Below are 111,112 nucleotides of genomic sequence, written 5' to 3'. Positions count from 1 at the left end.
CTACAAAGAAGCCGACGACCCGACGCTCCCGCTGGTGGCGGGCAGCGCCGACATCGACTGGGACTCGCCGCTGTCCTGGGACGCGGACACCGCCGTCGCGGCGATCGTGGACCTGTGCCGGTCGGGCCGTACGGACGTTCCGGTGTACGACCTCGCCACCAGCGCACGCGTGGACCACGAGCTGCTGGACATCGGGCGGACCCCGCTCTTCGTCGCGGAGGGCATCTTCGCCGCCGAGATCGTGGCGCGCTGCGCGGACCTCGGCGTGCTCGCCGACGCGCTGTGCCTGCGCGGCCGGCCCTCGACGACGTTCCGCCGCCGGCTCGTCCGCGACCTCAGGGAAGGCCGCAAGTCGGTCCCGTTCCTGCTGCGCCGCGGCTGGCGCCTGATGCGGGCGGAACGCTCCATCGTGGCCCGCCAGACCGCGCTGGGCGCCCACCCCTGTGCCAAGCAGGAGGCCTTGGGCCGTCTCGCCGCCGCGGCGGCGGGCCGCCACCGCGCCCCGGCCGCCTCGCACTGAAGGGGACGACACGACGCGGGCCGTACAAGCCCCCCCGGCTTGTCCGACCCGCGCCATTTCCCCCGTGCCCCGTACCCCCCGTACGGGCCCCCGTGTCTCCCCCGTGGTTCCCCCCGTTCCTTCAGGCCACCAGCTCGCCGAAGGACTCCTCCTCGTCACGGCCGAAGCTGAGGACCTCGTCCTCGCGCAGCCGGCGCAGGGAGCGCCAGATGCTCGACTTCACCGTGCCGACACTGATGTCCAGGATCTCCGCGATCTCCGGATCCGTACGGCCCTCGTAGTAGCGCAGCACCAGCATCGTGCGCTGGAGCTCGGGCAGCCGGGCCAGGGCCTGCCACAGGACCGCCCGCAGCTCGGTGCCGCGCATCGCGTCCGTGTCGCCCGCCGTCTCCGGCAGCTCCTCGGTCGGGTACTCGTTGAGCTTGCGGCGGCGCCAGGCGCTGATGTGCAGGTTCGTCATGGTGCGGCGCAGATAGCCGCCGACCGCCGCCTTGTCGCTGATCCGCTCCCACGCCCGGTACGTCGAGAAGAGCGCGCTCTGGAGCAGGTCCTCGGCCTCGAAGCGGTCACCGGTGAGGTGGTAGGCGGTGGCGTACAGGGAGGCTCGGCGTTCCTGTACGTAGGCGGTGAACTCCGCCTCCGACAGGGACGTCCGCTCCCCCGTGCCCTCCCCGTACGCCGCTCCCCCGTCAGCCACGGCGACCATGTACGGCGCCTTGTGCTGACGTCCGGCGCTGCGAACGCACCCCCGTCCGTTCACCCCGCCGGACTTCTCGGTGCTCCGCACGACGTCGTGGAGACGCGTGACAACTGCGTTCGAGGTGGTGCTGTGCAGTGCGTTCATCTCACGCCCCCCGTCGGTTGGAGTCGGCTTCGGTCCGTGTGCCAAGAAGCTTGCCGCCCGCACTTCATCGCGGTGTCCGTCGACTGTCACAGCCGTGTCACAGGGGGCGGTGACGCCGCGCAGTCGAACTCCGAGGGCCGCATGGGACAGAATGGCGCCGTGCCTTTCCTGTTGCTGATCGAGGACGACGACGCCATCCGCACGGCCCTCGAGCTCTCCCTGTCTCGCCAGGGCCACCGAGTGGCCACCGCGGCGACGGGCGAGGACGGCCTGAAACTGCTGCGCGAGCAGCGGCCCGACCTGGTCGTGCTGGACGTGATGCTGCCCGGGATCGACGGCTTCGAGGTGTGCCGGCGCATCCGGCGCACCGACCAGCTGCCGATCATCCTGCTGACCGCGCGCAGCGACGACATCGACGTCGTCGTGGGTCTGGAGTCCGGGGCCGACGACTATGTCGTCAAGCCGGTCCAGGGCCGGGTGCTCGACGCCCGGATCCGTGCCGTACTGCGGCGGGGCGAGCGGGAGTCCACGGACTCGGCCACGTTCGGTTCGCTCGTCATCGACCGTTCGGCCATGACCGTGACCAAGAACGGGGAGGACCTGCAGCTCACGCCGACCGAACTGCGGCTGCTCCTCGAACTGAGCCGGCGGCCCGGCCAGGCCCTCTCCCGCCAGCAGTTGCTGCGCCTGGTGTGGGAGCACGACTATCTGGGCGACTCGCGTCTGGTGGACGCCTGTGTCCAGCGGCTGCGCGCCAAGGTGGAGGACGTGCCGTCCTCCCCGACCCTGATCCGTACGGTGCGGGGCGTCGGTTACCGACTGGACGTCCCTGCGTGAGAAAGGGGATGTTCGCGGGCCTGCGCTTCACCAGCCTGCGGCTGCGGCTGGTCGTCGTCTTCGCGCTGGTGGCGCTCACCGCCGCCGCGTCCGCGTCCGGCATCGCGTACTGGCTGAACCGCGAGGCGGTCCTCACCCGCACCCAGGACGGGGCGCTGAACGACTTCCGGCAGGAGATGCAGAACCGGGCCGCGACGCTGCCCCTGCACCCCACCGAGGAGGAACTGCGCGGCGCGGCCGAGCAGATGGCGAGCGGCAGCGCCGGGTACAGCGTGCTGCTGCTCGGGGAGCGGGACGAGGGCAAGCCGATCATCGGGGCCTCGAACCCGGACACCTTCACCCTCGCGGACGTGCCGTCCGCGCTGCGCGCGCAGGTGGAGAAGCGGCGGCCCGTCACGGACGCCAACCCGTATCCGTACCACCTGTTCTGGCAGCGCACCCAGCGCGGCGGGACGCCGTACCTGGTGGGCGGGGCGAAGGTCGACGGCGGTGGTCCGACGGGGTACATGTTCAAGTCCCTGGAGGCCGAGCGGGCCGACCTGAACTCGCTCGCCTGGTCGCTGGGGATCGCCACCACGCTCGCCCTGATCGGCTCGGCGCTGCTCGCGCAGGCCGCCGCCACGACCGTGCTGCGGCCGGTGCACCGGCTCGGCGAGGCGGCCCGGCAGCTGGGCGAGGGGAAGCTCGACACCCGGCTGCGGGTCTCCGGGACGGACGAACTGGCCGATCTGTCACGGACGTTCAACGGCGCGGCGGAGTCCCTGCAGAAACGGGTGGCGGACATGAGCGCCCGGGAGGAGTCCAGCCGGCGCTTCGTCGCCGACATGTCGCACGAGCTGCGCACGCCGCTGACGGCGCTGACCGCCGTGACGGAGGTCCTGGAGGACGAGCAGGACTCCCTGGATCCGATGATCGCGCCGGCCGTGGCGCTGGTGGTCAGCGAGACGCGCCGGCTGAACGACCTGGTCGAGAACCTGATGGAGGTGACCCGCTTCGACGCGGGCACGGCCCGGCTCGTCCTGGACGACGTCGACGTCGCCGACCAGGTGACCGCGTGCATCGACGCGCGGGCCTGGCTGGACGCGGTGGAGCTGGACGCCGAGCGGGGCATCATGGCGCGGCTCGACCCGCGCCGGCTCGACGTGATCCTGGCCAACCTCATCGGCAACGCGCTCAAGCACGGCGGGTCGCCGGTGCGGGTGGCGATCCGCATGGAGGACGACACGTTGGTGATCGAGGTGCGCGACCACGGCCCGGGCATCCCCGAGGAGGTCCTGCCGCACGTCTTCGACCGGTTCTACAAGGCGAGCGCCTCCCGGCCCCGGTCGGAGGGCAGCGGTCTCGGCCTGTCGATCGCGCGGGAGAACGCGCTGATCCACGGCGGTTCGATCACGGCCGCGAACTCGCCCGATGGCGACGGGGCGGTGTTCGTGCTGCGGCTGCCGAGCCAGAGCGAGCCCGGAGAAGAGGGTGGGGAGCGGTGAGCCGGCTTCGGCGTACGGGAAGGGGCCGCCGCGGCGCGGTGGGCGCGGGCGTCGTCGCCGCGCTGGCGGTGCTGCTCTCGGGGTGCGGGATCAGGACGACGTCGGTGCCCGTGGACGCGGGCCACGCCCCGTCGCGGGTGCCGTGCAGCGTGCCGGAGGAGGACGCGGCCCCGGGGGCGGCGGGCGTCCCGGTCCGGGTCTTCCTGGTGTGCGGTTCGCAGTTGGAGGCGGTGGAGCGCCAGTCCCCGCTGCCCGAGGAGAAGGCGAGCGCAGACGCGGTGCGCAGGGCGTCGGCGCTGCTGGCGCAGTTGGGCACCGAGCCGTCGCAGAGCGAGCGGCAGGCAGGGTTCACCACGGCCGTGAAGGGGCCGCTGGCGGTCTCCGGCGGGCACCGGGGCGATCCGGCGGGCACGCTGCGGCTGAGCAGGCAGCCGGAGGACCTGGCGCCGACCGCGCTGTCGCAGATCGTCTGCACCTTCGCGCTGGGCGCGGCGGGTGCGGAGCCGAGCGCGGACTCGGTCGTCCTGGGCGGCCCGGGCGGCTATCCGCCGCGCCGCTACCGCTGTACGACCGAGCTGCGGGAACGCCCGGAATCGGCGGCCCCGACGGCGGGCCTGGTGACACCCCCGGCGGCCTGAGGCCCACGGGGCCGGCGGGCGGGCGGGGCGGGGTGTTCCGCGTCGCGGCGGAACCGATTCCGGCTCGGGGCGCGTCTTGGGGGGCGTGCAGCGTCAAGGTTCAGGCGGCAGTGCCGCCGTGGTCGTCCGTGTGGCGGGGTTCGTCCTCCTCCTCACGCATCTGCTGCTCGTCGCCTGGGTCTCGCTCCGACCACTCGACGTGCCCTGGGTGACCGCGCCGAACCTGACCCCGCTCGCCGGAATCAAGGGGGACCTGGCGCTCGGCCCGGCCCAGGCGGCCCGCCGCATCGGCGAGGGGTTGCTGCTCCTGGCCCCGCTCGGGGTGCTGCTGCCGATGGCCGAGGGACGCCTGCACGTGTCCCCCTGGGCGTCGCTGGCCCGCACGGTCGCGGCCGGGACGCTGATCTCCCTCGCCGTCGAACTGCTGCAGACCGCCGTGCCGGGCCAGGTCGTGGACATCGACGCGCTGCTGCTCAACGGCGCCGGGGTCGCCCTGGCCCATCTGCTCGTGGTGCCCGCAGGGCGGGCGCGGCTGCGCCGCGGGGAGGACGCGGGGCGGGGCAGGTCCTCCTCGGGGAGGACGGCCCGCAGGGGTCCGGCCCGGTCGAGGGACGAGGGCTCTCAGGGAGCGACCCCGACGATTCCCAGGGTCGGGATCGCCCCGTAGACCGACGTTTTATCCCCCGTTCGGGGGCGAGTATGGAGTCACCGGGAGCCCGACGAAGCGGCTCCCGGGACACGCCTCTCGAAGGAGCACACCATGGCCGCACTTGCCCGCCCCCGTGACGGACGCATGATCGGCGGAGTGTGCGCAGCGCTGGCACGGCGCTTCGGCACCTCGGCGAACACCATGCGGGTCATCTTCCTCGTCTCCTGCCTGCTCCCCGGCCCCCAGATCCTGATCTATCTGGCGCTGTGGCTGTTCCTGCCGGCGGAGAAGCCGGCGGGCACCGCCTGGTAAGGCCGGCCGGCGACGCGCGAACGCCGATGGGGCGCCCTCCCGGTGCGGGTGGGCGCCCCATCGGCGCGTACGGCGTGGATCAGCCGAGGGGGAGGCCGTTGAGCGGCAGGCCGCCGAGGAGGCCGGTGACCGCGCTGCCGCCGAGCGCGCTGGTCACACCGTCGACCGGGACGCTCTTGGTGGCCTGGTCGGCGGTGGCGGGGAGGGTCTTGACGCCCTGGTCGACGCCGGTGCCCAGGGCGCCCTGGGCGCCGGTGAGGGACTCGGTCGCGCCGTCGGGGAGCTCGGTGAGGCCGTCGCCCAGCGGCACGGTCTGGGTGACCAGGCCGAGCGCGTCGGGGACGGCGGGCGCGGCCGGGGCTGCGGTGGCCGTGCCGGCGGCGGCAGCGGCGAAAGCGGCACCGAGAGCGGCGACACCGAGCTTCTTGGCGGCAGACTGCTTCATCAGAAAATCATCCTCTGAGGATCTTTGAGCTGCGGGAAAGCAGGAATTCGGGGAATGCAGGGCGGCTTTGCAAACTAGCCAGCAATGGACGCTCCCGCAAACACCGAAAAGCGGCCGGGTGCGTGTCTCCCGGCCGCTTCAAGCCTTTTTTCCCGCCGCCCGTCAGTCGCTCTGGCGGGAAGAGTCGCTGGTGGTGACGGTCTGCTGGAACAGCCATTCGGACTTCAGCTCGGCATAACCCGGCTTGATCACGTCGTTGATCATCGCCAGCCGTTCATCGAAAGGAATGAACGCTGATTTCATCGCATTGACCGTGAACCACGCCATGTCGTCGAGCGTATAAGCGAACGCATCGATCAGCAGCTCGAATTCCCGGCTCATGCTCGTGCCGCTCATCAGCCGGTTGTCGGTGTTGACCGTGGTCCGGAAGTGGAGCTTGCGGAGCAGGCCGATCGGGTGCTCGGCGATGGAGGCGGCCGCGCCGGTCTGCAGATTGGAGGTCGGGCACATCTCCAGCGGGATCCGCTTGTCGCGGACGTACGCGGCGAGGCGGCCGAGGGTCACCGAGCCGTCGTCGGACACCTCGATGTCGTCGATGATGCGGACGCCGTGGCCCAGCCGGTCGGCGCCGCACCACTGCAGCGCCTGCCAGATGGACGGCAGGCCGAAGGCCTCGCCGGCGTGGATGGTGAAGTGGTTGTTCTCCCGCTTCAGGTACTCGAAGGCGTCGAGGTGGCGGGTGGGCGGGAAGCCGGCCTCGGCGCCCGCGATGTCGAAGCCGACGACGCCGGCGTCGCGGTAGCGGTTGGCCAGTTCGGCGATCTCCAGGGCGCGGGCCGCATGCCGCATGGCGGTCAGCAGGGCGCCGACGCGGATGCGGTGGCCGTCGGCCCGCGCTTGGCGCTCGCCCTCGCGGAAGCCTTCGTTGACGGCCTCGACGACCTCTTCGAGGGTGAGTCCGGCTTCCAGGTGCTGCTCGGGGGCGTACCGCACCTCGGCGTAGACGACTCCGTCTTCGGCGAGGTCCACCGCGCACTCCGCGGCGACGCGCACGAGCGCCTCGCGGGTCTGCATGACGGCGCAGGTGTGCGCGAAGGTCTCCAGATAGCGCTCCAGCGAACCGGAGTCGGCGGCCTCGCGGAACCAGATGCCGAGCTTGTCGGGCTCGTTCTCGGGCAGGCCGTCATAGCCCTGGGCGGCGGCGAGTTCGATGATCGTGCCGGGGCGCAGTCCACCGTCGAGGTGGTCGTGCAGGAGCACCTTCGGGGCCCGGCGGATCTGTTCCTTGGTGGGCAGGTTGGGGGTCTGGCTCGTCATTGCGGCACTCTAGCGCCTACGCGCGTAGAGCGCGCCCTGTCCGGTCGCCTGTCGACGCGTTCCCGTCGATACGTAACAGTGACCGCGCGTACGGCTGGCGTACACGTCGACTTCTGAGACTGTTCTGCCATGGCGCACTCCGCACTCGTAGGGACTGCCGACGGCCGGACACCCCGGCTCGGGCGGCCGGTCGGCGCATCGCACCCCCTCCCGGCGGTGGGCGGTGTGGTCCTGCTGCTGCCCGACGGGGAGGTGGCGTCCGGGCGGCGCGCCTCGCTCCGCACGCACCTGGCGGCGCTGCCGCTGGGGCGGCGGCTGGCCGCCGCGGGGCGCGAGGAGGGCCTGGTGGCGCACGTGGTGCGTTACCGGGGGCGGGGCTGGAACGGCACGGACGGACAGCTGGCCGCCGACGCGACCTGGGCGGTGTCGGAGGCGGTACGGCGCTACGGCGACGTCCCGGTCTGCCTGGCCGGCCACGGCATGGGCGCCCGGGCGGCGCTGCGGGCGGCCGGGCACACGGCGGTCGACTGCGTCCTGGCCCTCGCGCCCTGGCTGCCGGAGGACGACGTGGCGGCGGAGCCGGAGCCGGTGCGGCAACTGGTGGGGCGCCGGGTGCTCGTGGTGCACGGGACCAACGACGCGCGGACGGATCCGGAGCTGTCGTACCGGCTCGCCGAGCGGGCGAAGAAGTCCAACCGCGACACCTGCCGCTTCGAGGTCCACTCGGACGGTCACGCGCTGCGCCAGTACGGTGCCGAAGTCCGCGCGCTGGCCTGCGACTTCGTCCTCGGATCGCTCTTCTCCCGCCCGTACGCCCGGCCGCTGGCCGACGCGATGGCCGCACCACCGCCGCTGGGGCTGCGCATGCCGCTGGCGGCCGGCTTCGGAGGCTCGTGAGCCGCGGAGCACGTTCCGGGCTCCGCCCGGCGGTCACACGGCCGACGGCGCCGGCCCGGGGCTCCGGGCTCCGCCGGGCGGTCACACCGGCCCGTCACTCCGGGAGCGACCGGCCTTCCGGCAGCAGGTGACCCCGCTTGCTCAGCAGGAACTTCTTGAAGGCGGCCACCGGCGCGGTGTCCGGGTGGCCGTCGAGCCAGGCGACGCCGATTTCGCGGACGGCGCGCGGGGCGGTGACGGTGAGCTCGACGACGCCCGGTCGGGCGACCGCCGGCGGGGGCAGCAGGGCGACGCCGAGGCCGGCAGCGACCAGACCGCGCAGGGTCTCGGCCTCCTCCCCCTCGAAGGCGACCCGGGGCGTGAACCCGGCCTCGGCGCACAGGTCGTCGGTGATGCGGCGCAGGCCGTAACCGGGCTCCAGGGTCACGAAGGTCTCGTCGGCGGCCTCCGCGAGGCGCACGCGCTTGCGGGAGGCCAGCCGGTGGTCGTCGGGGACCACCAGGCGCAGGCGCTGCTCGTCGATCCGCCGGGCGACCAGGTCGGGCGCGTCCGGGACCGGGGAGGTCAGGCACAGGTCGAGCTCGCCCGCCCGCAGGCGTTCGATCATCGCCTCGCCGTAGTTCTGCACCAGCGTGAAGCGGACCTTGGGGTGGTCGACCCGGAAGGCCCGGATCAGCCCCGGCACCGTCTCCGAGCCCATCGTGTGCAGGAAGCCGAAGGCGACGCGCCCCGCGGTGGGGTCGGCGTCCGCCCGTACGGAGTCCGCCGCCCGCTCCACCTCCGCGAGCGCCCGTTCCGCCGAGGCGAGGAAGGTCCGGCCCGCCGGGGTCAGCGAGACCGTGCGGCCCTTGCGGGCGAACAGCGCGACCCCGAGGTCCCCTTCGAGCCGGACCATCGCCCGGGAGAGCGTCGACTGGGGCACCCCCATCTCGGCCGCCGCCCTGGTCACATGCTCGTGCCGGGCCACCGCCGCGAAGTACGCGAGCCGGGGCGCGAGCAGCAGCCCCATGTCTTCTTCGTAACTACTCGGTGACAGCCGACCCTGTGACCTGTACTCATGCGCCATGGGAACGATTACAGCAGTTCCATGCATTGGACGCATCAAGCGGATCGCCCTACGTTCGAGGTATGCCTTCCGCCAGTACCAAGGCGGCCGCCACCAGCACGGCCGCCGACACCCGCCTCGCCCCCGGTGCCCCCGGCTACCGCCGCATGAGCTTCGCCCTCTTCGCCGCCGGACTCGCCGCCTTCGCCCTCCTCTACTCCACCCAGGCCCTCCTCCCCGCGATCTCCGCCGAGTTCGGGGCCACCGCCTCCGCGGCCTCCTGGACGGTCTCCGCCGCCACCGGCGCGCTCGCCCTGCTCGTCCTGCCGATGAGCGCCCTCTCCGAGCGGTTCGGGCGGCGCACGCTGATGACCGCCTCGCTCGCGGTCGCGGTGGCCGTCGGACTGCTCGTCCCCTTCGCCCCGAACCTGGAGTGGCTGATCGCGCTGCGCGCCGTCCAGGGCGCGGCCCTCGCGGGCCTGCCGGCCTCGGCGATGGCGTTCCTGGCCGAGGAGGTCCGGCCGAAGGCGCTGATCGCGGCGATCGGCCTGTTCGTCGCGGGTAACTCCATCGGCGGGATGAGCGGCCGGATCGTCACCGGCTGGGTGGCCCAGATGTGGGGCTGGCGCGCGGGACTGCTCGCGGTCGGTCTGACGGCGGCGGTGTGCGCGGTCGCGTTCCGCCTGCTGCTCCCCCGGGCCCGGCACTTCACCCCCGGATCGCTGAACCCCCGCACTCTGGCCCGGACGGTCCGCACCCACCTCTCCGACCCGCTGCTGATGCGGCTGTACGCGATCGGCGCCCTGTTCATGACGGTGTTCGGCGCGGTCTACACCGTCATCGGCTACCGCCTGGTCGAGGCCCCCTTCTCGCTCCCGCAGGGCGTGATCGGCTCCATCTTCCTGGTCTACCTCGTCGGGACGGTCTCCTCGGCCGCGGCCGGCAAGCTGGTGGCCCGCACGGGTCGGCGCGGCGCGCTCTACCTCGCGGTCGGCACGACGGCGGCCGGGCTGCTGCTGTCGCTGTCCTCCTCGCTCGGCGCCGTCCTGCTCGGCCTGGTCCTGATCACCGCCGGCTTCTTCGCCGGACACGCGGTCGCCTCCTCCTCGGTGAGCCGGACGGCCACCACGGGCCGCGCGCAGGCCTCGGCGCTCTACCAGTCGGCGTACTACATCGGCAGCAGCGTGGGCGGCGCGCTCGGCGCCGTCGCCTTCCACGCCGGCGGCTGGTCCGGCACGGTCCTGCTCGGTCTGGTCGCGGTCCTCGGCGTCGTGTCGATCACCCTCTACGGCAGCCACAGCGCGCGGGTCTCGGCCCGGGCGGAGGCGCGCCGCTTCCAGGTCCGCACGGCCGCCTGAATCGACGCCGTTCCCGTACAACCGCCACGGCTTTCCGTTCGTCCTACGGCATAGGAAACGAAGGGGGAGTGGTGATCATGGGAGCCATACGCAAGCGGGCCGGGATCGTCCTCGGCATCACCTCGATGGTGGTGCCGTTGACGGTCGCCCTCGGAGCCGCACCGGCTCAGGCGGCGTCGTGCGGCGCGACGACGGGGCCGTACCAGAAGCAGGTCGAGCAGTTCCTCGGCCGCCCGGTGGACGGCCGCCAGTCGCGCGCGGACTGTCTGGCCATCCAGGGGTTCCAGCGCAAGCACGGCATCACGCCGACGCAGGGCTACGCGGGCCCGCTGACCTGGCAGACGATGTACACGATGTACACGCAGAAGTGGGCCGGCACCACTCCGAACAAGGCCGGGAAGTGCCCCACCAACCGCGGCCGGATCGCCTGTGTGGACCTGACCCGCCAGCTGAGCTGGATCCAGGACGGCGCGCGGCTGAAGTACGGCCCGGTGCCGGTGCGGACCGGCAGGAACGGCGCCGAGACCCGGACCGGCTCCAAGAAGGTCTACTGGCGCAACATCAACCACTGGTCGACGCTCTACGACGTCTCCATGCCGTACGCGCAGTTCTTCGACGGCGGCCAGGCCTTCCACTCCGTCACCAAGTCGATGTGGAACCCGCCGGGCTCGGCGGGCTGCGTCAACATGCGTCCGGCCGACGCGAAGGCGTACTGGAACCTGCTCAGGAACGGCGACGACGTGTTCGTCTACGGACGCAAGCCGGGAACCTGACCCCCGCTGTCGGTGCGCTGCGGTAACTTCCCCTCACCGGTATCGCGTTGGTACCGGTGAGGGGCGAGTGGGGTGGACCCGATGAGCGATACCGCGACGACCGACGACCTGGACTCCCGACTGGAGAAGTACCGCACCGAGCTGACCGGCTACTGCTACCGGATGCTCGGCTCGGCCTTCGAGGCCGAGGACGCCGTGCAGGACACGATGGTCCGCGCCTGGCGGTCCATCGACTCCTTCGAGGGGCGCTCGTCGCTGCGCTCCTGGCTCTACCGCATCGCGACCAACGTCTGCCTGGACTCGCTCAACGCGGGCAACAAGCGGGCCAGGCCGATGGATCTGACGGCGGCCACGCCGGTCGCCCAGGCGCAGCTGACCGCGCGGCCCGAGATCACCTGGCTGGAGCCGGTGCCGGACGGGCGGGTGCTGCCTTCGGTCGCCGACCCGGCGGACACGGCGGTCTCCCGCGAGACCGTGCGGCTCGCGTTCGTCGCCGCCCTGCAGCACCTGCCGCCGAAGCAGCGGGCGGTCCTCATCCTGCGCGAGGTGCTGGCCTGGAAGGCGAGCGAGGTCGCCGAGCTGCTGTCCACCACGGTCGCGTCGGTCAACAGCGCGCTCCAGCGGGCGCGGGCCACGCTCGCGGAGCACGAGCCGGGCGCCTCGGACCCGGCGAACCCGCTCGACGATGAGCAGAAGGAGCTGCTGGAGCGCTATGTCGCCGCCTTCGAGGGGTACGACATGAAGGCGCTCACCGCGCTCCTGCACGAGGACGCGACTATGTCCATGCCGCCGTACGACCTGTGGCTGCGGGGTCACGACGACATCGTGGGCTGGATGCTGGGCGTCGGCGAGGTCTGCGCGGGCTCGAAGCTGGTGCCGACCGTGGCGAACGGCTCGCCGGCCTTCGCGCAGTACCACCCGGACCCGGAGGGCGGATACAGCCCGTGGGCGCTGATCGTCCTCGACATCCGCGACGGCAAGGTCGGCGGGATGGACTTCTTCCTGGACACCAAGCGGTGGTTCCCGCTCTTCGACATGCCGGAGCGGCTGGAGGCGTAGGAAGCGCGCGACCGGTTCAGACGAGGTCGGCGAGGCCGACCAGGCCGAGGAGGAGCCGCAGCTCGGGTCCGGTGCCCCGGAAGACGAGCCGGTGGCCGTGACGTCCCGCGGTGAGCCGCAGCCGGGCCAGCGCGTCGACGGCGGCGAGGTCGGCGTGCGCGAGCGCGCCGACCTCGCAGCGGACGTCCGTGGGCGGCGCCGCTTCGAGCACGGCGCACAGCCGCGCCACCTCGTCCGGGGTGGGCCGGGCGGCGAGGGTCAGAACGAGCGGTCGACTGGTGTCCACATCAGAGAGACCCCCGCCGCGGCCGGAACTCATCGGAGGGCCGGGGGGCGTCGTGCCGAGGGCCGGATCCGCCGCGACCCGGGGGCGCGGCGCGTCACCGTTCGCGGAGCGCCGTACGGGACCGGTGGGGGTCCACCGGTCCCGTAGCGCCCGGCCACGTCGTCGGCGCGGCGCTGGAGCGATCAGACGGTCAGGCGATGCGGTCCAGGACGATCGGGTTCGGGGTGAAGGACGTGCCCGCCGTCGCGATGTCCCAGGCCGTGTCGAGGGACTTCAGGGCGTAGTCGAACTTCTCCGGGGTGTCCGTGTGCAGGGTCAGCAGCGGCTGGCCCGCCGTCACCGGGTCGCCGGGCTTGGCGTGGAGTTCGACGCCCGCCCCCGCCTGGACCGGGTCCTCCTTGCGGGCGCGGCCGGCGCCCAGGCGCCAGGCGGCGATGCCGATGTCGTAGGCGTCGAGGCGGGTCAGGACGCCCGAGGACGGGGCGGTGACGACGTGCTGCTCGCGGGCGACCGGGAGGGTCGCGTCCGGGTCGCCGCCCTGGGCCGCGATCATGCGGCGCCAGACGTCCATCGCCGAGCCGTCGGCCAGCGCCCGCGCCGGGTCCGCGTCCTTGATCCCGGCCGCGTCGAGCATCTCGCGGGCCAGCGCGACCGTCAGCTCGACGACGTCCGCCGGGCCGCCGCCGGCCAGGACCTCGACCGACTCGCGGACCTCCAGGGCGTTGCCGGCGGTGAGGCCGAGCGGGGTGGACATGTCGGTGAGGAGGGCGACCGTCTTCACCCCGCTGTCGGTGCCGAGGCCGACCATGGTGTGCGCCAGCTCCTGCGCGTCCGCGAGGTTCTTCATGAAGGCGCCCGAGCCGACCTTGACGTCCAGGACGAGCGAGCCGGTGCCCTCGGCGATCTTCTTGGACATGATGGAGCTCGCGATCAGCGGGATCGCCTCGACCGTTCCGGTGACGTCACGGAGCGCGTAGAGCTTCTTGTCCGCCGGGGCGAGGCCGTCGCCCGCCGCGCAGATCACCGCGCCGGTGGTGTCCAGGACGTGCAGCATCTCCTCGTTGGAGAGCAGCGCACGCCAGCCCGGGATCGACTCCAGCTTGTCCAGGGTGCCGCCGGTGTGGCCGAGTCCGCGGCCCGAGAGCTGCGGCACGGCGGCGCCGCAGGCGGCGACGAGCGGCGCCAGCGGGAGGGTGATCTTGTCGCCGACCCCGCCGGTGGAGTGCTTGTCGGAGGTGGGGCGCGAGAGGGACGAGAAGTTCATGCGCTCGCCGCTCGCGATCATCGCGGCCGTCCAGCGGGCGATCTCGCCGCGGTTCATGCCGTTGAGCAGGATGGCCATGGCGAGGGCCGACATCTGCTCGTCGGCGACCTCGCCGCGGGTGTAGGCGTCGATGACCCAGTCGATCTGCTCCGGGCTCAGCTCGCCCTTGTCCCGCTTGGTGCGGATGACCGAGATGACGTCCATGAAGTGCCTCTTTCTACGCGCATAGAGGAGTGGGAAAGGGAGAGCGGCCCTCCCATCGTGCCGGAAGGGCCGCTCGGATGTCCTACGGGGCCAGGTGGCCGGGCCCGAAGGCCTGCGGAAGCATCTCCGCGAGCGTCAGCCGTCCGGCCGGAGTCTCCAGTACCAGCTCGGCGCCGCCGAACTCGTACAGCAGCTGACGGCACCGGCCGCACGGCACCAGGGCCTCGCCGCGGCCGTCGACGCACACGAAGTGCGTCAGCCGGCCGCCGCCGGTCGCCTGGAGCTGCGAGACGAGGCCGCACTCGGCGCACAGGCCGAGGCCGAACGAGGCGTTCTCGACGTTGCAGCCGAAGACCACCCGGCCGTCGTCGACGAGCGCGGCGGCTCCGACCGGGTAGCCCGAGTACGGCGCGTACGCGTGGGCCATGGCCTCGCGCGCCGCCTTCCGCAGGGTCTCCCAGTCGGCCTCCGACACGGCCGTGGGGGTCACTTGCCCTGCCCCTTGCGGTACCGCATGCCGTCCGCCTTGGGCATCCGCAGCCGCTGTGCGGAGAGCGAGAGCACCAGCAGGGTCACGACGTACGGCGTGGCGCTGACGAACTCGACGGGAACGGTGTCCGTGCCGAGGTACCAGACCAGCACGCCGGCGCCGATGACGGCGCTGATGGCCGCGGTGATCCAACGCTGCTTGTACGCCTTCCAGACCGCGATGCCCACGAGGATCGCGACGAGCAGCAGGAGCAGCGCGTGGACGGTCTGGCCGCCGCTGCGCAGCTGGAGCGCGTCGGCGAAGCCGAACAGGCCGGCGCCCATAGCGAGACCGCCCGGCCGCCAGTTGCCGAAGATCATCGCGGCGAGGCCGATGTAGCCACGGCCGCCGGTCTGGCCCTCGTTGTAGATGTGCGAGGTGACCAGCGACAGGAACGCGCCGCCGAGACCGGCGAGTCCGCCGGAGACGACCACGGCGATGTACTTGTACTTGTAGACGTTGACGCCGAGGGACTCGGCGGCGATCGGGTTCTCACCGCAGGAGCGCAGCCGGAGACCGAACGGGGTCTTCCACAGGACGAAGAACGAGCCGATCACCAGCAGCACGGCGAGGATCGTGACCAGCGAGAGGTTGGTGACCAGGCCGCCGAGGATGCCGGCGAGGTCGGAGACGAAGAACCAGTGGTGCTTCTCGATGTCGGCGAGCCAGTCGGAGAGCCCCGGCACGGTGACCGAGGTGATGTCCTCGGCGGGCGGGGACTGCTTGGGGCTGCCGCCGCGGGCCGCGGCCTCGCCGCTGTTGAACCAGAGCTTGGCGAAGTAGGTGGTGATGCCGAGCGCCAGGATGTTGATCGCGATGCCGGAGATGATGTGGTCGACGCCGAAGGTGACGGTGGCGACCGCGTGCAGCAGACCGCCGAACATGCCGCCGACGATGCCGGCGAGGACACCGATCCAGGGGTCGGTCTGCCAGCCGGCCCAGGCACCGAAGAAGGTGCCGAGGATCAGCATGCCCTCGAGGCCGATGTTGACCACGCCCGCGCGCTCGGACCACAGGCCGCCGAGGCCCGCGAGGCCGATCGGCACGGCAAGGGAGAGGGCCGCGCTGATCTGGCCGGCCGAGGTGAGGTCCTGCGCCCCGGTGATGGCGCGGACGGCGGAGAGGGCGAGGAGCCCGCCCGCGACGATCAGCAGGATCACGGGGAGGGAGAGGCGGGTGCGGCCGCCCTTGCCGCCGGCCACCTTGGGGGCCGCGGGCGGCGGGGTGGAAGTCGCCGTGGCGCTCACGCCGACACCTCCGTCTTGTCGTTGGATCGGGCCTGGGCCGCGAGCTTCTCGCCGACCTGGCGCTGCTGGCGCTTGAGGCCGTAGCGGCGCACGACCTCGTAGGCGATGACGACGCAGAGGACGATGACGCCCTGCATGACGCCGACGATCTCCTTGTCGTAGCCCTCGAACTCGAGCTTTCCGCTGCCGCGCTCCAGGAAGCCCCAGAGGATCGCGCCGAGCGCGATGCCGATGGGGTGGTTGCGGCCGAGGAGGGCGATGGCGATACCGGTGAAGCCGATGCCGACCGGGAAGCCTCCGCCGTACTCGTACGAGTCGTTGAGCAGGGTCGGCATGCCGATCAGGCCGGCCATGGCGCCGGAGATCAGCATGGAGGTGACGACCATCTTCTTCACGTTCACACCGCTGGCCGCGGCCGCGGTGTCGGACTGGCCGACCGTGCGCAGGTCGAAGCCGAAGCGGGTGCGGGAGAGCGTGAACCAGTACCCGACGCCGGCGATGACGGCGATCACCAGGAAGCCCCAGATCGGCTCCGGCGTGGTCGGGAACTCGAAGAAGCGCGAGGACTCCGGGAGCGGCGAGGTCGCGACCTCGGTGCCCGCCGCGTCCAGGTGGCCGAGGCGGCCGGGCTGGAGGAGGTAGCCGATGATCGCGGTCGCGATGAAGTTCAGCATGATCGTCGCGACGACCTCGCTGACGCCCCGGGTGGTCTTCAGGACACCCGCGATGCCCGCCCACATGGCGCCGACGATCATCGCGGTGATGATGATCAGCGGGATCTGCACGATGCCGGGCAGCGTCAGCGCGCCGCCGACGGCGGCGGCGAAGAACGCGGCGAGGCGGTACTGGCCGTCGACACCGATGTTGAACAGGTTCATGCGGAAGCCGATGGCCACCGCGAGACCCGCCAGGTAGTACGTCGTCGCCTTGTTGATGATGTAGACCTGGCTGTCCGACTTCACGCCGTACTCGAACATGATGCCGAAGGCGCTGAACGGCTCCTTGCCGGTCGCGGCCAGGACCAGGGCGGTGATCAGGAAGGCCGCGACCACCGCGAGGAGCGGTGCCGCGAGGCCCAGGAGCAGCCGCTCCTTGTCGATCTTCTTCATCGGGCCTCGTCCTCCGGGCCGTCGGTGGCCTCGGGGCTGCCGCCCTCGGGGCCTTCGTGCTCAAGGTGACCGGAGGCGGCACCGGTCATGGCCGAGCCCAGCTCCTCCGGCGTGATGGTGGCCGGGTCCGCGTCGGCGACCAGACGGCCGCGGTACATGACGCGCAGGGTGTCGGAGAGGCCGATCAGCTCGTCCAGGTCGGCGGAGATCAGCAGCACCGCAAGGCCCTCGCGCCGCGCCTCGCGGATCTGGTCCCAGATCTGCGCCTGCGCGCCGACGTCCACGCCCCGGGTGGGGTGCGCGGCGATCAGCAGCTTGGGGTCGTGGCTCATCTCGCGGCCGACGATCAGCTTCTGCTGGTTGCCGCCGGAGAGGGAGGCCGCGGTGACGTCGATACCGGGGGTACGGACGTCGTAGTCGCGGACGATCCGCTCGGTGTCCCGGCGGGCGGCCTTCAGGTCGAGGATGACGCCCTTGGAGTTGGGCTTCTCGGTGACGTGACCGAGGATGCGGTTCTCCCAGAGGGGGGCCTCCAGGAGCAGACCGTGCCGGTGGCGGTCCTCGGGGATGCAGCCGATGCCGTCCTCGCGCCGCTTGCGGGTCGGCGCGGTGGAGATGTCGGCCCCGTCCAGGGTCAGCACACCCCGGTCGAGCTGGCGCATGCCCATGATCGCGTCGACGAGTTCGGACTGGCCGTTGCCCTCGACACCGGCGATGCCGAGCACCTCACCCTTGTGGATGGTGAAGGTGATGCCGTCCAGGACCGCGCGGACGACGCCGTCGGGGTCGACGGCGCTCAGCGACAGGCCCTCGACCGTCAGCATCGGGATGTCCGTCACCGTCGACTCGCGGGTCTCCGGGGAGGGCAGCTCCGTGCCGACCATCAGCTCCGCGAGCTGCTTGGGCGTGGTGGAGGCCGGGTCGGCGGTGCCGACCGTGGTGCCGCGGCGGATGACGGTGATGTCGTCCGCGACGGAGAGGACCTCGCCCAGCTTGTGGGAGATGAAGATGACGGTGAGGCCCTCGGCCTTGAGTTCGCGCAGGTTGTCGAAGAGCGCGTCGACCTCCTGCGGGACCAGGACGGCGGTCGGCTCGTCGAGGATCAGCGTGCGGGCGCCGCGGTACAGCACCTTGAGGATCTCCACGCGCTGGCGGTCGGCCACGCCCAGGTCCTCGACGAGGACGTCGGGGCGGATGCCGAGGCCGTACGCGTCGGAGATCTCCTTGATCTTCGCGCGCGCCTTGTCGCCGATGCCGTGCAGCTTCTCGGAGCCGAGGACGACGTTCTCGAGGACGGTGAGGTTGTCCGCGAGCATGAAGTGCTGGTGGACCATGCCGACGCCGCGGGCGATGGCATCACCGGGGTTGCCGAACGTCACCTGCTCGCCGTCGATCGCGATGGTCCCCTCGTCCGGCTTCTGCATGCCGTAGAGGATCTTCATCAGGGTCGACTTGCCCGCTCCGTTCTCGCCCACGAGGGCGTGCACGGTGCCGCGGCGCACGGTGATGTCGATGTCGTGGTTGGCCACGACGCCGGGGAAACGCTTGGTGATGCCGCGGAGTTCTACGGCGTGGGGACTGCTGGAGCTGGAGGCTTTGATGGCGCACTCTCCTAGGCAGGGAGCGTGAGGAGGACGAGGCAGGGACGCAGGCGCTGTCGGTGGCGAAAAATACCGCGTGGGGCGGAAGCTACGCGCGTAGCGTTCGCGAAAATGTTCAACTGCCGGTGGGCATACGTGTGAAGGGGGCCCGGAGTGTCGGCCGACGCCGCAGTCCGGGCCCCCCTCCGACGAACGTCAGAGGGTCGTGGCGACCTTGATCTGGCCGTCGACGATCTTCTTCTTGGCCGCGTCGAGCTGGGCCTGGACGTCCTTGAGGTGGTCGCCCGTGGTGGTCAGGGAGACGCCGTTCTCGGCCAGGGAGTACATGTGCTCACCGGTCAGCGGCTTGCCGTCCTTGACGGACTTGATCAGGTCGAAGACGCCGGTGTCGACGTTCTTGACGACCGAGGTCATGATCGAGCCGGCGTACTTGGCCAGGGCCGGGTCCTTGGCCTGGTCCGAGTCGACGCCGATCGCCCAGGTGCCCGGCTTGGCGGAGACGGCCTCGATGGCGCCGGCGCCCGAGCCGCCCGCGGCGGCGAAGATGACGTCGATGCCCTTGTCGAGCATGCCCTTGGCGGCGGCCTTGCCCTTGTCCGGGGCGCCGAAGCCGGAGAGGTCCGTACCGGTGGACAGGTACTGGATCTGGACGCTGGCGCCCGGCTTGGTGTCCTTGACGCCCTGCTGGAAGCCGGCGGCGAACTTCTTGATCAGCGGGAGGTCGACGCCACCGATGAAGCCGATCTTGCCGTCCTTGGACTTCAGCGCGGCGGCGACACCGGCGAGGTACGAGCCCTGCTCCTCGGTGAAGACGATCGAGTCGACGTTCTTCTTGTCCGAGACGGAGTCGATGAGGCCGAAGGTGGTCTTCGGGAACTTGGCCGCGACCGCGTCGATCGCGTCCTTGTAGGCGAAGCCGACACCGATGACCGGGTTGTAGCCGCCCTCGGCCAGCGAGGCGAGGCGCTGCTCACGGTCGGCCGGGGTCTCACCGTTCTTGGCGGTGAGCTCCTTGGTCTCGACGCCCAGGTCGGCCTTGGCCTTGTCGAGACCGCGCGCGGCGGAGTCGTTGAAGGAGTTGTCGCCACGGCCGCCGACGTCGTAGGCCATACCGACCTTGATGGTGCCCGAGTCGGAGCCCGTGTCCTCGGTGGAGGACTCTCCGCAGGCGGTGGCAGTGAGTGCGAGAGCCGCGGTGACAGCACACGCGGCGGTGATCTTGGATACCCGGCGCACGAGGAGGTCCCTTCAAGACTGACCGAAAGCGCCTCTTGCGGCGCTGGTTTCGCGGCGATCGTAACGCGCGTAGATGTCTGGTAAACCCCTGTTCATCAGTCGTTACCAGATCGAAGCGCAGGCCTGTCGGCGGCAGTCGGGGCCCGTCGGCAGCGCTCGGGGCCCGTCGGACGACGCCCGGCGGGCCGTACGCCCCACCGACAGACCCTCACCCGGGCAGTCTCCCACCGGAGCCGCGGTCTCTCCACCGCACGGGGCCTCGGCGCGCCGCCGGGGGCCGGGGCGCCGCGAGGGCGGGTTCGGCCCGGGGGCCGGCGCGCCAGGGGCCGGCGGCGGGGTCAGGGCTGCGGGGGGCCGGGTGGGGTCAGGGCTGCGGGGTGTCGTTCAGGAGGGCGGCGGCGGTGAAGAGTTCGACGCCGACCTCGATGGCGGTCTCGTCCACGTCGAAGTCGCCGGCGTGCAGGTCGCGGCGGGTGGTGTCGCCGGGGACGCGGACGCCGAGGCGGGCCATGGCGCCGGGGACCTGTTCGAGGTACCAGGAGAAGTCCTCGCCGCCGAGGCTCTGCTCGGTGTCCTCGATGGCGTGCGGTCCGCGGCGGGCGGTCATGGCGTCGGCGATGAGGTCGGCGACGTCCGGGTCGTTGACGACGGGCGGGACGCCGCGGACGTAGCTGATGGTCGACTTGGCGCGGTGGAGGGTGGCGACCTCGTCGACGGCGGCGTGCACGAGGTCGGGGGCGTCGCGCCAGGTGTGCAGGTCGAGGCAGCGGACGGTGCCGGAGAGCGCGGCGTTCTGCGGGATGACGTTGCAGGCGTGGCCGGATTCGATGCGGCCCCAGGTGACCGAGAGTCCGGAGCGGGCGTCCACGCGGCGGGCGAGGACGGCCGGGACGTCGGTGGCGACGCGGGCGACGGCGGTGATCAGGTCGGTGGTCATGTGGGGGCGGGCGGTGTGACCGCCGGGGCCGTCGAGGGTGATTTCCAGCCGGTCGCAGGCGGAGGTGATGGGGCCGTGGCGCAGACCGATCCGGCCGGCGTCGACCTTCGGGTCGCAGTGCACGGCGATGATGCGGCCGACTCCGCGCAGGACTCCGGCCTCGATGGCGTCGGCGGCGCCGCCGGGCAGCACCTCCTCGGCGGGCTGGAAGATCAGCCGGACCGCGTTGGGCAGGAGACCCTCGCGGTCGAGTTCGGCGAGGACGAGTCCGGCGCCGAGGACGGTGGTGGTGTGGACGTCGTGGCCGCAGGCGTGGGCGCGGTTGGGCACGGTGGAGCGGTACGGGACGGTCTTGACGTCCGGGATCGGCAGCGCGTCGAGGTCGGCGCGGATGGCCAGCATGGGGCGTACCCCGTCCCAGGTGCCGATGTCGCAGACGAGCCCGGTGCCCGCCGGGAGGACTCTCGGCGCGAGGCCGGCCGCCTCCAGGCGGCCCTTCAGGGCCGCGGTCGTACGGAACTCCTGGTTGCCGAGCTCGGGGTGCATGTGCAGGTCGCGGCGGAAGGCGATCAGTTCTTCGCGCAGCGACGCGGACAGCGTTCCGGGCAGGGCGACGGAGCCGGGCTCACGGGACATCAACTGGTTCACCTTTTGAAGGGTAGGCCCCCCGAGTGGTCAACTGCCCGATGATCACGAAAACTTCAACCCGTTAGGGGAAAGAAAACCGGCTGACGAGGCGTGACGACCACCCCTTGTGGGTAAGCTCACCCGAATTCGAGCCGTTCGACGGCCGGGGTGGCGCGGGCGGCGGTGAGCCGGTCGACCTCGTGGGCCGCGGTGCCCGCGACGCCCGCCAGGAAGCCCTGGGCCCGGGGTGAGACGTGCTCGCTCAGCCACTCGGGCGCGATCTCGCAGACGGCGACCTTGACCCCGGTGCCGTGCAGGGCCAGCGGCAGGGTGTGGACGACGGTGGACGGGAAGCTCACCACCGTGCGGCCGATGGGTCCGCGCCGGGCGATCACCTCCAGGGGCAGGTCGGGGCGGACGATCTCCAGACCGGTCTCCACGGCGATCCGGTGCAGTTTCTCGGTGCTCTCGCGGCGGTGGGCGAAGTAGCGGGTCGCACCGTGGGCGCGGGCGAGGTCGGCGACGGCCTGCGTGTACCGGCCGGCGTCGACGACGCCCGTCTCGACGAGCGAGGTCCCTACAAGGTCGGCGCCCCGAGTGAGGCGGGGCGGGCCGAAGCGGGCGCGGGTCCAGGCGAAGGTGTGCGGGGTGACCGTGGTGCCCGGTGGCGGGTCGACCGGGAGCGAGGTGAAGATCTCCACCGTGCGGCGGCGGGTGGGGGCGAGCCGGCGCCGGGCGAGGGCGGTGACGGGTGCGAGGACCAGTTCGCGGGGGCCGCGGCTGCCCTTGCGGTGCCAGCGGACCAGGCGTTCGCCGCGGGCGAGCTGGGCGGCGAACTCCATCGTGGCGGTGCCGTCGTCGACGACGGTGAGCCGGCGGGGGCCGAACAGGGTGAGCAGGAGCTGGACGTAGCGGGAGAAGGGGTCCCCGACGATCACCCGGTCCGCCGTCCGCAGCAGCGGGGCCAGGTCCCGCAGCGTACGGACGAGGGACCCGCGGCCGCCCCGGGCCTCCTGCCAGCGGACGTGGAACCCCTCGTCACGGGCGAGCTGCGCCATCCGGCGCAGCTGGCCGCGTGACATGGGGTCGGTCGGGGACAGCACCACGATGGTGAGCCCCGGGGCGGCCGCCTCAGGCCGCGGGGCGGGGGCCTGCGCGCGGGGGCGGGTGCGCTGGGAGGGGAGGGCGGGGAGGGCGGCGGACCGGCCCCCGGGGGCGGCGGCGCCCGGCTCCGGGGTGGACGCCGCCGCGTGGGCCCATTCCAGGACGTTCAGGAGCTGGACCGGGCTCTCGACGAACGCCAGCTGCCCGGTCATGCGGCGACGAGCCCCTGGACCCGGCGGAGCTTCTTCATCGGGCCCAGCTCCGACTCGTAGACCTTCTTGACGCCGTCGCCGAGCGCGGTCTCGATGGTGCGGATGTCGCGGACCAGCCGCTGGAGGCCCTGCGGCTCCACGGAGGCGGCCTGGTCGGAGCCCCACATCGCGCGGTCGAGGGTGATGTGCCGCTCGACGAAGGCGGCGCCGAGCGCGACGGCGGCCAGCGTGGTCTGCAGGCCGGTCTCGTGGCCGGAGTAGCCGATCGGGACGTTGGGGTACTCCTCCTTGAGGGTGTTGATCACCCGCAGGTTCAGCTCCTCGGCCTTGGCCGGGTACGTCGACGTGGCGTGGCAGAGCAGGATGTTGTCGCTGCCGAGGACCTCGACGGCGTGCCGGATCTGCTTCGGGGTGGACATGCCGGTCGAGAGGATGACCGTACGGCCGGTGGCACGCAGGGCGCGGAGCAGCTCGTCGTCCGTGAGGGAGGCGGAGGCGACCTTGTGGGCCGGGACGTCGAACTTCTCCAGGAAGGCGACGGCCTCGGTGTCCCACGGGGAGGCGAACCAGTCGATGCCGCGCTTCCTGCAGTGCTCGTCGATGGCGCGGTACTCGTCCTCGCCGAACTCCACGCGGTGGCGGTAGTCGATGTACGTCATGCGGCCCCAGGGGGTGTCGCGCTCGATGTCCCACTGGTCGCGCGGGGTGCAGATCTCCGGGGTGCGCTTCTGGAACTTCACGGCGTCGCAGCCCGCGTCGGCGGCGGCGTCGATGAGCGCGAAGGCGTTGTTCAGGTCGCCGTTGTGGTTGATGCCGATCTCGCCCGTGACGTAGACGGGGTGGCCGGGGCCGGCGGTCTTGCTGCCGAAGGTGCGGATGCGGGTGTCGGTGCTCATGGTTCGTGTGTTCCTTACAGGTCGGGGGTGTGGAGCTCGGGTCCGAGGAGCCAGCCCGCGATCTCGCGGACGGCTCCGGAGCCACCGGGGGTGACGGTGACCGCACGGGCGGCGGCCCGTACGGAGTCGTGGGCGCTGCTCACCGCGACGGGCCAGCCGACGAGGTGGAAGCAGGGCAGGTCGTTGACGTCGTTGCCCGCGTAGAGGACGCGTCGGGGGTCGATCCCCTGTTCCTCGCACCACTGCTTGAGGGCGAGGTCCTTGCGCTCGATGCCGTGCAGGACGGGGATCCGGAGCTTGCGGGCGCGGGCGGCGACGACGGGGTTCACCTCGGAGGAGAGGATCAGGATCGGGACGCCGGTGCGGCGCAGGGCGGCGATGCCGAGGCCGTCGCCGCGGTGCACGGAGACGAACTCCCGTCCGTCGGCGTCGATGTGGACGCGGTCGTCGGTCTGGGTGCCGTCGAAGTCGAGGACGATCGCGTCGACGTCGTCGATCCGGGGCGTGGTGGGGATGTCGAGGAGCGGCGCGAGGGCGCGGGCGCGGGCCAGGTCGTGCGGATCGTCGATCTCCAGGACCCGGGAGGGGTCGGTGACGACGAGCGCGGTGTGGCCGAAGAAACGGTGCCGGTGGGTACGGAAGCCCGCGGCGTCCATGGCGTAGACGGCGCCGGTCTCCAGGTACTCGGGCTCGCGGTCCTGGCGCCGGGGGCGGTGGGCCTTGTCGTGATTGACGCCGGTCCCGCCGCCCACGGATTCCGCCGTGCCGGTGGTGCCTCCGGTTCCTGCGGGGCCGGTGGTGCCCAGGGTCCCGTTGGTGCTCGCGGAGGCGGTGCCCGTGGCGGAGGCGCCGACGGTGCTCGCGGTCGCCGCTGCCCGGCGCCAGAGGAAGCCGTGGCTGGGGGCGACGGTGAGGGCCGTGTCGGCGCCGCCGGTGGCGATCTCCTCGACGGTGCCGTTGACGTCCGCCGGGGTGAGGAAGGGGCTGGTGCACTGGACGAGCAGGACCGTGTCGACGCGCCGGCCGGTGGTGGCCTCGAAGGCGTCCATCGCGTGCAGGACCGCCGACTCGCTGGTGGCGGTGTCGCCGGAGAGCGACGGCGGGCGGTGGACCGCCTCCGCGCCGGCCGCGCGGGCCTCGGCCGCGATCGCCGGGTCGTCGGTGGAGACGACGACATGGGTGACCAGGCGGGCGCCGAGGCAGGCGCGGACCGCGCGGGCGACCAGCGGGACGCCGGCCACCGGCGCGAGGTTCTTGGCCGGGACGCCCTTCGAGCCGCCGCGGGCGGGGATCACGGCGAGGACGGTCCTGTCGCTCAGGGACGCGCCTCCCGGGGCGGTGGCCGCCGCGGTGGCCGTCGTGGATCCCGTGCGCGGGCCGACGATCACTGGCGCGGCCACGCCGGTCCCCGTGCCCACCGGGCTACTCCCGCCCGTACGCGACTGGTCGCCGATCCCCGTGCCCACCGGGCCGCTCCCGTCCGTACGCGCCTGGTCGCCGGTCCCCGTGCCCACCGGGCCGTTCGTGCTCGTCGCGGTCATCAGAGTTCTCCCAGCCTGCGGATGACGGGCGCCACGCGCTGGACGCCGTGGCGGTACGCGCCCCGCGCCGCCTCCCGGACCACCCGGCGCAGTCCGCTGTCGCGCTGCTCGGGGGCGGTCACGTCGAGGCGGTGGCGGGCGAGGATGCCGGGGAGGTAGCCGGGGGCCGTCTCCGCCGTGTAGTAGGGGGCGATCGGGGGCAGTCCGGACGGGCGGGCCAGCAGTTCGCCGACGCGGTCCCGCGCCGCGTCGAAGGCGTTCGCGTACGCGCCTCCCGCCGCGCCCGGCGCCGTGGCGGAGCCCCCGGCGGCGACGCCCTGCCGGGCCAGCCACTCCTCGTCGGGCACCGGCCGGACGTCCGCGTCGAGGCGGTCGAACGAGGTCAGCAGCCCCGAGCCGATGAAGTGGTGGTTGCCGAGCACCTCGCGGACGCCCAGGTCGCTCAGGATCGCCGTGGGGATGCGCCGGTGCAGCGCTTCGAGCGCAGCCGTCGAGGAGACGGTGACCAGCAGATCGGTGCGGTCGAGCACCTCGCCCATGTGCCCGTAAACGAGCCGGAAGTTGGGCGGCACCGCGAGTGCGCGCACCAGCCGCTGGTACGGGAGCTCCTCCAGGTGCGTCGTGTGCTCGCCGGGCTTGGAGCGCAGCTTGAGGAGGACCTCGCGCTCCGGGTGCTCGCGGGCGTAACCGACGAGCCTGCGCAGCAGGTACGTGCGCTCGGCGCGGCCGGCGGGCACGGACGGCTGGGCGGCGAAGACCAGTGTGTCGCGGCCGGGTTCGGGGGCGTAGGGGGCGCCGCCGAGGAACGGCAGGGCGGCCTCGACGACCGAGGAGGAGTCGGCGCCCACCCCTTCGTACACCGCGCGGAAACGCTCCGCGTCGTGGCGGGAGTTGGCGAGGACGACATCGGCGCCGTGGCGCAGCAGCAGCCCGTCGGCGAGCTTCTCGTACACGACGCCGACGTAGCCGGTGACGATGACCGGCCGCCGGTCGAGGGCGAGGTCCGCCAGGCCTTGAAGGACGGCGCGCACGGTGCCGCCGACGAGGGCGAGGACGACGACGTCGTACCCCTCGCCGCGGGCCGCCGCGTCCCGTACCGCGCGCAGGAACTCCGCTCCCGTCACCTCGCGCGGCGGCGTGCGGGACGCCCCGGTCTCGGCGAGTTGGCGCGCGGTGGGGGTGGCCCTGCCGCGCAGGAGGAAGCCGGTGGGTTCCACGGCGTCGGCCGTGATGCGGCGCGCGGTGAGGGCGCCCCATTTCCACCGGGTGTCGGAGTCGGCGAGTACGGCGACGCGCACCGCTTCTCTGGTACTTGCTGGCACGCCGAGGACGTTAGAGAGGCATTCCGCTTGTCGGCCCAACTGGGACACAACAAACGGTGAACAGCACCGTTACGCCTTCTGAAAACGGCCGGGAAAAGCGTGTCGCCGACTGGTGGGCGGCCTTTCACCCAGGGCGGTTAAGGGCCCCGCCGCTTTGTGTTCACCGAGCATCTCTCTGCCGGTCAGGACGAATGCCGGGGCGGCGCATAGCGTCGTGGCGTGGTCAAGCTCTCCGTCGTCGTGCCGTTCTACAACGTGCACGCATACGCCCCCGACACCCTCAGGAGCCTGCGCGCCAACGCCCGCGAGGACTTCGAGTTCCTGCTCGTCGACGACTGTTCGACGGACGGGACCACGGAGCTGCTCGAACGGGCCGCGCGCGAACTCCCCGGCGCCGTCCTGCTCCGACACGCACGCAACGAGGGTCTCGCCACCGCGCGCAACACGGGCCTGGACGCGGCCCGTGGCCGCTACCTCGCCTTCCTCGACGGGGACGACTGGCTCGCGCCCGGCTTCTACGCCGAACTCATCGCGCGCATCGAGGAGTTGGGCTGCGACTTCCTGCGCACCGACCATGTCCGGGTGACCGGGCGGGCCCGCTCGGTGCGCCGGTCGCCGGTCGGGCGGCGCGGTGAGGTGCTGCGCCCCAGGGCCGCGATCCTGCCCGCCGACCGGACCACGTCGGTGGACTACCCCTACGCCTGGGCGGGGCTCTACGACCGGCGGCTCCTCGACAACGGCCTGCTGCGTTTCACCCCCGGCCTGCGGACCGCCGAGGATCGGCCGTGGATCTGGCGGCTCCACCGCGAGGCGGATTCCTTCGCCGCGGTGAGCACGCTGGGAATCTTCTACCGTCGCGGCGTCTCCACATCCCTCACACAAGTCGGCGATATTCGACAGCTGGATTTCATTCGCGCATTCGACCAGGTGATCGACGAAACCATGGCCGATCGCGAAGCCGATCTTCTCCTTCCGAAAGCGGTCCGCACCTATTGCGCCCTCATTTCGCATCATCTCGGCAACACCGGAAGATACGAGCCGGCGGTGACCGGGCAATTGCGGGCGATGAGCGCGGCGGCGCTGCGGCGCATGCCGCAGGAGGTCCTGCGGGAGGCGCTCGGGTCGATGGACGCGCAGCGGGCGGCGGTCCTGCGCAAGCTGCTCCGCCGCCGTCGCGCGGGCGCCGTCTCCCTCCCCCGGGCCCGGGGCGCGGAGGTGGCCGCGTGAGGACCACCCAGCTCTTCTACGCCTCCACGCTGTACGGGGCGGCGACGCTGGCCGCCGCCCTGGACAGCGGCTGCTTCGGCCCCGCCGACCGGCGGCTGCTGGTGGTCGCCAACAACGCGGCGGTGCCGGAGACGACCCCCGCGCTGGACGAGATGCCCGGCTTCGGGACACTGCGGGGCCGTTTCGACGGCGTCCTGTCCTGGAACGAGGCGATCTCGCCGCTCCACCCCGCCGGCTGGACCCCCCGGGCGGACGACCTGCCCCTCCTGGAGCGCCATCTGCGGCTGCTGTGGGGGCTCGGCGACGACCGGATCGAACTGGTCCTGGAATCCGTGCAGGTGACGCCCGCGCTGACGATCGCCCGGCTGTTCCCGGACGCGGCGCTCGATGTGTACGCCGACGGGCTGATGAGCTACGGCCCGACCCGTAACAAGATCGAGCCGCTGGTCGGCGAGCGGGTCAGGCGGCTGCTCCACCTCGATCTGGTGCCGGGGCTCGCGCCGCTGCTGCTCGCGGAGTTCGGGGTGACGGCGACGGTGGTGCCGACGGAGGCGTTCACCAAGGTGGTCGCCGAGCTGTCGGACCCGGCCGCCGACGCGCCGGGCCTTGCCGAGGAAGGCACCGGCCCCGTGGAAGGGGCCGGCCCGGCCCTGTTGCTCGGTCAGTACCTGGCGGCGCTGTCCCTCCTCACCCCCGCCGAGGAGGAGGAGCTGCACCTCCGGATGGTCCGCGGCGCGATCGCGCGCGGCCACCGCCGGCTGGTCTTCAAGCCCCACCCCACGGCGCCGGACGCCTGGACGCGGAGTCTGGCGCGGGAGGCGGAGCGGCTCGGCGCGGAGCTGGCGGTCCTGGACCGGCCGGTGCTCGCCGAGGTGCTGTACCGGGAGCTGCGGCCGGCGCTGGTGGTCGGCTGCTTCTCCACCGGTCTCTTCACCGCCCGCGCGTTCTACGGCATCCCGGTCGCCCGGGTCGGCACCCGCGCGCTCCTCGGCCGGCTCGCCCCGTACCAGAACAGCAACCGGGTCCCGGTCACCCTCGTCGACGCGCTCGTCCCGGACCTGGAGGACGACGGGCCGGGCCGGCCCCCGGCCGGGGAGGAGCTGGCCGGGCTGGTCGCGGCGGTCGGCTTCGCGATGCAGCCGAAGATCCGGGCGGACCTGCGGGAAGCCGCCGTACGCCACCTCTCGGGTCCGCTCGCCGAACGCACCCGGCACCACTTCACCCGCCGCCGTCTCACCGTCCTCGGCCTCCCCGGCGGGCTCCCGGTCCCCCGCCACCCCCGGGTCCGCCGCCTCGCCCGCCGCGCCCTGAAGCTGAAGCGGGCGCTCGCGAAGTAGCCGCGCCCGCCCGGACGCCTCTCCGGGCGGGCCCGCTCCCCGCGCTACGCCCGGGTGACGGGCTCCTGGAGTTCCGTCACCCACTTCGTACGGTCGTCCGGGCATTCCAGGTACAGCTCGCGGGAGTATCCCGTGGAGCGGTAGCCGTGGGCGTCGATCCAGGTGGCCAGGGTCTGCACGGTCGGCAGGAGGTCCTCCATGGGCCCTCGGTGCACGACGGTCGCCGCCTCGTCCAGGCCGGGCAGCACGACGACGTCGACGCCGGCGACCTCCCGCGTACCGTCCGGGAGGGTCATCCCGGCGTGGACGACGACCGAGCCGTCGCCCCGCCCCGCGTCCTCGTAGTACGCGATCCCCGGGCCGAACCCGGTGACGCCCGCCGCCGTCAGGCGGGCGCACAGCCGCTCGTACAGCGGCTGGATCACCGGGCCGATCTCGCCGGGGCCGAAGCCCGCCGCCACCCCGCTCAGCTCGGCGAGCCGTACGGGCGGAATCCTCTTGATCACGACGTCCTGGGTGGGCATGTGCCCCTCGCTCTCGATGGCTCGGAGCCGCGCGCCGACCCGGGCCAGGCGTCCCGCCGCCTCCGCCAGGGCCGTCTCCAGCTCGGCCTGGCGCAGCCGCAGCATGCCGCGCAGCTCCTCCGCGCCGACCTGCTCGTCGAGGATCGACCCCACCTGTTCGAGGGTGAAGCCGAGCTCCTTGAGCGCGATGACGCGGTTGAGGCGGGCGAGCTGGTCCGCCTCGTAGAAGCGGTAGCCGCTGTGCGGGTCGACCTGGGCCGGGCGCAGCAGTCCGATGGCGTCGTAGTGGCGCAGCATGCGGACCGACACCCGCCCGTGCCGGGCGAAGTCTCCGATGGTGAACATGACGACCCCTACGACACGGCCTCACACGGTGTGAGGGTCAAGCGGCGCTGCTGAGGGAGAGCTTCGCGGCGAAGCCGAGGAAGAGCGCGCCCGCGGCGGAGGTCGCTCCCGCCGAGAGCCGTCTGCGGCTCCGGAACGCGGCGGCGAGCCGGGTACCGCCGAAGATCAGCGTCGTGAGGTAGAGGAAGCTGCTGATCTGCAGCAGCGTGCCGAGGACCAGGAAGGACAGCGCCGGATAGGCGTAGCCGGGGTCCACGAACTGCACGAAGAACGAGATCAGGAAGAGGATCGCCTTCGGGTTGAAGAGGCTGATGATCAGCGCCCGGCGGTACGGGTGCTCCCCCGGCGCCGTCGGCTCGTGCGCGGTCTCCTCGCCGGAGGCCTCGCCCCGCCCGCGCCACATCGACCAGGCCGACCGGAGCATTCCGTACGCCATCCAGGCCAGATAGCCCGCGCCCGCGTACTTCACGATCATGAAGAGCAGGGGGGTGGTCTGGAGCAGCGAGGCCGCGCCGAGCGCGGCCAGCGTCATCAGGACCGCGTCGCCGGTGAAGACTCCGGCGGCGGCCTTGTACCCGGTCCGCGTGCCCTTGCGGGCGGCGACGGACAGGACGTACAGCGAGTTCGGCCCCGGCAGCAGGATGATGAGGACGAGGCCCACGAGATACGTCGGAAGATCGGTGACACCCAGCATGACGGGGAGTCTCGCACGGGGGTACGACACCGCGCGCGTCCGTTTCGTATCGCGGAAGATCAGAACGCGTCGGTGGGGATGTAGGTGCCCCAGACCTCGCGCAGCGCGGTGCAGACCTCGCCGACCGTGGCCCGTGCCCGGAGCGCTTCCTTCATGGGGTAGAGCACGTTGTCCGTCCCGGCGGCGGCCTTCCTCAGCGCGGCGAGCGCCGTGTCCACGGCCGCCTGGTCCCGCCCGGCGCGCAGGGCGGCCAGCCGCTCGGCCTGTTGGGCCTCGATCGCCGGGTCGACGCGCAACGGCTCGTAGGGTTCCTCGACGTCCAGGGTGAAGCGGTTGACGCCGACGACGACCCGCTCGCCGCTGTCGGTCTCCTGCGCGACGCGGTAGGCGGAGCGCTCGATCTCGCCCTTCTGGAAGCCGCGCTCGATCGCGCCGACCGCGCCGCCGAGCTCCTCCACCCTCTCCATCAGGGAGACGGCGGCCGCCTCGACGTCGTCGGTCAGCTTCTCGACGACGTACGAGCCGGCGAACGGGTCGACGGTGGCGGTGACGTCCGTCTCGTAGGCGAGGACCTGCTGGGTGCGCAGGGCGAGGCGGGCGGACTTGTCCGTCGGCAGGGCGATGGCCTCGTCGAAGGAGTTGGTGTGCAGCGACTGGGTGCCGCCGAGGACGGCGGCGAGGCCCTGGACGGCCACGCGCACCAGGTTGACCTCGGGCTGCTGGGCGGTGAGCTGCACCCCGGCGGTCTGGGTGTGGAAGCGGAGCATCAGCGACTTGGGGTCCCGCGCGCCGAACTCCTCCCTCATCACCCGCGCCCAGATCCGGCGGGCGGCCCGGAACTTCGCGACCTCCTCCAGGAGGGTCGTGCGGGCCACGAAGAAGAAGGAGAGCCGGGGTGCGAAGTCGTCCACCTCCATGCCGGCGGCGACGGCGGTACGGACGTACTCGATGCCGTCCGCGAGGGTGAACGCGATCTCCTGCGCGGGCGTGGCGCCGGCCTCGGCCATGTGGTAGCCGGAGATCGAGATGGTGTTCCACTTCGGGATCTCGGCCTTGCAGTACCGGAAGATGTCCGCGATCAGCCGCAGCGACGGCTTGGGCGGGAAGATGTACGTGCCGCGGGCGATGTACTCCTTGAGCACGTCGTTCTGGATCGTGCCGGTCAGCTTCTCCGCAGGGACGCCCTGCTCCTCGCCCACCAGCTGGTAGAGCAGGAGCAGCAGGGCGGCGGGGGCGTTGATGGTCATCGAGGTGGAGACCTCGTCCAGCGGGATCCCGTCGAAGAGCACGCGCATGTCGTCGATCGAGTCGACGGCCACGCCCACCTTGCCGACCTCGCCGTGCGCGATCGGGGCGTCGGAGTCGTGGCCCATCTGGGTGGGCAGGTCGAAGGCGACGGACAGGCCCGTGGTGCCGTTGTGGATCAGCTGCCGGTAGCGGGCGTTGGACTCCGCCGCCGTGCCGAAGCCGGCGTACTGCCGCATGGTCCACGGCCGGCCGGTGTACATCGACGGGTACACGCCGCGCGTGAAGGGGTACGAGCCGGGCTCGCCCAGCTTCTCGGCGGGGTCCCACCCGTCCAGGGCGGCCGGTCCGTAGACCGGCTCGATGGGCAGCCCCGACTCCGACTCGCGCGCCATCCGCTGTGCCTCCCGATCGACCGCTCTCTCCCTCACAGCATGCTCCGGACTTCCGGCCGGTGCGCAACCAGGAACGGCCGGAAAGCATCCCTTAGAGCACAGACTCATTCGGGGGGAAAAGATGCGCCGTTCGTCCGTCATACGCAGAGCACTCCTGGCCGCCGCGGCGGTGGCCCTGGCCACCGGCTGTACGGCCCAGGCGGCGGGGACGGACGGGACCGCGGCGCCGTCGCCGTCCGCTTCCTCGTCCGTCTCGCCGTCCCCCTCGGCGCCCGAGCCGAGCGACACGGCGTCCGCGTCGCCCTCGGAGCCGACGGCGACCCCCACGGAGGGCGACTCGGCGTCCCCGTCGGCCTCGGCCACGCCCACGGGCAAGGTCCTCGCGAAGGACGGCGACGAGAACGCGCGCGTCCGGGAAGTCCAGGCGCGACTGCGCCAGATCGGCTACTTCGACCGGGCGCCCACCGGTTTCTACGGCACCCTCACCGGCAAGGCCGTCTCGGCCTTCCAGAAGAAGCGGGAGCTGCCGCAGACCGGGGCGGTGGACGAGACCACCTGGCAGCGTCTGCTGGCGATGACCCGCGAGCCCACGGCGGACGAGCTGAAGCCGGCCACCACCAACAAGCTGGACAAGCCGGACGACCGCTGTATGACCGGCCGGGTGCTGTGCATCAGCAAGGAGAGCCGGACGCTGGCCTGGATGATCGACGGCAAGGTCGTCTCCTCGATGGACGTCCGCTTCGGTTCGGAGAACACCCCGACCCGCGAGGGCATCTTCAACGTCGACCGCAAGGTCCGTGACGACTGGTCGAAGCTGTACCACACGCCGATGCCGTACTCGATGTACTTCAGCCGCGGCCAGGCCGTGCACTACTCGGCGGACTTCGCGGCCCGGGGGTACAACGGCGGTTCGCACGGCTGCGTGAACGTACGGGACCGGGGGAAGCTCGCGGCGCTCTTCGACCAGGTGAAGGTCGGCGACAAGGTCGTCGTCCACTGGTAGGACGGGGAGGCCGTCCACGGTCGGGACGGGAGAAGTAAGGGGCGCGGGTGGGACCGGGGGAACGTGTCCCACCCGCGCCGGGTGCGCAGAGCCGAAGGTACGGGGGGAACCTTGGCTCCATGCGCCGCCGATGACCAGTCGGCTCACTCAGTACTGCGTCGGCGGGTCGAAAAGTGTCACACCTGGTAGGCGGGGGTCCCGGCGAAGGCCGGTCCAGCGGTCGGGTGGGCGAGTCCCGCGGGGACCGTGAGGGCGTGGCCGGAGCGGATGCCGCCCGTGCCGTGGCCCGTCGTCCCGGACCCGTCCCGGCCCGCGTTCCCGTGGCCGCCCCGGCCCTGGTCGCCGCTCCCCGGGGCGCCCTTGCCGCCGCCGGTCCAGCCCCCGGAGCCGGGTGCTCCGACGGGACCGGCGGCGCTGTCGCCTCGGTCGTCCTCGTCGCCGGAGCCGTCGCCCCTGCCGTCGTCCTTGCCGCCGGCGGAACCCCCGCCGGCGGGTCCGGTGGAACCGCCGGGGGCGCCGCCCGTTCCGGCCCAGTCGCCGGCCAGGACCCGGTCGCAGAAGCGCCGGACGGTCTCGCCGCTCCGCGCCGAGCCGGCGAGCCGCCGCTGGTCGCTGTCGTCCAGACGCCCGGCCTTGAAGTCCTGGCATGCCTTGAGCGTCCTGGCCCGCAGGGTGGTGAGGTCCCTGCCGGAGCCCTCGTCGGTCTTCGGGGGCGGTGTGGCGTCGCCGCCCCGGCCGCCCTCGGAGCCGCCACCGCCCGGTCCGGCCGTCGCCGGGGGCTCGCCCGGCGAGGACGGGGACGGGGAGGAGCCGGCGGACGGGCTCTCGGTGCCGGGGGGCACCGGGGGCGGCGTCTGTGTGACCGAGCCGTCCTCGGGGGTGTGGGAACGGAGCGGCTCGGGGGTGTCGGCGACCGTGACGGACGAGGCGGGCGGCGCCGGGGTCTCGTCGAACGGCCGCGGCAGCAGACCCGTACCGGCGGCGACGGCGACCCCGCCGACGGCCACCGCGGCGACCGCGGCCGCCAGGCCGTACCGCAGGGAGCGGCCCCACCGGCGGGCGGAGGGCACGGGTGCGATCCGCACGCCGTCCAGCTCGGCGGCGGGGACGGCCCCGGCGGAGCCGGGCGCGTCGGCGGCGGACGCGGAGAGCGCGGACGGGGAGCCGGCCCGTTCGGCCATCGCCTCCCGGAAGGCGGCCAGGGCGGCCGCCTCGCCCGGAAGCTCGGCCTCCGCCGCGCGGGCGAAGGGGACGGGGCGGGCCGATTCGAGGGCGTGGGCGAGACGTCCGGCCTGTTCACGGGCGTGATCGTCGACGGCGTCGACCGGTTCGCCGCGCAACAACCGCTCCGCGGCCTCCTGGTCGAGCCATGGGTACCGCTCGTCCGCCATCACATGTCCTTCTGCGTACACGCGCGCGATTGCGTCACACCACCCGGGGCGGGGGCCGCCGGTTCGCGGCCGCGCTGCGGCGGTACGCCCCCGAGCGGGGCGGCGCCCGCGTCGGCGCCCTCGGCGTCGTCGACTCCGAGGAGTTCGGCGAGCCGCTTGAGGCCGCGGTGCGCCGCCGTCCGCACGGCGCCGGGGCGTTTGCCGAGGGTGTCGGCGGCGCTCTTGGCGTCCAGGCCGACGACGACCCGGAGGACCACGGCCTCGGCCTGGTCCTGCGGGAGCTGCGCGATCAGATGCATGGTACGGCCGGTGGCGAGTGCTTCCATGGCCTGGTCCGCGGTGTCGGAGTCGGCCGGCTTGTCGGTGAGTTCGGTCTCGTCGCCGCCCACGGCGGGGCGCCTGCCCCGCATCCGGATGTGGTCGAGCGCCCGGTTGCGGGCGATCCGGGCCGCCCAGCCCCGGAACCGGTCGGCGTCGCCGTCGAAGCGGTCGAGATCGCGGGCTATCTGGAGCCAGGACTCGGAGGCGACGTCCTCGGCGTCGGCGTCACCGACGAGCGTACGTATGTAGCCGAGCAGCCGGGGATGCACGGCGCGGTACACCGTACGGAAGGCGTCCTCGTCCCCGTTCCGCGCGGCGAGCACGGCGGCCGTCAGCTCCGCGTCGTCCCCCAGCACTCCCCACAACCTGTTCGTCATCGCGGCTGGTCACCACCGCCGCGCCGCCCGGCGCGCAGCAGCACGCTACGTCCTTCTCCGTCGTCGCGTCCATGTTCGTCCGCTCTTTGTACAAACTGCAACCTTCTCCGTCCGGCGGCGGTGTGACAGAAAACGCACGCCTGGCGCTGAGAGGTATACGGGGCCGTGCTGCGGCCCCGTCGGACGACGACCGGGGCCTCTCCTGTGGGGGGTGGCGGCCCCGGTCGTCTTCCCTTGTCCCGGGTATCCCCGCGGATGTCCCCGGATACCCCCGCGCACCGGCGCCATGACGTCGGATGTTCGCGCCCCGGAGCTCCCTTGCCCCCGCCCCGACGAGGGCGTGCTCGCGCGTCGCCAAAGAGGTCATGACGAGACCCGTGCAGTGTCAACTGATGGTTGACACCCCGCGGAGTGTCAACCTAGGGTTGCACCCATGACGAAACCAGTCGGCACGACCCATCCCGTCCGGCTCGACGACCTCATCGAAGCGATCAAGAAGGTCCACACCGACGCGCTCGACCAGCTCTCGGACGCGGTCATCGCGGCGGACCACCTCGGCGACGTCGCGGACCACCTCATCGGCCACTTCGTGGACCAGGCCCGGCGCTCGGGCGCCTCCTGGACCGACATCGGCAAGAGCATGGGCGTCACCAGGCAGGCGGCCCAGAAGCGCTTCGTACCCAAGGACCCCAAGGACGCCGAGTCCGCGGCCCTCGACCCGAGCGAGGGCTTCAACCGCTTCACCCCCCGGGCCAGGAACGTCGTGATGGCCGCGCACAACGAGGCCTCGGCCGCGCGCAACGCCGAGACGCTCCCCGCCCACCTGGCCCTCGGCCTCCTCTCCGAGCCGCAGGGCCTCGCCGTCCACTGGATCACCTCGCGGGGCGTGACCCCGGAGCAGGTGCGCGAGGCCGTCACGGCGACGCTGCCGCCGGCCGTGGAGGAGGTGCCCGGGCTCATCCCGTACGACGCGGGCGCGAAGAAGGTCCTGGAGCTGACGTTCCGCGAGGCCCTGCGCCTCGGCCACAACTTCATCGGCACCGAGCACATCCTGCTGGCGCTGCTGGAGTTCGAGGACGGCAAGGGCGTCCTGACGGGCCTCGGCCTGGACAAGGCCCGCGCGGAACGCGAGATCGCCGAGACGATCGCCTCGGCCATGCCGGTCCAGGAGGCGTGACCAGGCCCCCGACTCCGCCCTGTCGGGGTCAGTCCGTAGGGATCGGTCCCTACGGATCGGGCCGTAGGGATCAGGCCGTAGGGGCTGAACCCCAGGATTCGGCCCGTACGGATCACCCCGCCGCCCGGCCCGTACGGGTCACCCGTCGGTCAGGCCGTGCGGGCCCGGCGGGAGACCACCGCGCGCAGGACCCGGCCGCCTTCCTTGGAGAGTTCGCGGGCCCGGCGCAGGCCGGTCGGGCCGTGGGCGACGGATTCGAGGACGGCGTGCTGGCGGCGCAGCTCACCGGCGAGCAGCGGCCCGGCGCCCGACGGGTCGCCGGAGCGGCAGGCCTCGACCAGTTCGGGCGCGCCGCCGGCCCCGTCGTACCGCCCGTGCAGGGTGAGGGAGGTGGCGGAGCAGCCCGAGGCCCAGGCGCGCAGGTCCGGTGCGGTCCAGGCGGCGGGGGCGGCGCCCAGCATCTCCCGGACGAGCCGGGCCCCCTCGTCGCCCGCGGGCGCCTCGTCCAGCTCGACGCCGGCCTTGGCGAGCGCCTCGCCCCACGCCCCGCCGTCGCCCCGGGCCACCGCCGCCCAGACGGGGCGGAGCGACTCGCCGCCGTCGGGCGCGAGCAGCGGCAGGCACCGGTCCAGGCAGGCGAGCCCGGCCGCGGCCAGGGCCCGCTCGTCGGCCCGGTCGATCAGTTCCAGCAGGCTCATGGAGGCCTCCCGATTGCGGACGCAGTTCTCCTCTTACTGCGCCGCTTGGCGCGATGACGTCACTGCGAGGCCGGAATCATGCCAGTGGCCCGGGCGTGCTGCATAGGGGTCCGACGTCGGCCGACGCAGCGAAGTGGCGGACGACGACGCCGCCGTCCGCCACGGCCGCGCTTCCGAGGAGGCTCAGCGCACCTCCGCCGCCAGCGCCCGGAACCGCTCCCAGCTCATCGCGGGCGCGCGCTCGTCCCACAGCTTCTGCGCGGTCGCCGTCAGCGGCATCCGGATCCCGTCCGCCACCTGCGCCTGGGTCTGGGCGCCCGCCAGGTCGCACCAGACCGCGAACAGGCCGCCCAGGATCTGGGAGTCGTACCGCTCCGGGACCGCGGTCGTGCCCCGCAGGACGCGCGGGGTCCACTGCTCGTAGATCCGCTCACCGGTGGGGTACGTGAAGTCGTTCGGCTCGCCGAGGACGTAGTAGAGGAACTCGTCGTTGAGGTTGACCACCGGACGGCCCTCGCTCAGGTACTCGGCCGGCGGCCGAGCCCCGATCTCCTTGCCGGTCCAGTACTCGACCTCGATGTTCTTGTCGGCGTGCACGATCCCGCCCCGGAAGAAGCCGTCGTTCCAGGCCTTGGCCGTCTTGCCCGCGGCGCGGACGACCGCCGCCCGGTCGTTGAGCCAGCCCTCGGCGAGGTCCTGCACCCCGGCCCGCGCTCCGTACTTCTCGCGGGCCGCCGTGGCGAGCTGCGGGTAGGAGGCGGCCGGGTCGCTCACGGTCAGCGCCTGGTACTCGTCCGCGCCGACGTGGAACCAGCGGCCGGGGAAGAGCGCGGAGTACTCGCGCAGCAGGTCGTCGACGAGCGCCGCCGCTCCCGGCTTGGAGATGTCGATGGCCCCCTCGCGCGGGGTGCCCTGGACGTTGCGCAGCTGGAGGTCCGGGTGGGCGCGGAGCACGGCCCCGAGGTGTCCGGGCGAGTCGATCTCGGGCACGACGGTGATGTGGCGGCTCGCCGCGAGGGCGATGATGCGGCGCACCTCGGCCTTGGTGAGGTGCTCGGCGGAGACGATCTCGGGGTGGGTGTCGGAGGCGATGCGGAACCCCTGGTCGTCGGAGAAGTGGAGGCCGAGCTGGTTGAGCTTGAGGTCCCCCATCTCGCGTATGCGGTCCTCGATCCAGCCCGCGTCGAAGTTCTTGCGGGCGGTGTCGAGGCTGAGTCCGCGCTGCGGCTTGGCGGGCCGGTCGTTCACGACCCCCTCGGGCATGGCCCCCGAGCCCTTGACGGACTGCTTGAGCGTGCGGGTGCCGTAGAAGACGCCCGCTTCGTCGGGGCCGGTGATCCGGACGCGGTTGTCGCGGGTGGTGAGGGTGTACGACTCGGCCGCGCCCTTCCCGCCCAGCGCCAGCTCGACATCGCCGGAACGGACGGCCGCCACCCCTCGGTACGGGATCCTCAGCTCGCCCGCGAGGAGCCTGCCCTCGTCGGCGAGGCGCTCGCTGCCCTTGGCGACGACGACACCCGCGCTCGGGGCCGGCCGCCAGCCGGGGCCCCGGGCCGGCTCGTGCGAGGCGACGGCGGGGACGGTGAGGGGGGCGGACGAGAGGGGATACGTCCGGGTGGGCGTCGGCGTGGGGCTGGGGCCGGTCTCCGGCGGTGGCGTCGGCGTCGGCGGCGCGCCGACGGTGGAGGACGGCGCGGAGACCGTCCCGGACGCGCCCTGCGACGACCCGCCGGAGCAGGCCGCCACGGTGACCGATGCCACCACGGCCGCCAGGAGAGCGGGGCCCGTGTGGGACCCCCGTATGGAGTACCGCATCACTCGGAATCCTCCCTCAGGAAACGGAACGGGGCCATTCGGCGGAACCGGACTCACCACCCGACTCGGTCCGAAACGTCCACCGCCGTATCCGAAACTCTCCCTTCCGGGTGAAATTCGCGCATCCGTCGGACGCTTCCCTCTCCCCGTCGGTAACGTTGCGCCACACCCACCCCGCCCTTCCCGGAGCCCACGCTGACCAGCGACACCCACGCCCTCTCCCGGACCCTGGGCTCCCCCGCCATACCTGCCCGCCAGGGCGGCCACCGGCACCCCACCGGCCTCCTGCGTTTCAACGTCGCCCCGCCCGGCGTCGTCGAGGAGCTGCTCCTCGGCTGCTGCGGCAGCCGCCGTTGGGCCGAACGGGTGGCCGCGCACCGCCCGTACCCGACGCTGGACGCCCTGCTCGCCGCCTCCGACGAGGCCGGGTACGACCTGTCCTTCGCCGATCTCGACGAAGCGCTGGCCGGCGAGTCCTCTGCCGCCAGCGCCGCGCTGCACCCCGACGCGCCGCCCGCGGCCCACACCGCCCTGCTGGCCGCCCGCGGCGCCTACGAGAGCCGCTTCGGGCACGCCTTCGTGATCAGCCTCGACGGGGTACGGCCCGGAGAACGCCTCGACCAGGTCCTCGCCGCCCTCCGGTCACGGCTCGGCAACGAACGGGACGAGGAGCGCGCGATCACCGCGGACGAACTGCGCCGACTCGCCCGGGCCCGCCTCGTCCAGCTCGTCTCCCACCGAAATCTGTCCGTTATGCGGTGATCCGGGCTTGTGCGATAGCCCGTCCGTGCCTGTTTGATCACACCTATGGACCCCGCGCGAGCGAACCGACAAGTCGTCGCTACGATGACCAGGGCCGGTGGACCGTACCCGGCCGGGTCAGACCGACACTGAAGCCGGCCGACCCTGATCCCCGCTCCCGGAGGGTTTTTCCGTGCCGGCTGGAACGCTGTACCGCGGCCGGGAAGGAATGTGGTCCTGGGTGGCTCATCGAGTCACCGGCGTCCTCATCTTCTTCTTCCTGTTCGTACACGTGCTGGACACCGCTCTCGTCCGCGTCTCCCCCGAGGCCTACGACGAGGTCGTGGCCACGTACAAGACGCCGATCGTCGCCATCCTTGAGTACGGCCTCGTCGCCGCCATTCTCTTCCACGCGCTGAACGGCCTCAGGGTCATCGCCGTGGACTTCTGGTCCAAGGGCCCGCGCTACCAGAAGCAGATGCTCTGGACCGTCGTGGGCATCTGGGTCGTGCTGATGGCGGGCTCTGTGTATCCCGTCCTCGGCCACGCCGCACGTGAACTGTTCGGGAGCTGACGCCAGACATGTCTGCTGACACCTCTACCGCGATCGGCCCCGTCGAGGGCGGCGCCCACTACGACGTGGACAACCCCGCGCCGTACATCGAGGCCCCGCGCAAGCGCACGGGCCGCACCCCGCGGGCGACCCGCGGCAACTTCGAGATGGCCGCCTGGCTCTTCATGCGGCTGTCCGGCGTCGTCCTCGTCGTCCTCGTCCTCGGCCACCTGCTGATCCAGCTCTTCCTGGACGGCGGCGTCTCCAAGATCGGCTTCGCCTTCGTGGCCGGCCGCTGGGCGTCCCCGTTCTGGCAGGTCTGGGACCTGCTGATGCTGTGGCTGGCCATGCTCCACGGCGCCAACGGCCTCCGCACGGTCATCAACGACTACGCGGAGCGCGCCAACACGCGCCTGTGGCTCAAGGGCCTGCTGTACACCGCCACGGTGTTCACCATCCTTCTGGGCACGCTGGTGATCTTCACCTTCGACCCGAACATCCGCTAGGCACGGGGCTGAGGTAATCCACGTCATGAAGATCCACAAGTACGACACCGTCATCGTCGGCGCCGGCGGCGCCGGCATGCGCGCCGCCATCGAGGCGACGAAGCGCAGCCGCACCGCCGTGCTCACGAAGCTCTACCCCACCCGCTCCCACACCGGTGCGGCGCAGGGCGGCATGGCCGCCGCGCTCGCCAACGTGGAGGAGGACAACTGGGAGTGGCACACCTTCGACACGGTCAAGGGCGGTGACTACCTGGTCGACCAGGACGCCGCCGAGATCCTGGCGAAGGAGGCCATCGACGCCGTCCTCGACCTGGAGAAGATGGGCCTGCCGTTCAACCGGACCCCGAACGGCACCATCGACCAGCGCCGCTTCGGCGGTCACTCCCGCAACCACGGCGAGGCCCCGGTCCGCCGGTCCTGCTACGCCGCGGACCGCACCGGCCACATGATCCTCCAGACGCTGTACCAGAACTGCGTCAAGGAGGGCGTGGAGTTCTTCAACGAGTTCTACGTCCTGGACCAGCTGATCACCGAGGTCGACGGCGTCAAGAAGTCGGCCGGTGTGGTCGCCTACGAGCTGGCCACCGGCGAGATCCACATCTTCCAGGCCAAGGCCGTCATCTACGCCTCGGGCGGCACCGGCAAGTTCTTCAAGGTGACGTCGAACGCGCACACCCTGACCGGAGACGGCCAGGCGGCCTGCTACCGCCGCGGCCTGCCGCTGGAGGACATGGAGTTCTTCCAGTTCCACCCGACGGGCATCTGGCGCATGGGCATCCTGCTGACGGAGGGCGCCCGCGGTGAGGGCGGCATCCTCCGCAACAAGGACGGCGAGCGCTTCATGGAGAAGTACGCGCCGGTCATGAAGGACCTCGCGTCCCGTGACGTCGTCTCGCGCTCCATCTACACGGAGATCCGCGAGGGCCGCGGCTGCGGCCCCGAGGGCGACCACGTCTACCTCGACCTGACGCACCTCCCGCCGGAGCAGCTCGACGCCAAGCTCCCGGACATCACCGAGTTCGCGCGGACGTACCTCGGCATCGAGCCCTACACGGACCCGATCCCGATCCAGCCGACCGCGCACTACGCCATGGGCGGCATCCCGACCAACGTCGAGGGTGAGGTCCTGCGCGACAACACCACCGTCGTCCCGGGCCTGTACGCGGCGGGCGAGGTCGCCTGTGTCTCCGTGCACGGCGCCAACCGCCTGGGCACCAACTCGCTTCTCGACATCAACGTGTTCGGCAAGCGCGCCGGCCTCGCCGCCGCCGCGTACTCGGCCAAGGCCGACTTCGTCGAGCTGCCCGAGAACCCGGCCTCCTTCGTCGCCGAGCAGGTCGAGCGGCTGCGCGCCTCCACGGGTTCGGAGCGGGTCGCCGTCCTCCGCAAGGAGCTGCAGGAGACGATGGACGCCAACGTGATGGTGTTCCGTACCGAGCAGACCATCAAGACGGCGGTCGACAAGATCGCCGAGCTGCGCGAGCGCTACCTGAACGTGTCCATCCAGGACAAGGGCAAGCGCTTCAACACGGATCTGCTCGAGGCGATCGAGCTGGGCAACCTGCTCGACCTGGCCGAGGTCATGGCCGTCTCGGCCCTGGCGCGCAAGGAGTCCCGCGGCGGTCACTACCGCGAGGACTACCCCAACCGCGACGACGTCAACTTCATGCGCCACACCATGGCGTACCGCGAGGTCGGCGCCGACGGCTCCGAGACCGTGCGTCTCGACTACAAGCCCGTCGTCCAGACCCGCTACCAGCCGATGGAGCGTAAGTACTGATGGCTACCCCCGTACTGGACAAGGTGGAGAAGGACTCCGCCGCCTCGCCGTACATCACGGTCACCCTCCGGATCCGCCGCTTCAACCCCGAGATCTCGGACGCGGCGGTCTGGGAGGACTTCCCGATCGAGATCGACCCCAAGGAGCGCGTGCTCGACGCCCTCCACAAGATCAAGTGGGACGTCGACGGCACGCTGACCTTCCGGCGCTCCTGCGCGCACGGCATCTGCGGCTCCGACGCGATGCGGATCAACGGCAAGAACAGGCTCGCCTGCAAGACGCTGATCAAGGACGTCAACCCGGAGAAGCCGATCACGGTCGAGGCCATAAAGGGCCTGACGGTCCTCAAGGACCTCGTGGTCGACATGGAGCCGTTCTTCCAGGCGTACCGCGACGTCATGCCGTTCCTGGTCACCAAGGGCAACGAGCCGACGCGCGAGCGTCTGCAGTCCGCCGAGGACCGCGAGCGCTTCGACGACACCACCAAGTGCATCCTGTGCGCCGCGTGCACGTCGTCCTGCCCGGTCTTCTGGAACGACGGCCAGTACTTCGGTCCGGCCGCGATCGTCAACGCGCACCGCTTCATCTTCGACTCGCGTGACGAGGCGGGCGAGCAGCGCCTGGAGATCCTGAACGACAAGGACGGCGTGTGGCGTTGCCGTACGACGTTCAACTGCACGGACGCGTGCCCGCGAGGCATCGAGGTCACGAAGGCGATCCAGGAAGTCAAGCGTGCGCTGATCACGCGCCGCTTCTGAGACCTGGTTCGGGACCGGGGCCCGCTTCTGTACGCTGCGGCGTGCAGGAGCGGGCCTTTGTCGTTGTGGAAAGCGGGGAGTCATGACCGAGCCGAACCCTTACGCGGACGGGGATTACACGTGGGGACCCGATCGGCAGGCGGGGGCGCCCGGTTACGGCTACCCCCAGGGCACGCCGGCCTACGGCTACCCGCACGCGGCGCCGGGCGCCGGGTACCAGCCGACGCTGCCGGGCGTGCCGGTGCCGCCGCAGCACCCGCCGGCCGTCCAGGGCGGGGCGCCGCTGCTCAGCCTGGGTGACATCACCGTCGTCGGGGACCAGATCATCACGCCCGCGGGGGCGTTGCCGCTCAAGGGCGCGGTGTGGAACGCGATGGACATGTCGCGGACCGAGGAGAAGATCCCGGCCGCCGCCATCGTGCTGGCCATCGTCTTCTTCATCTTCTGCCTGCTGGGACTGCTGTTCCTGCTGATGAAGGAGAAGCAGACGACGGGCTTCATCCAGGTCACCGTGACCAGCGCCGGCCGCCACCACTCCACGATGATCCCGGCGACCGGTCCGAACACCTTCGCCTGGGTGATGGGACAGCTCAACTACGCGCGCTCGCTGAGCGTCTGACGCGCCGACGTCCCGCGGGTCGGGCCCGCGGCACAGCGGGCGCGGGCCGGGCACGGGCGTCGGCTGGGCGGGGCGGTGGGGTCGGGCGGCGGTCAGCCGTGCCAGGCCTCCGTGCCGCCGCGCTCCTCCGCGACGACCATGATCCGGCGGAGCATGTCGTTGAGCCGGTCGCGCTCCTCGGCGTTCAGGACGCCGAGGAGACGCTCCTCCTCGTGGCCGAGGACGTCCATCGCGCCGAGCCAGGTCTCGCGGCCGGATGCGGTGAGTTCGACGACCACGCGACGGCGGTCGGTCGTGGACTGCGTACGGCGGACGAAGCCGCGCCGCTCCAGTGCGTCCAGACGGCCGCTGACCGACGCCGGGGCGAGGTCCAGGTCCTTGGCCAGCTCGGAGGGCGCGGCGCTGCCGCCACGGCCCGCCAGCTTGTGCAGGGTGTCGAACTCGTGGCGCTCCAGGTCGAAGTCGACCAGGGACTGCTCGCGCACCCGGCGCAGATGGACGGAGAGCTTCTTCATCCGGGTGACCGCGCCCTCGACGACCGGATCGAGGCCCGGCAGCACCGGCTGCCAGCGCTCCACGTGCTCGTCGGTCCAGTCTCGCCGCGCCGGTCCCGCCGGCTGAGGGCGGGGCGCGGAGTCGGCGGGCTCGTCGCGGCCGGACGGCCGGGTGGGCTCCATGGACCGATGGTACGTCGGGGCTCCCCGGCGCTCCGCTCTCGAAGGCGCCGTCGCCGCGCCTGTCGGCCCCCGCACTACTTCGTTGCCGAATATTTCGTTGCCGAATCATTCGGTATCGAAATACCTTGGGGTCCATGCCCGACCCCTCCGCGTCCGCGTCGCCCCCGGCAGCCGCCCCGGCACCCCCGAAGGCCGTACCCCACCCCCTGCGGGGCCGGCCCTTCCGGCTGCTCCTGACCGCCCGCTCCCTCTCCCTCCTCGGGGACGCGGCCATCCCCGCCGCACTCGCCATCGCCGTCTGGGAGGCAACCGGTTCGACCTCGGCGCTCGCGCTCGTCCTGGCCTGCGCGATGGTCCCCAAGCTGCTCCTGCTGCCCGTGGGCGGTGTCGTCGCGGACCGCTTCGACGCCCGTACGGTGGCCCTGGCCGGCGACCTCGTGCGCTGCGCCACCCAACTCCTCGTCGGCGTCCAGCTGCTGAGCGGTGAGCCGACCCTCTGGGTCATCGCCGCCGCCGAGGTGGCCGGCGGCGCCGCCGGGGCCTTCGCCATGCCCACCGGCTCCCCGCTGGTCAAGGGAACGGTCGCCCCCGAGGCGCTCCAACGCGCCAACGCCGCACTCGGCGTGGCCCACAGCGCGACCCGGATCGGCGGCCCCGCGCTCGCCGGCGCGCTGATCGTGACCGTAGGGCCCGGCTGGGCCTTCGTCCTGGACGCGGCGACCTTCGCGCTCAGCGCGGCCCTGCTCGGCGCCGTACGGGTCACACGGGTGCGGATCCCCCGCCGCTCCCTCCGCGCGGACCTCGCCGAGGGCTGGCGGGAGGTCCGCTCCCGCGACTGGTACTGGACCAGCCTCATCGGCCACAGCGCCTGGAACGGCGCCGCCGCCGTCCTGATGACCCTCGGCCCGGCCATCGCCCTCACCCAACTCGGCGGCCGCACGGCCTGGGTGGTCTTCCTCCAGGTCGGCGCCGTGGGCTACCTCCTCGGGGCCCTCACGGCCGACCGGATGCGGCCCCGGCGCCCGATCCTGGCGGCCAACCTCGGCCTCGCGACGTACGCCCTGCCGCTGGTGCTCCTCGCCCTCCCCGCCCCGGCGCCGGTGGCCATCGCCTCGTACGGGATCGCGCAGGCCGGACTCGGCTTCCTCTCGCCGGTCTGGGAGACCGCCGTCCAGGAGGCGGTCCCGGCACACGCGCTGGCCCGGGTCACCTCCTACGACTGGCTGCTCTCCCTGGCCGCGATGCCCCTGGGCTACGCCCTCGCCCCGCTCGCCACCTCCGCCTGGGGGCCGCGCGTGCCGCTGATCACGGCCGCGGTGGTGGTGGGCGGCTGCTGCCTGGGCACGGCACTGGTGCCGGGGGTACGGCGCTTCGGCACCACCCGCTGACCGGGCGCCCGGCCGGGGCGTGGGGCGGGCGCGCCGGCCGGGGGTGTGGGGCGGGCGCGCCGGCCGGGGGTGTGGGGCGGGTGCGCCGGCCTTGGCGTGGGGCGCTACCGCGCGGTGCGGCCGGCAGGAGCGCCCTCGGCGGCGGGGGAGGCCCCCTCGGCGGCCGTGGGAGGCCCGTCGGCGGCTTCGGGTGGGCTCCGATGCGACCGGCCGGTCAGGACGCCCGGGCGGAGGCCAGGGCGGGGGCCAGGAACTCCACGAGCAGCCCCGTCGTCTCCTCCGGGCGTTCCAGGGAGGGGAGATGGCCCGCCCAGTCCAGTTCGAGGAGGCGGGCCGCCGGGAGGAGGCCGGCGAGGCGGGCCGCCACGGCGCGGAAGTCGGGGATGTCGTGGGCGCCGGAGACGACGAGGCAGGGCACGTCGATCGCGGCCAGTTCCGCCGTGCCGACCCCGGGATCGACGGGAGCGAACTCCTCGGGTGCGGCCAGCTGCACCTCGAAGGCACGCCGCTGCATCGCGCCCACCAGCGCGCGGGCCCCGTCCCCCGCCTCCGGCCCGAGCCAGGTGTCGACGTTGAGGGCCACGGCGGCGTCCAGCTCCCCGGCGTCGATCAGCGCGTCCTCACGCGCGCCCCAGGCCCGCAGCTCCGCGCTCGGCTCGTGGTCGGGCGCGTTGGGGCAGAGCAGCGCCAGCGCGGAGACCCGTCCGGAGTGGCGGGCCGCGAACTCCAGGGCGACGACGGCGCCGAAGGAGGAGGCGACCAGGGCGGCCCGCTCGACACCGAGGGCGTCCAGCAGGTCGCGCAGGTCCTCGCTGTGCGTGTGCGGCCGGTCGACGGGGGTCTCGCCGAAGCCGCGCAGGTCGCAGCGCACCACCCGGTGCCCGGCGTCGGCCAGGGCCGTGAACTGCGCGTCCCACATGCGCCGGTCGCAGACACCGGAATGCAGGAGGACGACGGCGGAGGGGCCTTCACCGGCCACGTCGTGAAAGAGCGTCATCCGCGCGACCCTAGGCGCCCACCGCGCCCGCCGCCTCCGCTTTTCGGGCCTCGGTCCCGGGCCCGTACCGAACCCCTCAACGCACTTGAACATGTTCAAGGAAGGCCCTACAGTCGGAGACGCCAGCATTTGAACGCGTTCAAGGGAGCGTGGGGCATGGACCTCACTGTCATCGCGTACATCGTCTACCTGCTGATCAGCGTGGCTCTCACCATCTGGGTCGCCCGTACGCTCAGCCGCAACGGCAAGGTCTTCCTCGCCGACGTCCTGCACGGCAACGAAAAGCTCGCCGACGGCGTGAACCACCTCCTGGTGGTCGGCTTCTACCTCGTCAACTTCGGCTTCGTGGCGCTCTATCTGAGCCAGGAGGACGCCGTCCTCGACGCCCGGGCGCTCTTCGAGGCCCTCTCCGTCAAGCTCGGGGTCGTCCTGCTCGTCCTCGGTGTGATGCACCTCGGCAACGTCTACGTCCTCAACAAGATCCGCCGCCGCGGGGTGATGGAGCGCGAGCAGGTGCCGCCGGTGCCGCCGCAGGGCTGGACCGGGACCGCCGCGGGTGCCTGGGCGCCGCCCGCCCCCGGAGCGTGAGGCACCCATGACGACCCCGGCACCGGACCAGGGACAGACCCGGGCACCGACACCGGCCCAGGGACAGGCACCGGCACAGGCGCAGGCATGGGCATGGGCACCGGCACCGCCGCCGCACGGGCCCATCGGCCATCCCGCCCGCGCGGGGGCCGTACGGCCGGTCACGCCCGTCCACCGCCTGACCGTGCTGTACGACGCCGACTGCCCGCTCTGCGTCCACCTGCGGCACTGGCTCCTGCGGCAGCGCCACCTCGTCCCGCTGGACCTCGTCCCGGCCGCCTCGCGCGAGGCCCGGCGGCGCTTCCCCGGCCTCGACCACGCGTCCACCCTGCGGGAGATCACCGTGATCGGGGACCGGGGGCAGGTCTACCGTTCCGTCTCCGCCTGGATCGTCTGCCTGTGGGCCCTGGCCGAACACCGGCCCAAGGCCCACTGGCTGGCCACACCGGCCGGCCGGCCCTTCGCCCGGGCGACCGTCCTCGCCGCCGCGAAATGGCGCGAGGCGCTCAAGGAAGGCGACGGACCGCCCTGCGAGGACGGGCGGTGCGAGGCGCCCGGCGTCCCCGGTTAGGCTCGGGCACTGTGAAGGACGCGAAGGAAGAGAAGCCCGACGGGACCCCGGACCCGACCACGGCCGACGCCACGGCCCCGGCCGGCGCCCCGGCCACGGCCCCGGCGAAGGCCCCCAAGAGCGAGCAGACCCGCACCCTCATCCTCGAGACCGCCCTCCGGCTCTTCAGGGAGCGCGGCTACGACAAGACGACGATGCGGGCCATCGCCCAGGAGGCCGGGGTCTCCGTCGGCAACGCGTACTACTACTTCTCCTCCAAGGAACACCTCGTCCAGGGCTTCTACGACCGGATCGCCGAGGAACACCAGGCGGCGGTCCAGGGAATCCTCGACGGCGACGAGAAGGACCTCACGGCCCGCATCCGCGGGGTCCTCCTCGGCTGGCTCGACATCGCCGAGCCGTACCACGAGTTCGCGGCCCAGTTCTTCAAAAACGCCGCCGACCCGGACAGCCCGCTCAGCCCCTTCTCCCCCGAGTCGGAGGGCCCGCGCGAAGCCGCGATCGACGTCCACCGCCGGGTCATCTCCGGGGCGTCGGTGAAGATCGACCCCGAACTGGCCGAGCCCCTGCCGCAGTTGCTGTGGCTCCAGCAGATGGGCCTGGTGCTGTTCTGGGTGTACGACCGGTCCGAGGGGGCCGCCAACAGCAGGCGCCTGGTCGAACGGCTCTCCCCCGTCACCGCCCGGGCGATCAGCCTCTCCCGCTTCCGTCTGCTGCGCCCGCTCGTCCGGGAGACCCACGACCTGCTGGCCGACTTCATGCCGACGGCCGCGGGCATGGCCGCCTCGGGCAAGCCGCAGGCGGTCCTGACGAAGACCGCGAAGCGCGTCCCGTCCAAGAAGGCGCCGGGCAAGGACGTCACCAAGCCCGAGAAGTAGGACGGGGCGCGGGCATCGGCCGGGGCGGTCGGAACCCGCCCTAGATCCAGGTCAGTTCCCAGAGCCGCCAGATGCCCGTGCCGTCCGTCAGGTACTGCGAGCCGGCGACGTCCTCCGTCGCCAGGACGTAGTCCTTCTTCTGCCACAGCGGCACCAGCGGGACCTCCTTCGCGACCTCCAGCTGGATGGCCTCGAAGTCGTTGGCGGCGGCGGCGCGGTCGCTGTACTGCTGGGTCGCGGCGATCAGGGAGTCGATCCGACCGTTGGCGAATCCGCTGTGGAGGCTGTTGCCGGTGCCGACCAGCGGGGCGGTGAAGTTGTCGGAGTCGGGGAAGTCCGGGAGCCAGCCGACGGTGTAGGCGTCGTAGTCGCCCTTCGCGTACGCCTTCTGGAAGTCCTGCCACTCCGCCTCGACGACCTCGACCTCGAACAGGCCGGTCTCCTCCAGCTGGCGCTTCAGCTCGGCGGCCTCGGCGGCGTAGGCGGCGTCCTTGCGGTGCGCGAGGGTGAAGGACACCGGCGTCTCGACGTCCGCCTTCCCGAGCAGGCTCTTGGCCTTCTTCGCGGACGGCTCGGGATAGGCGTCGTAGAACGCGGTGCTGTGGCCGATGAAGCCCTGCGGGATCAGCGAGTACAGCGGCTCGACTGTGCCCTGGTAGGCGCCGGTGACGATCTCCGGACGGTCGATCACGGCCGCGACGGCCTGCCGCACCGCCTTCTCCGCCATCGGCGAGCCGGAGCGCACGTTGAAGTTCAGGTTGCGGATCTCGGGGCTGTCCGCCTCCGTGATCCGGCCGCTGTTCTTCCTGGTTTCGCCGAGGTCCGAGAGGAACTTCGGCGGCATCTGCCGGTGCGTCACGTCGACCTGCCCGGCCTGCCAGGCGGTGGCCAGCTCGTCGGAGGTGGTGAAGTACTTGACGACGACCGGGCCGCCGGTCTTGGTGACCGCGCCCCGGTAGCGCGGGTTGGGCTCCAGCCGCGCGCTCTCGCCGGGCTTGTACTCCTTGAGGACGTACGGTCCCGACCCGTCGACCGCGAGGTCCCCGCGCAGCTTGCCCGCCGGGTACTGGCTGCGGTCGACGATCGAGCCGGCGCCCGTGGCGAGCTTGAGCGGGAAGGTGGCGTCCCGGGCGCTGAGCTGGAAGGTCACCGTCCGGCCGTCGGCCACGACGCTCTTCAGGGTCGGGAAGAGCGGCTGCGGACCGACGTCCGCCTTGATCTGCATCATCCGCTCGAACGAGTACTTCACGTCCTCGCCGGTCACCTTGCGGCCGTTGGAGAAGGTGAGGTCGTCGCGGAGGTCGCAGCGGTACGTCGTGAGCTTCGCGCCGACGAACGCGCAGCGCTCGGCGGCGTCGGGGACCGGGGTGGTGAACCCGGTCTTGAAGGTGAGCAGCGACTGGTAGACGTTGCTGTACATGGCCCAGGAGCCGGCGTCGTAGGCACCGGCCGGGTCCAGGGAGGTCACCTCGTCGGTGGTGCCCACGCTGACGGGATCGGTCCGGGTGTCGTCGGACGGCAGCAGCTGCCAGCCGCCCACCCCGGCCGCCACCAGAACTCCACATGTGATGAGGATCCGCAGACGGACCGTCGACCGCATTGCCGTGTTTCCTTTTGTCGAGCCCACCCCTGCCGCGGCGGCACCCGGCCTGCCGCGATGGCGACACCCAATCACAAGGTCTTCACTGGTGGAAGAGTAAACCTTCACAATGCATGCATATGTCCGGGAAATCAGACTTCAGGTGACTGACCAGTACGTTTCGGTCTACGTCCCCCCGTACGGCGGCGGGGTCAGGCCTGCGGGGACGCCAGCTGGACGAGGGTGATGTCGGAGGGCGCGCCGACCCGGACCGGAGGTCCCCACGCGCCCGCTCCCCGGGAGACGTAGAGCTGGGTGTCGCCGTACCGCTCCAGGCCCGCGACGGTCGGATTGGCGAGTTCGGCGAGGAAGTTGCCCGGCCAGAGCTGGCCGCCGTGGGTGTGGCCGGAGAGCTGGAGGTCGACGCCGTGGCGGACGGCGTCGTGGATGACGACCGGCTGGTGGGCGAGGAGCACGGCGGCCCGGGCGCGGTCGCGGTCGCCCAGCGCGGTGGCGAAGTCGGGGCCCTGCCCCTCGCTCTCGCCGGCGATGTCGTCGACGCCCGCCAGGTCGAAGCCCGCGGCGATCTCGGTCCGGGCGTTGCGCAGCGGGCGCAGGCCGAGGTCGCGGACGTGGTCGACCCAGGCGTCGGCGCCCGAGAAGTACTCGTGGTTGCCGGTGACGAAGAAGGAGCCGTGCCGGGCCCGGAGCCGCGCGAGCGGCTCGGCGGCGGAACCGAGGTTCTCCACGGTGCCGTCGACGAGGTCGCCGACGACGGCGACGAGGTCGGGCTGGGCGGCGTTGATGGTGTCGACGATGCGCTGGGTGTGGGCGCGGCCGAGGATGGGCCCGATGTGGATGTCGGAGACGACGGCGATGCGGTAGCCGTGGGCGGAGCGGGGCAGCTTGGCGAGCGGCACGGTGACCCGCTTGACGCGCGGCCCGCGCAGCACGCCGTAGGTGCCGTAGCCGACGGTCCCGAGGGCGGCCGCGGCGGCGGCTCCGCCGACGGCCCGCGAGACGAACAGCCGCCGGGAGACGGCGGCGGGGGTCGCGTCCGGGGCCTCAGGGGCGGCCGAGGCTGCCGGGGCCTCAGGGGCTGCCGGGGTCGAGGCGGCCGGGGCGGCCGGGGCCTCGGGGGCGACGGTGGTCGTCGCGGGAGCGCCGGCACCGCTGGCGACCGGCACCCGCGACCCGGCCTCCGCGGCGGCCTGGTCAGCCGCGCTCGGCCCGCTCTCCCCGGCCGCGACCGCACGCCGCTCCAGCCACCGGCGCAGGAGGGGGCGGACCGCCTCGCCGACCACCAGGGCCAGCGTCACGTAGAGCAGGACGGCCAGCCAGAGGAAGCCCGGCCAGGCCACGACCTGCTGCAGCCAGAAGGGGGCGCCGGCCCGGGAGGAGGCGAGGGCGGAGACCGACAGGACGGGAAGCACGAACGCGGCCGCCGTCCCCAGGCGCCGGGCCACCCCGCCACGAGCGGTCACATCGCGGACCAGGCGCCGCCACACGTACCAGTGGACGCCGCCCAGCAGGGCGAGTACCGCGACGAGAACCAGCAGCAGGACGACCACGCTTCGTAACCCCTATCCGCGTGCGCGACGCCATGCGCGCACGCCACGCAACCCGATCACGCCGATCACCGTCCCCAAGACAAAGGACGTCACGGCGAGCAGCAGATGAACCCAGAAGTAGGCCGTCGGATCGCCCGCGTCGTCGAACGCGAGCCCGCTCCCGTCGTTCCATAGGTTCTTGATGAAAGTGATCCAGATGAACCAGCTCCACACCCCGAACGCGAGCAGGAACCAGGAGACGGGCCGGCTGAGCTTCATGTCCCCAGTATCCTCACCCGCCCCGCGGGCCCCGCGTCCGGGTGGACGGGAGGGGGTGGACCGCCCGGCGGGGTTCGGAAGACTCCGGGCGGCATGTACGTTCTCGATCGTGCCTGCTTCGAAAAAGTCCGTATGGACGGTCACCGCCGCCGTCGCCGCCGCCGCGCTGCTGCCCCTCCTCACCGCCGCGCCCGCCGTCGCGGAGCCCACGCCGGACAAGAAGAAGGAGGAGGTCCAGCCCCAGCCGCCCGCCCTGATGTCGCACGTCGGCGGTGCGCTGCTCGGCAGGCCCGGGACCCAGGTCCAGCTCGGGCCCGGCGCTCCGGTGCTGCCCAAGGAGCTGAGCGGGCGGTCGTGGATCGTCGCGGACGCGGAGACCGGGGACGTCCTCGCCGCGCACAACTCCCACTGGCGCCTCGCCCCCGCCTCCACGCTCAAGATGCTCTTCGCGGACACGCTCCTGCCGAAGTTCCCGAGGACGACGAGCCACACCGTCCTGCCCGCCGACCTCGCGGGCATCGGCGCCGGCTCCAGCCTGGTGGGCGTCAAGGAGAAGCAGACCTACTCGGTCCACGACCTCTGGCTGGGGGTCTTCCTGCGCTCAGGCAACGACGCCGTCCGGGTCCTGAGCGCCATGAACGGCGGCATCCCGCAGACCGTGCGGGACATGAACGCCCGTGCCACCGAGCTCCAGGCGCTCGACACCTTCGTCGTCTCCCCGGACGGCTACGACGCGCCGAGCCAGCTCTCCTCCGCGTACGACCTCACCCTGATCGCCCGCAGCGGTATGCAGAAACCGGACTTCCGGGAGTACGCGGCGACGGCCCGCGCGAAGTTCCCGGGCGAGCTGAAGCCGGGCAAGAAGCGCGAGACCTTCGAGATCCAGAACACCAACCGGCTGCTCACCGGCGACTTCGGCATCCCGCCGTACCAGGGCATCGCCGGGGTGAAGAACGGCAACACCACGCACGCCGGAGCCACCTTCACCGGGGTCGCGGAACGCAACGGCAAGGTGCTGCTGGTGACGGTGATGAACCCGTCCTCGAAGGAGCAGCACGCGGTCTACAAGGAGACCGCCCGCCTGCTGGACTGGGGCTTCGCGGCCTCGGGCAAGGTGAAGCCGGTCGGCGAGCTGGTCCCGCCGATGTCCGCCCTCACGGACGACGGAACGGTCGAGGACGTCGACGCCGGTACGGACGCGGCCCCGGGGAAGACCCCTCCGGGCGGGGTCGACAAGGCCGCCGTCGCCGAGCGGGCCGGTGGGGTGGGCACGGCCCTCGCGGTGGCCGGCTGCGCCCTGGCGCTGCTCGTGGGCGCGGTGTTCCTCGTCAACCGTCGCTGGCCGGTGCCGGAGCTGATCGTTCGTCGTTCGGCTCCTCAGGACGAGGACGGGAAAGAGACCCCGTAGCCGTCCAGGCCGCGCAGAACAGCATGAGCTTCGCGGTGAAGTTGATCCACAGCAGCAGGGCGACCGGCACGCCGAACGCGCCGTACATCGACTTCGCCGCGACCCCGCTCATATAGCCGCCGAGCAGCAGCTTCAGCAGCTCGAAGCCGATCGCGCCGATCACCGCCGCCACGATCAGGCGGCGGCGGGGCGGCTCGACGCCGGGCAGCAGCGTCAGGACGTACAGCAGGATGAGGAAGTCGGCGACGGCGGCGACGGCGACCGCGGCGGTCTGGAGCAGCACCCCGCCCACGCCGCCGCCGGAGATCCCGAGCTGTTCGGCGCTCCAGCCGACGGCGGTGGAGCCGAGCGAGGAGGCGGCGAGCGAGCTGAGCCCCACCCCGCCGAGGCCGAGGAGCACGACGGCGTCCTTGGCCTTGCGGGTGACCGGGTTGCCCTCGTCCTCGTCGTCCTTGTCCCACACCGCGCGCAGGCAGTCCCGCATCGAGCCGACCCAGCCGATGCCGGTGAAGAGCAGCAGCGCGCCGGCGACGAGCCCGATCGTGCCGGCGTTGTCGACCAGCGCGTTGATGTCGATCTGCTCGGAGATGCCCGGGACCTGCTCGGAGATCTTCCCCTCGATCGTGTCGAGCTGCTTGTCGGTGAGGAGCGCGGCGCCGATCGCCGCGCCGACGGTGATCAGCGGGAAGAGGGCGAGGAAGCTGATGAAGGTGATCGCGGCGGCGAGCCGCGTCCAGTGGGCCGCGTCGAGGGTCTCGTAGGAGCGCCAGGCGTGCGTCCGCATGAGCCGGGCGGCCCAGGGGCCGATGACGGGGAGTTTGGTCAGCCAGTCCATGTCGTACGCCTACCCCGGGGGCCGGAATCCGGTCACGGGTCCGTGAGCGGTCGAAGGTCCGTCGGCGGCGCCGGGGCCGGTCGCCGGTCCGGGCCCGGTCGCCGGTCCGTGAGCGGTCACAGGTCCGTGACCGCCATGCCGTACATCGCCGCCCACGCCAGACCGATGACCGCGAGCGGGCGGTCGTGCAGCACCACGTCCTCGGGGGCGCCCGCCGTGCCGCGGTCGGCGAAGACGGCGTAGCGCAGCACCGCCAGGATGAAGGCGATCATGGAGAGTTGGCGCCAGGGGAGCAGAGAGCCGTTGGCGACCCCGCCGCTCTCCAGCGCCCACAGGCAGTAGCCGAGGACGGCGACCCCGGCGGCCAGTTGCCAGACGAAGCGGAGGTAGCCGGTCGTGTACTGGGTGAGCAGCGCCCGGGTCGCCCCCTGCGCGCTCTCCATCTGGACGGCCTCGGAGTACCGCTTGGCGGCGACCATGAAGAGGGCGCCGAAGCCGGTGGTGATGAGGAACCAGCGGGAGAGCGGAATGGAGAGCGCGACCCCGCCGATCATGGCGCGCATCAGGAAGCCGGTGGTGACGACGGCCAGGTCGACGACGAGGACGTGTTTCAGGCGGAGGCAGTACGCGCCCTGCATGACGAGGTACGCGACGAGCAGCGCGGCGGTCATGGGGGTGCACAGGACCGCGCTCGCGACGGCGGCGCCGAGGCCGAGGGCGGCGCCGGCGGTGTAGGCGAGCGGCACGGGGACGAGCCCGACGGCCACGGGGCGACGGCATTTGACGGGGTGGGCGCGGTCGGCGTCGGCGTCGCGGGCGTCGTTGACGAGGTAGACGGCGGAGGCGGCGGCCGTGAAGAGGGCGAAGACGAGGGCGAGTCGGGCGGCGGTGTGCCAGGAGCCGAGCTGGCCGGCGGCGGCGGGGGCGGCGACGACGAGGAGGTTCTTGACCCACTGCCGGGGGCGTGCGGTGCGCAGGAGCCCGACGGGGAGGGCGAGCGCCCGCGGGCCCTCGGCGTACCGCCGTTCCCGTACGACGGCGGGCTTGTCGAGCAGTGCGGTCCCGGCGCCGCCGGGGTGCTCGGTCACGGTGTCCACCGCGGGCCCGGGGCCAGCCAGCGGCGGCCCGCGGTGGCCGTCGCGGCGCCGAGGAGGGCGCCCGCGGCCACGTCCGTGGGGTAGTGGACGCCGACGACGAGGCGGGAGAGGCACATCGCGGCGGCGGCCGGGACGAGCAGGCGGCGGCCCGGTGGGCGCAGGGTGCCGAGGGCGACGGCGGCGGCCGCGGCGGAGGTGGCGTGGGAGCTGGGGAAGGAGTGCCGGCCGGCCGTGCGGACCAGCGGCGCGTACGGCTCCGGGCCCGGCCGGGGCCGGCGTACCAGCCGTTTGACGGCCATGCTCGTGAGGTGGGCCGCGCCGATCAGGGCGGTGCCGCGCAGCCAGGCGATCCGGCGCTCCCGGTCCGCGGCGGCGCCCGTGAGCCCGGCGGCGAGCCAGAGGGCGCCGTGCTCGCCGGCGTACGACAGGGCGCGGGCGGCCGTCGCCACCGGTGGGCGGTGGCCGCAGCCGCGCAGGAGGGCCAGGAGTCGCCTCTCGGCCCCGGCCCAGTCCGCGTATCGCATCGAAACGCCGCCTCCCCGGTCACTCGGTCCGCCAGGGGCGACTCTGGCCCGAGGGGTGGCCGACCGCACGGCAATCTTTCCTGACACTCCTTTAATCACCCATTCGGCGAACCGAAGGGCAAACCAGGCATAAGCGATACTCGGGGCGATACGGTCGCCTTCATGGCTGCCGAGACCGTCACCGAGCCCCCACCCGCCGCCGCCGCGGAGCCGCCCCCCGGCGCCGAACCCCCGCCCGGCGCCGAGGTGCTGGACGATGCCGGGGTCCTGGACGGCGTCGAGGTGCTGGACGATGCCGAGCCCCTCACCGGGTGGGGGCGCACCGCGCCGACGCTCGCCCGGGTGTACCGGCCCCGCACTCCGCGGGAGGCGGCCGCCGCCGTCCGCGCGGGCGGCGCCCGCGGCTCCATCGCCCGGGGGCTCGGCCGGGCCTACGGCGACGCCGCCCAGAACGCCGGCGGCTCCGTCCTGGACATGACCGGGCTCGACCGCGTGCGTACCGTCGACGCCGTCGCCGGCGTCGTCGTCTGCGACGCCGGGGTCAGCCTGCACCGCCTGATGGAGGTGCTGCTGCCGCTGGGTTGGTTCGTCCCCGTCACCCCCGGGACCCGGTACGTCACCGTCGGCGGCGCGATCGGCGCCGACATCCACGGCAAGAACCACCACGTCTCCGGCTCCTTCAGCCGCCATGTCGCCTCGCTGGAACTCCTCACCGCCGACGGCCGCGTCCGCACCGTCGTCCCCGGCACCGACCTCTTCGACGCCACTGCCGGCGGCATGGGCCTGACCGGGGTGATCCTCTCCGCGACCCTCCGGCTCCTCCCGGTCGAGACCTCGCTCATGACGGTCGACACCGAACGGGCCACCGATCTCGACGACCTGATGGCCCGGCTCACCGCCGACGACCACCGCTACCGCTACTCCGTCGCCTGGATCGACCTGCTGGCGCGCGGCGCGGCGACCGGCCGCTCCGTCCTCACCCGCGGCGACCACGCGCCGTACGCCGCGCTCCCCCGCCGCGCCCGCCGCGCTCCCCTGGCCTTCCGGCCCGGGCGGCTCCCGGCCCCGCCCGCGCTCCTCCCCGAGGGGCTCCTCGGCCGCACCACCGTCGGCGTCTTCAACGAGCTCTGGTACCGCAGGGCCCCGCTCCGGCGGACCGGCGAGCTCCAGCGGCTCGCCACCTTCTTCCACCCGCTGGACGGCGTCCCGCACTGGAACCGGGTCTACGGCCGCGGCGGCTTCGTCCAGTACCAGTTCGTGGTCGGGTACGGACGGGAGGAGACGCTGCGCCGGGTGGTGCGGCGGATCGCCCGCCGCGGCTGCCCGTCGTTCCTCGCCGTCCTGAAGCGCTTCGGCGAGGGCGACCCGGGCTGGCTGTCCTTCCCGATGCCCGGCTGGACCCTCGCCCTGGACATCCCCGCCGGGCTCACCGGGCTCGGCGCCTTCCTCGACGAGCTGGACGAGGAGGTCGCGGCCGCCGGCGGCCGGGTCTACCTCGCCAAGGACTCCCGGCTGCGGCCGGACGTGCTGCACACGATGTACCCCCGGCTCGCCGACTTCCAGGCGCTGCGCGCCGAACTCGACCCCCGTTCGGTCTTCACCTCGGACCTGTCCCGTCGTCTCGCCCTCTGAGGAGCCTGATCGCCATGAAGGACGCCTTCGGCACCCCGCAGTCCCTGCTCGTACTCGGCGGCACGTCCGAGATCGCCCTCGCCACCGCCCGGCGGCTGATCGCCCGCCGCACCCGGACGGTCTGGCTGGCCGGGCGGCCCTCCCCCGACCTGGCGGCCGCCGCCGACGCGCTGCGGGCGCTGGGCGCGGACGTCCACGTCGTGCCCTTCGACGCGCTGGACCCCGAGTCGCACGAGGAGCGGCTCGGGAAGGTCTTCACGGAGGGCGACATCGACATGGTGCTGCTCGCCTTCGGGGTCCTCGGGGACCAGGCCCGCGACGAGTCCGACCCGCTCGCGGCCGTCCGGGTCGCCCAGACCAACTACACGGGGGCGGTCTCGGCGGGTCTGGTCTGCGCCCGGGCCCTGCAGTCGCAGGGGCACGGCTCGCTGGTGGTGCTCTCCTCGGTGGCGGGCGAGCGCGCCCGGCGCGCCAACTTCATCTACGGCTCGTCCAAGGCCGGTCTCGACGCGTTCGCGCAGGGACTCGGGGACGCGCTGTACGGGACCGGGGTGCACGTGATGGTCGTACGTCCCGGGTTCGTCCGCTCGAAGATGACGGCGGGACGCGAGGAGGCGCCGCTGGCGACGACCCCGGAGGCGGTCGCCACGGCGATCGAGCTGGGGCTGCGGCGCCGCTCGGAGACGGTCTGGGTGCCGGGGGCGCTGCGGGTGGTGATGTCGGCCCTGCGGCACGCGCCGAGGGCGCTCTTCCGGCGGCTGCCGGTCTGAAGGAGACCGGACGGGTCCGGGCCCGTGGGCCCCGGGCGGGTGGCGTCAGCCGGCGGCCGGGGTCGGGGTGTCGACCGGGGAGCCCTGGGCCGGGACGGCGGAGGCGGGGCGTCCGCCGCCGAAGCCGTACTCGTACAGCTTGCGCCACACGCCGTCCGCGCCCTGTTCGTAGAGCGCGAAGGAGGAGCAGGTCCACGCCGCCTCGAAGTCGGCCAGCTCGGCGTAGGCCCGGTCCATCGCCTCTTCGGAGATGCCGTGCGCGACGGTGACGTGAGGGTGGTACGGGAACTGCAGCTCGCGTACGAGCGGGCCGGAGGCGTCCCGGACGCGCTGCTGGAGCCAGGTGCAGGCCGAGACGCCCTCGGCGAGCTGGACGTAGACCACCGGCGACAGCGGGCGGAACGTGCCCGTCCCGCCGAGCCGCATCGGGAAGGGGCGGACCCCGGCGGCGACCTCGGTGAGGTGGGCCTCGATGGCGGGGAGCCGGGCGGGGTCCACCTCGGTCGGCGGGAGGAGGGTGACGTGCGTCGGGATGCCGTGCGCGGCGGAATCCCCGAAGCCCGCGCGCAGCTCTTGGAGCAGGCTGCCGAAGGGCTCCGGGACCGCGATCGAAACGCCGAGCGTTACGGTCCCCACGTCGTCTCTCCTCAATCGTCCGTGACGATGGTGCAGCCGCCAGTGTGCGGCCTGCACCACCTCTGTGGCCAGGGTCCTCGGACCGGGTCCTCGGTCAGTGCTTCGCGGGCAGGAAGCCCATCCGCTCATAGGTGCGGGCCAGGGTCTCGGCGGCGACCGCGCGGGCCTTCTCCGCGCCCTTGGCCAGGATGGAGTCCAGCGTCTCCGGGTCGTCCAGGTATTCCTGCGTCCGGGTCCTGAACGGCGTGACGAAGTCCACCATGACCTCGGCGAGGTCGGTCTTCAGCGCGCCGTACATCTTGCCCTCGTACCCCTGTTCCAGCTCCGGCACCGGCGTACCGGTGAGGGTGGAGAGGATGGTGAGGAGGTTGGAGACGCCGGGCTTGTTCTCGGGGTCGAAGCGGATCACCGTGTCGGTGTCGGTGACCGCGCTCTTGACCTTCTTCGCCGTGGTCTTCGGGTCGTCGAGGAGGTTGATCAGGCCCTTCGGCGTCGACGCCGACTTGCTCATCTTGATCGCCGGGTCCTGCAGGTCGTAGATCTTCGCCGTCTCCTTGAGGATGTACGGCGCCGGGATCGTGAACGTCTCGCCGAACCGGCCGTTGAAGCGCTCCGCGAGGTCGCGGGTCAGCTCGATGTGCTGGCGCTGGTCCTCGCCGACCGGGACCTGGTGGGCCTGGTAGAGCAGGATGTCGGCGACCTGGAGGATCGGGTACGTGAAGAGGCCGACGGTGGCCCGGTCGGCGCCCTGCTTGGCGGACTTGTCCTTGAACTGGGTCATGCGGGAGGCCTCGCCGAAGCCGGTGAGGCAGTTCATGACCCAGCCGAGCTGGGCGTGCTCGGGGACGTGGCTCTGGACGAAGAGCGTGCAGCGCTCGGGGTCGAGCCCGGCGGCCAGGAGCTGGGCGGCGGCGAGCCGGGTGTTCGCGCGGAGCTCGGCGGGGTCCTGCGGGACCGTGATCGCGTGCAGGTCCACCACCATGTAGAAGGCGTCGTGGGTCTCCTGCAGCGCGACCCACTGACGAACCGCACCGAGGTAGTTGCCGAGGTGGAACGAGCCTGCGGTGGGCTGGATTCCGGAGAGCACACGGGGAGGAACAGAGGCCATGTCCCACATTCTCTCAGGTGTCGGAGGCGATCCCGGACTACCGGAGCGCGGAAGGCGGGAGGAGGCCGATCGCGGCCGATGAGACGTTGGCCACAGGCACCGGTCCGGGGCCGTCGGAGGGGTGGCACGGGGCGGGCGCCGGGGCGGACGGGCGGGGGCCGCGGGGCGGGCGCCGGGGCCGAGGAGGGGCTCGCGCCGAGTCCCCCGCCGGTCCCGGCGTCCGTGGGTCAGACCGGGAGGCCGGGGGCCGGGTGGGCGGCCATCAGTTCGGCGACCTCGGCACGGATCGCGCGCAGGGCGTCCTCGTCACCGGAGCCGGCCGCCGCGACCCCGCGGTCGATCCAGGCGGCGACCCGCGCCATGTGCTCCGTGCCGAGGCCCCGGGAGGTGAGCGAGGGGGTGCCGATCCGGATGCCGGAGGGGTCGAAGGGCTTCCTGGGGTCGTAGGGAACGGTGTTGTGGTTGACGACGATCCCGGCCCGGTCGAGGGCCTTGGCGGCGATCTTGCCGGGGACGTCCCGGGAGGTCAGGTCCATCAGGATCAGGTGGTTGTCGGTGCCCCCGGAGACCAGGTCGAAGCCGCGGGCGAGCAGCGCGTCGGCGAGGGCCCCGGCGTTCGCGACGACCGCGTGCGCGTAGTCGCGGAAGGACGGCCGGGCGGCCTCGCGCAGGGCGACGGCGATGGCGGCGGTGGTCTGGTTGTGCGGGCCGCCCTGGAGGCCGGGGAAGACCGCCTTGTCGAGGGCCTTGGCGTGCTCCTCGCGGGACAGCAGCATGGCGCCGCGCGGGCCGCGCAGCGTCTTGTGGGTGGTCGTGGAGACCACGTCGACGTGCGGCACCGGAGAGGGGTGCGCGCCGCCCGCGATGAGCCCCGCGATGTGGGCGACGTCGGCGACGAGCACCGCGCCGGCCTCGCGGGCGATCTCGCCGAAGGCGGCGAAGTCGATGGTGCGGGGCAGCGCCGTGCCGCCGCAGAAGATCAGCTTGGGGCGCTCCTTGAGGGCGAGCTCCCGGACCTCGTCGAAGTCGACGAGCCCGGTGTCCCGGCGTACGCCGTACTGCACGCCCCGGAACCACTTCCCGGTCGCGGAGACGCCCCACCCGTGGGTGAGGTGGCCGCCCATCGGCAGGGCCATGCCCATGACGGTGTCGCCGGGCGCGGCGAAGGCGAGGTGGACGGCGAGGTTGGCCGGGGAGCCGGAGTAGGGCTGGACGTTGGCGTGGTCGGCGCCGAAGAGGGCCTTGGCGCGCTCGACGGCCAGGGTCTCGACGGGGTCGATGTTCTGCTGGCCCTCGTAGTAGCGGCGGCCGGGGTAGCCCTCGCTGTACTTGTTCTGCAGGACGGTGCCCGAGGCCTCGAGCACGGCCGGGGAGACGTAGTTCTCGCTGGGGATGAGCCGCAGGGTCTCGGCCTGCAGGCGCTCCTCGGCGCCGACGAGCGCGGCGAGTTCGGGGTCGGCGGCGGCGAGGGCGGGGTGCGGGGAGTGTGCGTTCACGGCGTTCCTCCGGGGCGTTCGGCGGTCCCGGGGCGCCGCGGCGACGCGCGGCGCCACACGGGAAGGGTCGGTTCCCGTGGTGCCCAGGCGGGCGGCACCTCGTGTGTCTGCCGCGCGCGGATCCACCGGGGTCGCTTCCCCGTACGCCAGTCGCCGCGCGTGCCCCGAGCGTAGCGGGCGCGCCGTCGGGCAGGTTTCCTCGTCCGGCATCCGAGCGACGATAAGAAAGGGGCACACCCACCCCCGGGCCGCAGGACGAACGGAGACCCCGTGTCGAGGACGCAAGACGCGATCGCTTCCGCGGAGGCGCACAGCGCACACAACTACCACCCCCTGCCCGTCGTCATCGCCTCGGCGGACGGCGCGTGGATGACCGATGTGGAGGGACGCCGCTATCTCGACATGCTCGCCGGATACTCGGCGCTCAACTTCGGGCACGGCAACCGCCGGCTGATCGACGCCGCGCGGGCCCAGCTGGAGCGGGTGACGCTCACGTCACGGGCGTTCCACCACGACCGGTTCGCGGAGTTCTGCGCGGGCCTCGCGGAGCTGTGCGGCAAGGAGATGGTCCTGCCGATGAACACGGGCGCGGAGGCGGTCGAGACGGCCGTGAAGACCGCGCGGAAGTGGGGGTACGAGGTGAAGGGCGTGCCGGACGGGCACGCGAAGATCGTGGTCGCGGCGAACAACTTCCACGGCCGTACGACGACGATCGTCAGCTTCTCCACGGACCACGAGGCGCGGGACCACTACGGCCCGTACACCCCCGGGTTCGAGATCGTGCCGTACGGGGATCTGACGGCGATGGAGGCGGCGGTCACCGCCCACACCGTCGCGGTGCTCCTGGAGCCGATCCAGGGCGAGGCGGGGGTGCTGGTCCCGCCGGCCGGATATCTGCGCGGGGTGCGGGAGTTGACCCGCTCGCGGAACGTGCTGTTCATCGTGGACGAGATCCAGTCGGGGCTCGGCAGGACGGGGCGGACGTTCGCCTGCGAGCACGAGGACGTGGTGCCGGACGTGTACCTCCTGGGCAAGGCGCTCGGCGGCGGTGTCGTCCCGGTCTCGGCGGTGGTGGCGGACCGTTCGGTGCTCGGGGTGTTCCGGCCGGGTGAGCACGGCTCGACGTTCGGCGGCAATCCGCTGGCGTGCGCGGTGGCCCTGGAGGTGGTGGCGATGCTGCGGACGGGCGAGTACCAGCAGCGCGCGGCCGAGCTGGGCGAGCACCTCCACGCCGAGCTGGGGCTGCTGGTGGGCGGCGGCGCGGTGGACGCGGTGCGCGGGCGCGGGCTGTGGGCGGGGGTGGACGTCCATCCGTCCCTGGGCACGGGCCGGGAGATCTCGGAGAAGCTGCTGGAGCGGGGGGTGCTGGTGAAGGACACGCACGGTTCGACGATCCGGATCGCTCCGCCGCTGGTGATCGGCAAGGAGGACCTGGACTGGGGTCTGGAGCAGCTGCGGGCGGTCCTGTCGGGCTGAGCCGAGCCGAGCGGCCCGGAGCCGGAGCGTCGTACGGCATCCGCCGGGAGCGGGTGCCGTACGACTCCGGTGAGCGGCAGGGTCGGACGGCTCCGGTGACCGGCAAAGTCGTACGGCTGCGGTCGTACGGCTCCGGTGGCGGGTGCGTCGGACGGGTCAGAGGATGACGTGCGGCAGGAAGCGGGCGTACTCGTCCGTCACCAGGCCCGCCGACTCGCGGATGCCGAGCCCCGCCGCCTCGTCCTCGACGACCCACGCGCCGAGCACGACCCGGTTGCCGTCGAAGTCGGGCAGCGCGGCGAGTCCCTGGTAGCAGCAGGGGTCCTCGCGGACGGCGGGCGGGGCGCCGGGCTCGTGGATCGTGACGCCCGCGCCCTCCCGGCCGAGGAGCGGCTTGGCGACGTAGCCGCCGTCCGCGGCCAGTTCGCGGGGTCCGTCGAGATACGCCGGCAGCAGGTTCGGGTGCCCCGGGTACAGCTCCCACAGGACCGCGAGCAGCGCCTTGTTGGACAGCAGCATCTTCCAGGCGGGCTCGATCCAGCAGGTGCTGCCCGTGCCGCCGCCGTTGTCGAGGGTGTCGAGGACGTAGGGGCCGAAGCGGTCGGTGGTCAGCCACTCCCACGGGTAGAGCTTGAAGCAGCTGCGGATGAAGCGGAGCCGGTCGTCGACGAAGCGGCCCGACAGCCGGTCCCAGCCGATACGTTCGACGGACAGGGCCTCGGTATCGAGCCCCGCCTGCTGGGCGGTCTCGCGCAGGTACGCGACCGTCATCAGGTCCTCGCCCAGTTCGTCCCCGTCGGAGTGGACGAAGTGCACCGGGCTGCCGGGCGGCAGCAGGGACGCCTGCCGCTTCCAGGCGTCGACGAGCCGCTCGTGGAGGGAGTTCCACTGGTCGGCGCCGGGGAAGCGCTCCTCCATCCAGAACCACTGCGGGCTCGCCGCCTCCACGAGGGAGGTGGGGGTGTCGGCGTTGTACTCCAGCATCTTCGCCGGGCCCGTGCCGTCGTAGCGCAGGTCGAAACGGCCGTAGAGGGAGGGGAGTTCGGCGCGGCGGCGCCAGGACTCCGCGACGAGGGCGATCAGGCGCGGGTCGGTCATCCCCAGATCGGCGAAACGGTTCTTCTCGACGATGTGGGCCGCCGCCGCCAGGCACATGGCGTGCAGCTCCTCGACGACCTCCTCCAGGGCCTCGACCTCGGGCAGGGTGAAGGAGTAGTACGCGCTCTCGTCCCAGTAGGGGCGCAGGGAGCCGTCGGGGTAGCGGGTCAGGGGGTAGACGAGCCCCTGCTCCTCCACGGTCCGCTGCCAGTCCGGCCGGGGTTCGATGGTGTGCCGTTCCATGGGGCCGGGTCAGCCGCCGCCCGAGCCGGAGCAGCCGAAGCCGCCGGAGTCGACGGCGGTCTTGTCGAAGCTGCCGCCGCTGACCTTGCCGCTGCTGACGCTGCCGCCGTAGTAGTACGTGCCGCGGGTGGTGCCGCCGCTGCCTCCGTCGCACTCGTAGCTGGGCAGCTTCTCCCGGGTCAGCGGGTCCACGCACCGCTTGTCCGGTTCCGATCCACAGGAGGTGATCGTCGCCGCGAGCACCCCCATACCGCCGAGCACCACCGTGCTCGACCTCAGCCTGCGCATGTCCGTCCTCCCCGTCGCCTGTCGCGACCGCACAGTCTAGGCCCGCGTCCGAAACCCTCCACACCGGCTCCGCCCACCCCTTACGGCATCCCCCTAGGCCCCCTAGGGAAGCACCCGGGAGAGCGCGGCCAGCGCGCCCGCCCAGGCGCTGTCCGGCGGGGTCGCGTAGCCGACGACCAGGCCGTCCAGGGTCGGGGTGACCTCGGGGTGGCGGAAGCGGTCGACGCCCAGCAGGGCGAGGCCCTGCCAGGCGGCCGAGCGCAGGACGTCGGGCTCGGAGCCCGGGGGGAGTTCGAGGACCGCGTGAAGGCCGGCCGCGATGCCGCTCACCCGCGTGGCCGGGGAGTGCGCGGCCACCGCCTCCACCAGCTGGTCGCGGCGCCGGCGGTAGCGCAGCCGCATGGCCCTGACGTGCCGGTCGTACGCCCCGGAGGCCAGGAACTCCGCGAACGTCAGCTGCTCCAGCGAGCTGGACACCCAGTCGACGGCCCCCTTGGCGGCCACCACCTCGTCGACCAGGCCCTCCGGCAGCACCATCCACGCCAGGCGCAGGCCGGGGGCGAGGGACTTGCTCGACGTGCCCAGGTAGACCACCCGCTCGGGGTCGAGGCCCTGGAGCGCGCCGACGGGCTGGCGGTCGTAGCGGAACTCGCCGTCGTAGTCGTCCTCCAGGACGAGCCCGCCCGAGGCCCGCGCCCAGTCGACGACGGCGGCGCGCCGGTCGGGCGTGAGCGCCCCGCCGAGCGGGAACTGGTGGGCGGCGGTCAGCAGGACCGCGCCGACGTCCTTCATCGCCGCCAGCTCCTCGGTCCTGGTGCCCCGTTCGTCGAACGGGAGCGCCGGGAGCCGCAGTCCCGCGCCGGTCAGCAGGTCCCCGTGCACGTCGAGTCCGTACGACTCGACCGCGACGGCCCGCACCTGCCGGGCGCGCAGCACCTGCCCCATGAGCATCAGGCCGTGCACGAACCCGGAGCAGACGACGATCCGCTCGGGCCGGGCGTACACCCCGCGGGCCCGGGCGAGGTACTCGGCGAGCACCGTCCGCAGCTCGATCCGCCCGCGCGGGTCGCCGTAGCCGAACGCCTCGTTCGGCGCGGCCGTCAGGGCCCGCCGGGAGGCCTTGAGCCACTCGGCGCGGGGGAAGGAGGCGAGATCGGGCACGCCGGGCTTCAGGCTGTACGTCGGCCGGGCGGTGGGCGGCCGGACGGCGGGCGTCCGGGCGGCGCCGGGGCGAGCGCCGGGGGCGGGCGGGCGGCGGGGGACGGACCGCCGGGCCACCCTCGTCCCGGAGCCCTGCCGGGCCGTGAGCCAGCCCTCGGCGACCAGTTCGGCGTAGGCGTCGGCGACGGTGTTGCGGGCCACCCCGAGGTCGACGGCGAGCGCACGCGACGAGGGGAGCCGTACGCCCGCCTCCAGTCTGCCGCTGCGGATCGCCTCCCGCAGGGCGTCCATCAGCCCCGTGCGCAGCGTGCCGCCACGGAGTTCCAGATGCAGGTCGGCACCGAAAGTGGCCCGGTCTTCCGCCATGGAAATGGACCATACTCCCCGGCCACCCCGCTCGTACGGTGACGGTATGACGACCTCGATGACACACGACTCCGCGCAGACCGAGTACGCCCACGAGCACGCGCCCCGGCTCTCGCTCGCCGAGCGGGTCCCGGAGTTCCACCGGGCGATGGTCCGGCTCGACGCGGCCGCCGCGCAGGGGCTGGACCCCACCCTCTTCCATCTGATCAAGATCCGCGCCTCGCAGATCAACCACTGCGCGTTCTGCGTCGACATGCACGCCAAGGACGCGCTCGCGGCGGGCGAGTCGGTCGAGCGGATCGTCCAGCTGTCCGCCTGGGAGGAGTCGCGCCACTTCTACACCGAGCGCGAACTCGCCGCGCTGGCGCTGACCGAGGCCGTCACCGTCCTCACCGACGGCTTCGTCTCCGACGAGGTGTACGCGCGGGCGGCGGAGCGGTTCGACGAGACCGAACTCGCCCGGGTCATCGCCGCGATCGCCGTCATCAACGCCTGGAACCGCATCGGCGTCGCCACCCGGATGACGCCGGGCCACTACACGCCCGGCCAGTACGGGAAGTGAGCCGCGCACCGTACGGGACGTGACCCGTGGCCCTGAGGGGCGGGCGCGGGCGGGCCGGGGCGTGAGCGGGAACGGCACGGCGCCCCCGGCCGTGAGGGCCGGGGGCGCCGTGGTGGTGCGAGGTGCGTGGACTCAGATGAGGCCCAGCTCGCGCACCGCGTCGCGCTCCTCGGCCAGCTCCTGGACCGAGGCGTCGATGCGGGTGCGGGAGAACTCGTTGATGTCCAGGCCCTGGACGATCTCGTACTTCCCGTCCTTGCAGGTGACGGGGAAGGAGGAGATGAGGCCCTCCGGCACGCCGTACGAGCCGTCCGACGGGATGCCCATGGAGGTCCAGTCGCCCGCGGCGGTGCCGTTGACCCAGGTGTGGACGTGGTCGATGGCGGCGTTGGCGGCCGAGGCGGCCGAGGAGGCGCCACGGGCCTCGATGATCGCGGCGCCGCGCTTGGCGACGGTCGGGATGAAGGTGTCGGCCAGCCACTGCTCGTCGGCGACGACCTCGGCGGCGTTCTTGCCGGCGATCTCCGCGTGGAAGATGTCCGGGTACTGGGTCGCCGAGTGGTTGCCCCAGATGGTGAGGCGCTTGATGTCCTCGACGGAGGCGCCGGTCTTCGCCGCCAGCTGCGAGAGCGCGCGGTTGTGGTCCAGGCGGGTCATCGCGGTGAAGCGCTCGGCCGGGACGTCCGGGGCCGCCGCCTGGGCGATCAGGGCGTTGGTGTTGGCCGGGTTGCCGACGACGAGGACCTTGATGTCGTCCGCGGCGTGGTCGTTGATGGCCTTGCCCTGCGGCTTGAAGATGCCGCCGTTGGCCGCGAGCAGGTCGCCGCGCTCCATGCCCTTGGTGCGGGGGCGGGCGCCGACGAGGAGGGCCACGTTGGCACCCTCGAAGCCCTGGTTCGGCTCGTCGAAGATGTCGATGCCCTTGAGCAGCGGGAAGGCGCAGTCGTCGAGCTCCATGGCGGTGCCCTCGGCGGCCTTGACGCCCTGCGGGATCTCGAGGAGGCGCAGCTTGACCGGCACGTCCGCGCCGAGCAGGTGGCCGGAGGCGATGCGGAAGAGCAGCGCGTAGCCGATCTGGCCGGCCGCGCCGGTCACGGTGACATTCACGGGAGTGCGGGTCATGGCGATCTCCGTAAGACAGCTGGCGGTGGGGGTCCCTGCCCCTGGTGTCGGATACCTCTCTTGATCGATCGGTGTCTCGACGTGAAGAGATATCCAGCGGTCAGGCTATCCGACCCGGGCCCCGGTCAATCCCCGACCCCTTGTGGTCCGGCTCACTGCCACCCGGTCGTGTCGGCCCGCCGGGGCCGCGCGGACACCCGGCCCACGGGCGCTCCGGTTCACGAGCCGATCCGGTTCGCGTGCCGGACGTACCGGAATGGTCACCTCCGTGCCACAGGGCCCGGGCTGCTCTTGAAGCACCCTTGGCACGTACATGACCCTTGATCACAGACGGCGCCCGTCCTCCCTCGGGGGAGAGGACGGGCGCCGTCGTCTGTCGTACCGGTGGTCCGGGCCGTGGGGCCTGGGGCCTAGGTGATCGTCAGATGGAGGATGTCCTCCAGGAACGGGATCTTCAGCCAGGGGCCCGGCTGCACCATGAGCGCCAGCAGCACGATGAGGGTGCCCATCAGGCCGTACGTGACCATGTCGGTGAACCGGGAGCGGACGGCCAGCATGCCGACGGAGGGCAGCGCGCGGCGGAGGGCGGCGCCCGTGAGCAGGGCGGCGCCGACGAGGATGGTGCCGATGCGGGACGACTGCGGGAACAGCTCGGTCCCGACGACGAGCAGGCCGAGCGCGGCGACACCGAGGACCGTGAGCAGCGGCCACTGACGGGCCGGCGCGGGGGCGTCCCCGGGCGCGGCCCGCCCGCCGCCCTCGGGCCGGGCGGTGTCGGTGGTCATGGCGGGCGGCCGCCGCGTCCTGCCTCCGGCGGCGGTCCCCTCGGCGCCGGCGGTGGTCTCGGCGCCGGCGGTGGTCTCGGCGCCGGCGGTGGTCTCGTCGCCGGCGGTGGTCTGGTCGCCGCCCCCGGCCGTGGCGCCGGCGGCGCCCTCGGTCTCGGCCGCTTCGGGGCCTGCGGGTCCGGCCGGCTCCGTCGCCTCGGGTCCGGACGTCTTCGTGCCCTCGGCGGGTCCGGCCGGCTCCGCCGCCTCGGTGGCGGGCGTCTCCGTGCCCTCGGTCTCGGCCGCTTCGGGGCCTGCGGGTCCGGCCGCCTCCTGCGCCTCGGGTCCGGGCGTCTTCGTGCCCTCGGCGGGTCCGGCCGTCTCCTGCGCCTCGGGGGCGGCCGGCTTCTCGCCGCCAGCGGGTCCGGCCGGCTTCTCGCTGCCGGCGGCAGCCGTGGCCGGGCCGTCGGCTGCGGGGGCCCGGCCCGCGGGCGGGGCCTCGGGCCTGTCCGGGGCCTCGTCCCGGGCCGAGGCCGGGGGCCCGTCCGGGGCGGGTGTGCGGGCGGCGGTCATCGTCAGAGGGCCGCGGCCGCGCGCTCGGCGGCCTCGACGACGTTGACCAGGAGCTGCGCCCGGGTCATCGGGCCCACGCCGCCCGGGTTCGGGGAGATCCAGCCGGCGACCTCGGCCACGCCCGGGTCCACGTCGCCGACGATCTTGCCCTCGCCGTCGCGCGAGACGCCGACGTCGAGCACGGCCGCGCCCGGCTTCACGTCCTCCGGCTTGATGAGGTGCCCCACGCCGGCCGCCGCGACGATGACGTCGGCCCGCCGCAGGTGCGCGGCCAGGTCCTTCGTCCCCGTGTGGCACTGCGTCACGGTCGCGTTCTCCGAGCGGCGGGTCAGGATCAGCGGCATCGGACGGCCGATCGTGACACCGCGCCCGACGACCACGACCTCGGCGCCCTTGATCTCCACGCCGTGCCGGCGCAGCAGCGTGATGATGCCGTTCGGCGTGCAGGGCAGCGGCGCGGGCTCGTTCAGCACGAGGCGCCCGAGGTTCATCGGGTGCAGCCCGTCCGCGTCCTTCGCCGGGTCCATCAGCTCCAGGATGCGGTTCTCGTCGATGCCCTTGGGCAGCGGGAGCTGGACGATGTAGCCCGTGCACGCCGGGTCGTCGTTGAGCTCCCGTACGACGGCCTCGATCTCGTCCTGGGTGGCGGTGGCGGGCAGTTCGCGCTGGATGGAGGCGATGCCGACCTGCGCGCAGTCGCGGTGCTTGCCCGCGACGTACTTCTGGCTGCCCGGGTCGTCGCCGACCAGGATCGTGCCGAGGCCGGGGGTGACCCCCCGCTCCTTCAGCACCGCCACCCGGGCGGTCAGATCGGACTTGATCGCGGCTGCGGTGGCCTTGCCATCGAGAATCTGGGCGCTCATGCGGCCATCCTCCCGGATGACCCCTCCCTTGTTCCAATTCACCGGTGACGGACCCGGCCGCCGAACCTCCGGTACCGATCATGAGGTTGCATTCGCACAACTCCCGTGTATTCCGACTGGACAAAAAGTCGACGTTGCGACGACGATGATCCGCGCAGTGCCGCGGCAGCGCAGGGGGGCGGACCGCTCAGCTTTGTGATGTTCCTCCGCTCGGACCGCACCGTCCCCGCATCACCCCCACGGAGGAAACCCCGTCATGAGCTTCGGCGACCCGAACAACCCGTACGGCCAGCAGCCCCAGCAGCCGCCCCAGGGCCAGCCGGGCTACGGCTACCCCCAGCAGGCCCCCCAGGGCGTTCCGCCGCAGGGTGTGCCGCCGCAGTACGGCTACCCCCAGCAGCCCGCCCAGCCCTCGCCGTACGGCGCGTACCCGCAGGCCCCGCAGATGGGGCAGGCGCCGATGGGTTACGGCGGCATGCCGCCGCTGGCGCACTGGGGCTGGCGCGTCCTGTCCCGGCTGATCGACACCGTCATCGTGGTCGGCCCGTTCTATCTGCTGTCCGGCATCGGCGCGGCGGTCGGCGGCAGCGAGTCCAGCGGTCTGGCCACGGTCCTCGGCCTGATCGGGTTCGTCTACCTGATCTTCATGTTCTTCTTCCAGATCTACAAGGAAGGCTCCACGGGCCAGACCATCGGCAAGCGCGCGGTCGGCACCCGGACGCTGCGCGAGGCCGACGGCGCTCCGCTGGGCTTCGGCATGGCGTTCGTCCGGCAGCTGGCGCACTTCCTCGACGGCATCGCCTGCTACATCGGCTACCTGTGGCCGATCTGGGACGCGAAGAAGCAGACCTTCTCCGACAAGGTGTGCAGCACGGTCGTCATCAAGCAGAACGGCTGACCGCCGCCGCTGCCCCGCACGTGGAAGGGCCCCCGGTTCACGGACCGGGGGCCCTTCCGCGTCCACCGGGCCCTTCGCCCGCCGTTCGCCGTTCCTGCTCGCAAACGACACGCGCACGGCCGGGCGGTGCGGCGGCCGGTCCGGCGGCCGGGGGGCTCACGTGCGGCGCAGCACCACGAACTGCCCCGCCTGGAACGACACCTCGTACCGCGCCCCCGGGTGGAGCGAGGAAGCGAGACCGACCGGGTCCGTCACCGGCTGCGACCAGCCGGAGTCGAGGTCGAACGCCAGGTAGTCCGGGCTGACCCCCTGTGCTCCGCCCACCCAGTAGACCGTGCGGTCGGCGGTGAGGTGTGCCATGAGCGGCACGTTCGTCTCCACGCTCGCCCCCTCGGGCACCGCGTCCACCGCCTTGCGGGCCTCCAGCGTCCGGGTGTCCGTGCGGTACGTCTCCGGGCGCAGCAGCTCCCGCAGCGGCAGGTCGAGGGCGACCACGACGGAGACGGCCGTGACGACCGGGACGACGACCTTCCCGTACGAGACGAGCCAGCCGCGCGTCGAGCCGCGGACGGCCCGGACCGCGTCGACCAGGGCGAGGAAGACGACCGGCATCAGGATGGCGCTGTAGTGCCAGAGCATCCCCCAGTGGTTCGGGTCCTGGGAGAGGAAGCGCCAGCCGAGGGTGGGCAGCACGATCAGCATCAGCGGGGAGCGCAGGGCGAGGAAGCCGGTGATGCCGACGAGGAAGAAGAGCATCTCCCACTTCTCGCCGGCGCCGAGGGAGGTGAGGAGCGCCTGGGCGAAGGAGACGTCCGCTCCCCCGCTCGACTTCTCGATCTTGGCCCAGTAGTCGTACTGGCCGACGCGGCTCGCGGCCGGGATCAGGACCAGGACCGTCAGGGCGAAGGCGGCGACGCCGAAGCCGGCGAGGGCGGCGCCCAAGCGGCGGCTGCCGCGGAGGAAGAGGACCGCGCCGACCATGGCGACGGTGAGCCCCATGTCCTCCTTGACCAGGACGAGGGGGGCGGACCAGGCCGCGGCGGCGGTCCACCGGCCCAGCAGCAGGGCCCGGCAGGTCAGGGCGAGCAGCGGGACGGCGAAGGCGATCTCGTGGAAGTCGGACTTGACCGCTTCCTGGAGGCCCCAGGACAGGCCGTAGGCGACGGCGAGCCCGATGCCGGCGGCACGGCTGCCGAGCACCTGCTGGGCGGTGCGCCCGACGACGACGGCGGAGGCGGCGAAGAGCGCGGCCTGGGCGAAGAGGAGCGCGAGGGGGGAGGACCAGATCCAGTACAGGGGCGCCAGCAGGGCGGTGACGGGACTGAAGTGGTCCCCGAGTATGAGGAAGCCGGGGCCCTTGATGTCGACTATCGGCGCGCGGAACTCGGCGTAGGCCCGGACGGACTGCTCGAAGATCCCGAGGTCCCAGGAGGGGGTGCGGAACCGCTCGTACTGCACCCAGGAGTAGAGGAAGTAGAGGGCGCACAGCGCTGCCGCGAGGAGCGCGTAGGGGCGCAGGGGCACCACGGCGGGCGCGCTCTGCGGCGGTCCGGCACGGCCCGTCTCCGGGGCGGCCGTCTCGGCCACCCCGTTCTGTACATCCAACACCGCGCCCCCACCTAGAGCCGCCGACAAAAGAGCAATCCATTAGACCAGAGGGCCGCGGGCCGCCCCCCGGACCGGAAACGCGGGCGGCCCGCCGGTACGTCACGTACCGGCGGGCCGTCCGTTCACCGCGCACCGCTCATCGCTCAGCCGAGGTTCACCGCTCGCCGCTCGGCGAAGGTGCACCGCTCATCGCTCAGTGGAAGAAGTGGCGCGTGCCCGTGAAGTACATCGTCACGCCGGCCTTCTCCGCCGCCTCGACGACCTGCTCGTCGCGGACCGAGCCGCCCGGCTGCACGACCGCCTTCACGCCGGCCGCCGTGAGAATCTCCAGGCCGTCGGGGAAGGGGAAGAACGCGTCCGAGGCGGCGTACGCGCCGCGCGCCCGCTCCTCGCCCGCGCGCTCGACCGCGAGCTTCGCGGAGTCGACGCGGTTGACCTGGCCCATGCCGACGCCGACGGAGGCGCCGTCCTTGGCGAGGAGGATCGCGTTGGACTTGACCGCGCGGCAGGCCCTCCAGGCGAAGGCGAGCTCCGCCAGCTCCTCGGCGGAGAGCGCCTCGCCGGTCGCCAGCGTCCAGTTCTCCGGCCGGTCGCCGTCGGCCTGGAGCCGGTCGGTGACCTGCAGCAGCGCACCGCCGTCGATCGGCTTGACCTCGACCGGAGCGGCCGGGGCGCCCTCGGCGCGCAGCACGCGGATGTTCTTCTTCCTGGCCAGGACCTCGACGGCGCCGTCCTCGTAGCCGGGCGCGACGATGACCTCGGTGAAGATCTCGGCGACCTGCTCGGCCATCGCCACGGACACCGGACGGTTCACGGCGATCACGCCGCCGAACGCCGACAGCGGGTCGCAGGCGTGGGCCCTGCGGTGCGCCTCGGCGACGTCGGCGCCGATCGCGATGCCGCACGGATTGGCGTGCTTGATGATCGCGACGCACGGCTCGGCGTGGTCGTACGCGGCCCGGCGCGCGGCGTCGGTGTCCGTGTAGTTGTTGTACGACATCTCCTTGCCGTGCAGCTGCTCGGCCTGCGCGAGGCCGCCGGTGCCGTCGACGTAGAGCGCGGCGCCCTGGTGCGGGTTCTCGCCGTAGCGCAGCACGTTGTTCCGCTCGTACGTGGCGCCCAGGAAGTCCGGGAAGCCGCTGTCGTCGGCGGCGGCGTAGTCGTCGGCGAACCAGGAGGCGACGGCCACGTCGTAGGCGGCCGTGTGCCGGAAGGCCTCGCCCGCCAGACGCTTGCGCGTGGCCAGGTCGAAGCCGCCGCTCTTGGCCGCCGCGAGGACGTCGGGGTACCGCGCCGGGCTGGTGACGACCGCGACGGAGGGGTGGTTCTTGGCGGCGGCGCGGACCATCGAGGGGCCGCCGATGTCGATCTGCTCGACGCACTCGTCCGGGGTGGCGCCGGAGGCGACGGTCTCCTTGAACGGGTACAGGTTCACGACCACCAGGTCGAAGGGCTCCACGCCCAGCTCGGCGAGCTGGGCACGGTGGTCCTCCAGGCGCAGGTCGGCGAGGATGCCGGCGTGCACGCGCGGGTGGAGGGTCTTGACGCGCCCGTCCAGGCACTCGGGGAAGCCGGTGAGCTCCTCGACCTTGGTGACCGGGACGCCGGCCGCGGCGATCTTCGAGGCGGTGGAGCCGGTGGAGACGAGGGAGACACCCGCCTCGTGCAGGCCGCGGGCCAGCTCCTCGAGGCCGGTCTTGTCGTAGACGCTGACGAGTGCTCGGCTGATGGGCCGCTTCGTACCTTCGGCGGTCACGGGATTGTTACCTTTCGTCCCTCAATGCGGTAGCCGTGCCGGGCCAGACGCCCCACGACCTCGACGAGCAGCGAACGCTCGACTTCCTTGATGCGCTCATGGAGAGCGGCTTCATCGTCCTCGTCCCGGACCTCGACCACGCCCTGGGCAATGATCGGGCCGGTGTCGACGCCGTCGTCGACGAAGTGAACGGTGCATCCGGTGACCTTCGCGCCGTACGCGAGGGCGTCCCGCACCCCGTGGGCACCGGGAAAACTGGGGAGGAGCGCCGGGTGGGTGTTGACGACCCGGCCGCCGAAGCGGGCGAGGAACACCTTGCCGACGATCTTCATGAATCCGGCCGAGACGACGAGGTCGGGCTCGTGGGCGGCGGTGGCCTCGGTGAGCGCGCGGTCCCACTCGTCGCGGGAGGCGTGGTCCTTGACCCGGCACACGAAGGTGGGCAGTCCGGCCCGCTCGGCGCGCTCCAGACCGGCGATGCCGTCGCGGTCCGCGCCGACCGCGACGATCTCGGCGCCGTAGCCCTCGGGGTCGGCGGCGATGGCGTCGAGGAGGGCCTGGAGGTTGGTGCCGGACCCGGAGACCAGGACGACGAGACGGGCGGCGGCCACTGAGCACTCTTTCCGTGGTGTTTGTACGGTCGTACGAACGAATCGCGGCCCTCGATACGGGGAACCCTACGAATGGCCCGACCGTCAGCAACGATACCGGCACACCGGACGGCCCCCACGGGACGGGGGCGTGGCCGCGGGGTAGCGTCTGGGTTCGACGCCAGATAGGCACCCGTTGAGACAGCACGTGAGACCGCAGTTGCGACGACAGAGGGAAGACGTTCAGCAGATGCCGGACCGCAAGTCCACGGACGACAACAATCCGTTCGCGCCGCCGCCCGAGGGGCAGCCGGACCAGCCGTGGCAGCCGCGGCGGCCGGAGGGCTCGGACGACGACTCGTCGTCCGAGCCGTCCGGTTCCTCCCCCGGCCGCTGGAGCAGCCGCCAGCCCGGCCGCTCCACCGACGGCTGGGGCCGCCGGCCGGAGCGCCCGTCCGGCGAGGGCGGCCCCGACCAGAGCAAGGGCCCCGGCATGAAGTGGGACCCGAAGGACCCGGCGCAGCGGCGGGCGCGGTACGCGCTCCTCGCGGGCATGTGGGCGTTCTTCTTCGCGATTTTCGAGATCCGCGAGCTCGCCCTGCTGCTGGGCGCCCTGGCCCTGTACTGGGGCGGCAGCGCCCTGCGCACCAAGCCGAGGACGCCGACGGCCGGCGACCCGTCCGCGCCGTCGGCCGCGTCCATGGTGCGGGGGGCCTCCGGCTCGGACGTGACCGGGGCGACCGGGGCGACCGCTTCGGGTGCGGCGGGTTCGGCTTCGGAGGGTCCGGGCTGGGGCTCGGGTGCTTCCGCTGCCGGCGGGGCGAGCGGCACGGCGTCCCGGCCGGGACCGGCCCGCGCCCAGCGGACGGCCGCGATCAGCGGTCTGGTCGCCGGGGTGCTCTCCCTGCTGATCGTCGCGGGCGGCTTCGCGCTCCAGCTCGTCTACCGCGACTTCTACACCTGCGCCGACGACGCCCTGACCAAGTCGGGCCAGCTCGCCTGCAACGACCTGCTGCCGGAGCCCCTGCGGGACGTCTTCGGCGTACGGGAGTAGCGGCCGGACGGGACGTTCGAAACCCGGCTTGGGGCCCCGGCTTGGGGCTCCGGGCTAAGGCTCCGGCCTAGGGCTCCGGCTTCGGCTCGGGACCCTCGCCGTCGGGGCCCTCGCCGTCGGGGCCTTCGCGGTCGGGGCGCTCGCGGTCGGGGCCTTCGGGCTGGTCGGGCTTCGGGCGGGCTGCCGGGGCGGGTGCGTCCGGTGGGGCGACGGGGCGCGGCGGCGCCGTCGGGGGGAACGGCGGCAGCGGAGGCAACGGCGGCGGCAGGGGCGCGGTCGGCGGAAGCGCCGGGGCCGGTTCCCATCCCGTCGTCAGGAAGTCGTACGCGTCGAAGCCGCAGTCGTCCTCGTCCTCCGGCGCCCCGACGAGGAGATCCGCCTCCTGGCGGTCCGCTGCCGGAAGGCCCTCCGCGCCGGTCACCGCCCCGACCGAGCCCGCCGCCTGGGAAGCGGGGGCGGGCCGATGCAGGCCGCGCCGCGCCCAGGCCCGTACCGTCAACGCCGTCGGCACCCCCACCACCGCGCTCCACAGCGCCGCCGCGGCCCCCGTCCGCCACCACACCGGACCGAACGCCGACAGCCGGCCGGACCCCAGCGGCCCTCCGGCGGCGGCCGCGAGCACCGCCAGCGCCACCCCGCACACCCCGGCGGCGACCAGCGCGGTCAGCGCCGCCTCCCGGCCCGTCCACAGCCGCGCGGACCGTCCCGCCCACCACCCCAGCACGAGAGCCGCCACCAGCGGGACGGCCGCGGCGGCCCGGTGGGGCCACGCGCCTGGGCCTTCGGCGGGCAGCGCGGCGAGGAGTGGGAAGGCCGGGACGGCCGCGTCGCCGGTGAGACCGAGAGGGGTCGCCATGGCCCCCGTACCGAGGGCGAATCCCGGCCCCAGCCCGTACGCCGCACCCCACACGGCGGTGTTGGGCAGCAGCGCGAGGGTCAGGAGCAGCAGCCCGGACCGGCCCGACCACTCTCCCGCGAGTCCGGTGAAGGACGTCTGCACCTCGGCCGCGTTCCGGCTCAGCGCGACGCCGGCCAGGATCGCGCCCCCGCCGAGCAGGGTCACCGCCGCCAGCCCGCCCGCCCGCAGGCCGACGGCCGCCTGCTCGCGCCGGGGCAGCGGCCGCCCGTTCGCCGTCCAGACGCCGAGGCCGGCCGCCGCCGCCACGACCGCGGGCAGCCATACCGCGGTCGAGATCGGGTCGGCGGGCAGCGGGCCCCGCGCGGCGTAGGCGGCGACGCAGGCCGCGACCAGCAGATACCCCGAGCAGACCGCCGTCACGGCGGCGCCCGTCGACGGCATCGGCCGCCCGTCGTCCGCCTCCAGCGTGTCCCGGGCCGCGCGGTGCGCCAGCCAGCCGGGGAGGACCATGAGCAGCAGGGGCGAGAGGCCGAGCGGTGCGGGCACCCCCGAGAGCGTCTCGGTGCGCACCAGATCGGCGCCGTGGGCCAGCAGCCAGAGCCCCGCGGCCATGTGCAGCGCCCCGCCGGGACCGCTGTCCGGGTACGGGGAGCCGATCCATGCCGCCGTGACCAGCACCGCCAGCCCACCGAGGCCGAGCACCGCCGCGACACCGCCGCGCACGACGGCGGTGACCAGGGCGGTGGAACGGCCGCCCCGGAGGACCAGCGGCTCGGCCGGCGGCAGGGGGGCCGGCGGCAACGGAGGGTGCTCGGTCACGTGGGTCACGCGCCCATGCTGCCAACGACACGCGCTTTTGCGATGTAACGGGCAAACGACCGTTGTGTCGCTCAATATACGTTTATGTACTTTTCCGCCCACAGGAGCTCTGCGGGAGGTCGACACCGATGAGTCCGACGAGTCGGGGGACCGCCTCTTCCGCGCCCCTCGCGCTGCCCTCCCCGAAGGAGCGGCGCAGACTTCGTGAGGCCCTGGCCCTGAGCGAGGACCAGCTCGCGGAGGCCATGGGCGTCACTCGGGCCACCGTCCGGTCCTGGGAGACGGGCCGGACCGCCCCCCGTGGCCGGAAGCGGGAGGCGTACATGAAGCTCCTCGGCGCGTACGACGAGCCGGCCCGGGACCCGGAGTCGGCGTCGGAGGCGGCCCCCGAGCCCTCCCCGTCCGTACGGCGGGAGGACCCGCCGGCCCCCGAGCCGGAGGCGGAACCGGCGGCGACGCCGGTGACCGCCGCGGAGCCACACGTGGAGCCGTACGTGGAGCCGTACGTGGAGCCGTACGTGGAGACGGGCACGGAGCCGTACGTGGAGCCGTACGTAGAGACGCGCACGGAGCCGTACGTGGAATCGGGCACGGGCGTGGAGGGAGGTACGGGTGTGCACAGGGACACGGGCGCGGGCGCGTACGCCGGCGTGGCGAGGGCGGAGCACCACCCCTTCCGCACCCCCGCGGAGGCCTTCGACGCGCTCTACGCCTACTCCGCCCCCGGCCTCGCCCACCAGACCTATCTGCTGACCGGCCGCCGCCGGCTCGCGCGGGAGTCGGTCGAGCGCACCTTCCAGCACGCCTGGCAGCGCTGGCCCGAAGTCGCCGTCGACCGGGACCCGGTCGGCTGGGTGCGGGTGGTCGCGTACGAGTACGCGCTCTCCCCCTGGCACCGGTTCCGCCGCCGGCACAAGCACCCCGACAGCCCGCCCATCGAGGCCGGCCGGCGGGCGCTGCTGGCGGTGCTGCTCGACCTGCCGCCGTCGTACCGCCGTACCGTCCTGCTCTACGACGGGCTCGGCCTCGACCTGCCCGACACGGCCGCCGAGACCGAGGCGAGCACCCCCGCGGCAGCCAACCGGTTGCTGCACGCCCGTACCGTCATCGGGCAGCGGATCCCCGCGCTCGCCGACCCCGACGTCCTGCACCGCCGCCTGCGCGCGCTGGTCGCGGAGGCGCCGACGGCGACGCTCCCGACCGCGAAGGCCCTACGGGCCAGGAGCGAGCGGTGGACACGGCTGTGGACGAGGACGGCGTTGAGCGTGACGACGGTGCTCGTCGGGGCGACGGCCTTCACGGCCGCCACCGCGCCGACGCAGTACCTTCCGGTCCCGGCCCCGGGGGAGGCCGTCAACGGCGTCCCGGCGAGCGCCGGTTCACCGAGGCTCACCCCGCAGGACCGGCAACTGCGCGAGCAGCTCCGCGACCTGCCCCACCCCGGTCCGGAACGCCTGGTCCCGGACACGCACTGACGGCCCTCGCGCTGCCGCCGACTCGGGGCGGCGGCACGGCAGGGCAGCGCCATGCGGGTCCGGTGGGTCCGTACGCGAGTGGGCCCCGCCCCCACCCGGTTTCCCGGGAGGGGGCGGGGCCCACCTGTGCGGTTCAGACGATTCCGCTTCAGCCCGCGAGGATGGCGCGCGCCAGCTTGGCCGTCTCGGTCGGCGTCTTGCCGACCTTGACGCCGGCGGCCTCGAGGGCCTCCTTCTTCGCCTGCGCCGTGCCGGAGGAGCCGGAGACGATGGCGCCGGCGTGGCCCATGGTCTTGCCCTCGGGCGCGGTGAAGCCCGCGACGTAGCCGACGACCGGCTTGGTCACGTTCTTCGCGATGAAGTCGGCCGCCCGCTCCTCGGCGTCGCCGCCGATCTCGCCGATCATGACGATCAGGTCGGTGTCGGGGTCCGCCTCGAACGCCGCGAGGGCGTCGATGTGCGTGGTGCCGATGACCGGGTCGCCACCGATGCCGACGGCGGAGGAGAAGCCGATGTCACGGAGCTCGTACATCATCTGGTACGTCAGCGTGCCGGACTTCGAGACCAGGCCGATGCGGCCCGGCTTCGTGATGTCGCCCGGGATGATGCCGGCGTTCGACTGGCCCGGGGTGATGAGACCGGGGCAGTTCGGGCCGATGATGCGGGTCTTGTTGCCCTTCGACTGCGCGTACGCCCAGAAGGCGGCGGAGTCGTGGACGGCGATGCCCTCGGTGATGACGACCGCGAGCGGGATCTCGGCGTCGATCGCCTCGACCACGGCGGCCTTGGCGAAGGCCGGCGGGACGAAGAGGACGGAGACGTTCGCGCCCGTCTTCTCCATCGCCTCGGCGACGGAGCCGAAGACCGGGACCTCGGTGCCGTCGAAGTCGACGGAGGTGCCGGCCTTGCGCGGGTTGACGCCACCGACGATGTTGGTGCCGTCACCCAGCATGAGCTTGGTGTGCTTCAGGCCCGTGGCACCGGTCATGCCCTGGACGATGACCTTGCTGTCCTTGGTGAGGAAGATAGCCATGGTGTGCTTGACCTCGTCCCTTACTTCGCAGCCGCGAGCTCGGCGGCCTTGTCGGCCGCGCCGTCCATGGTGTCCACGCGCTGCACGAGCGGGTGGTTCGCGTCCGACAGGATCTTGCGACCCAGCTCCGCGTTGTTGCCGTCGAGGCGCACGACCAGCGGCTTGGTGACCTCTTCGCCCTTGCTCTTCAGGAGCTCCAGCGCCTGGACGATGCCGTTGGCGACCTCGTCACAGGCGGTGATGCCACCGAAGACGTTGACGAACACGGACTTGACGTCCGGGTCGCCCAGGATGATCTCCAGGCCGTTCGCCATGACCTCGGCGGAGGCGCCGCCGCCGATGTCGAGGAAGTTGGCCGGCTTCACGCCGCCGTGGTTCTCACCGGCGTACGCGACGACGTCCAGGGTCGACATGACCAGGCCGGCGCCGTTGCCGATGATGCCGACCTCGCCGTCGAGCTTGACGTAGTTGAGGTTCTTGGCCTTGGCAGCAGCCTCGAGCGGGTTGGCTGCGGCCTTGTCCTCGAGCGCCTCGTGCCCGGGCTGACGGAAGTCGGCGTTCTCGTCGAGAGACACCTTGCCGTCCAGGGCCAGGATGTCGCCGGAGGCGACCTTGGCCAGCGGGTTGACCTCGACGAGGAGCGCGTCCTCGGCGACGAAGGTCTCCCAGAGGGTCACGAGGACCTCGGCGACCTTCTCGGCGACCTCGGCCGGGAACTTCGCCTGGGCGACGATCTCGCGGGCCTTCTCGATGGTCACACCGGTGTTGGAGTCGACCGGGACCTTCGCGAGGGCCTCGGGGGTCTTCTCCGCGACCTCCTCGATGTCCATGCCGCCCTGCACCGAGGCCATGGCCAGGAAGGTGCGGTTGGTGCGGTCGAGGAGGTACGAGACGTAGTACTCCTCGAGGATTTCCGGAGCGGTCTCCGCGATCATCACCTTGTGGACCGTGTGGCCCTTGATGTCCATCCCGAGGATGTCCGTCGCGCGGGCGACGGCCTCGTCCGGGGTGGAGGCCAGCTTCACGCCGCCGGCCTTGCCGCGGCCGCCGACCTTCACCTGCGCCTTGACGACCGACTTGCCGCCAAGACGCTCGGTGGCCTCGCGCGCCGCCTCAGGCGTGTCGATGACTTCACCGGCCAGCACCGGTACACCGTGCTTGGCGAAGAGGTCCCTCGCCTGGTACTCGAACAGGTCCACGCGCGTCCGTCCCTTTTCTGATGATCGCGGTTCGTTGTCTGCGTGGGCGTGCCGCGAAGGGCAACGTGACTGCGCTGTCACAAGGGAGGCGTACACGGTGTCCGTGGACGCGGCATGTCCGTCTCGCAGGTTATCCCCGAGGGACGTGGGTCCCTAAATCGCAGATCACACCGGAGCGGTGATACGGGTCACAGAACGTAGGGGGCACGGGGCGGTCCGTAGGGGTACGGGGTGGGGGCCGCGGGGCCCAAGTGGCAGGCAGGGCCCGGGCTTCCCCGGCCTCACGACGCGCCCGCCCGCGGGGTGAGGGGCCTGAGACGCGCCCTGTGACATGGGCCTCAGTGGGGTGCGCCGGGCCGGTGGGACGGCGGCGCGGCGACGGATTCCGCACCGGAGCGGGGCGCGGCGCGAGGGTGGTCATCGCAGGGCGGTCATCGCGGGGCGGCCGGGTCGGGCTGCGGGAGGGGGCGTTTCTCGATCGCCGCCGCCATCACCTCCGGGAAGAGGTCGGGGGTGCAGGCGAAGGCGGGGGCGCCGAGCGCCGCGAGGGCGGCCGCGTGCTCGCGGTCGTAGGCCGGAGCGCCCTCGTCGGAGAGCGCGAGCAGCGTCACGAACTGCACCCCGGCGGTCTTCATCGCCGCGACCCGCTTGAGCATCTCGTCGCGGATCCCTCCTTCGTACAGATCGCTGATGAGGACGACGACGGTGTCGGCGGGCCGGGTGATCCTCGACTGGCAGTAGGCGAGGGCGCGGTTGATGTCGGTGCCGCCGCCGAGCCGGGTGCCGAAGAGGACGTCGACCGGGTCGTCGAGCCGGTCGGTCAGGTCGACGACCGCCGTGTCGAAGACGACGAGCCGGGTCGCGATCGACCGCATCGAGGCGAGGACCGCGCCGAACACCGAGGCGTAGACGACCGACGCCGCCATCGAGCCCGACTGGTCGATGCAGAGGACGACGTCCTTCTGCACCGAGCGCGCGGAGCGGCCGTGGCCGATGAGCCGCTCGGGGACGACCGTGCGGCGGTCGGGCAGGTAGTTCTTGAGGTTGGCGCGGATGGTGCGGTCCCAGTCGATGTCCCGGTGCCGGGGCCTGCTGATGCGGGCCGACCGGTCGAGCGCGCCGGTGAGGGCGGCGCGGGTGCGGGTGGCGAGGCGCTTCTCCAGGTCGTCGACGACCTTGCGGACGACCGCTCGAGCCGTCTCCTTGGTGGTCTCCGGCATGGCCTTGTGGAGGGAGAGCAGGGTGCCGACGAGATGGACGTCGGCCTCGACGGCCTCCAGCATCTCGGGCTCCAGGAGGAGGGTGGACAGGCCGAGCCGGTCGATGGCGTCCCGCTGCATGACCTGGACGACGGGGCTGGGGAAGTACGTACGGATGTCCCCGAGCCAGCGGGCGACCGAAGGGGCCGAGCCGCCGAGACCGGCGGAGCGCTCTCGTCCGCCGGACGGCCCCGGTGCGGACGGTTTCGGTCCTTGTCCGTAGAGGGCGGTCAGCGCGCCGTCCATCGCCGCGTCCGTCCCGCCGAGGGAACATCCGGTGCCGTCCGCCTCTCCCCCACCGAGGACCATGCGCCAGCGCCGCAGTCTTTCGTCGTGTCCGCTCATGGTCATCGGCCGACCTCCTCGGCGGCTTTCGGGCGTTCGGATGTGCCAGGGCCGCGCAGGGGCCGTCCGGCGTCACCGGACGACGGTGCGGCCCCGCCGAGCAGCGGTCCGCGGGCGTCGCCCAGCAGTGGTGCGGCGTCGCCGAGGAGCAGCCGCAGGACAGGGAGCACGCCGTCGGCGCGCTCCTCGTCGAGCCCGGTGGCGAAGCCGGGGGTGCCGGCGTCCGGGCGGGGCGTGGTGGTGGACGGGCCGCGCGCGACCAGCTCGCCGAGCGTGCGCCGGACCCCCGGTTCGTAGGCGGAGAAAGTGCGGCGCAGGAGCGGCAGGACGTCGGTGAAGGCGTCCCCGGGGACCGCGGTCAGCCAGTCGTCGACGAGGGCGAGGAGCCGCTGGTCGTGGACGAGGAGCATGCCGCCTCCGGAGGCTCCGCCGACGAAGCCCTCGATCCAGGCGGCCGCGTCGGCGGGCGGGGTGCCGGGCGAGAGGGCGAGGCCCATGAGCCGGGCGGTCTCGTCCTCGTCGAGGCGGTCGTCGTCGAGGAGGAGCCGGGCCGACCGGCCGCGGAGGGCGCCGGGCACGCTGCCGCGGTCGGCGAGCCGGCGCAGCACCCCGGCCCAGCGGTCGAGCAGTCCGGCGCGGTCCGGCAGGAGCCGGAGGGCGCCGTGGACGCCGTCGAGGTGGCCGCGCATCTCGGCGGCCGCGTCGGCGTCGAGGCCGGTGCAGGCGGGGGGCAGTCCGACGCAGATCCGTTCGGCGAGCCCGGCCGCGACCTCGCCGAGCGCGGTGGTGTCGGTGGCGCGGACGTCTCCGTAGCGGAGGGACCGGGCGAGGGCGGGCAGGGCTTGGGCGAGGTGGCCGACGTCGGTGTCCAGTGCGGCCCGGTCGGCGAGCGCCGTCATGACCGTGGGCAGGGCGTCGCCGAGCCCGGCGAGCAGGCAGCGCTCGGCGAGGGCGGTGATGTCGGCGAGGGCGGTGGTCTCCAGGGCGCGGCTCTCCGCCTTGGAGGTGGCGGCGGCGGCGACGGTGGTGCCCCAGACGCCCGCCTCGGCGACTTGGACGTACAGCTCGGGCTGCCAGCGCAGCCGCCAGCTCTCCCGGAACGTGCCGGTGCCGCCCCGTCCGGCGACCGGCTCGCCCCAGCGGACGCCGAGCAGTGTCAGCCGGTGCAGCAGCCGGCTGCGGGCCGCGTCGTTCTCCTTCCGCAGGTCCAGGTCCAGCTCGCGCTCCGACGCCTCGGGTCTGAGCCGCAGGCCGCGCTGGAGGCGGGCGAGGTCCCGCTGGAGGGGTACGGCGGGGGCGTCGGCCGGGACCTGGCCGAGGACGTCCCCGACGACGAGGCGGTCGCGCACGAGGCCGAGGGGGACGTCGGAGCCGTCGCACATCACGGCCCGTACGGCGTCGGTGGTCTCGCCGAGCCCCGCGAGGGGCCGGCCGCGCATCGCCGCGAGGGTCTGCGCGAGCCGCACGGCCTCGATGACATGGGCGGAGGAGACCGGCTGGTCCTCCTCCCGCAGGAGGCGGGCGACCCGGGTCATCCAGCGTTCGACCGGCCGGTCGGGGGCGGCGAAGAGATGGGCGTACCAGCCGGGCGAGTCGATGCCCGCGCCGTACCCGGAGCGGCGGGCGAGGCGGCGGTGGGTCCAGGGCACCCACGTCATCTCGGTCTTGACCTTGGGCAGTCCCTTGAGGAGGGCGCGGTCCGCGGTGGCGGTGGCCTTCCGGGTAAGGGCGGGGACGTGCCAGGCACCGCAGACGACGGCGATGCCGTCGCCGAACTCCCTGCGGGCGGACCTGAGCTGGAGCCGCATATGCGCCTCGCGTACGAGGTCGCGGGCGTCGCCCCCGTCGCCGTACGCCTCGCGCAGCGCGCCCATGGCCTCGGCGAGGGCGGTGAACGGGGCCGTCGGGTCGGCGGGGGCGGCCGCGGTGCGGTGCTCGACGACGTCCTCCCACCAGCGCTCGGGGTCGTCGTACCCGGCGGCGTCGGCCAGTTCGGCGACCGGGTCGATGCGCACCTGCCGGTCGGCCTCGTCGTCCCCTTCGCCGTCGCCCCAGGTGGGGTCGGCGGCCAGGGTGTGGGTGGCGGGCAGGTCGATGAACCGGACGGCGGCGCCGTGGGACAGCGCCCAGCGGATCGCCACCCACTCGGGCGAGAACTCCGCCAGCGGCCAGAAGGCGGCCCGGCCGGGGTCGTCCACGGCGTGGGCGAGGAGGGCGACGGGCGGCCGCATGGCCTCGTCGGCGGCGAGCGCGAGCAGCCCGTCGGCCTCGGGCGGTCCTTCGACGAGGACGGCGGCGGGCCGCTCCGCGTCGAGCACGGCCCGCACCGCTCGCGCGGACCCGGGGCCGTGGTGCCGCACCCCGAGCACGAGCGGCCCGCGGCCGCCCGCGCCCGCCCCGGGACCGGCGTCTCCCGCCCGGTCCGCGCCGATCGTCTCCGTCGCGCTCCTCACGTCCGCCGCGGATCGCACGCGTACCGCGGTCGTCGTGGGGGCCGTCACGCGCTCACCTCGCGGCAGGCGCGGTAGAAGTCCTTCCAGCCGTCCCGCTCCCGCACGACCGTCTCCAGATACTCCTGCCAGATGACGCGGTCCGCCGCGGGGTCGCGGACGACGGCGCCGAGGATGCCGGCGGCGACGTCGCCGGGGCGCAGGAGGCCGTCGCCGAAGTGGGCTGCGAGGGCGAGGCCGCCGGTGACGACGGAGATCGCCTCGGCCGTCGACAGCGTCCCGGAAGGGGATTTGAGCTTGGTGCGGCCGTCGGTGGTGATGCCGTCCCGCAGCTCGCGGAAGACGGTGACGACCCGGCGGATCTCCTCGACGCCCTCGGGGACGGCGGGCAGGTCGAGGGAGCGTCCGATCTGGTCGACGCGGCGGGAGACGATGTCGACCTCGGCCTCCGCGGTGGCGGGCAGCGGCAGCACCACCGTGTTGAAGCGGCGGCGCAGCGCGCTGGAGAGGTCGTTGACGCCCCGGTCGCGGTCATTGGCGGTGGCGATGAGGTTGAAGCCGCGGACGGCCTGCGTCTCCTGTCCCAACTCCGGTATGGGAAGGGTCTTCTCGGACAGGATCGTGATGAGCGTGTCCTGCACGTCGGCGGGGATGCGGGTGAGTTCCTCGACGCGGGCGGTCAGCCCCTCGGACATCGCGCGCATGACGGGGCTGGGCACGAGCGCGTCCCGGCTCGGTCCGTGGGCGAGCAGCCGCGCGTAGTTCCAGCCGTACCGGATCGCCTCCTCGGGCGTGCCGGCGGTGCCCTGGACGAGGAGGGTGGAGTCTCCGCTGACGGCGGCGGCCAGGTGTTCGGAGACCCACGTCTTGGCGGTGCCGGGGACGCCGAGCAGGAGCAGGGCCCGGTCGGTGGCGAGTGTGCTGACGGCGACCTCGACGATCCTGCGCGGCCCCACGTACTTGGGTGTGATCACCGTCCCGTCGGGGAGCGTGCCGCCGAGGAGATAGGTGGCGACGGCCCATGGCGAGAGCTGCCAGCGGACGGGCCTCGGCCGGTCGTCGACGGCGGCGAGCGCCTTGAGTTCGTCGGCGAAGGCGTGCTCGGCGTGCGGACGCAGGGCCTCGGCGCCGGTGTCCGGCACGGTGCTCGTGATGGTTTCGGGCACGGTCATGGATCCCCCTCCAGATCGTTCGACCTGATGTGGGATCCACGGTGCACCATGCCACTGACAATCACCCGTCGCCGCAGCTCAGGGCCGTAAGTCCGGTGCCGCGAAGGCGAGTCAGCCGGCGATCGGGGAGACCGCGACGCAGCCGCCGGTCATCGCCGCCTGGCCCTTGGCCTCCTTGATGACCTTGCCGTCGTGGATGACCTTGCAGGTGAGGCCGGACGGGTCGAGCGCGAGCGGGATGACGGCCGGCGGCATGATGCCCTTGAGCGTCACCGTCTTCTTCCACGGCGTGGCGGGCTTCTTCTCCGACTCGGTCTTCGGGTCCATGGCCGTGCCGCCGCCGGCGTGGTACTCGATCGACTCGATGCCCTTGCCCGTGACCTCGTACGTCACTTCGTAGGACTCGTTCACGGCCTTGTCGACCTGGTCGGCCGCCGTGGAGCAGGCGCCGAGGCCGAGGGCGAGGCCGGTGACGGCCAGGGCCGAGGCGGCGGTACGGATGGTGCGCTTCATGACGGGGTCCCCCTGAACTGCCGCGGTGACGCGGTCTGTCGAGGCCGGTCTTCCGGCCCGATCACTCGCAGGAAATCGTAAAGGAAAGGTAAAGTCAAGCGGCTTCCCGGCCGGTCCAGGGGCAGGAACCAGCAGGCCGGGGCCGTTGTCAGTGCCGCCCCCTAACGTCAGGGGCATGGACACACAGGGGGTGCGCTGGACGGCGGATCAGGTGCTGGCTCTGGCTCCTGACGACGCGTCGCGCAGAGCGGGGAGCAGACTGGGCGCGGCCGGGACGTGGTCCGGGGCGGGCTGCGACGGCGACGGCGCCGTCTGGGGCCTGTGCCGGGGCAGCAGCAGCACGCCGTACCGGACGGTGGTCGACACGACGGGCCCCGCGTACACGTGCAGTTGTCCGAGCCGGAAGTTCCCGTGCAAGCACGCGCTGGGACTGCTGCTGCTCTGGGCATCGGGCAGTACGGCCGTCGGCGCCGCCGAGGCGCCCGACTGGGCCGGTCCATGGCTCAGCGCCCGACGCGCGCGCGAGGACTCGGGCGGGCGGGCCGGGAGCCCGGCCGCCGAGCCCGCCGACCCCGAGGCCGTGCGGCGCCGTGCCGAGCGGCGCGCCCGGATCACCGCCGGCGCAGAGGAGTTGGAGCAGCGCCTCACCGACCTGCTGCGCGGCGGCCTGGCGACGGCGGAGCGGTCGGGGTACGCCCTGTGGGAGGAGACGGCGGCCCGCATGGTCGACGCGCAGGCACCGGGACTCGCGGGGCGCGTGCGGGAGTTGGGGGCCATCCCGGGTTCGGGGCCCGGCTGGCCGGTGCGGCTCCTGGAGGAGTGCGCGCTCACCCACCTCCTCGACCGGGCCTGGCTCGGCGTGGACCGGCTCCCCGATCCGCTCGCGGCGACCGTACGCACCCGCGTGGGGCTCACGACGCCCGCGCGGGGCCCGGTGGTGCGCGATCACTGGCTGGTCCTCGCCCAGGGCGACACCTCGGACGGCAGACTGACGACCCGCCGGATCTGGCTGCACGGCCGGGAGACCGGGCGGACCGCGCTTCTGCTCTCCTTCGGAGCGGCGGGGCGGGCCCCGCAGCTCTCCCTCCCGGTCGGCTCCGTCCTCGACGCCGCGCTCACCCTCCACGCGGGCGCGGGCGCGCTGCGGGCCGAATGGACCGAGCAGTTCGCCGCCCCCGCCCCGCTCGACGCCCCGCCGCAGGGCGGCACCGTCGCCGACGCCCTCACTTCCTACGGCCTCGCCCTGCGCGAGGACCCCTGGCTGGACTCCTGGCCGGCGACCCTGGCCGAGGTCGTCCCGATACCGACGGAGTACGGCTGGCAGCTCGCGGACCCGGGCGCCTCGGGCGGTGAGGGCGAGGCCGTGCCGGTGAACGCCTCCGCCCTGGCCCGACCGGGGCTCTGGCGACTGGCGGCACTGTCCGGCGGCCGCCCGGTCCGCGTCTTCGGCGAGTGCGGGCACCGGGGTTTCACCCCCCTCGCCGCCTGGTCGTCGGAGGCCCCGGGCGAGACGGTCCCGCTCCACTGACGGCCGAGCGACGCCGGGGCCAGGGTCGACGGGTCTGCGGGGAGGGCGACGGTGATCGCGGGCGGCGGGCGGCGGGCGGCGGGCGGCGGGCGGCGGGCGGCGGGCGGCGGGCGGCGGGCGAACGCTCACACGCCCGATCCGTTCGCGCCGGGCCGGTCGCCGCCGGCCGGCCGAGGCACCCGGGCGGGAAGGTCCCGCTCCACGCGCCTTCGCGCGCGACGAGAGGGGCCCGGCCGCCCTGGCCGCCCTGTTTGCGCAGGTGCTGCAACCGGGGCGCGGGCGGCGCGGCCGGGCCGGCCGTGGCGCCTCGCGCAACGGTCCCGCTCGCTCCGCGCACGCCCGCGCGCAACACCCGGGGACGGCACCACTCCGCCCCGCGCCCGACCGACAGAAGCGACAGACACGACAGAGACGACAAGGCTGGAGGACTTCGATGGACGCCTGGGAACAGCTCGTCACCTCGGCGCTGCTCGGCACCGACCGGCGGCCGCCCGCGCTCGTGGCGCCCGTGCCGGGGGCGTCGAGGACGACGGCCCCCGTGGGCGAGGCCCCGGTCGCCCTGCTCGACGCCGCGGCCGTGCACACCGTACGGCGCAGGGCGGGGCTGCGCCCCGGGCCCGTCGCACCGGCCCTCGAGCCCGCCCCCGAGGACGGCCGACGGCCGCTGCCCGCGGCGGCCCGCCGTCGCCTCGCCCGGCTGCTCGCGGACCGGGCGGCCCCCGCCCCGTCCGGCGGGCGGCGCGGGGCGGCGCCGGACCTCGCCGAACTGCTCCCCCAGTGGCTGGCCGCCGCCAACGAGCGCGGCTTCCAGGCGCCCGCCTCCACCCTGCCCGCTCTCCTCGATGCCGCCCGCGCCAGGACCGACCTGCGCCCCCAGGCGCTCACGCTGGCGGGCCCGCGCGGGTTGTGGCTGGCCAGGCTGAACCCCGAGTGGAAGTTCGCCCTGCGCGGCACGTCCGGCAGCGCCTCGCTCCCCGATGTCCGGGACCCCGAGGGTGTGCGGTCCCTGTGGGCGGAGGGTCTGTTCGCGGAGCGGGTCGCCCTCCTCGGCGCGCTCCGGGCCGAGGACCCCGCGGCCGCGCGGTCCCTGCTCGCGTCCACGTGGGCGGCCGAACGGGCCGAGGACCGGCTGATGTTCCTGGACTCGCTGCGGGCCGGCCTCTCCGACGCCGACGAGGAGTTCCTGGAGGCCGCGCTCACCGACCGGAGCCGCAACGTCCGCTCCACCGCCGCCGAACTGCTCTCGGCCCTGCCCCGATCGGCGCTCGCGGGCCGCATGGCGGGCAGGGCCGCGTCCTGCGTCAGCCTGGACCGTACGGAGGGGGCCGAGACGATCGTCGTCGAGGCACCGCACGAGTGCGACGCCGGCATGCGGCGGGACGGGCTGCTACCCACGCCGCCGACGGGCCGGGGCGAGCGGTCGTGGTGGCTGGGCCAACTGGTGGAGGCCGCGCCGCTGGGTTGCTGGCCGAGCCGGTTCGGCGGACGCTCTCCCGAGGAGATCGTCGCCCTGCCCGTCACCGACGACTGGCGCGGCGAGCTGCACGCGGCCTGGTGCCGGGCCGCCGTCCGCCAGCGGGACGCGGCCTGGTCCCGGGCCCTGCTCGGCCCCCCGTCGGCCCCGCCCGCGACGGGCCCGGGCACCTCCTCCCTCGCCGAACGCGCCCAACTGCTCTCCACGCTCCCGGAGGACGAGCGGGCCCGCTGGGTCGCCTCCTTCATCGCGGCCCACGGCCTGTCGGAGGCCTTCCAACTCCTCGGCGTCTGCGCGGTCCCCTGGGCGGAGCCCCTGGGCGGTGCGGTGATCGACGCTCTGGACATCGCCCGGGAGGCCGGCAGCTACCCCTGGAGCTTCAGCGGAGTGATGGGCCTGGCCGAGCGCTGCCTCTCCCCCGCGGCAGCCCCCCACCTGGACTCCCTGACAGCCCTCCCTCCCGAACCGGAGGACGCCTCCCCCGGCGCGGGCAGCTACTGGTCGGAGGCCTTCCAACGTCTGGTCTCGACCCTGCGCCTCCGCGCGGACATGCTCAGAGAACTGGACACGGAGGAGCCCGGTCCGGGGCGGCCGACGGGGTGACATGGCGTGTCCGGCCAGGCCGGGAGGGCCCAGGGGGGTACGGCGACCGCCTCGCGTGCGAGCGGGCGAGAGCAGCGCGACGGCTCGGGCCCACCGCGGCGCCTGGCCGCAGCGCACGGCCCATGGCCCAGGTCTGACGGGAACCCCCGCTCGGCGGGATGCGGCGGCGGTCGGCCGCCCGAACACGAAAGCCCGGCGGGAACCCCGCTCGGCGAGGTACGCCGGCCTCGTACGGCGAGGCTCGCCCGCAGGGTGGCTGGCGGGGCCAGGAAGCCCCTGCGCGGCCTGCCACAGCCGCGCGGCGGGTGCGGCGGCGGTCGGCCGCCCGAACACGAAGGCCCGGCGAGAGCCCCGCAGCGGACCCAGCCCACCGTGATGCCTGGCGACCGCACACGGGATGTCCGGCTACCCAAGGCGCGTGCGCCGGAGCCGCCGGGGCCCGACGCCCGTTCCGCAGCGATCGAGGGAACGCAGAGCAGCGCCGAGAAACCGGCGGAGCCGAGCGCCGTGCCGGTCGGAGCGGCATTCGGGTGAATCCGGCGCCGTACGAGAGGGGCCGGGCCGGCGGGGCGCCCGTGCGGAACGGGCCTACGCCGCCTCACGGCCGGACAGCGCCGGGCCCCAGGCCTCCGGCGGGCAGCCAGGCCAAGAGGCCGGCCGCAGCCCGGCTGGCTGCAGCGCCTATGCGTATAGAGCCCCGGCACCTCAGCGCCGGAAAGGCAGGCCCTCGGCGGACACCCAGGGAGGCCTGCGGCCGGGAGCCTCGCCGGAGCAGCGCTTACGCGGAACAGAGCCGCCCCAGCTCAGCGCCGGAGAGCGCAGGCCCCGCCCACCGCGGGCAGCCGGGCACCCCGGCGACGGAACGCCCGCCTGGGACGACCGTACGACGACAGCCGAGCCACGGCCCGGCCGGCGGAGCGCCCGAGGCGGCGGCCCCCATGCCCAGGCATAGGGCCACAGACAGCGCGCGGCCCCCGTCAGGCAGCCGGCACGCCCGTCACCCCCGCCTCCGCGGCGTCTACGCCGCCACGCGCACGTTCGTGTTCACCCAGTCGACGATCGACGCGGTCGTCGCGCCCGGCGTGAAGATCTCCGCCACGCCCTTCTCCTTCAGCGGCGCGATGTCCGCCTCGGGGATGATCCCGCCGCCGAAGACCTTGATGTCCTCCGCGTCCCGCTCCCGCAGGAGGTCCAGGACCTTCGCGAAGAGCGTGTTGTGCGCGCCCGAGAGGATCGACAGGCCGATCGCGTCGGCGTCCTCCTGGATCGCCGTGTCCACGATCTGCTCGGGCGTCTGGTGCAGGCCGGTGTAGATGACCTCCATACCGGCGTCCCGCAGTGCCCTCGCGATCACCTTGGCCCCGCGATCGTGGCCGTCGAGACCCGGCTTGGCCACCACCACGCGGATCGGACCGGTCACACCCATCACTGCCTCCACATGCGACCCCCGCGCCTGTTACCCGGGGAGGTGAACGAACGTTATCGCCAGCATCCCGTACGCGACCGTTTCGCGGAGGGCACCGAGGGGGAAATCACACGTGGGACGTGTTCGCTCCGCGCCGGACCCTCCCGGGGCCCGCTCCGGGAGCCCACCAGCCGTATACCGGGTGGAGGTCGCCGATGGTGTTCACCAAGCTCACCAAGGTCACGACCACACTGAAGGCCAACGCCCTGGAGCTGGCGATCCTCACCGGTCACCTCTTCCTCTACCCCTCCGGAATCGTCCGCGAGCGCGCGGTGACCACCCCCGCCGCCGGGCCCGGCTCCGGCGGCCGCCCGGTCGTCCTGCTGCACGGCTTCGTCGACAACCGCTCGGTCTTCGTCATGCTGCGCCGCTCGCTCACCCGCCACGGCCGTGCCTGCCTGGACTCGCTCAACTACTCCCCGCTCACCTGCGACCTCCGCACCGCCGCCGCCCTGCTCGGCCGGCGTGTCGAGGAGCTGTGCGCCCGGACAGGACACGAGCACGTCGACCTCGTCGGGCACAGCCTCGGCGGGCTCATCGCCCGCTATTACGTCCAGCGCCTGGGCGGCGACGCGCGGGTGCGCACCCTGGTCACGCTGGGTACACCGCACGCCGGGACGACCGCCATCCCCTGGGCCGGCGCCCACCCGCTGGTCCGCCAGATGCGGCCCGGTTCCGACGTGCTGCGGGAGCTGGCCGGGCCCGCACCCGCCTGCCGGACCCGTTTCGTCAGCTTCTGGAGCGACCTGGACCAGGTGATGATCCCGGTCGAGACGGCCCGTCTCGACCACCCCGACCTCCTGGTGCACAACGTGCGCGTCAGCGGGATCGGCCATCTGGCCCTGCCGGTCCACCCGACGGTCGCCTCCGGCATCCTCCAGGTGCTCGACGCCGAGGAGCTGGACCCCGAAGAGCTGGGGAGCGGCGCGCCGGACGCCGACGACCCCGGAGCCGCGTCCGTCGCCTGACAGCCGGGACGGACGACACGGGACGGAAGACCACGCGGGACGGACGACACCGGTCAGGCCACACCGGACCGACCACGCAGGCCAGACCACACCCGACGCACCGCGGAGCAGAGCCGACCTCACCGGACACACCCGGAGCAGGGCGGACCGAGCCGGACGGACCGGGACGCGCCGGACCCGGGCCCACCACGATTCGTATCCCCGCGACATATTCACAACCGGTCACACCCGACGCACCTCGGCGCATGACAGCCCGCCAGAAGGCGCGCTTTCTTCGAACGTTTCTCGAACACAGAGCCAAAGCTCTCCCCCGAGACCGCCGAAACACGGCCGATTGCCCGTTTCCTGTGAAGCCAAAACCCTCCGAAGATTGTCGCTTGCGCATACCGCCGGGTACAGTCGCGCCACTGCTTACCCCCGGGACACCCCTCATCGGGCCCGCCCCGGACTGGTCCTGCCGCCGAGGCGAGAGAGAAGTTGGTGAACGACCAGCACCCCCACGCCGGATACGTCGGAGACGACGCGCACAGCACCGGCAGCTTCGCCACCGACCCACTGTTCGGCGCCCTCCCGGGCGAGTACGACGCGGACCACAGCGGTCAGTACGACACCACTCAGTGGAACGGCAGCCACCAGTGGGACGCCGGTACGTACGACGCCTACGTCACGCAGCAGCCGATGACGCAGCAGCAGTACGACACCACCGGCCAGTGGGACGCCACCGCCTGGAGCGAGGCGCAGCAGACCGGTCAGTTCCACACGGCGCACCTCACCTCGTACGACACGACCGGACAGTGGGCGGCCCCCGCCTTCGAGACGGGTACGTACGACGCCACCGCCTGGAACTACGCCGCCGCGCCGGAGCACGAGCAGCTCCCCACCGAGCCCGTGGTCCCGCAGCAGTACACCCCGGACTACGAGTTCGTCGCCGACCACGGCGTCGCCCACACCGAGCACGTACAGCACGCACCGCACGCGCAGCATGTCGAACACGGCGAGCACGCGGAGCACTTCGGGAGCGCCGAGCACTTCGAGCAGGCCACGGACCACGGCCTGGGGCACGACGCCCCCCACGAAGCCGCGCACACCGCGCAGTTCGAGGCCGCCCTGCCCGACGGGAACCCGTACGACTACGGCTACGACAGCCCGGCGGAGCAGCACGAACACGAGCCCGCGCGGGATGAGGCGCCCGTCGAACTCCTCACGGAGTCGGTGGCCCCCGTCGCCGCGCGCCCCGTGCGCCGTTCCTCCTCCGGCGGCCGTGGCCGCCGCCGTACGCCCGCCAAGCGCTCCGCGCTGCTGACCGTCGCCGTTCCCTCCGCCTGCGTCATGGGTGTGGCCGGGATCGCCGCCGCCTCGGTCGGCAGCCTCACCGAGGCGGGCGCCGAGACCAAGGACGACGTGGCCGTCGCCGCCGCCGACCCGTCGTCGGTGAAGCCGGTCGCCGCCAACAACAAGCTGGACACGCAGCTCGCGGCGCTCAGCGCCGACGCCCGCGACTTCGGCGACCGCGCCAGCCGCACCCAGGAGCGCATCGACCTCAAGCTGCGCCAGGAAGCGGAGAAGAAGAAGCGTGAGGAGGAGGCGGCCCGCAAGGAGGCGCTGCGTCCGAAGTTCATGCTCCCGGTCAAACTGCACCAGCTCAGCGCGCAGTACGGCCAGGCCGGCGTCAACTGGATGTCCGTGCACACCGGCATCGACTTCCCCGTGCAGTACGGCACGAAGGTGATGGCCGCGACCGACGGCACCGTCCGCACCCAGTGGAACAGCGCCTACGGCAACATGGCGATCGTGACCGCCGCCGACGGCACCGAGACCTGGTACTGCCACCTCAGCAGCACCAAGATCCGTTCCGGCAAGGTCAAGGCCGGCGACGTCATCGCGTACTCCGGAAACTCCGGCAACTCCACCGGCCCCCACCTCCACTTCGAGGTGCGGCCGAACGGCGGGGCGGCCATCGACCCCGAGGCGTGGCTGCGCAGCCACGGGCTCAACCCCACCGGCTGACGCCCCGGGCCCGCACGCGCGCCACCACCCACCCACAGACGCCACACACGTCACGCACGCCACAGACGAAGGGCCCCGGCCGAAGCCGGGGCCCTTCCTCGTCCGTACCGTCCGCGGTCAGAGCTTCTCGACCGGGGCGTACCGCAGCAGCAGCCGCTTCGGCTTCTCGTCACCGAAGTCGATCGTCGCCTGTGCGTCGCCGCCCGCGCCCGTCACCTGCATGACCGTGCCCAGGCCGAACTGGTCGTGCGTGACCCGGTCGCCGACCTGGAGCGTGATCACCGGCTTCTCGCCCGCCCGGCGCGTGGCGAAGCCCGACGGGCCCGAACGCGAACGCGAGGAGGACAGCTGGGAGGTGATCCCGGAGGTCGGCCCGGCGGGCTTGACCATCGGGCCCGTCCGCTTCCACTCCAGATACGTCGGCGGGATCTCCTCCAGGAAACGCGAGGCCGGGTTGTACGAGGGCTGGCCCCAGGCGCTGCGCATCGAGGAGCGGGTCAGATAGAGCCGCTCGCGGGCGCGCGTGATGCCCACGTACGCCAGGCGCCGCTCCTCCTCCAGCTCCTTGGCCTGGCCGAGGGCGCGCATGTGCGGGAAGACACCGTCCTCCATGCCGGTCAGGAAGACCACCGGGAATTCGAGGCCCTTGGCGGTGTGCAGCGTCATCAGCGTGATGACTCCGGACCCCTCCTCGTCCTCGTCGGGGATCTGGTCGGAGTCGGCGACGAGGGCGACCTTCTCCAGGAACTCGGCGAGGGTGGCGGGCTCTTCGCCGCGCTCCTGCTCGAACTCCAGGGCCACGGCGGCGAGTTCCTGGAGGTTCTCGATCCGGGTCTCGTCCTGCGGGTCCGTGGAGGCCTGCAGCTCGGCGAGATAGCCGGTCCGCTCCAGGACGGCCTCGAGCACGACGGCGGGGCCCGCCCCCGAGTCGACGACGGTGCGGAGCTCTTCCATGAGGGCGTTGAAGCGCTTGACGGCGTTGGCCGAGCGGGCCGCCATGCCGTACGCCTCGTCGACCCGCTTCAGCGCCTGCGGGAAGGTGATCTTCTCGCGGAGGGAGAGGGCGTCGATCATCGCCTCGGCGCGCTCGCCGATGCCCCGCTTGGGGACGTTGAGAATGCGGCGCAGCGGGACGTTGTCCTCGGGGTTGGCGAGGACGCGGAGGTAGGCGAGGACGTCGCGGACCTCCTTGCGCTCGTAGAACCGCACGCCGCCGACGACCTTGTACGGCAGGCCGACGCGGATGAAGATCTCTTCGAAGACACGGGACTGGGCGTTCGTGCGGTAGAAGACCGCGACGTCGCCGGCCTTCGCGTCGCCCGCGTCCGTGAGCCGGTCGATCTCGTCGGCGACGAACTGGGCCTCGTCGTGCTCGGTGTCGGCGACATAGCCGGTGATCTGCGCGCCCGCGCCCGCGTTCGTCCAGAGGTTCTTGGGGCGGCGGGACTCGTTGCGCTCGATGACGGCGTTGGCGGCGGAGAGGATCGTCTGCGTCGAGCGGTAGTTCTGCTCGAGCAGGATCGTCGTCGCGTTCGGATAGTCCTCCTCGAACTGGAGGATGTTGCGGATGGTCGCGCCGCGGAAGGCGTAGATCGACTGGTCCGCGTCGCCGACGACGCACAGCTCGGCGGGCTCCAGGTCTTCGTAACCGGTGCCGACCAGCTCGCGTACGAGGGTGTACTGCGCGTGGTTGGTGTCCTGGTACTCGTCGACGAGGACGTGGCGGAAGCGGCGGCGGTAGTGCTCGGCGACGTCCGGGAACGCCTGGAGCAGATGGACCGTCGTCATGATGATGTCGTCGAAGTCCAGGGCGTTGGCCTCGCGCAGCCGCGCCTGGTACATCCGGTACGCCTCGGCGAGCGTCTTCTCAAAACCGTCGGCTGCCTCGTCGGCGAAGCTCTCCTCGTCGATCAGCTCGTTCTTGAGGTTCGAGACCTTGGCGCTGAAGGACTTCGGCGGGAACTTCTTCGGGTCGAGGTCCAGATCGCGGCAGACCAGCGCCATCAGGCGCTTGGAGTCGGCGGCGTCGTAGATCGAGAACGAGGACGTGAAGCCGAGCTTCTTCGACTCGCGGCGCAGGATGCGGACGCACGCGCTGTGGAAGGTCATCACCCACATGGCGTTGGCGCGCGGGCCGACGAGCTGCTCGACGCGCTCCTTCATCTCGCCGGCGGCCTTGTTGGTGAAGGTGATCGCCAGTATCTGGCCGGGGTGGACGTGGCGCGTGCCCAGGAGGTGGGCGATGCGGTGCGTAAGCACGCGGGTCTTGCCGGAGCCGGCCCCGGCGACGATGAGCAGCGGGGTGTCGGTGTGGACGACGGCGGCGCGCTGCTGTTCGTTCAGCCCGTCCAGGAGCGCGGCGGCGTCCACGACGGGGCGCGGGGCTCCGTCGCGGTAGTACGCGTCCCGGGGCGCGGGCGCGTCGAACCTGCCCTCGAAGAGGTCGTGCGGGACCTCCTCCGCGGCCGGGGCGCCGTGCTCGTGGTCCTCGGGCGGGGGCGGGGGCTCCTCGGAGGAATGGTTCCGGAGGCCCGTCAGGAAGCTGTCGTCAAAGAGGCTGCTCATCGCTTAACGAGTCTAGGCCGCCCCACCGACAACCCGGGCCCTCCTCCCGAAGTGACCATATTCTTACGGAGGGTGACAGTCCGCTTCAGGTCACGAAAATGTATCGGGCATATCGAACATCGGGCTTCCCAGCCGCCCCGGCCGTTGGCTAGCGTGCTCGCCCAAGCAGCCCGTCCCCTCCGAACGGCGAATCACGCCGAGCGGGCGGCCCACGCCGTACCCGGCCCTGCCACCAGGCAGTCGTGCCCTGACGCGTCGGCGTCCACGGAAGGAGATGCCGGTCTTGGCGTCCCATCGCAAGCCGCGCAGCACACGCCCGCACTCCCCCGCCGTCGGGGTCACGACGGCCGCGATCGCCTCGGTCACGCTGCTGTCCACGCAGAGCGCCGGGGCGGCGCCCACCCCGTCGAAGCCCACGGTGGAGGAGATCCAGAAGAAGGTCGACGACCTCTACCGCCAGGCCGGCACGGCGACGCAGGAGTACAACCGCGCCAAGGAGTCCACCGACCGGCAGCGGAACAAGGTCGACGGGATCCTCGACGACATGGCCCGCCGGACCGAGTCGATCAACGAGTCGCGGCGCGCCCTCGGCTCGTACGCGGCGGCGCAGTACCGCGCCGGGGCGGTCGGGCCGACGGCGGCGCTGATCTTCGCGGACAGCCCCCAGTCGTACTTCGACCAGACCCACCTGATGGACCGGCTCTCCGAGCGGCAGCGCGGTGCGGTGGCGGACTACGAGGGCAAGCGGGCCGCGGCGGCGAAACAGCGCACGGAAGCGACGAAGAGCCTGGAGAGCCTCACCGACTCGCAGGACGCGCTGCGCATCAGCAAGCAGACGGTGCAGCGGAAGCTGGCCGAGGCGCGGACGCTCCTGGCGCGGCTGACCGCCGAGGAGAAGGCCCGGCTCGCGGAGCTGGAGCGCAAGCGGGAGGCCGAGGCCCGGCGCAAGGCGCAGGAACGGGCCGAGGCGGAGGAGGCGAAGGCGAAGGCCGAGGCCGAGCGGCGCCGGCAGGAGGAGGCGGCCCGCGAGCAGCGGCCCGAGTCCCCGGCCACCCCGCCGCCCGGCGGCGACACGGGCTCCGTCTCCGGCTCGGGGTACGCCTCCAAGGCGGCGAAGGCACTGTCGTTCGCCCGCGACCAGATCGGCAAGCCGTACGTCTGGGGGGCGACGGGTCCGAGCTCGTACGACTGCTCCGGGCTCACCCAGGGCGCGTGGAAGGCGGCGGGCGTCGACCTGCCGCGCACCACCTGGGACCAGGTGAAGGTGGGCTCCCGGATCGCGACGGACGATCTGCTCCCCGGTGACCTCGTCTTCTTCTACGACGACATCAGCCACGTGGGTCTCTACATCGGCGGCGGCAAGATGATCCACGCCCCGAAGCCGGGCGCCAACGTCCGCGAGGAGTCGATCTACTACATGCCGATCTACGGGAGCGTCCGCCCGGCCTGACGGGGGCGTCCGCCCGGCCTCGGGGGCGGGGGCTGGGGGCCGGGGCGGTCGGCGTGGCGGCCGGTCGCCCCGGCCCCCGCGGCCGGCTCAGGTCCAGAGCGTGGCGATGAAGATGTTCGCGATGGTCAGGCCGCCGACGGCGGCGAAGAGGCCCTTGTCGACCTTCTCGTCGTCGCGCTTCACGTAGACCAGGGCGAGGATCACCACGAGGACGGCCAGCTTGATGCCGATCTTCACGTTGTTGACGGTCTGGTCGTCCGCCTGGTTGAGGCCGACCAGCGCGATGCCCGTGACCAGCATGGTCAGCGCGCCGTGCAGCATCGCGGGGCTGAAGCGGGCCGTACCCGCGCCCATCGCCTTCATCTGGGTGAGGAACCCGCCGAGCAGCGAGGCGATTCCGATGATGTGCAGGGCGACGAAGACATTGATGAGTACGTCCATGGGGCGGAGCCTAACCGGGCCATACCACCCCCCTACGGCCGGGGCCGCCTTCTTCCGCACATCGGTCGGGCCCGCGCCGGAAAGCGGCTCCCTCCCGCCGTCGGAGCCGGGCGCGAACGGTCGTGGAGCGCCAACTGCCGTCAATAGCGGTCAACTCCCCGCCGCCCCGTGACGCCCAGGTTTAGCGTCCTCCCCCAGGTGGCCGGCTTCCCACCACCGCCGGACCTCCGGCGGCAGCCGGCCGCCCCCGCCGAGAAACCCGGCGGCGGTCCGTCCCCCCTGTGCGGACCGTCGCCGGTCCCGGCGGGCAGCGACCCCCGCAGGGAGAGGATGTGACCCGCCCTCGTGGCAGCCCACCGGAAGCCCAGGCAGTTCCCCTTCGGCGGTCAGGCGGTACGGACCGCCGCCACGCTCGCCCTCGCCTCGGCGGCGACCGCGACCGTGTTCGAGGGGGCCGGGCACGCCGAACCTCGGCCCACGCCCGCCCAGGTGAAGGCGAAGGTGGACCGGCTGTACCAAGAGGCCGAGGTGGCCACCGAGAGGTACAACGGCGCGAAGGAGAAGGCGACCGAGGCCCGGCACGCGCTGAACCGGCTGCGCGACGAGGCGGCCCGCCGGACCGACCGGCTCAACACCCTCCGGGGCGGACTCGGTTCCTTCGCCACCGCCCAGTACCGTTCCGGCGGGCTCGACCCCGCCGTGCAGCTGGCCCTCACCTCCGACCCCGACCAGTACCTGGCGCGCGCGGCGCTCGCCGAGAAGGAGGGCGAGCGGCGGGCCGCCGCCCTCTCCTCCGTACGCCGCGAACAGGCCGGCATCGGACAGCTGCACGCCGAGTCCGGGCGGCGGCTGACCGAACTGCAGGGACACGAGGCCGACCTGCGGCGGCAGAAGGCGGCGGTACGGGGCAAGCTCGACGAGGCCCGCGCGCTGCTCGCCCGGCTGACCGCCGAGGAACGGGCGCGGTACGAAGCCGCCTCGACCGGCCGGGACGGCACCGGCCCCACCACCACCGCCGGGACCCGCGCCGACCGGGACTCCCTGCCGCGCGGCCCGGTGACCGCCCCCACCACCCGCGCCGCCCAGGCCGTCGCCTTCGCCCGGAACCAGCTCGGCAAGCCGTACGTCTGGGGCGCGACCGGCCCGAACGCCTTCGACTGCTCCGGCCTCACCCAGGCCTCCTGGCGGGCCGCGGGCGTCGCACTTCCCCGCACCACCTACACGCAGATCAACGCCGGGCAGCGTGTCTCACGCGGCGAGCTGGCCCCCGGCGACCTGGTCTTCTTCTACTCCGGCATCAGCCACGTCGGCCTCTACATCGGCGGCGGCCAGATGATCCACGCTCCCCGCCCCGGCGCCCCCGTCCGCGTCGCACCGATCGACGAGATGCCGTTCGCCGGCGCGACCCGGGTGGGGTGACCCCGACCCGGGGGCCCCACCGGACGGAACGGCGACCAGCCGGGCCGTCCGGGGCCGGCCCGGCCAGGGGCGACGAGCCGGGCCTCCAGAGCCGGTCAGACCAGGCGGCGGGCCGTCGCCCAGCGGGTCAGCTCGTGCCGGTTGGAGAGCTGCAGCTTGCGCAGCACCGCCGAGACATGGGACTCCACCGTCTTCACCGAGATGTACAGCTGCTTGGCGATCTCCTTGTACGCGTATCCCCGGGCGATCAGCCGCAGCACCTCACGCTCCCGCTGGGTGAGGCGGTCCAGGTCCTCGTCCACCGGCGGGGCGTCCGTGGAGGCGAAGGCGTCCAGGACGAAGCCGGCCAGGCGAGGCGAGAACACCGCGTCGCCTTCCTGGACCCGGAAGATCGAATCGATCAGGTCGGTGCCGGTGATGGTCTTGGTGACATAGCCCCGGGCGCCGCCCCGGATCACGCCGATCACGTCCTCCGCCGCGTCGGACACCGACAGCGCCAGGAAGCGGACCGGGTTCTCCGTCGCCCCCATCAGGCTGGCGCAGCGGCGCAGCACCTCGACCCCGCCGCCGCCGGGCAGATGCACGTCGAGCAGCACCACCTCGGGGCGGGTGGTGGTGATCACCGTGACGGCCTGGTCGACATCGGCGGCCTCGCCGACGACCTCGACGCCGGTGACGTCCGTCCGGCCGATCTCGGCCTGCACCCCCGTGCGGAACATCCGGTGGTCGTCCACGAGGACGACCCGCACCCGGCGCTCCGTGGTCTCCGGCTCCGTCGTCCCGGTCCCGGTCTCGTCGCTCATGCGTCCGCCCTCTCCATCTCAAGCTCCACTTCGGTGCCCCCGCCCGGAACGGACCGCAGCCGGGCCGACCCGCCGTTGCGCTGCATCCGGCCGATGATCGATTCTCTGACACCCATCCGGTCGCCGGGGACGGAGTCCAGGTCGAAGCCCGGCCCCCGGTCGCGGACGGAGACGAAGACCGTGCGCCCCTCGACCTCGGCGTAGACCTGCACCGCCCCTCCCCCGCCACCGTACTTGGCGGCGTTGACCATCGCCTCGCGTGCGGCCTGCATCTGTGCGGACAGTTTCTCGTCGAGGGGACAGTCGCCGACGACCACCACCTCCAGCGGGACGCCGTGCTTGTCCTCGACCTCGGCGGCCGCCTTCTTCACCGCCTCGGCGAGGGTGTCGGGCTCCTCGTCCTCGTCCTTGCCCGTGCCCTCCGGCTTGTACAGCCAGTTCCGCAGCTCCCGCTCCTGCGCGCGGGCGAGGCGGCGCACCTCCCCCGGGTCCTCGGCGTTGCGCTGGATCAGGGTGAGGGTGTGCAGCACCGAGTCGTGGACATGGGCCGCGACCTCGGCGCGCTCCTGCGCGCGGATGCGCATGGTGCGCTCCTCGTTGAGGTCCTGGGACATCCGCACCAGCCACGGACCGGCGAGGAGGGCGATGCCGGTGAGCACCGCTATCGCGGCCGTGAACGCCGTGCCGAGCTGGGCAGCCGAACCCCGCACCACCATGAAGGCGGTCAGACCGAGCCCGACGAGCGCGACCCCCGCGAAGCCGCGGGCGAGCTGGAGGGTCCGCCGGCGGCGGCCGGGCTCGGTCCAGCTGGCCCGGCGGGCGTTGTCCCCCTGCCGCCAGACGAGGACGACTCCGACACCGATCAGCAGCGTCGGCCAGACGTACCGGTCAGCCCGGTTGCCGAAGTCGATGTTGCCGACGAAGACGGCGGCGCCGATCGCCAGCGCGATCAGTGCGAACACCTGCCCGCGGTCCGGCTTGCGCAGCCGCCGCCGGCCGTCCTCGGTCGTCTCGAACAGCGGCCGGGGCGTGGCGCGGCCGCCGACGCCCAGCGGCACGATGATCCAGAAGACGGCGTACAGCAGAGCCCCGAGGCCGTCGGCGAGGAGCAGCGCCACGAACACGGCACGGACCCAGACGACGGGCAGTCCGAGGTGTCCCGCGAGGCCGCGGGCGACACCGCCGAGCCACCGCCCGTCGGCGCTCCGATAGAGCTTGCGCACGGGCGGTTCGTCGGTGTCTGCGACGCGGGCAGCAGCTGGCATGCGTCGATCGTCACACGCGGGCACGGGCCGGTACATCAGGGGCGGCCCTGAGAATCCCCCTAGGTGGGGTGCCGTAGGTGGCTCCCCTCCGCCTTTCTCGGGGTGCGGGGGCGGGTGAATATCAGGGTCGGGCCAGGGTCGTGCCCGGTGCCGCCGAGGGTCACCGGCCGTCACCATGGAGGCATGACGAGTTCGACGCCTTCCTCGCACGAGGCCCCGCCGCCGGCGGTGGCCTCCACCGCCGCGCCGCTGCGCCGCTCGGCGGGGCACAAGGTCGTGGGCGGTGTGTGCGCCGGCCTCGGGCGGCACTTCGACATGGATCCGGTGATCTTCCGGATCACGGTCGGTGTGCTGTCGGTGACCGGCGGCATCGGGTTGATCTTCTACGGCTTCGCGTGGCTGCTGATCCCGGTCGCGGGCGAGGAGGAGAGCGAGGGCCGCAAGCTGCTCTCCGGCCGGGTCGAGGGCGCCTCCCTCTCCGCGGTCCTGATGGCCATGGTCGGCTGCGGGATCTTCCTGTCGATGCTGCGCAACGGCGGGACGATCGCGTTCGCGATGCTGCTGTCCATAGCGGTGAGCGGGGCGGCGGTCTGGTCGCGGCGGCGGAGGGAGGTGTTCGCCCGCGGCGACGCCGAGAGCCGGCTGGTCGCCGCGACGGCCGCCGCGGTCGCCGAGGCGCCGCCGGAGACGAAGGCGCCGCCGCTGGTGGAGTTCCCGTCGTGGTGGAAGGACCCCATCGTCAAGGACGGCTCGACCGGCCCCATAGCGATCGGGTACCTCTGGGGTCCGCACGGCGCGGACGCGGACGGTCTGGTGAACGGCGAGCGCCCGGTGATCGGCAGTCAGTGGGGCGCGTGGGTGCCGGAGCCCGACCGGCCGAAGGCCGCCGCGCCGTCCGCGGTCCGGCGCGGGCCCCGCTCCATCGGCGGTCTGGTCTTCCTCCTCGCCCTGCTGGCGGGCGGGCTGGGGACGGGGCTGTCGTGGGAGACCCATCCGGTGGGCACGAGCGTGCAGATCGGGCTGGTGGCCGCCCTGGGAGTGCTCGGTCTCGGCCTGGTGCTCAGCAGCTTCCTCGGCAGGACCGGCTTCGGCACGATCTTCCTGACGGTGGTGACGGCGGGCCTGCTCGCGGTGGCGGCGGCGCTGCCGAAGGAGATCTCCACGGACTGGGTGCGGACCACGTGGAGACCGGCGTCGGTCGCGTCGGTGGACCCGCGCTACGAGCTGGGTTCGGGGGTCGGCACGCTCGACCTGTCGCGGCTGGCGGTCCCCGCCGGCTCGACGGTCGGGACCACGGTGGAGGTCGGGGCGGGAAAGGCGGAGGTGCTCGTGCCCAGGAACGTGACGGTGAAGCTGCGGGCCCAGGTCGGTCTCGGTGATGTGCGGCTGCCCCAGCAGCACCCCGGGGACATCGACATCGCGCCGGACCGCGACGAGAGCCGTACGCTCGCCCCGCCGGCGGGCACGGCCCCCGGCGGAACGCTCGACCTCTCGCTGGAGGTCGGTCTCGGACAGGTGGAGGTCACCCGTGCTGCTTCATGAGTTCCGACCGGGCCGGCTCGTCGCCGGGGCGACGGCGCTCGCCCTCGCGGTCCTCTACGCCGGCGACGCCGCCGACGCCTGGGTGACGCCCTGGTACGGCGTGATCCCGGTGTTGTGGGGCGGCCTGGTCGTGGCCGCCCTGGTGACCTGGGTCGCCTACCGCATACGCCGTCGCTCGGCGAGGAGCGCGTCGAGCGAGAACAGGGAGGCTCCGGCGAGCACGAGCGGCAGCCAGGACATCAGATAGGCCAGGTCGTTGCCGTAGTAGTACGGCTGGGTCTGCCAGCTGACGGTCAACCAGAGGCTCAGCGAGATCAGCGCCCCGCCGAGGGCGGCGAGCCGTGCGAAGAGCCCCACGAGGGTTCCGATGCCGACCGCCAGCTCGCCCAGGGCGATGGCGTAGCCGAAGCCGACGGGGTTCTTGAGCGACAGGTCGACGAGGGCGGGGATGGCGGAGCTGTCCCGTACGCCCCGCATCATCTCGCCGATCGAGCCGGTGCCGGTGTCGGCCATGAAGGTGGAGTCGGTGAGCTTGTCGAGGCCGGCGTAGATGAAGGTGACGCCGAGGAAGAGACGCAGAGGCAGCAGCGCGTACCGGGAGGCGGTCTCCTTCCAGCCGGTCGCCCCGCCGGTTCCTCGGCGGCCGGCCCGGCCGTCGTCGGCCCCGTGGCCACCGGGGCCGTACGCCCTGTTCGTCCGCCGCGTTCCTGTCATCGTCGGCCTGCCTCTCCGCGCCGTGTCCGCGGAACCGATTGTCCTCGGACGTCCCGCATCTGGATACGCGGGAGACACGGCGGTGGTTCAGAGGGGTCCGGTCGGCTCAGTCGACGACGTCGATCGTGACCCGGTTGGACTCGGCGCCGGAGGCGGTCACCACCCACACCTCGACCCGTCCGGGCTCGACGTCCACCGGGAGGGGCACGGTGAGGGCGGCGTCGGTCGGGTTGGCGAAACCGCCGGGGACCGGGACCAGCGGGACGTGGGCGTGGACGGCTCCGATCCGCACGACCAGCCGGGTGAGGGGGTCGGGGCCGTGGGCGCCGGGCGGGACGAAGCCGACGCCGCGGATCTCGATGTCGTCGCCGGTGCGGATCGGGGCGTCCAGGTCGCCCGCCTCGCGCGACCGGACGACGGAGAGGATCGCGGGCCGCCCGCCGTCGAGGCACTTCGCGCCGAGGTGGACGGCCGCGGAGACGGCGACGAGGAGGGTCAGCGACCAGGGCGGGCCGGGCAGCCGGTCGGGCTCGCCCGCCAAGCGCACCGCGCACAGGAGGAGGACGACACCGGAGACGAGGACGTACTGGAGGTCGGTGAGGCAGGCGCGGCCGTCGTCGTCGGCGACGACGTCGACGGCGCGGGGCCGGTCGGCGCGGACCTTCTGCAGCCGCAGGCCCAGGACGCGCCCCCACACGATCCGGCGGGCGGCGAGGGCGACTGTGGAGGTCAGGGCGAGGACGGTCAGCAGGCCGGCGGCGCGGGCGGTCCCGAGTCCGACCCGGTCGGCGCCGGTGACCAGGCGGAACGCGAGGAAGAGCAGGGCGTAGAGGGTGAAGAGGAGCCAGCCGGCCGCGACGGCGCGGGAAGTGGAGAGGCGGTTGTCCTCGCCGATGAGCGGCGCGAGGACCCCGCCGTGGGCGCGGTGGGCGTGCGCGGCGACGGTGAGAAGGGCGGCGAGGACGAGCGCGGCGCCCAGGGCCGCCGTGCGCGGACCGGTCCATCCGGTGCCGAGCGCGGTGAGCGCCTGCCCGAGGAGCAGGGCGAGGACGGCGCCCCACACCACGCCGAGGGTGGCCCGCCGTACGCGCCGCAGCCAGGCCTCGCTCGCTGCGCGGGCACGCGCGGCGACGGCGCGGGCGGACTGGCCGAGCTCGTCGGAGACCCACTGCCGTGAGGCCAACGGCGAGTGGGCGACGGCGGCCGGCACGCCGTGGCCGGCGGCGAGTTCGTCGCGCAGGGCGAGGAAGGCGGCGACGGCGCGCCGGTGCCCCGTTCGCGCGCCGCCCGCGCACCCGTCGGGGTCACCGCACAGCGATGGCTCCTGGCACCGTCTCGCCTCTTGCACCGCCACGGAGCTCACTTCCCGATCGGTCAACTCGCCGTCCATTTCTCGGAATTGTGTCGCACTTGGCGGCGCTCCGCGTGCTTCGAGCGCCCCGCACGGGAGTGATTGAACCGTCATCACATTGACGTACGGGCACGTTTCCCGACGTTCCGCCAAGCGCTCCGAGGAGGTGCTATGACAGGAGTTCGGGTTCCGAGCGGCTGATCCCGCGCCACAGCGGCTGGTAGTTGATCCACGCGGCGAGATCGGTTCCGAGCTGCTCGCGGGTGGCCAGCGCCTCGCGGTGGGCGATGGGGACGGGTTTGCCGGCGGCTCGCGCGGCCAGCTGGACCTGGGCGCAGCGCTCCATCGCGATGAACCACCAGGCGGCGGCGTCGACCGTGGCGCCGACGGTCAGCAGGCCGTGGTTGCGGAGCACGATCGCCTTGAACGGGCCGAGGGCGGAGGCGATGCGGCGCCCCTCCTCCGGGTCCACGGCGACTCCCGTGTAGGCGTCGTAGAGGGCGTGGTCGTGGTAGAAGCCGCAGGCCTCCTGGGTGATCGGTTCGATCAGCTCGCCCAGGGCGGCGAGGGCCCGTCCGTGGAGGGAGTGGGTGTGGGCGACGGCGACGGCCTCGGGCCGGGCACGGTGGACCTCGGCATGGACGGCGAAGGCGGCCTGGTTGACGTGGTGGTGGCCCCGGACGACCTGCCCGTCGCCGTTGACGAGGGTCAGTTCGCTCGCGGTGATCTCGGCGAAGGGCATCCCGAACGGATTGACCCAGTAGCAGTCGGGGTACTCCGGGTCCCGCGCGGTGACATGGCCGGAGACGCCCTCCTCGTACCCCAGCCGGCCGAAGAGCCGGAGCGCGCCCGCGAGTCGCTGCCTGCGGTGGGCGCGCTCCTCGGCCGGCGTGGCGTGGACGGGCGGCATGGCGAAGTGGAGCTGCTCGACAGGCACGGGGGCGGGTATCTCGCTCATGCGCCGGAAGGTAACGCCGGCCCCGTCAACTCACCAGAGTCCGTACACGACGAAGCCGCCACCCCTCGGGAACGGGGGCGGCGGCTTCACCGTCGTACGAGCCGCACCGGCGTACAGGCCTCACGGCCGTGCGGGCGTCACCGGCGGACGGACGTCACCGGCGGACGGGAGTGGTCCCGGCGGGGACTACTCCCACTCGATGGTGCCCGGCGGCTTGCTGGTGACGTCGAGCACGACGCGGTTCACGTCGGCGACCTCGTTGGTGATGCGGGTGGAGATCTTGGCCAGGACGTCGTACGGCATGCGCGTCCAGTCGGCCGTCATCGCGTCCTCGGACGAGACGGGGCGCAGGACGATCGGGTGGCCGTAGGTGCGGCCGTCGCCCTGCACGCCCACGGAGCGCACATCGGCGAGCAGGACCACCGGGCACTGCCAGATGTCGCGGTCGAGACCGGCGGCCGTCAGCTCCTCGCGGGCGATGGCGTCGGCCTCGCGGAGCAGGTCGAGCCGCTCCTTGGTGACCTCGCCGACGATCCGGATGCCCAGGCCGGGGCCGGGGAAGGGCTGGCGCTGGACGATCTCCTCGGGCAGGCCGAGCTCCTGGCCGACCATGCGGACCTCGTCCTTGAAGAGCTGGCGCAGCGGCTCGACGAGTTCGAACTCCAGGTCCTCGGGGAGGCCGCCCACGTTGTGGTGCGACTTGATGTTCGCGGTGCCGGTGCCGCCGCCGGACTCGACGATGTCGGGGTAGAGCGTGCCCTGGACGAGGAAGGCGACGTCCTCGCCGGCGCCGGCCGACTCGGCGACGATCTCCGCCTGCGCCTGCTCGAAGACGCGGATGAACTCCCGGCCGATGATCTTCCGCTTCTCCTCGGGGTCGGAGACCCCGGCGAGCGCGGCGAGGAAGCGCTCCTGCGCGTCGACGACCTTCAGCTGCACACCGGTGGCGGCGACGAAGTCCTTCTCGACCTGCTCGGTCTCGTCCTTGCGCATCAGGCCGTGGTCGACGTACACGCAGGTCAGCTGCGAGCCGATGGCCTTCTGGACGAGCGCGGCGGCGACGGCGGAGTCGACACCGCCGGACAGGCCGCAGATGGCGCGCTTGGTGCCGACCTGCTCGCGGATGGCCGCGACCTGCTCGTCGATGACGTTGCCGGTGGTCCAGGTCGGCTCGATGCCGGCGCCCCGGTAGAGGAAGTGCTCCAGGATCTGCTGGCCGTGCGTGGTGTGCAGCACCTCGGGGTGGTACTGGACGCCGTACAGCTTCTTCTCGTCGTTCTCGAAGGCGGCGACCGGCACGACGTCCGTGGACGCGGTGACGGCGAAGCCCTCGGGGGCGGCGGAGCAGGCGTCGCCGTGCGACATCCACACCGACTGCTCGGTGGGGGTGCCCTCGAAGAGCGTCGAGCCCGCCCTGGAGACGTGCAGGGGGGTACGGCCGTACTCGCGGGCGCCGGTGTTGTCGACGGTGCCGCCGAGGGTGGTCGCCATGAGCTGGAAGCCGTAGCACATGCCGAAGACGGGGACGCCGGCCTCGAAGAGCGCGCGGTCGAGGCGCGGGGCGTTCTCCGCGTAGACGGAGGAGGGGCCGCCGGAGAGGATGATCGCCTTGGGGTTCTTGGCCAGCATCTCGGCCACCGGCATGGTGGACGGGACGATCTCGCTGTAGACCCTGGCCTCTCGGACGCGGCGGGCGATGAGCTGGGCGTACTGGGCGCCGAAGTCGACAACGAGGACTACGTCCGGGTTGGAGACGTCGGGCGCGGCAGCGGGAGTCGCTGAGGACACTACGGCGGCCTTCCGGCGGTAGGGCGGGGGTTCTCTGTCGATTCTACCGGCGTGCCGGACTTGCCTTTCGTCTCACCATCCGAACCCGGGTTGGCCCGCTGCCCGCGGCTCGGTCCATACTGTTCGCATGCGCGAGCTCACGATCTTCGTCTTTACCTATGGCACCGGCCCGTCCGGCTGCCATGGTCGTGCTGCTTGAGCAACTGACAAGCGACTTCCCAGGCGCCCCGGGCCGACAAGGCCCGGGGCGTTCTGTCGTTTCCGGGCCCTGCCGCCCGGGGGCACCCGACACCCCGAGGAGCCCCACCATGACCACGATGACCTCCGCGACCACGACCGCCCCCGCGACCCCCACCGAGAAGACCGGCGCCCGCACCGACGAGGCGGCGGCGCTCATCGGCGACGCCCGGGAGCGGATCGACGCGCTCGACGACCGGATCATCGGTCTGATCCAGGAACGGATGGCCGTCTCCGCGGTGATCCAGGAGGCGCGCATCGGCTCGGGCGGCCGCCGGGTGAACCTGGCGCGCGAGATGGAGGTGCTGGGCCACTACCGGGACGCGCTGGGCAAGCCGGGCACGGCGCTCGCGATGACCGTGCTGGAGCTGTGCCGGGGCCGGGTCTGACCCGCGGGGACGGGGTGACGGACCTGAGTTCGGGCCCCCTCTCACCCGTACGGCGCGTGACCGGCTCCCGCCGGCCTTCGTTGGTCCCGGTGTCCGTGTCAGCCAGGGGCGGGCCCGAGAAAACCACGCGTGGCTTCGCTGGAGCGTGTGGCGTACCGCTGGTGCGCCGTGGGACCTCGCTCCAGCGCGCGTGACCGGACCGCAGGGGACAGCAGCCCGGTCACCCAAAAGGGCGGTCGGCCCCGGGGCCGCCCGGGGCCGACCGCAACCGGCCCGGCGGATGCCCCCTCCGCATCCGCCCCGCACGATGCGAGACGACACCCCACACCCCACGTCCCCCTCCGAGTCCCTCCCACCGCGGCGCACCCCCCGGCGCCGCTCCCCTCGGCACCGCCGCTGCCCTGACACCGGTGCCGACCCCAGGGCCCCACGGCGCGACCGGAATCGCGCGGTGGGGCCCTTGCCCTGCGCCGGGGCCCGAGAGCCGCCGCCGGACGCCGTACGCCCCCCATCCGTACGCCCCACCACACCCGGCGAGCGCATGTGACGCGCGTCACACCGAAGAATGCATGACCCGCTACAACCAAACCCGCCGGTGACAGGTCATGTATGCGGCACCACCCAAAAGCTGGAGAGGCGCTGCACTCGGAGGGGGGTGCAGCGCCTCTTCCATGTCCGGTCGGCGTGCCGCCCCCGGCCCCGCCCGCCCCCCCCCCCCCCCCCCCCCAATTAGGCGGGGCCCCCCGCCCAACCCCCAACCCCCAGGTGAGGCCGCCCCCTGCGGCCC

General features: G+C 72.9%; 99 protein-coding genes and 1 riboswitch (1 of these 100 running past the window's edge). Of the genes, 40 read left to right on the top strand and 59 right to left on the bottom strand.

What is annotated here, in order from left to right; translation table 11 throughout:
* Positions 1 to 520, top strand: partial view of a uridine kinase family protein gene (locus ACZ6RC_RS08220; protein WP_469580040.1) — the 3' portion only. It extends 113 nt beyond the left edge of the window; the window shows 520 of its 633 coding nt (coding positions 114-633); its start codon lies beyond the left edge, outside the window; its stop codon occupies positions 518 to 520.
* A gap of 121 nt (positions 521 to 641) precedes the next feature.
* On the opposite strand, the gene ACZ6RC_RS08215 is transcribed toward ACZ6RC_RS08220, so the two are convergent.
* A complete protein-coding gene (locus ACZ6RC_RS08215; RefSeq protein WP_453613194.1) occupies positions 642 to 1,364 on the bottom strand; it encodes a SigE family RNA polymerase sigma factor in 723 nt (240 codons plus the stop codon).
* Positions 1,365 to 1,523: 159 nt separating this feature from the next.
* Here ACZ6RC_RS08215 and afsQ1 point away from each other — a divergent pair, with 159 nt between their 5' ends.
* From afsQ1 to ACZ6RC_RS08190, 5 genes are all read left to right on the top strand, one after another.
* The gene (gene afsQ1 / locus ACZ6RC_RS08210; protein WP_175439295.1) at positions 1,524 to 2,201 is read left to right on the top strand and encodes a two-component system response regulator AfsQ1; all 678 of its coding nucleotides are present in this window, start codon (positions 1,524 to 1,526) and stop codon (positions 2,199 to 2,201) included.
* A gap of 8 nt (positions 2,202 to 2,209) precedes the next feature.
* Positions 2,210 to 3,685, top strand: coding sequence for an ATP-binding protein (locus ACZ6RC_RS08205; RefSeq protein ID WP_391139691.1), 1,476 nt, complete (start codon positions 2,210 to 2,212; stop codon positions 3,683 to 3,685).
* Entirely contained in the window at positions 3,682 to 4,323 is a 642-nt protein-coding gene (locus tag ACZ6RC_RS08200; protein ID WP_391139554.1) for a hypothetical protein, read from the top strand. The genes ACZ6RC_RS08205 and ACZ6RC_RS08200 overlap by 4 nt, the downstream gene beginning before the upstream one ends.
* Positions 4,324 to 4,408: 85 nt before the next feature.
* The gene (locus tag ACZ6RC_RS08195) at positions 4,409 to 4,990 is read left to right on the top strand and encodes a VanZ family protein (protein ID WP_453613188.1); all 582 of its coding nucleotides are present in this window, start codon (positions 4,409 to 4,411) and stop codon (positions 4,988 to 4,990) included.
* Positions 4,991 to 5,083: 93 nt separating this feature from the next.
* Positions 5,084 to 5,284, top strand: a complete 201-nt coding sequence (locus ACZ6RC_RS08190; RefSeq protein ID WP_391139556.1) for a PspC domain-containing protein — start codon at positions 5,084 to 5,086, stop codon at positions 5,282 to 5,284.
* Positions 5,285 to 5,363: 79 nt separating this feature from the next.
* Here ACZ6RC_RS08190 and ACZ6RC_RS08185 read toward each other — a convergent pair whose 3' ends face one another.
* Both ACZ6RC_RS08185 and ACZ6RC_RS08180 read right to left on the bottom strand, forming a co-directional pair.
* Complete coding sequence (locus ACZ6RC_RS08185; RefSeq protein ID WP_391139557.1) at positions 5,364 to 5,729, bottom strand: hypothetical protein; 366 nt, start codon at positions 5,727 to 5,729, stop codon at positions 5,364 to 5,366.
* Positions 5,730 to 5,891: 162 nt separating this feature from the next.
* Positions 5,892 to 7,046, bottom strand: a complete 1,155-nt coding sequence (locus ACZ6RC_RS08180) for an adenosine deaminase (protein WP_391139558.1) — start codon at positions 7,044 to 7,046, stop codon at positions 5,892 to 5,894.
* A 129-nt stretch (positions 7,047 to 7,175) separates the two neighbouring features.
* Here ACZ6RC_RS08180 and ACZ6RC_RS08175 point away from each other — a divergent pair, with 129 nt between their 5' ends.
* On the top strand, positions 7,176 to 7,943 hold the full coding sequence (locus ACZ6RC_RS08175; protein WP_453613184.1) for an alpha/beta hydrolase: 768 nt from the start codon (positions 7,176 to 7,178) through the stop codon (positions 7,941 to 7,943).
* A 94-nt stretch (positions 7,944 to 8,037) separates the two neighbouring features.
* Here the strand turns inward: ACZ6RC_RS08175 and ACZ6RC_RS08170 are convergent, their stop codons facing one another.
* Positions 8,038 to 9,009 carry a LysR family transcriptional regulator gene (locus ACZ6RC_RS08170; protein ID WP_453613181.1) on the bottom strand — a complete coding sequence of 324 codons (972 nt, stop codon included), beginning with the start codon at positions 9,007 to 9,009 and terminating at the stop codon, positions 8,038 to 8,040.
* A 62-nt stretch (positions 9,010 to 9,071) separates the two neighbouring features.
* Here ACZ6RC_RS08170 and ACZ6RC_RS08165 point away from each other — a divergent pair, with 62 nt between their 5' ends.
* From ACZ6RC_RS08165 to ACZ6RC_RS08155, 3 genes are all read left to right on the top strand, one after another.
* Complete coding sequence (locus ACZ6RC_RS08165) at positions 9,072 to 10,346, top strand: MFS transporter (protein WP_469580037.1); 1,275 nt, start codon at positions 9,072 to 9,074, stop codon at positions 10,344 to 10,346.
* Between the two features lie 77 nt (positions 10,347 to 10,423).
* Positions 10,424 to 11,119 (top strand): L,D-transpeptidase family protein, encoded by a 696-nt coding sequence (locus ACZ6RC_RS08160; protein WP_391139562.1) that lies wholly within the window; start codon positions 10,424 to 10,426, stop codon positions 11,117 to 11,119.
* A gap of 81 nt (positions 11,120 to 11,200) precedes the next feature.
* On the top strand, positions 11,201 to 12,178 hold the full coding sequence (locus ACZ6RC_RS08155; protein ID WP_469580035.1) for a sigma-70 family RNA polymerase sigma factor: 978 nt from the start codon (positions 11,201 to 11,203) through the stop codon (positions 12,176 to 12,178).
* 16 nt (positions 12,179 to 12,194) lie between these two features.
* Here ACZ6RC_RS08155 and ACZ6RC_RS08150 read toward each other — a convergent pair whose 3' ends face one another.
* The 12 genes from ACZ6RC_RS08150 to ACZ6RC_RS08095 all read right to left on the bottom strand — a co-directional run bounded on the left by ACZ6RC_RS08150 (position 12,195) and on the right by ACZ6RC_RS08095 (position 26,293).
* A complete protein-coding gene (locus ACZ6RC_RS08150; protein WP_391139564.1) occupies positions 12,195 to 12,464 on the bottom strand; it encodes an STAS domain-containing protein in 270 nt (89 codons plus the stop codon).
* A gap of 190 nt (positions 12,465 to 12,654) precedes the next feature.
* Positions 12,655 to 13,932, bottom strand: a complete 1,278-nt coding sequence (locus ACZ6RC_RS08145; RefSeq protein ID WP_469580033.1) for a thymidine phosphorylase — start codon at positions 13,930 to 13,932, stop codon at positions 12,655 to 12,657.
* An 82-nt stretch (positions 13,933 to 14,014) separates the two neighbouring features.
* On the bottom strand, positions 14,015 to 14,422 hold the full coding sequence (locus ACZ6RC_RS08140; protein ID WP_391139567.1) for a cytidine deaminase: 408 nt from the start codon (positions 14,420 to 14,422) through the stop codon (positions 14,015 to 14,017).
* Positions 14,419 to 15,708 carry an ABC transporter permease gene (locus ACZ6RC_RS08135; RefSeq protein ID WP_453613171.1) on the bottom strand — a complete coding sequence of 430 codons (1,290 nt, stop codon included), beginning with the start codon at positions 15,706 to 15,708 and terminating at the stop codon, positions 14,419 to 14,421. The genes ACZ6RC_RS08140 and ACZ6RC_RS08135 overlap by 4 nt, the downstream gene beginning before the upstream one ends.
* The gene (locus ACZ6RC_RS08130) at positions 15,705 to 16,817 is read right to left on the bottom strand and encodes an ABC transporter permease (RefSeq protein ID WP_391139569.1); all 1,113 of its coding nucleotides are present in this window, start codon (positions 16,815 to 16,817) and stop codon (positions 15,705 to 15,707) included. Before ACZ6RC_RS08130 ends, ACZ6RC_RS08135 begins: the two co-directional genes overlap by 4 nt.
* Positions 16,814 to 18,418, bottom strand: a complete 1,605-nt coding sequence (locus tag ACZ6RC_RS08125) for an ABC transporter ATP-binding protein (RefSeq protein ID WP_391139692.1) — start codon at positions 18,416 to 18,418, stop codon at positions 16,814 to 16,816. Before ACZ6RC_RS08125 ends, ACZ6RC_RS08130 begins: the two co-directional genes overlap by 4 nt.
* Before the next feature lie 195 nt (positions 18,419 to 18,613).
* Positions 18,614 to 19,654, bottom strand: a complete 1,041-nt coding sequence (locus ACZ6RC_RS08120) for a BMP family lipoprotein (RefSeq protein WP_391139570.1) — start codon at positions 19,652 to 19,654, stop codon at positions 18,614 to 18,616.
* A 364-nt stretch (positions 19,655 to 20,018) separates the two neighbouring features.
* The gene (locus ACZ6RC_RS08115) at positions 20,019 to 21,227 is read right to left on the bottom strand and encodes an amidohydrolase (RefSeq protein ID WP_469580810.1); all 1,209 of its coding nucleotides are present in this window, start codon (positions 21,225 to 21,227) and stop codon (positions 20,019 to 20,021) included.
* A 128-nt stretch (positions 21,228 to 21,355) separates the two neighbouring features.
* Positions 21,356 to 22,534, bottom strand: a complete 1,179-nt coding sequence (locus ACZ6RC_RS08110; protein WP_469580030.1) for a hypothetical protein — start codon at positions 22,532 to 22,534, stop codon at positions 21,356 to 21,358.
* On the bottom strand, positions 22,531 to 23,430 hold the full coding sequence (locus ACZ6RC_RS08105; RefSeq protein ID WP_391139572.1) for an N-acetylneuraminate synthase family protein: 900 nt from the start codon (positions 23,428 to 23,430) through the stop codon (positions 22,531 to 22,533). Before ACZ6RC_RS08105 ends, ACZ6RC_RS08110 begins: the two co-directional genes overlap by 4 nt.
* Positions 23,431 to 23,444: 14 nt before the next feature.
* On the bottom strand, positions 23,445 to 24,971 hold the full coding sequence (locus ACZ6RC_RS08100) for a cytidylyltransferase domain-containing protein (protein WP_469580028.1): 1,527 nt from the start codon (positions 24,969 to 24,971) through the stop codon (positions 23,445 to 23,447).
* A complete protein-coding gene (locus ACZ6RC_RS08095; protein ID WP_469580027.1) occupies positions 24,971 to 26,293 on the bottom strand; it encodes a DUF6716 putative glycosyltransferase in 1,323 nt (440 codons plus the stop codon). The genes ACZ6RC_RS08100 and ACZ6RC_RS08095 overlap by 1 nt, the downstream gene beginning before the upstream one ends.
* 219 nt (positions 26,294 to 26,512) lie before the next feature.
* On the opposite strand from ACZ6RC_RS08095, the gene ACZ6RC_RS08090 reads away from it, so the two are divergent.
* Together ACZ6RC_RS08090 and ACZ6RC_RS08085 are read left to right on the top strand one after the other, a co-directional pair.
* Positions 26,513 to 27,520 carry a glycosyltransferase family 2 protein gene (locus ACZ6RC_RS08090; protein WP_469580024.1) on the top strand — a complete coding sequence of 336 codons (1,008 nt, stop codon included), beginning with the start codon at positions 26,513 to 26,515 and terminating at the stop codon, positions 27,518 to 27,520.
* Positions 27,517 to 28,857, top strand: a complete 1,341-nt coding sequence (locus tag ACZ6RC_RS08085) for an alpha-2,8-polysialyltransferase family protein (protein WP_469580023.1) — start codon at positions 27,517 to 27,519, stop codon at positions 28,855 to 28,857. Before ACZ6RC_RS08090 ends, ACZ6RC_RS08085 begins: the two co-directional genes overlap by 4 nt.
* Before the next feature lie 44 nt (positions 28,858 to 28,901).
* Here the strand turns inward: ACZ6RC_RS08085 and ACZ6RC_RS08080 are convergent, their stop codons facing one another.
* From ACZ6RC_RS08080 to ACZ6RC_RS08070, 3 genes are read right to left on the bottom strand one after another with little or no spacing between them, the layout of a single operon-like run.
* A complete protein-coding gene (locus ACZ6RC_RS08080; RefSeq protein ID WP_469580022.1) occupies positions 28,902 to 29,726 on the bottom strand; it encodes a MerR family transcriptional regulator in 825 nt (274 codons plus the stop codon).
* 37 nt (positions 29,727 to 29,763) lie between these two features.
* Complete coding sequence (gene leuE, locus ACZ6RC_RS08075) at positions 29,764 to 30,420, bottom strand: leucine efflux protein LeuE (RefSeq protein WP_469580020.1); 657 nt, start codon at positions 30,418 to 30,420, stop codon at positions 29,764 to 29,766.
* A gap of 59 nt (positions 30,421 to 30,479) precedes the next feature.
* Entirely contained in the window at positions 30,480 to 32,060 is a 1,581-nt protein-coding gene (locus tag ACZ6RC_RS08070) for an acyl-CoA mutase large subunit family protein (protein ID WP_469580019.1), read from the bottom strand.
* Positions 32,061 to 32,181: 121 nt separating this feature from the next.
* On the opposite strand from ACZ6RC_RS08070, the gene ACZ6RC_RS08065 reads away from it, so the two are divergent.
* Positions 32,182 to 33,063: a L,D-transpeptidase family protein gene (locus tag ACZ6RC_RS08065; RefSeq protein ID WP_453613147.1), complete on the top strand. Its 882-nt coding sequence runs from the start codon at positions 32,182 to 32,184 to the stop codon at positions 33,061 to 33,063.
* Positions 33,064 to 33,239: 176 nt separating this feature from the next.
* Here ACZ6RC_RS08065 and ACZ6RC_RS08060 read toward each other — a convergent pair whose 3' ends face one another.
* Entirely contained in the window at positions 33,240 to 34,454 is a 1,215-nt protein-coding gene (locus ACZ6RC_RS08060; protein WP_469580016.1) for a hypothetical protein, read from the bottom strand.
* Positions 34,454 to 35,131 carry an RNA polymerase sigma factor gene (locus ACZ6RC_RS08055; RefSeq protein WP_391139694.1) on the bottom strand — a complete coding sequence of 226 codons (678 nt, stop codon included), beginning with the start codon at positions 35,129 to 35,131 and terminating at the stop codon, positions 34,454 to 34,456. The genes ACZ6RC_RS08060 and ACZ6RC_RS08055 overlap by 1 nt, the downstream gene beginning before the upstream one ends.
* Before the next feature lie 454 nt (positions 35,132 to 35,585).
* Between ACZ6RC_RS08055 and ACZ6RC_RS08050 the strand changes: the two genes are divergently transcribed.
* Positions 35,586 to 36,329: a Clp protease N-terminal domain-containing protein gene (locus ACZ6RC_RS08050; protein WP_469580014.1), complete on the top strand. Its 744-nt coding sequence runs from the start codon at positions 35,586 to 35,588 to the stop codon at positions 36,327 to 36,329.
* Positions 36,330 to 36,478: 149 nt separating this feature from the next.
* Here ACZ6RC_RS08050 and ACZ6RC_RS08045 read toward each other — a convergent pair whose 3' ends face one another.
* Both ACZ6RC_RS08045 and ACZ6RC_RS08040 read right to left on the bottom strand, forming a co-directional pair.
* Positions 36,479 to 37,027, bottom strand: a complete 549-nt coding sequence (locus ACZ6RC_RS08045; RefSeq protein ID WP_469580013.1) for a hypothetical protein — start codon at positions 37,025 to 37,027, stop codon at positions 36,479 to 36,481.
* A gap of 183 nt (positions 37,028 to 37,210) precedes the next feature.
* Positions 37,211 to 38,842, bottom strand: a complete 1,632-nt coding sequence (locus tag ACZ6RC_RS08040) for a beta-N-acetylhexosaminidase (protein WP_469580011.1) — start codon at positions 38,840 to 38,842, stop codon at positions 37,211 to 37,213.
* A 228-nt stretch (positions 38,843 to 39,070) separates the two neighbouring features.
* On the opposite strand from ACZ6RC_RS08040, the gene ACZ6RC_RS08035 reads away from it, so the two are divergent.
* From ACZ6RC_RS08035 to ACZ6RC_RS08010, 6 genes are all read left to right on the top strand, one after another.
* The gene (locus ACZ6RC_RS08035) at positions 39,071 to 39,604 is read left to right on the top strand and encodes a 2-oxo-4-hydroxy-4-carboxy-5-ureidoimidazoline decarboxylase (protein ID WP_469580806.1); all 534 of its coding nucleotides are present in this window, start codon (positions 39,071 to 39,073) and stop codon (positions 39,602 to 39,604) included.
* A 172-nt stretch (positions 39,605 to 39,776) separates the two neighbouring features.
* Positions 39,777 to 40,157 carry a succinate dehydrogenase, cytochrome b556 subunit gene (gene sdhC, locus ACZ6RC_RS08030; protein ID WP_391139585.1) on the top strand — a complete coding sequence of 127 codons (381 nt, stop codon included), beginning with the start codon at positions 39,777 to 39,779 and terminating at the stop codon, positions 40,155 to 40,157.
* An 8-nt stretch (positions 40,158 to 40,165) separates the two neighbouring features.
* Entirely contained in the window at positions 40,166 to 40,642 is a 477-nt protein-coding gene (locus ACZ6RC_RS08025) for a succinate dehydrogenase hydrophobic membrane anchor subunit (protein ID WP_391139586.1), read from the top strand.
* A 25-nt stretch (positions 40,643 to 40,667) separates the two neighbouring features.
* The gene (gene sdhA, locus ACZ6RC_RS08020; protein ID WP_391139587.1) at positions 40,668 to 42,422 is read left to right on the top strand and encodes a succinate dehydrogenase flavoprotein subunit; all 1,755 of its coding nucleotides are present in this window, start codon (positions 40,668 to 40,670) and stop codon (positions 42,420 to 42,422) included.
* Positions 42,422 to 43,180: a succinate dehydrogenase iron-sulfur subunit gene (locus tag ACZ6RC_RS08015; protein WP_391139588.1), complete on the top strand. Its 759-nt coding sequence runs from the start codon at positions 42,422 to 42,424 to the stop codon at positions 43,178 to 43,180. Before sdhA ends, ACZ6RC_RS08015 begins: the two co-directional genes overlap by 1 nt.
* A gap of 82 nt (positions 43,181 to 43,262) precedes the next feature.
* The gene (locus ACZ6RC_RS08010; protein WP_391139589.1) at positions 43,263 to 43,799 is read left to right on the top strand and encodes a hypothetical protein; all 537 of its coding nucleotides are present in this window, start codon (positions 43,263 to 43,265) and stop codon (positions 43,797 to 43,799) included.
* Between the two features lie 92 nt (positions 43,800 to 43,891).
* Here ACZ6RC_RS08010 and ACZ6RC_RS08005 read toward each other — a convergent pair whose 3' ends face one another.
* Positions 43,892 to 44,476 carry a MarR family winged helix-turn-helix transcriptional regulator gene (locus tag ACZ6RC_RS08005; protein ID WP_469580008.1) on the bottom strand — a complete coding sequence of 195 codons (585 nt, stop codon included), beginning with the start codon at positions 44,474 to 44,476 and terminating at the stop codon, positions 43,892 to 43,894.
* Positions 44,477 to 44,610: 134 nt separating this feature from the next.
* Here ACZ6RC_RS08005 and ACZ6RC_RS08000 point away from each other — a divergent pair, with 134 nt between their 5' ends.
* Positions 44,611 to 45,864 (top strand): MFS transporter, encoded by a 1,254-nt coding sequence (locus ACZ6RC_RS08000; protein WP_469580006.1) that lies wholly within the window; start codon positions 44,611 to 44,613, stop codon positions 45,862 to 45,864.
* 214 nt (positions 45,865 to 46,078) lie between these two features.
* On the opposite strand, the gene ACZ6RC_RS07995 is transcribed toward ACZ6RC_RS08000, so the two are convergent.
* Positions 46,079 to 46,861, bottom strand: coding sequence for an alpha/beta fold hydrolase (locus ACZ6RC_RS07995; RefSeq protein ID WP_469580004.1), 783 nt, complete (start codon positions 46,859 to 46,861; stop codon positions 46,079 to 46,081).
* A 156-nt stretch (positions 46,862 to 47,017) separates the two neighbouring features.
* Here ACZ6RC_RS07995 and ACZ6RC_RS07990 point away from each other — a divergent pair, with 156 nt between their 5' ends.
* The 3 genes from ACZ6RC_RS07990 to ACZ6RC_RS07980 all read left to right on the top strand — a co-directional run bounded on the left by ACZ6RC_RS07990 (position 47,018) and on the right by ACZ6RC_RS07980 (position 48,898).
* Positions 47,018 to 47,449, top strand: a complete 432-nt coding sequence (locus ACZ6RC_RS07990; protein WP_469580002.1) for a hypothetical protein — start codon at positions 47,018 to 47,020, stop codon at positions 47,447 to 47,449.
* 124 nt (positions 47,450 to 47,573) lie between these two features.
* Entirely contained in the window at positions 47,574 to 48,020 is a 447-nt protein-coding gene (locus tag ACZ6RC_RS07985; protein WP_469580803.1) for a thiol-disulfide oxidoreductase DCC family protein, read from the top strand.
* Between the two features lie 140 nt (positions 48,021 to 48,160).
* Positions 48,161 to 48,898, top strand: a complete 738-nt coding sequence (locus ACZ6RC_RS07980; RefSeq protein ID WP_469580800.1) for a TetR/AcrR family transcriptional regulator — start codon at positions 48,161 to 48,163, stop codon at positions 48,896 to 48,898.
* Positions 48,899 to 48,938: 40 nt separating this feature from the next.
* Here the strand turns inward: ACZ6RC_RS07980 and ACZ6RC_RS07975 are convergent, their stop codons facing one another.
* From ACZ6RC_RS07975 to ACZ6RC_RS07965, 3 genes are all read right to left on the bottom strand, one after another.
* Complete coding sequence (locus ACZ6RC_RS07975; protein ID WP_469580000.1) at positions 48,939 to 50,498, bottom strand: ABC transporter substrate-binding protein; 1,560 nt, start codon at positions 50,496 to 50,498, stop codon at positions 48,939 to 48,941.
* Positions 50,499 to 50,689: 191 nt separating this feature from the next.
* The gene (locus ACZ6RC_RS07970; RefSeq protein WP_469579998.1) at positions 50,690 to 52,048 is read right to left on the bottom strand and encodes a metallophosphoesterase; all 1,359 of its coding nucleotides are present in this window, start codon (positions 52,046 to 52,048) and stop codon (positions 50,690 to 50,692) included.
* 12 nt (positions 52,049 to 52,060) lie between these two features.
* A complete protein-coding gene (locus ACZ6RC_RS07965) occupies positions 52,061 to 52,306 on the bottom strand; it encodes an SCO4848 family membrane protein (RefSeq protein ID WP_469579996.1) in 246 nt (81 codons plus the stop codon).
* A gap of 109 nt (positions 52,307 to 52,415) precedes the next feature.
* Here ACZ6RC_RS07965 and ACZ6RC_RS07960 point away from each other — a divergent pair, with 109 nt between their 5' ends.
* Entirely contained in the window at positions 52,416 to 53,714 is a 1,299-nt protein-coding gene (locus ACZ6RC_RS07960; protein WP_469579994.1) for a D-alanyl-D-alanine carboxypeptidase family protein, read from the top strand.
* Here ACZ6RC_RS07960 and ACZ6RC_RS07955 read toward each other — a convergent pair.
* From ACZ6RC_RS07955 to ACZ6RC_RS07945, 3 genes are all read right to left on the bottom strand, one after another.
* Complete coding sequence (locus tag ACZ6RC_RS07955; RefSeq protein ID WP_469579993.1) at positions 53,635 to 54,549, bottom strand: YihY/virulence factor BrkB family protein; 915 nt, start codon at positions 54,547 to 54,549, stop codon at positions 53,635 to 53,637. The two genes, ACZ6RC_RS07960 and ACZ6RC_RS07955, sit on opposite strands and share 80 nt — an antisense overlap.
* Positions 54,550 to 54,665: 116 nt before the next feature.
* On the bottom strand, positions 54,666 to 55,637 hold the full coding sequence (locus tag ACZ6RC_RS07950) for a decaprenyl-phosphate phosphoribosyltransferase (protein ID WP_391139600.1): 972 nt from the start codon (positions 55,635 to 55,637) through the stop codon (positions 54,666 to 54,668).
* Positions 55,634 to 56,170: a phosphatase PAP2 family protein gene (locus ACZ6RC_RS07945; protein ID WP_469579990.1), complete on the bottom strand. Its 537-nt coding sequence runs from the start codon at positions 56,168 to 56,170 to the stop codon at positions 55,634 to 55,636. Before ACZ6RC_RS07945 ends, ACZ6RC_RS07950 begins: the two co-directional genes overlap by 4 nt.
* A 162-nt stretch (positions 56,171 to 56,332) precedes the next feature.
* Between ACZ6RC_RS07945 and ACZ6RC_RS07940 the strand changes: the two genes are divergently transcribed.
* Both ACZ6RC_RS07940 and ACZ6RC_RS07935 read left to right on the top strand, forming a co-directional pair.
* Positions 56,333 to 57,802, top strand: coding sequence for an FAD-binding protein (locus tag ACZ6RC_RS07940; RefSeq protein WP_469579988.1), 1,470 nt, complete (start codon positions 56,333 to 56,335; stop codon positions 57,800 to 57,802).
* Between the two features lie 14 nt (positions 57,803 to 57,816).
* Positions 57,817 to 58,572: a decaprenylphospho-beta-D-erythro-pentofuranosid-2-ulose 2-reductase gene (locus ACZ6RC_RS07935; protein WP_453613105.1), complete on the top strand. Its 756-nt coding sequence runs from the start codon at positions 57,817 to 57,819 to the stop codon at positions 58,570 to 58,572.
* A gap of 45 nt (positions 58,573 to 58,617) precedes the next feature.
* On the opposite strand, the gene ACZ6RC_RS07930 is transcribed toward ACZ6RC_RS07935, so the two are convergent.
* The 3 genes from ACZ6RC_RS07930 to ACZ6RC_RS07920 all read right to left on the bottom strand — a co-directional run bounded on the left by ACZ6RC_RS07930 (position 58,618) and on the right by ACZ6RC_RS07920 (position 61,812).
* Positions 58,618 to 59,208 carry a 2'-5' RNA ligase family protein gene (locus tag ACZ6RC_RS07930; protein ID WP_391139604.1) on the bottom strand — a complete coding sequence of 197 codons (591 nt, stop codon included), beginning with the start codon at positions 59,206 to 59,208 and terminating at the stop codon, positions 58,618 to 58,620.
* A gap of 94 nt (positions 59,209 to 59,302) precedes the next feature.
* On the bottom strand, positions 59,303 to 60,316 hold the full coding sequence (gene trpS / locus ACZ6RC_RS07925; RefSeq protein ID WP_391139605.1) for a tryptophan--tRNA ligase: 1,014 nt from the start codon (positions 60,314 to 60,316) through the stop codon (positions 59,303 to 59,305).
* 227 nt (positions 60,317 to 60,543) lie between these two features.
* Entirely contained in the window at positions 60,544 to 61,812 is a 1,269-nt protein-coding gene (locus ACZ6RC_RS07920; RefSeq protein WP_391139606.1) for a serine hydroxymethyltransferase, read from the bottom strand.
* 74 nt (positions 61,813 to 61,886) lie between these two features.
* Positions 61,887 to 61,976, bottom strand: a riboswitch (ZMP/ZTP riboswitch).
* Between the two features lie 106 nt (positions 61,977 to 62,082).
* Here ACZ6RC_RS07920 and rocD point away from each other — a divergent pair.
* Complete coding sequence (gene rocD, locus ACZ6RC_RS07915) at positions 62,083 to 63,288, top strand: ornithine--oxo-acid transaminase (RefSeq protein WP_469579984.1); 1,206 nt, start codon at positions 62,083 to 62,085, stop codon at positions 63,286 to 63,288.
* Positions 63,289 to 63,444: 156 nt separating this feature from the next.
* Here rocD and ACZ6RC_RS07910 read toward each other — a convergent pair whose 3' ends face one another.
* The 3 genes from ACZ6RC_RS07910 to pdxR form a co-directional block, all read right to left on the bottom strand.
* Positions 63,445 to 64,629, bottom strand: coding sequence for a glutathionylspermidine synthase family protein (locus ACZ6RC_RS07910; RefSeq protein WP_453613099.1), 1,185 nt, complete (start codon positions 64,627 to 64,629; stop codon positions 63,445 to 63,447).
* A gap of 9 nt (positions 64,630 to 64,638) precedes the next feature.
* Complete coding sequence (locus tag ACZ6RC_RS07905; protein ID WP_453613096.1) at positions 64,639 to 64,917, bottom strand: hypothetical protein; 279 nt, start codon at positions 64,915 to 64,917, stop codon at positions 64,639 to 64,641.
* Positions 64,918 to 65,019: 102 nt separating this feature from the next.
* On the bottom strand, positions 65,020 to 66,444 hold the full coding sequence (gene pdxR / locus ACZ6RC_RS07900) for a MocR-like pyridoxine biosynthesis transcription factor PdxR (protein ID WP_469579982.1): 1,425 nt from the start codon (positions 66,442 to 66,444) through the stop codon (positions 65,020 to 65,022).
* A 46-nt stretch (positions 66,445 to 66,490) separates the two neighbouring features.
* Between pdxR and ACZ6RC_RS07895 the strand changes: the two genes are divergently transcribed.
* Entirely contained in the window at positions 66,491 to 67,006 is a 516-nt protein-coding gene (locus tag ACZ6RC_RS07895) for a carboxymuconolactone decarboxylase family protein (protein WP_391139611.1), read from the top strand.
* Between the two features lie 132 nt (positions 67,007 to 67,138).
* Here the strand turns inward: ACZ6RC_RS07895 and ACZ6RC_RS07890 are convergent, their stop codons facing one another.
* From ACZ6RC_RS07890 to ACZ6RC_RS07880, 3 genes are all read right to left on the bottom strand, one after another.
* On the bottom strand, positions 67,139 to 68,128 hold the full coding sequence (locus ACZ6RC_RS07890; protein ID WP_391139612.1) for a malate dehydrogenase: 990 nt from the start codon (positions 68,126 to 68,128) through the stop codon (positions 67,139 to 67,141).
* 410 nt (positions 68,129 to 68,538) lie between these two features.
* Entirely contained in the window at positions 68,539 to 69,465 is a 927-nt protein-coding gene (locus tag ACZ6RC_RS07885) for a DUF3017 domain-containing protein (protein WP_469579979.1), read from the bottom strand.
* A gap of 2 nt (positions 69,466 to 69,467) precedes the next feature.
* Positions 69,468 to 70,328, bottom strand: coding sequence for a bifunctional methylenetetrahydrofolate dehydrogenase/methenyltetrahydrofolate cyclohydrolase (locus ACZ6RC_RS07880; RefSeq protein ID WP_391139614.1), 861 nt, complete (start codon positions 70,326 to 70,328; stop codon positions 69,468 to 69,470).
* Between the two features lie 256 nt (positions 70,329 to 70,584).
* Between ACZ6RC_RS07880 and ACZ6RC_RS07875 the strand changes: the two genes are divergently transcribed.
* On the top strand, positions 70,585 to 71,226 hold the full coding sequence (locus tag ACZ6RC_RS07875) for an RDD family protein (protein WP_391139615.1): 642 nt from the start codon (positions 70,585 to 70,587) through the stop codon (positions 71,224 to 71,226).
* Positions 71,227 to 71,382: 156 nt separating this feature from the next.
* Here ACZ6RC_RS07875 and ACZ6RC_RS07870 read toward each other — a convergent pair whose 3' ends face one another.
* From ACZ6RC_RS07870 to purN, 3 genes are all read right to left on the bottom strand, one after another.
* A complete protein-coding gene (locus tag ACZ6RC_RS07870; RefSeq protein WP_469579977.1) occupies positions 71,383 to 72,834 on the bottom strand; it encodes a DUF2079 domain-containing protein in 1,452 nt (483 codons plus the stop codon).
* A gap of 193 nt (positions 72,835 to 73,027) precedes the next feature.
* Positions 73,028 to 74,590, bottom strand: coding sequence for a bifunctional phosphoribosylaminoimidazolecarboxamide formyltransferase/IMP cyclohydrolase (purH, locus tag ACZ6RC_RS07865; protein ID WP_469579975.1), 1,563 nt, complete (start codon positions 74,588 to 74,590; stop codon positions 73,028 to 73,030).
* Entirely contained in the window at positions 74,587 to 75,201 is a 615-nt protein-coding gene (gene purN, locus ACZ6RC_RS07860; protein WP_391139618.1) for a phosphoribosylglycinamide formyltransferase, read from the bottom strand. The genes purH and purN overlap by 4 nt, the downstream gene beginning before the upstream one ends.
* A gap of 229 nt (positions 75,202 to 75,430) precedes the next feature.
* On the opposite strand from purN, the gene ACZ6RC_RS07855 reads away from it, so the two are divergent.
* On the top strand, positions 75,431 to 76,234 hold the full coding sequence (locus ACZ6RC_RS07855) for a hypothetical protein (RefSeq protein ID WP_391139619.1): 804 nt from the start codon (positions 75,431 to 75,433) through the stop codon (positions 76,232 to 76,234).
* Between the two features lie 67 nt (positions 76,235 to 76,301).
* On the opposite strand, the gene ACZ6RC_RS07850 is transcribed toward ACZ6RC_RS07855, so the two are convergent.
* The gene (locus tag ACZ6RC_RS07850) at positions 76,302 to 77,921 is read right to left on the bottom strand and encodes a cell division protein PerM (RefSeq protein WP_469579972.1); all 1,620 of its coding nucleotides are present in this window, start codon (positions 77,919 to 77,921) and stop codon (positions 76,302 to 76,304) included.
* 119 nt (positions 77,922 to 78,040) lie between these two features.
* Here ACZ6RC_RS07850 and ACZ6RC_RS07845 point away from each other — a divergent pair, with 119 nt between their 5' ends.
* A complete protein-coding gene (locus tag ACZ6RC_RS07845) occupies positions 78,041 to 79,387 on the top strand; it encodes a helix-turn-helix domain-containing protein (protein ID WP_469579971.1) in 1,347 nt (448 codons plus the stop codon).
* A gap of 148 nt (positions 79,388 to 79,535) precedes the next feature.
* Here ACZ6RC_RS07845 and sucD read toward each other — a convergent pair whose 3' ends face one another.
* From sucD to ACZ6RC_RS07815, 6 genes are all read right to left on the bottom strand, one after another.
* The gene (sucD, locus tag ACZ6RC_RS07840) at positions 79,536 to 80,420 is read right to left on the bottom strand and encodes a succinate--CoA ligase subunit alpha (protein ID WP_391139622.1); all 885 of its coding nucleotides are present in this window, start codon (positions 80,418 to 80,420) and stop codon (positions 79,536 to 79,538) included.
* Positions 80,421 to 80,440: 20 nt separating this feature from the next.
* On the bottom strand, positions 80,441 to 81,619 hold the full coding sequence (gene sucC, locus ACZ6RC_RS07835; protein WP_469579968.1) for an ADP-forming succinate--CoA ligase subunit beta: 1,179 nt from the start codon (positions 81,617 to 81,619) through the stop codon (positions 80,441 to 80,443).
* Between the two features lie 431 nt (positions 81,620 to 82,050).
* On the bottom strand, positions 82,051 to 83,223 hold the full coding sequence (locus ACZ6RC_RS07830) for a VWA domain-containing protein (RefSeq protein ID WP_469580797.1): 1,173 nt from the start codon (positions 83,221 to 83,223) through the stop codon (positions 82,051 to 82,053).
* A gap of 2 nt (positions 83,224 to 83,225) precedes the next feature.
* Positions 83,226 to 85,655: a DUF5682 family protein gene (locus tag ACZ6RC_RS07825; RefSeq protein ID WP_469580794.1), complete on the bottom strand. Its 2,430-nt coding sequence runs from the start codon at positions 85,653 to 85,655 to the stop codon at positions 83,226 to 83,228.
* Between the two features lie 65 nt (positions 85,656 to 85,720).
* Positions 85,721 to 86,845, bottom strand: coding sequence for an ATP-binding protein (locus tag ACZ6RC_RS07820; RefSeq protein WP_453613067.1), 1,125 nt, complete (start codon positions 86,843 to 86,845; stop codon positions 85,721 to 85,723).
* A 111-nt stretch (positions 86,846 to 86,956) separates the two neighbouring features.
* Entirely contained in the window at positions 86,957 to 87,358 is a 402-nt protein-coding gene (locus tag ACZ6RC_RS07815) for a hypothetical protein (RefSeq protein WP_391139625.1), read from the bottom strand.
* 175 nt (positions 87,359 to 87,533) lie between these two features.
* Between ACZ6RC_RS07815 and ACZ6RC_RS07810 the strand changes: the two genes are divergently transcribed.
* Both ACZ6RC_RS07810 and ACZ6RC_RS07805 read left to right on the top strand, forming a co-directional pair.
* Positions 87,534 to 88,886, top strand: a complete 1,353-nt coding sequence (locus tag ACZ6RC_RS07810) for an SWIM zinc finger family protein (RefSeq protein ID WP_469579965.1) — start codon at positions 87,534 to 87,536, stop codon at positions 88,884 to 88,886.
* A gap of 433 nt (positions 88,887 to 89,319) precedes the next feature.
* A complete protein-coding gene (locus tag ACZ6RC_RS07805; RefSeq protein ID WP_469579963.1) occupies positions 89,320 to 90,963 on the top strand; it encodes a DUF5691 domain-containing protein in 1,644 nt (547 codons plus the stop codon).
* A 1,018-nt stretch (positions 90,964 to 91,981) separates the two neighbouring features.
* On the opposite strand, the gene ACZ6RC_RS07800 is transcribed toward ACZ6RC_RS07805, so the two are convergent.
* Entirely contained in the window at positions 91,982 to 92,389 is a 408-nt protein-coding gene (locus ACZ6RC_RS07800) for a cobalamin B12-binding domain-containing protein (RefSeq protein ID WP_391139628.1), read from the bottom strand.
* A 194-nt stretch (positions 92,390 to 92,583) separates the two neighbouring features.
* Between ACZ6RC_RS07800 and ACZ6RC_RS07795 the strand changes: the two genes are divergently transcribed.
* Together ACZ6RC_RS07795 and ACZ6RC_RS07790 are read left to right on the top strand one after the other, a co-directional pair.
* Entirely contained in the window at positions 92,584 to 93,396 is an 813-nt protein-coding gene (locus tag ACZ6RC_RS07795; protein ID WP_469579960.1) for an esterase/lipase family protein, read from the top strand.
* Between the two features lie 480 nt (positions 93,397 to 93,876).
* Positions 93,877 to 95,403 (top strand): M23 family metallopeptidase, encoded by a 1,527-nt coding sequence (locus ACZ6RC_RS07790; protein WP_469579958.1) that lies wholly within the window; start codon positions 93,877 to 93,879, stop codon positions 95,401 to 95,403.
* A 117-nt stretch (positions 95,404 to 95,520) separates the two neighbouring features.
* Here ACZ6RC_RS07790 and pcrA read toward each other — a convergent pair whose 3' ends face one another.
* Positions 95,521 to 97,968, bottom strand: a complete 2,448-nt coding sequence (gene pcrA, locus ACZ6RC_RS07785) for a DNA helicase PcrA (protein ID WP_469579956.1) — start codon at positions 97,966 to 97,968, stop codon at positions 95,521 to 95,523.
* Positions 97,969 to 98,242: 274 nt separating this feature from the next.
* Here pcrA and ACZ6RC_RS07780 point away from each other — a divergent pair, with 274 nt between their 5' ends.
* On the top strand, positions 98,243 to 99,418 hold the full coding sequence (locus ACZ6RC_RS07780) for a C40 family peptidase (RefSeq protein ID WP_469579954.1): 1,176 nt from the start codon (positions 98,243 to 98,245) through the stop codon (positions 99,416 to 99,418).
* Positions 99,419 to 99,505: 87 nt separating this feature from the next.
* Here the strand turns inward: ACZ6RC_RS07780 and ACZ6RC_RS07775 are convergent, their stop codons facing one another.
* The gene (locus ACZ6RC_RS07775) at positions 99,506 to 99,859 is read right to left on the bottom strand and encodes a hypothetical protein (protein WP_391139633.1); all 354 of its coding nucleotides are present in this window, start codon (positions 99,857 to 99,859) and stop codon (positions 99,506 to 99,508) included.
* A gap of 345 nt (positions 99,860 to 100,204) precedes the next feature.
* On the opposite strand from ACZ6RC_RS07775, the gene ACZ6RC_RS07770 reads away from it, so the two are divergent.
* Positions 100,205 to 101,278, top strand: coding sequence for a C40 family peptidase (locus ACZ6RC_RS07770; RefSeq protein WP_469579952.1), 1,074 nt, complete (start codon positions 100,205 to 100,207; stop codon positions 101,276 to 101,278).
* 95 nt (positions 101,279 to 101,373) lie between these two features.
* Here the strand turns inward: ACZ6RC_RS07770 and ACZ6RC_RS07765 are convergent, their stop codons facing one another.
* Complete coding sequence (locus tag ACZ6RC_RS07765; RefSeq protein ID WP_391139635.1) at positions 101,374 to 102,081, bottom strand: LuxR C-terminal-related transcriptional regulator; 708 nt, start codon at positions 102,079 to 102,081, stop codon at positions 101,374 to 101,376.
* Positions 102,078 to 103,346, bottom strand: a complete 1,269-nt coding sequence (locus tag ACZ6RC_RS07760) for a PspC domain-containing protein (protein ID WP_391139636.1) — start codon at positions 103,344 to 103,346, stop codon at positions 102,078 to 102,080. The genes ACZ6RC_RS07765 and ACZ6RC_RS07760 overlap by 4 nt, the downstream gene beginning before the upstream one ends.
* Positions 103,347 to 103,529: 183 nt before the next feature.
* Here ACZ6RC_RS07760 and ACZ6RC_RS07755 point away from each other — a divergent pair, with 183 nt between their 5' ends.
* Positions 103,530 to 104,888 carry a PspC domain-containing protein gene (locus ACZ6RC_RS07755; RefSeq protein WP_469579949.1) on the top strand — a complete coding sequence of 453 codons (1,359 nt, stop codon included), beginning with the start codon at positions 103,530 to 103,532 and terminating at the stop codon, positions 104,886 to 104,888.
* Between the two features lie 156 nt (positions 104,889 to 105,044).
* Here the strand turns inward: ACZ6RC_RS07755 and ACZ6RC_RS07750 are convergent, their stop codons facing one another.
* From ACZ6RC_RS07750 to guaA, 4 genes are all read right to left on the bottom strand, one after another.
* Entirely contained in the window at positions 105,045 to 105,602 is a 558-nt protein-coding gene (locus ACZ6RC_RS07750; protein WP_469579947.1) for a DoxX family protein, read from the bottom strand.
* 106 nt (positions 105,603 to 105,708) lie between these two features.
* Positions 105,709 to 106,956 (bottom strand): hypothetical protein, encoded by a 1,248-nt coding sequence (locus tag ACZ6RC_RS07745; protein ID WP_469580792.1) that lies wholly within the window; start codon positions 106,954 to 106,956, stop codon positions 105,709 to 105,711.
* 166 nt (positions 106,957 to 107,122) lie between these two features.
* Positions 107,123 to 107,911 (bottom strand): class II aldolase/adducin family protein, encoded by a 789-nt coding sequence (locus ACZ6RC_RS07740; protein ID WP_469579945.1) that lies wholly within the window; start codon positions 107,909 to 107,911, stop codon positions 107,123 to 107,125.
* A gap of 186 nt (positions 107,912 to 108,097) precedes the next feature.
* Positions 108,098 to 109,699, bottom strand: a complete 1,602-nt coding sequence (gene guaA, locus ACZ6RC_RS07735) for a glutamine-hydrolyzing GMP synthase (RefSeq protein WP_391139640.1) — start codon at positions 109,697 to 109,699, stop codon at positions 108,098 to 108,100.
* A gap of 317 nt (positions 109,700 to 110,016) precedes the next feature.
* Between guaA and ACZ6RC_RS07730 the strand changes: the two genes are divergently transcribed.
* On the top strand, positions 110,017 to 110,325 hold the full coding sequence (locus ACZ6RC_RS07730) for a chorismate mutase (protein WP_469580789.1): 309 nt from the start codon (positions 110,017 to 110,019) through the stop codon (positions 110,323 to 110,325).
* Positions 110,326 to 111,112 lie beyond the last annotated feature (787 nt).

The organism is Streptomyces sp. NPDC048353, assembly GCF_055587165.1.
This window is presented reverse-complemented; position numbering and strand designations above follow the sequence as displayed.

What these genes read in the sequence shown, in the direction of transcription:
- ACZ6RC_RS08215 (WP_453613194.1), bottom strand. Translation starts at nt 1,364, where the DNA reads ATGAACGCACTGCACAGCACCACCTCGAACGCAGTTGTCACGCGTCTC.
- ACZ6RC_RS08205 (WP_391139691.1), top strand. Translation starts at nt 2,210, where the DNA reads ATGTTCGCGGGCCTGCGCTTCACCAGCCTGCGGCTGCGGCTGGTCGTC.
- ACZ6RC_RS08190 (WP_391139556.1), top strand. Translation starts at nt 5,084, where the DNA reads ATGGCCGCACTTGCCCGCCCCCGTGACGGACGCATGATCGGCGGAGTG.
- ACZ6RC_RS08185 (WP_391139557.1), bottom strand. Translation starts at nt 5,729, where the DNA reads ATGAAGCAGTCTGCCGCCAAGAAGCTCGGTGTCGCCGCTCTCGGTGCC.
- ACZ6RC_RS08180 (WP_391139558.1), bottom strand. Translation starts at nt 7,046, where the DNA reads ATGACGAGCCAGACCCCCAACCTGCCCACCAAGGAACAGATCCGCCGG.
- ACZ6RC_RS08175 (WP_453613184.1), top strand. Translation starts at nt 7,176, where the DNA reads ATGGCGCACTCCGCACTCGTAGGGACTGCCGACGGCCGGACACCCCGG.
- ACZ6RC_RS08170 (WP_453613181.1), bottom strand. Translation starts at nt 9,009, where the DNA reads ATGGCGCATGAGTACAGGTCACAGGGTCGGCTGTCACCGAGTAGTTAC.
- ACZ6RC_RS08165 (WP_469580037.1), top strand. Translation starts at nt 9,072, where the DNA reads ATGCCTTCCGCCAGTACCAAGGCGGCCGCCACCAGCACGGCCGCCGAC.
- ACZ6RC_RS08160 (WP_391139562.1), top strand. Translation starts at nt 10,424, where the DNA reads ATGGGAGCCATACGCAAGCGGGCCGGGATCGTCCTCGGCATCACCTCG.
- ACZ6RC_RS08155 (WP_469580035.1), top strand. Translation starts at nt 11,201, where the DNA reads ATGAGCGATACCGCGACGACCGACGACCTGGACTCCCGACTGGAGAAG.
- ACZ6RC_RS08145 (WP_469580033.1), bottom strand. Translation starts at nt 13,932, where the DNA reads ATGGACGTCATCTCGGTCATCCGCACCAAGCGGGACAAGGGCGAGCTG.
- ACZ6RC_RS08130 (WP_391139569.1), bottom strand. Translation starts at nt 16,817, where the DNA reads ATGAAGAAGATCGACAAGGAGCGGCTGCTCCTGGGCCTCGCGGCACCG.
- ACZ6RC_RS08115 (WP_469580810.1), bottom strand. Translation starts at nt 21,227, where the DNA reads ATGTCCCGTGAGCCCGGCTCCGTCGCCCTGCCCGGAACGCTGTCCGCG.
- ACZ6RC_RS08110 (WP_469580030.1), bottom strand. Translation starts at nt 22,534, where the DNA reads ATGACCGGGCAGCTGGCGTTCGTCGAGAGCCCGGTCCAGCTCCTGAAC.
- ACZ6RC_RS08105 (WP_391139572.1), bottom strand. Translation starts at nt 23,430, where the DNA reads ATGAGCACCGACACCCGCATCCGCACCTTCGGCAGCAAGACCGCCGGC.
- ACZ6RC_RS08100 (WP_469580028.1), bottom strand. Translation starts at nt 24,971, where the DNA reads ATGACCGCGACGAGCACGAACGGCCCGGTGGGCACGGGGACCGGCGAC.
- ACZ6RC_RS08080 (WP_469580022.1), bottom strand. Translation starts at nt 29,726, where the DNA reads ATGTTCACCATCGGAGACTTCGCCCGGCACGGGCGGGTGTCGGTCCGC.
- leuE (WP_469580020.1), bottom strand. Translation starts at nt 30,420, where the DNA reads ATGCTGGGTGTCACCGATCTTCCGACGTATCTCGTGGGCCTCGTCCTC.
- ACZ6RC_RS08070 (WP_469580019.1), bottom strand. Translation starts at nt 32,060, where the DNA reads ATGGCGCGCGAGTCGGAGTCGGGGCTGCCCATCGAGCCGGTCTACGGA.
- ACZ6RC_RS08065 (WP_453613147.1), top strand. Translation starts at nt 32,182, where the DNA reads ATGCGCCGTTCGTCCGTCATACGCAGAGCACTCCTGGCCGCCGCGGCG.
- ACZ6RC_RS08060 (WP_469580016.1), bottom strand. Translation starts at nt 34,454, where the DNA reads ATGGCGGACGAGCGGTACCCATGGCTCGACCAGGAGGCCGCGGAGCGG.
- ACZ6RC_RS08050 (WP_469580014.1), top strand. Translation starts at nt 35,586, where the DNA reads ATGACGAAACCAGTCGGCACGACCCATCCCGTCCGGCTCGACGACCTC.
- ACZ6RC_RS08045 (WP_469580013.1), bottom strand. Translation starts at nt 37,027, where the DNA reads ATGAGCCTGCTGGAACTGATCGACCGGGCCGACGAGCGGGCCCTGGCC.
- ACZ6RC_RS08040 (WP_469580011.1), bottom strand. Translation starts at nt 38,842, where the DNA reads ATGCGGTACTCCATACGGGGGTCCCACACGGGCCCCGCTCTCCTGGCG.
- ACZ6RC_RS08025 (WP_391139586.1), top strand. Translation starts at nt 40,166, where the DNA reads ATGTCTGCTGACACCTCTACCGCGATCGGCCCCGTCGAGGGCGGCGCC.
- sdhA (WP_391139587.1), top strand. Translation starts at nt 40,668, where the DNA reads ATGAAGATCCACAAGTACGACACCGTCATCGTCGGCGCCGGCGGCGCC.
- ACZ6RC_RS08015 (WP_391139588.1), top strand. Translation starts at nt 42,422, where the DNA reads ATGGCTACCCCCGTACTGGACAAGGTGGAGAAGGACTCCGCCGCCTCG.
- ACZ6RC_RS08010 (WP_391139589.1), top strand. Translation starts at nt 43,263, where the DNA reads ATGACCGAGCCGAACCCTTACGCGGACGGGGATTACACGTGGGGACCC.
- ACZ6RC_RS08005 (WP_469580008.1), bottom strand. Translation starts at nt 44,476, where the DNA reads ATGGAGCCCACCCGGCCGTCCGGCCGCGACGAGCCCGCCGACTCCGCG.
- ACZ6RC_RS08000 (WP_469580006.1), top strand. Translation starts at nt 44,611, where the DNA reads ATGCCCGACCCCTCCGCGTCCGCGTCGCCCCCGGCAGCCGCCCCGGCA.
- ACZ6RC_RS07995 (WP_469580004.1), bottom strand. Translation starts at nt 46,861, where the DNA reads ATGACGCTCTTTCACGACGTGGCCGGTGAAGGCCCCTCCGCCGTCGTC.
- ACZ6RC_RS07990 (WP_469580002.1), top strand. Translation starts at nt 47,018, where the DNA reads ATGGACCTCACTGTCATCGCGTACATCGTCTACCTGCTGATCAGCGTG.
- ACZ6RC_RS07975 (WP_469580000.1), bottom strand. Translation starts at nt 50,498, where the DNA reads ATGCGGTCGACGGTCCGTCTGCGGATCCTCATCACATGTGGAGTTCTG.
- ACZ6RC_RS07965 (WP_469579996.1), bottom strand. Translation starts at nt 52,306, where the DNA reads ATGAAGCTCAGCCGGCCCGTCTCCTGGTTCCTGCTCGCGTTCGGGGTG.
- ACZ6RC_RS07955 (WP_469579993.1), bottom strand. Translation starts at nt 54,549, where the DNA reads ATGGACTGGCTGACCAAACTCCCCGTCATCGGCCCCTGGGCCGCCCGG.
- ACZ6RC_RS07945 (WP_469579990.1), bottom strand. Translation starts at nt 56,170, where the DNA reads ATGCGATACGCGGACTGGGCCGGGGCCGAGAGGCGACTCCTGGCCCTC.
- ACZ6RC_RS07940 (WP_469579988.1), top strand. Translation starts at nt 56,333, where the DNA reads ATGGCTGCCGAGACCGTCACCGAGCCCCCACCCGCCGCCGCCGCGGAG.
- ACZ6RC_RS07935 (WP_453613105.1), top strand. Translation starts at nt 57,817, where the DNA reads ATGAAGGACGCCTTCGGCACCCCGCAGTCCCTGCTCGTACTCGGCGGC.
- trpS (WP_391139605.1), bottom strand. Translation starts at nt 60,316, where the DNA reads ATGGCCTCTGTTCCTCCCCGTGTGCTCTCCGGAATCCAGCCCACCGCA.
- ACZ6RC_RS07910 (WP_453613099.1), bottom strand. Translation starts at nt 64,629, where the DNA reads ATGGAACGGCACACCATCGAACCCCGGCCGGACTGGCAGCGGACCGTG.
- ACZ6RC_RS07905 (WP_453613096.1), bottom strand. Translation starts at nt 64,917, where the DNA reads ATGCGCAGGCTGAGGTCGAGCACGGTGGTGCTCGGCGGTATGGGGGTG.
- pdxR (WP_469579982.1), bottom strand. Translation starts at nt 66,444, where the DNA reads ATGGCGGAAGACCGGGCCACTTTCGGTGCCGACCTGCATCTGGAACTC.
- ACZ6RC_RS07895 (WP_391139611.1), top strand. Translation starts at nt 66,491, where the DNA reads ATGACGACCTCGATGACACACGACTCCGCGCAGACCGAGTACGCCCAC.
- ACZ6RC_RS07890 (WP_391139612.1), bottom strand. Translation starts at nt 68,128, where the DNA reads ATGACCCGCACTCCCGTGAATGTCACCGTGACCGGCGCGGCCGGCCAG.
- ACZ6RC_RS07885 (WP_469579979.1), bottom strand. Translation starts at nt 69,465, where the DNA reads ATGACCGCCGCCCGCACACCCGCCCCGGACGGGCCCCCGGCCTCGGCC.
- ACZ6RC_RS07880 (WP_391139614.1), bottom strand. Translation starts at nt 70,328, where the DNA reads ATGAGCGCCCAGATTCTCGATGGCAAGGCCACCGCAGCCGCGATCAAG.
- ACZ6RC_RS07875 (WP_391139615.1), top strand. Translation starts at nt 70,585, where the DNA reads ATGAGCTTCGGCGACCCGAACAACCCGTACGGCCAGCAGCCCCAGCAG.
- ACZ6RC_RS07855 (WP_391139619.1), top strand. Translation starts at nt 75,431, where the DNA reads ATGCCGGACCGCAAGTCCACGGACGACAACAATCCGTTCGCGCCGCCG.
- ACZ6RC_RS07845 (WP_469579971.1), top strand. Translation starts at nt 78,041, where the DNA reads ATGAGTCCGACGAGTCGGGGGACCGCCTCTTCCGCGCCCCTCGCGCTG.
- sucD (WP_391139622.1), bottom strand. Translation starts at nt 80,420, where the DNA reads ATGGCTATCTTCCTCACCAAGGACAGCAAGGTCATCGTCCAGGGCATG.
- ACZ6RC_RS07830 (WP_469580797.1), bottom strand. Translation starts at nt 83,223, where the DNA reads ATGAGCGGACACGACGAAAGACTGCGGCGCTGGCGCATGGTCCTCGGT.
- ACZ6RC_RS07820 (WP_453613067.1), bottom strand. Translation starts at nt 86,845, where the DNA reads ATGACCGTGCCCGAAACCATCACGAGCACCGTGCCGGACACCGGCGCC.
- ACZ6RC_RS07815 (WP_391139625.1), bottom strand. Translation starts at nt 87,358, where the DNA reads ATGAAGCGCACCATCCGTACCGCCGCCTCGGCCCTGGCCGTCACCGGC.
- ACZ6RC_RS07810 (WP_469579965.1), top strand. Translation starts at nt 87,534, where the DNA reads ATGGACACACAGGGGGTGCGCTGGACGGCGGATCAGGTGCTGGCTCTG.
- ACZ6RC_RS07805 (WP_469579963.1), top strand. Translation starts at nt 89,320, where the DNA reads ATGGACGCCTGGGAACAGCTCGTCACCTCGGCGCTGCTCGGCACCGAC.
- ACZ6RC_RS07800 (WP_391139628.1), bottom strand. Translation starts at nt 92,389, where the DNA reads ATGGGTGTGACCGGTCCGATCCGCGTGGTGGTGGCCAAGCCGGGTCTC.
- ACZ6RC_RS07795 (WP_469579960.1), top strand. Translation starts at nt 92,584, where the DNA reads ATGGTGTTCACCAAGCTCACCAAGGTCACGACCACACTGAAGGCCAAC.
- pcrA (WP_469579956.1), bottom strand. Translation starts at nt 97,968, where the DNA reads ATGAGCAGCCTCTTTGACGACAGCTTCCTGACGGGCCTCCGGAACCAT.
- ACZ6RC_RS07780 (WP_469579954.1), top strand. Translation starts at nt 98,243, where the DNA reads ATGCCGGTCTTGGCGTCCCATCGCAAGCCGCGCAGCACACGCCCGCAC.
- ACZ6RC_RS07775 (WP_391139633.1), bottom strand. Translation starts at nt 99,859, where the DNA reads ATGGACGTACTCATCAATGTCTTCGTCGCCCTGCACATCATCGGAATC.
- ACZ6RC_RS07765 (WP_391139635.1), bottom strand. Translation starts at nt 102,081, where the DNA reads ATGAGCGACGAGACCGGGACCGGGACGACGGAGCCGGAGACCACGGAG.
- ACZ6RC_RS07760 (WP_391139636.1), bottom strand. Translation starts at nt 103,346, where the DNA reads ATGCCAGCTGCTGCCCGCGTCGCAGACACCGACGAACCGCCCGTGCGC.
- ACZ6RC_RS07755 (WP_469579949.1), top strand. Translation starts at nt 103,530, where the DNA reads ATGACGAGTTCGACGCCTTCCTCGCACGAGGCCCCGCCGCCGGCGGTG.
- ACZ6RC_RS07750 (WP_469579947.1), bottom strand. Translation starts at nt 105,602, where the DNA reads ATGACAGGAACGCGGCGGACGAACAGGGCGTACGGCCCCGGTGGCCAC.
- ACZ6RC_RS07740 (WP_469579945.1), bottom strand. Translation starts at nt 107,911, where the DNA reads ATGAGCGAGATACCCGCCCCCGTGCCTGTCGAGCAGCTCCACTTCGCC.
- ACZ6RC_RS07730 (WP_469580789.1), top strand. Translation starts at nt 110,017, where the DNA reads ATGACCTCCGCGACCACGACCGCCCCCGCGACCCCCACCGAGAAGACC.